This window comes from Pseudarthrobacter sp. As-47 (assembly GCF_058215595.1).
Map to the genome: position 1 here is coordinate 1,179,761 of NZ_CM177088.1, position 113,566 is coordinate 1,293,326.

The following is a 113,566-nucleotide window of genomic DNA, read 5'->3' on the forward strand; positions in this document are numbered from 1 at the left end:
GCTTCGCCCGGCTGGGTCCCACCTGGCTGAGGCTGATCTGGCACTCGCCCGGCCCGGCCAGCCGGCCCAGCTGTTTGTTAAGCGTGGCAAGCAAGGTGGCCCCGCCGTCGTCCTCTATCTCAAGAGGTGCGGCGGCGCCCTTGCCGACGCTGACCGGCTGGGCGGTGACGTTTTCCTGCAGGTGGGCGATGGCCTCGCCGTCGCGGATCAGGACGGATTCCCAGAGCCAGCAGTCGGTGCCGGGCTCCACGCCAATGCCGGGGGCAACGAATTCGGACGCCGCCTGCCGGACCACCTGGGTGCGTTTGACCTCTGCCGGCTGGCCCGGGCGGCCGAGGACGTCCTCGAACGGCTGGATGCGTTCGATGCCGATGCGGGGGAGGGTGTCCGAGACGAAGCGTCCGACGCCGCGCCGCGCCCTGATGAGGCCGTCCGCCTCGAGCAGCATGAGGGCTTCGCGGACCACGGTGCGGCTGACTTTCATGTCCGTGCCGAGTTCGGTTTCGGTGGGGATCATGGAGCCGGGGGTGAGGAGGCCGTTGCGGATTGCTTCGGCGATCCGCGAGTACACCGCGACGCGCAGGGGAGCGCCGGGCTGGGCTGCCACCGGCTGGGAGAGGAACCGGGCGGCGTCCTGGTGCACGTTATGCCTCGCTTGCTTGTGGGTGGATCCGGGGTCGGCCGGGGGATTCCAGCCTACCGGTGTGACGGGTTTGTTGGACAAGCTTCGGTTGGCTGACTGTTCGGGCGGGCCTCCGTGCACATGGGGTGCGTGATCTCCCTTGTTGATTAGACGCACGTCACTAACAGGTGCAAGGGTGGACGCGTGGATGCCGACATCAACTTCTATTTCGACCCGGTCTGCCCTTTCGCCTGGATGACAAGCAAGTGGGTGCGGCAGGTGCAGGCGCAGCGCGAGTACACCGTGGACTGGCGGTTCATTTCGTTGCGCCTGATCAACGCCCACGTTGACTATGACGCGCATTTCCCGCCGGAGTACGAGGCCGGACACACGGCCGGGCTCCGGCTCCTGCGGGTGGCGGCCCGGGCACGTTCGGAGCATGGCCGCGAGTCGATCGCCCGGCTGTACGAGGCGTTCGGGACCCACATCTTCGAAGCTGCCCCGGACACGGCCGGCCAGCGCAGTGAGGCCGAGGTGCGTGAAGAACGGGGGACGCGGGAGTTCGTGGAGCCGGTCCTGGCCCAGGCCGGCCTGCCCCTGCAGCTTGCGGAGGCTCTCGACGACGACTCCTGGGACAGCGAAATCCGGCAGGAGACGGATGAGGCGCTGGGGCTCACGGGCAAGGATGTGGGCACGCCCATCATCCACTTCGAACCGCCTGCCGGTGTGGCCTTCTTCGGGCCAGTGATCAGCCGGCTGCCGGACGACCAGTCGGCCGCCGAGCTGTGGGACCACGTGGTGGGGCTGGCACGGTTCCCCGGGTTCGCGGAGCTCAAGCGGAGCCTGCGCGAGCAGCCGCAGCTCCCGGCCCTCGGGGTAACCTCCGGTGCAGTCGGTCAGCAGGAGGACTGGCACGGCGGCAGCCGCCGGCAGAAGAAGTGACCGTCTGTAAGGATGGACCCATGAATCAGAACAGCATCCGCCACCACCAGGAGTCGGTAACGGTCAAGGCATCAGCAGAGGCGCTGTACGACCTGGTCTCCGACATCACCCGCACCGGTGAGTGGAGCCCGGTCTGCACGTCGTGCTGGTGGGACGACGAGGACAGCGCCGGCCAGCCCGGTGCCTGGTTCACCGGCCGCAACGAGCTCCCGCACCGGTCCTGGGAGACCCGCTCGCAGGTGGTGGCTGCCGAGCGCGGCCGCGAGTTCGCCTGGGTGGTGGGAGGCAGGTTTGTCCGCTGGGGCTTCGCCCTCACCCCGGCAGACGACGGAACCATCCTGAGCGAGTCCTGGGAATTCCTGCCGGAGGGCATAGCCATGTTCGAGGAGAAGTTTGGTGATGGGGCTGACACCCAGATCGCCGACCGCACCCGGCAGGCACTGGACGGCATTCCGAAAACGCTCGCAGCAATCAAGCGGATCGCCGAGTCCGTCGCTGGCGGGGATGCCCGGGTGGCGAAGGGCTGACGGACCGTAGCGGGAGCCGGCCGAAGCGGCGGGGTCCCCGTGGCACCGCCTGCGAGCGCCGATTGTACGCAACGGGCAGCCTGCACCAGCTGTCAGGGGGCTGCTAATACGCCCCGGCTCCGGCCAGCGCAACCTCCTGGTCCTGCTCAATGGTCCCGGTGGACACCCCGATTGCCCCCATGATCCGCCCGTCCCGCACCAGCGGAATGCCGCCGGGGAACACTACCAGCCGTCCGCCGTGGGCGTCACTGAGCCCGTGGATGGGGCCGGCGGGGCGGGTGGCTTCCTGCAAATCGCCGGTCTCGCACTGGAACGCAATGGCCGTGTAGGCCTTGTTGATCGAGATGGTGATGGAGCCGATGTTCGCGCCGTCCATCCGGGCGTGCGCCTTGAGGTTGCCGCCGGCGTCAACGACCGCGATGTCCATCGGCTGCCCTATCTCGGCGGCCTTCTTCGCGGCGGCGTCGATGACCTGCTGCGCTTCTTCCAGGGTGATGGTTTCCAGAACGCTTCCGTTAGCCATGGCGGCAGTCCTTTTCGCTGGTGGGGGAGTGGTTGTGATTTCGTGACACCACTTGAGCACGGGACCCGCACCCCGCAACAGGTGGGGATGACCCCCAAGCCAGGGTGCGGGTTTCCCCCCGTACCCAGGAAAGGAAAGCCCGCTTAGCGTTGAAGGCAGCCAAACAAGGAGGTTTCCCATGGGTGTTGTGCCCCTCAAGGACATAGTCGATCCGGCCTTTCACGCCCGCTACGGCGTTCCGGCCATCAACATTTTCAACGACCTGACCATGGAAGCGGTCCTCGCCGCGGCCGAGGAAGCAAACTCCCCGGTCATCCTGCAGACCTCGGTGAAGACGGTCCGCAGCATCGGCTCCCGCCAGCTGTTCGATATGTGGAAGTCGCTGACCGCCGGCATCCAGGTCCCCGTCACCCTGCACCTGGACCACTGCCCGGACCGGGAGGTGCTCACCGAATGCCTCAAAGCCGGCTGGAACTCCGTGCTTTTTGACGCCTCCAGCATGCCGGTGGAGGAAAACCAGCGCCAGACCATCGAGGTGGTTGCCGAGGCCCGGCAGTACGGCGCCCAAGTGGAAGGCGAGATCGAGGCGATCACCGGCGTCGAGGATGACCACGGCTCGGACGACGTCGCCCCCCAGCAGAGCCTGGAAACGGTGCTGAACTTCATTGACGCCACGGGCATCGACGTCTTTGCACCCTCGATCGGCAACGCGCACGGCTCCTACAGGGCTGCCCCGGTGCTCGACCTCGGCCGGGTCACCGAGATCGTCGAGGCCCGGCACATCCCCATCGCCCTGCACGGCGGGTCCGGCCTGAGCCAGGAGCAGTTCGCGGACCTGATCGCCCGCGGCTGCGCGAAGGTCAACATCTCCACCGCCTTAAAGGAAACGTTCATGCAGTCCTCCCTGGCTTTCCTCAAACAGGCCGAGCAGGACAACAAGTGGGACCCGCCGTCCCTGTTCAAGCACACACGCGGGGAGGTCATGGCGATGGTCAAGGAACTGACCGAGCAGTTCGGCAGCGCCGGCAAGGGCGGCCGCTGATGCCGGCCCTGATCTTCGACTGCGACGGCGTCCTCGCCGACACCGAACAGCACGGCCACCTCCCGGCCTTCAACCGTACCTTCACCGATTTCAACGTCCCGGTCCAGTGGAGCGTCGAAGAGTACGCGGAGAAGGTCAAGATCGGCGGCGGCAAGGAACGGATGCGCAGCATCCTCACCCCGGAACTCGCCCACAGCCTGGGCCTGAAAGACGACGCCGCCGTGGACGAGGCCATTCTGGCATGGCACCAGCGGAAGACCGCCGTTTATAAAGACATGGTGGCGTCCGGAGTCATGCCCGCCCGGCCCGGGATCGCCCGGATCGTCCAGGAAGCGCATGACGCTGGATGGACCCTCGCGGTGGCCTCCACCTCGGCGGAACCGGCCGTCCGCGCCGTCCTCACGCACGCCGTCGGCGAGGGCCTCGCGAAGCATTTCGCTGTATTCGCAGGCGATGTCGTCCCGGCGAAGAAGCCCGCCCCGGACATCTACCTGCTCGCGCTCAGGGAGCTGAACCTAGACCCGGACGATGCGATCGTGGTTGAGGACAGCGCCAACGGCCTGCGCGCCGCCCTGGGCGCAGGACTGCGAACCTTGGTCACGGTCAGTGGCTACACCCGTGAGGAGGACTTCACCGGCGCCTCGCTCGTGGTGAGCTCGCTGGGCGACCCCGCCGGCGAGGCGACCGAAGTCCTGGCTAACGACGCCGGCGTCGACGTTTCCGGCGTCGTGACCCTCGCGACGCTGCAGGCCATCCTGTCCACGCCCCGGCCAGGCACCGGCGCCGCAAACCCCGCCGCCCATTCGACCCCCACGGAGACCCCATGACCGCCACCGACCTCGCCGACGTCGAATACGTCGTCCGCACCCTCGCGCAGACTGCAGTCGACAAGGAAAAGGAGTTCGGCGACCTGGACGCCGTCGTGGGCGACGGCGACCTGGGCTACTCCCTGGCCCGCGGCTTCGAGAAGGTCCTGCAGGACTGGGACAGCTTCAAGCGCGACGACGTCCCCACGTTCCTGCAGCAGATCGCCCTGGCGATCTCAAGCCGGATCGGCGGCACCTCCGGCCCGCTGTGGGGAACCGCGTTTCTGCGCGCCTCCGCCGCGGCGAAGACCGTGGACACCATCGACGGCGCCGCCGCCGTCGCCATGCTGCGCGCCGCCGCCGAGGGCATCATGGCCCGGGGCGGCGCGAGCCTGGGAGACAAGACCCTGCTGGACGCACTCGTCCCGGCCACCGACGAGCTGGAACGCCAGCTCGCCGCCGGTGCCGGAGCCGCCGAATGCCGGGCCGCGTTCGCGAAAACCGTCAGGGAATGCGCGGACGCCACCAGCAAGCTCGAGGCCAGACGGGGGCGGGCCAGCTACAGCGGCGAGCGCAGCATCGGCTCCCCGGACGCCGGCGCGGTAGCGATCGCCATCATCATTGAACGCATCACCGAGGGCTGGGACCAGCGTTAGCCCTGTTTGCCTTCCCATCAACCTGACCAGCACAACGACGTGGAGATCACATGAAAAAGTTCGTCAACGACCCCAAACAGTTCGTTCCCGAGATGCTCGAAGGGCTGGCCCTGGCCAACCCCGAGACCCTCAAGTACGTCCCCGAATACAACCTGATCATGCGCGCTGACGGCCCGGACCAGAACAAGGTCTCGATCGTGCAGGGCTCCGGCTCCGGCCATGAACCCGCGCACGTCATGATCGTGGGCAAGGGTATGCTTGACGCCGCCTGCCCGGGCGACGTGTTCGCCGCACCGCCGTTCGACTACGTCTACGAGACCACCAAAATGATGGCCTCGCCCAAAGGCGTGCTGCTGCTGGTGAACAACTACACCGGCGACAAGATGGTCTTCGACATGGCCCAGGAAATGTCCTCCGCCGAGGGCATCCAGGTCAGGACCCTCTTCATCAACGACGACGTCTCCGTGGAGGACTCCACCTACACGATCGGCCGCCGCGGCGTGGCCGGGAACTTCTTCGTCATCAAGGCTGTCGCCGCCGCCGCCGAACGCGGCGCGGACCTGGACGAGGTGATCCGGATCGGAGAGAAGGTCAACTCGGTCACCCGCAGCATGGGCGTCGCACTGACCGCCTGCACCCCGCCGGCCAAGGGCAGCCCGCTGTTCGAACTCGGTGAGGACGAAATCGAGATCGGCGTCGGCATCCACGGTGAACCGGGCCGGCGCCGGGCGGCCATGATGAGCGCCAACGAGATCGTCGAGGAAATGCTCACTCCGATCGTCCAGGACCTGCCGTTCGGCGACGGGGACCGCGTGGCTCTCATGATCAACGGCCTGGGCGGAACCCCCATCAGCGAGCTGTACCTGCTCTACGGCCAGGCCCACAAGCGCCTCGCCGAGCAGGGCATCAGCGTCGGCCGCAGCTACGTCGGCGAGTACTGCACCTCCCTGGACATGGCCGGAGCGTCCATCACCCTGGTCAAGCTCGACGACGAGATCGAGTCGCTGCTCAGGGACCCGGCCGAGATCCCGATCCGGGTGTTCTAAAGGACCCTCCCAATCGTGGGGATAGCCAGGGAGTGAAGTACGAAGACGGAGCCGGCCACCCTTTCGGGTGGCCGGCTCCGTCTTGTGTCCTGGCTAGCTCTTGTCTTCGCTCGTCGCAACGCCGCCGCACTGGGTCGCTTAGCCGAACAGGTACGTCGCCTCGTCGTAGCGGTCCTGCGGCACCGTCTTGAGCTTGCCGATGGCTTCGGCCAGGCTCACCCGGACGATCTTGTCCGCCCGCGTGGCGACCATCCTGCCCCACGCCCTCTCGTGGATCGCGTCGACGGCGGCGAGGCCCAGTCGGGTGGCAAGGACCCGGTCCGTGGCGCTAGGGGCGCCGCCCCGCTGGATGTGGCCCAGCGTCGTCGAACGGGTCTCAATGCCGGTGCGGTCTTCGATCACCGGGGCGAGCCGCTCGCCGATCCCGCCGAGCCTGGGCCGATTAAAGCCGTCCAGGCCCCGGTCAGCGTGCGGTTCCATCATGTCGGCGGACACGAACCCCTCGGCAACGACCACCAGGGGGGTGCGGCCGCGCCGGAACGGGCCTTCCACCCAGTCGCAGATTTCGTTCAGGGTGGCCGTCTGTTCGGGGATGAGGATCGCGTGCGCGCTGGTGGCCATACCGGCGTAGAGTGCGATCCAGCCGGCATGCCGGCCCATGACCTCCGCGATCATGCAGCGGTGATGGGACTGCCCGGTGGTCTTGAGCCGGTCGATTGCCTCTGTGGCGATTTCCACCGCCGTGTGGAAGCCGAAGGAGAAGTCTGTGGCGGAGAGGTCGTTGTCCACCGTCTTGGGCACGCCGACGATGGGGATCCCCGCGTCGCTCAGGATCTTCGCCGCAGCCATGGTGCCCTCGCCGCCGATCACAATCAGCGCGTCCACGCCCACGGAGCGCAAATTCGCTTGGATCCGCTCGACGCCGCCACCCTCACCGAGCGGGCTGAAGCGCGACGTGCCAAGGATGGTGCCGCCCAGGTTCGCGATGCCGCGCACACTCATCCAGTCCAGGTTGATGGTGCTGCCCTCGACGAGGCCGCGCCAGCCGTCCGTGAAGCCAACAAACTCGTCGCCGTGGACGCGGATCCCGCGCAGCACGCACGAGCGGATAACCGTGTTAAGCCCCGGGCAGTCGCCGCCGCTGGTCAGGATTCCGATGCGGGCCATCAGTATTACCTCCGCCGTGAGAGCCGTCCCTGTTGTGATGTTTCGTGTCTTCCACGAAACCACCTATCCGGGAGCGGCGGTATGAGGACTTCCCCGCCGTCGGGATGCGGGTTATCCCGCACGCAGACCGGCGTGGGAGGTGCCATTATGGTGGGAGAGATCACCAGTGCACCGCCGGAGGACCTGCGGCGCACGGTTCGTCAAGGAGGACGAGAATGACAGACACCGAGACGGAACCTGACACCGTGATCCGCAGCCTGCACGACGCCGAAGACACGCAGGGCAAGCTGGACACGGTCGTCGCCCTCGCCCGGGACCTCGCCGGCCGGTTTGAGCTGCAGCCGTTGCTGGCCCGGATCCTGGGCCACGCTACCTCCCTGCTGGGGTGCGCATCGGGGTCGATCGCTTTGGTCAACGAGGCCAGCGGCACCTACACCAAAAAAGTGGACATCGGCGTCGGATGCCAGGAGGGCCAGACCTTTTCCCTGAAGGAGGGCTTCACCGGCCAGGTAGTCAGCAGCCGGTCCACCGTCATCCTCGACGCATACAGCAGCGTTGAACGCGGGCATATCCCACCGACGGATCCGCGGTGGGACTGCGCCGTGATCGGTGTCCCGATCCAATGGGGCGAGCAGATCGTGGGCGCTTTCCTTGTTTTCAGCCCGGAGCCGGGCCGGGTGTTCACTCCGGAGGAAGCCCGGCTGGCCGAACTCCTGGCCAACCATGCCGCAATTGCTTTGGCCAACTCGGAACTGCACTCCAAAGCCTCGGCCCGTGAACTCGAGGCTGCCGTGGCCGCCGAACGCGAACGTGCGGTCCGCGACGTGCACGAGACCGTTGGCCGGGCCCTTGCTGCCCTGCTGCTCAGCCTGGACGAGGCTGAGAGAGCCAGCAGGCTCGACGGGGCGGAACATGCCATCACCCCGCACCTCAGCAAAGCCCGGACCATTGCCCACGATGCCCTGGCCGAGACCCGCCGCACGGTCCTGGGCATGGGCCCGGCCGCGCTCGCCGGCCGGACCCTTGATGACGCCATTGCCGGGGAATTGGTATGGGTGGAGTCGATGACCGGCGCCGGAACCCAGCTGAAAGTGATCGGCGAGCCCCGCCCGCTGGCGCCCGAGATTGCGCACCAGGCATTCAAGATTGTCCAGGAGGCACTGAACAACGTGGTGGTCCACGCGCGCGCCACGACGGTACGCGCCGGACTGATCTACGAGCGCGGCGCGCTCGCCATCGTCGTGGAGGACAACGGTCAAGGCTTCGACCTCGCCGCAGCCCACGGTGACCACACCACGCTTCCGTCCGGATGCCTGGGGTTGCACGGCATGACGTCCCGGGCCGTGCACCTAGGCGGCGACCTGCACATCGAATCCACTTCGGGATGGGGGACCAAGATGCGGGCTACCCTTCCGGACCGTGCACCTGCGCCGGAGGCGTCCGGGCAACCGCAGTGGAAGATCCTGATTGCCAATGACTATCCGATCATTAGCGCCGGCCTGGTCCGGTTGCTGGGCATCGCCGAGCCCGCTATCCAGGTCAGCGCTGAGGTGACCTCGGCCGAGCAGCTCTGCGACGCCTACGAATTGCTGCGCCCGGACGTGATTTTGATGGATCTGGACATGGTCCACCAGAACACCACCGGGCTTCTTGCCCGGATCCGCGAGTTCGACCCTGGTGTCGCGGTTGTTGTGCTCACGGACAACCCCACGGTGGAGCAGGTGCGCTCCGCCCGGCAAGCAGGGGTGCGCGGCTTCATCAACCGGCGCGCGAATGGAGAGACCATGGCCCGCATTATCGTGGCCGCAGGCCAGGGCGAAGCCTCGATGGAAGGCGAAATCTTCGACCACCTCATCAGCGGCTCCGCTGCCGACGCCGGGTCCGTTCAATTCACGACGCGCGAACGCGAAGTCCACCACATGGTCATCCGCGGCATGGCGGACAAGCAAATTGCCCGGGAGCTGGAGATTTCCGTGAAGACGGTTGAAAAGCACGTGGGCTCCATCCTCCGCAAGACCGGGGCACGCAACCGGACCATGCTGGTGAGCATCAACGCACAGGAGGCGATTCCCCTGCAGCACTGGCGGTAGCACTCCGGCCGCCGTCGGGACGGAAGGCGTCCTGAAAACGACGGTGGTCCGGATGGCAGCACCGTTGACATCTGGACCACCGTTAGGACACGCCGGTACGCGAGGAAGTCTGGCGTGGCCCAGGGCTTACTTGACGGCCAGCTCCCCGAGTTCGGACCAGCCGTCCACCTTGACGTTCACGATGTCCGGAGTCCGGGCCAGGTACGTCGGCAGCTCGGCCGTGGCCTTCTTGAAATGATCCGACTTCACGTGTTCACCGCCGGCCTCGTCGTCGCGGAACGCCTCGATCAGGACGTAGGTGTTGGGGTCGGCCAGGGAACGCGCCCATTCGAAGAACAGGCAGCCCTCCTCGGCGCTGGTTTTGTCAGTGAACTCCCGTGAGATCTCCGGCCACGCGTCGGCGTGCTCCGGCTTGACCGGGAATTTCGCGGTAATGAAAATCATTGGTTCTCCTTCGATGGATGGGAGGATCAGGGGACCAGGATGGCTCGGCCACGGACCTTGCCGGCATCCAGGTCGCTGATGGCCTGCTGGAAGTCGTCCAGCTTGTACTTTTGGGTGTGCAGCGTGACAGCCCCCCGTGCGGCCAGCGCCATCAGGTCCTGCAGGTCGTTGTAGGACCCCACGAGGTTGCCGATGATGTTGATTTCCGAGGAGATGATGTCGATGGTGGGCACGCTGATGTTCTCGCCGTAGCCCACCACGAAGTAGTCGCCGGCGCGGCGCAGCATGGCAATGCCTTCGGACGTGGCCCCGCCCTCGCCCACAAAGTCGATCAGCACCTCCGCGCCATGGCCGCCAGTCAGGGCCAGCACCCGCTCCACCTGGCTGCCGTCCGCCACCACGCCCTCGTCCGCGCCGATGGACTTGGCCAGCTCCAGCGCTGCGGGGTTGCGGTCCACAACGATGATCCGGCTGGGCGTGAGGGCCTTCAGCACCTGGATGCCGATGTGCCCCAGGCCTCCTGCACCGATCACCACGCAGGTGTCCCGCGGCTTCAGCCTCTTCGCTGCCTTGGCGGTGGCGTGATAGGCGGTCAGCCCGGCGTCGGCAAGGGCCGCCACGTCCGCAGGCTCCAGCGAATCATCGATCTTCACCACCGAGCGGGCTGAGGTGAGGAGATACTCGGCGTACCCGCCGTGGGTGTCAATGCCGGGGAACCTGCTGTTCTCACAGTGCACATCGTCGCCGGAACGGCACGCGCGGCACAGGCCGCAGGTGATCAGCGGGTGCAGGATCACCTTGTCGCCTTCCTTGACGTTGGTCACGGCGCTGCCCACGGCGTGCACCCAGCCCGCGTTCTCATGGCCGATCGTGTACGGCAGCTCCACCTGGGACTTCTCGGCCCACTGGCCCTCCAGGATGTGCAGGTCCGTCCGGCATACGCCGGCCCCTCCGATTTTGACCACAACGTCCCACGCCCCGGCCACTTCCGGGATGGGCGCCTCGGTCATCTTCAGGCCTTCGTGGTAGCCGACCACCTGGACGGCTCGCATGGTGTTCATGGGTTGGTCTCCTTGACTGTGAACGGAAGCAGCTGGTGATGGTCGGCAGGCTCGGCCCCTTCGGGCCGGTCCGTCTGGTCGGCGCCCGAGCCGGCGTAGCGGGTGCGGAGCAGTCCCCGGCAGAAGTGGGCGTTGCCGTCGATGGAAATGCGCGTGGAACGCGCCCGCCGCAGCGCCAGCGGCACCTGCTCGGCGGGGTAGGGGCGGCCGTCATGGTCAACAAGTACGACGGCGGCAGGTTCCGCGGGCAGGCCAAGCGCAGTCCGCCGTCGTACTAATGCGTCCTTGGTCCGGCCTGGCGGGAGGTCACCCAGCCGCACCGTCCCCACGTTCATTTCTGTGAGCGCGGGATCGGCGCGCAGCTGTTCGCTCAGGCAGCGCTCCATGGCAGCGGTGTGCGCCTTCCGGCGGAACATCAGCCGCAGCTCGTCCAGGCTGTCCTCGGCCTCGTGCCCGAAGGTGCCCCGGTAGCCGGCGTCCGCCGCGAGGCCGGCATTGATCAAGGCGGAGTCGTGGTGGTCATCGAGTTCCACCACCACCCTTCCCACCCAGGGGAGTGCCGAGACCACGTCCTTGCTGTCCGACGCCATGAGGTAGGCGAAGTTCGGGGAGCAGAACGAGGTGGGCAGCCGCAGGTGCACGGCCACCACGGCGCCGTCCGCAGCGCCGGCCACGTCAATGGACCGCACGAAGCCCAGATCGGTGATCGGCTCATCGAGTTCGGGATCCAGCACGCTGCCAAGCGCCTGCCGGACGTCCTGCGCCGCACGGTCCAGCGCCGCCACGCCCCGGACGGTGCGCTCAGTCAGTGCCGCCGTCATGCCGCGCCCGCCAGGTCCGCCCGCTCCGGCTGGCGCGGACCCGTGGCCGTTTCCCCGGCGTCCGGCAGCTGAAGCTCGGCTGGAACCGGGATGTTGTACATCTTCGCGGCGTTCAGCCCCAGGATCTTCTTCTTCTGGTCGGTGGTGATCGGAGCGTACTCGGTCATGTCCTCCGGGATCTGGAAGTCCACGAAGCGCTCCACCAGCCAGCGCGGGGTCCACAGCGCGTAGTCGCTGGAGAAGAAGATGCGGTCCTCGCCGATCCAGTAGATGAGTTCTCCGAGGATCTGGGCGAAGTAGCGGGGCCGGGTGTGCATGAACGGCATGGCGACGGCGAGGCCGCCATAGACGTTGGGTTCCTGGGTGGCGATCCAGCAGAAATCCTCCAGCCGCGGCAGGCCGACGTGCTCCACGATGAAGTTCAGGTCAGTAAAGTCCGAGGCGACGTGGTCGACGTCGGACACGTCGAACGAGTCCCGGTCCAGCGGCCGGATGGTGGGGCCTTTGTGGACGTGGATGTTCTTGATGCCGAGCTTCCGGCACTCCTCGAAGTAGCGGTAGGCCCACGGATCGGAGAGCTTGTAGCCGCGGGAATCCCCGTGCCATTCCGCGGTGTAGAGCTTGACCCCCGTGAACGTCATCTTCTCGTGGTCCGCACGGAGCCGGTCCAGGCCGCGTTCGCCGTCGCGCGGGTCAAAGCAGTGGTTATAGGTGAGCTTGTCCGGGTGCGCGGCGGCCAGGCCGTACGCCTCCTGCGTCTGGCCGAAACCGTTCTTGTAGAACTCGCCCAGGTACGCCGGCTGGAAGATGGCGTGATCCACGTAGCCGTCCTCGAACAGGTCCTTCATCAGGCGCTCGCCGCCCTGGTACAGGTATTCCTCGTAGGTCCACAGCTCCTCATCGGGGGAGAGGTTGCGGTGGTAGTCGTAGAAGCAATCGATGAACTGCTTGCCGTGAACGTTGCGCTGGTTCTCCGGCCGGGCGTCCCACAGGGCGATGTGGGCGTCAACGATGAAGTAGTTCTCGCCGTCCTTGCTGTACATGTCCTTCTCCTCCCCGCGACTGCCATAGTCGCGACACCAACGAGGCTAGGGCGGTTCCGTGCCCGTCAACATGTGACCGGTGTCTCATTTTGAGACAGGCAGGGTTCCCCGTCCCGATCACGGCCACGTACTCTCGAATGACGCAGGACAAGGAGGACGGCAATGGTGCCGAATGGGAACGTGCCAGTGCCGCGGCCAGACCGCGGCGTCCCGGGCGCTAAACTTGCGGTTGCCTCGCGGCGCCTTCTCGCGTCGTGGCAGCGGAGCGAGGAATACGGCGTTTCAGCTGAGGAGGTAGATCCGGTCTGGGCCGGGTCGGTGGACGCCGGCTCACTGTTCTACCAGTGCGGGCAGGAGGTGCTGACCGGCCTGCACCAGACCCTGGCCAACGAGCCGCTGAGCCTGATGCTTACGGACGCCGACGGGTTGGTGCTCAACCGGTTCAGCGGAGACACGTCGCTGCTGCGGGCGCTGGACAAGGTGCACCTGGCCCCGGGCTTCGCATTCTCGGAGCGGGAGGCGGGAACCACCGGCTTGGGCCTGGCCCTGGCCGACCGCACACCGAGCCTGGTCCGCGCCGAGGAACACTACAGCGCTAGCCTGCGCACCTACACCTGCGCTGCCGTCCCGGTCCTTGATCCTCTCAGCGGCCACCTTGAGGGCAGCGTCAACATCACCACCTGGTCCAAGTCCTCCCCGGAGCTGCTGCTCGCACTGGCCCAGTCCGCCGCGAGCACCATGTCCGCTTTGATGCTGGCCAAATCCGGGGACCGGCAGCCGAAACCCGGCCCGAGGGGCGGGGTGTTCCGGGTGCAGCGGGGACGGCTGGAACCCGGGTCCGGCACGCTGCGGGCCATGTCCCGGCCGTGGACCGAGGCCTTGGACAGCGCGGCAGCGGCGCTGGTTTCCGGCAAGGTGGCGGCCGCCGTCGGAGAACCGGGGACCGGCCGCTCCACCCTCCTGGGCCAGGCCATCCGCCAGGCCCACCCCGGTAGCCGCATCCTCTGCGCTGCGGTCCCGGCACCCCGGGATGTTGAAGCCTGGCTGTCGCTGTGGACGCCGGAGCTGTCCAAGCCCCACACCGCGGTGATCGTGGAAAACATCGACCTCCTCCCGGCCTGGGCCGCACAGGAGCTCAGCGCCCGTGCGGTCAGCTCACGTGTCCCGGGATCCGCAGACCATCCGTCCGCCGTCACCTGGGCCGTGACCGCGGAGGAGCTCACCGCTATCGCGGCGCCCCTGGCTGCGCTGGTGGAGACAGTGGTGCCGGTCCCGGCCCTGCGGGACCGCGGACCCGACGTGATGCCCCTGGCCCGATACGCCGCACGCCAGGCCCGAATGCGGGAGGTGGATTTCACGCCTGCCGCCGAACGTGCGCTGACCGCGTATGGGTGGCCGGGCAACATCGACGAACTCTTCGGGATGGTCCAGGACGCGGCCCTGCGCACGGAAACCATCGATGTCCGGCACCTGCCGGCTGCGCTGCTGGGCCGCTCCGGTCCCCGGCTGACGCGGATCGAGGCTGTTGAGCGGGACGAGATTGCCAGGTGCCTCTCCCGGCCCGGGATAACGGTTGCCGCTGCCGCGGCGGAACTGGGGATCAGCCGCGCCACGATCTACCGGCGCATGGCCCGGCTGGGAATCACCGTGCCGAAGTAGGCCTGCAGGCAGCCGGACGCAGGGACCGAGGCCGCCGGCAGGATCGCACCGCGTGGCGGCCAGGGGTGCAACAATGGCGCCATGACCCACGAGCAGCATTCCTCCGCCGCGCCGGAACCGGACAGCACCGACCTTCCCGCCTTCGAAGCCGCCTACCAGGCCGCCCAAAAGGGCCTGGCCGAGGGCGGCATCCCCATCGGAGCTGCCCTCGCCCGGGACGGCGTGGTGATTGCCAGCGGGCACAACGAACGGGTCCAAAGCGCCGATCCGATCGCGCATGGGGAAATGTCAGCGCTCCGCGCCGCAGGCCGGCAGCGGAGCTACCGGGACACCACGCTGTACACCACCCTGGCACCGTGCGCCATGTGCGCCGGAACCATCATCCAGTTCAAGATCCCCCGTGTGGTGGTGGGGGAGGCACGCACGTTCGACGGCGAGCTGGAGCTCCTCCGGTCACGTTGAGTTGAGGTGGTGGTGCTGGATGACCAGCGCTGCGTGGACATGATGCGCACCTTCCAGGCAGACAACCCGGAGCTGTGGGCGGAAGATATCGCGGAGTAGCGGAGTTTTCCAGGGGCACTGCTGCGGTCAGTCAAGGGTGCGTGACGTACTCCTGCCAGCGTGGGACACTTCGGCCATGAGCATCGACCAGTGGTGGACGAAACTGCAACCAGCGACGCGGACGTGGCTGATCAACAACAACGGGGATGAGGTGCCGGCGGCAGTCGCAGCAGAAATTGCCGGCGCGGGCGGACCGGCCACCGACGATCCGTGGTGGTCCGGCCAGGGCGAAACCCCGGGGCACTACTTCCCGGACGACGCCATCGACTGGGTTGAAGCGGCCGCGAACGAGGAGTAGCCCGCCTAGGATACGGCCCCAGTCTCGGGACCAACGGCACATCCCGGCCGCAGCCGTCTCCATCAGACTGGAGGCGGCACGATTCGGAGGTTCAGCCATGACTGTTTTAGTTGCCTATGCCAGTGCGCTGGGATCAACCCGGGACATCGCCCACCACATAGCGGACCGTTTGGCAGCTGGGTTGGACGGCGTCGAGTGCCGTTCCGTGGAGGAGGTCGAGTCGGTCTCCGCTTACGACGCTGTTGTGGTGGGCAGCGCCGTGCACAACCAGTCGTGGCTGCCCGTGGCCGGTCAGTTCTTCGCCCGCCATGCCCCTGAGCTGGCCAAACGGCCCGTCTGGGCCTTCAACGTGGGGATGGCTGATGCACTGCCGAAGCCGTTCCGCAAACGGGGCGCGGAACTGCAGCAAGCGCGCCTGGCAGGAGCACTGCCCCAGGACGTATCTCTTCGCGGCCACAGGATGTTCTCCGGTGTCTACAACGCGGACCAGATGTCGCCAGCGCTGCGCTTCCTGTTCCGGCTCGCCGGCGGCCGCTTCGGAGACTTCCGGGACTGGGCCGCCATCGACGCCTGGGCCGACGACATCGCAGCCCAGCTCGCCAAGCCTGCGTCACCCACATCATCAGGGAATACCGCCACATAACAACACCGCACAACGACGGCGGGCGGCGGCTCACCGGCTACGGCCGACCACCGTGCGGGCTGCCCAACGTGCGGGGTCCCCAACGAGGGGGTTCGCGTACCCGCGATGTGTCAGAAGGGTCTTCCCTTCCGAATTTGGCCATGCTTAGTATGGGAGAGGGTCAGGCAACGGCCATTCTTCCGTCAAAGGAGCCGTCCATGACCCCCACCACCACCGCCGAGCTTTCCAGCGACGCGCCCGCCTGCACCCCGAAACGATCCTTTCCCCGCTGAGGTACCAGCAATGAGCGGACGCGCGATTTCGGGGATTGGGAGCCAGCCGAGGCTGACGCTCGGCAGATGGCCATTCACACCTACCGACGACCTCATGAAGCTGCGGGAGACCCTTCAGAGGTCCTTGGATAGCCAGGCTGGAGGCCACTGAGAAGCTTCTGGAACAGATCGACCAGGAACTGCGCCAGCGGGCACGGAACCCGTTGTACAAACAGGTCAACGGCACGGAACGGCCCCTATAGCCGGCGGAGTGTGGCCCATGGAACGCGGGGAATCCGTTCGGGGGTGGGCCACACCCCGCCTTACCGCCTTGTCCGGGGAGGGGCACCTGTGTGCCCCTCCAAGGTAAAAGCAGCAGCTGCCGCCACCTACCGGCTCCGGGCCGGACTTAAGGCCCTTTTACGGCGGGCTGCCCGGACGTATCTTGAAGGCGGGGCCACCACCTGCGGCCAGGATCAAGAGGGGGCATCATGGGCCGGATCAAGCACTCTGTATTCGGCGCTCTAATGTTAAGCGCGGTGTTCGCGCTCTCCGGCTGTTTCGGCCCGCCGGCGCCGGCGCCCCCCAACACTTCCGCCGCCCCGGGCACTGTCCCGACGCCAACCGGCAGCTCCGCTGCCCCCACATCCACGGCGAGTCCGGCGCCGCCGGCCACCCCGGGTGTGACCATGGGGCCCACAACGTCCGTGCCGCCCTCGTCAATGCCCGTCAGTCCAACGACAACGGCGGAACCGGCGTCTCCGGGGCTTCCGGAGCAGGTCGCCCCGCTGACCATTTACTACATCGCCATTGACGACGGCGGGATTTCCGGGCCGCTGATCGGCTGCGGCGACAGCCTGGTGGCGACCACCACGGCCCCGGTCCGTTTTACGGACCAGGTGGGCCCCAGCATCGGGGCCCTGCTCGCGAACAAGAACCGCGATGTGGGGCTGTCCGGCCTGGTGAATGCCCTGTACCAGTCGAATCTCACCTACACGGGAGGCCAGCTGGACGGGAGCACTATCACCATCCACCTCGAAGGGCAGTTCATGCTGGGCGGCGTGTGCGACGTTCCGCGCGTCAAGGCCCAGCTCAAGTACACGGCCATGACCGCAGCCGGGGCCACAAGCGCCCGGGTGCTCGTCAACGGCCGTCCCATCGACGAGGTGCTCAGCCTCAAATAATGTGCGTCCCGGGTGCAAGGAGGTCGCCGTGGTGCGTTGGGATTTGGGGCTTGCCGGCGTGGGACTGCTGGCCGTCATGTCGGTGGCGTTCGGCCTGATCGCCCACCTGATCGTCGGACACCGCGTCATGAAGTGGTTATGGCTCGTCTCGGCAGCCCTCTACTTCGCCGCGGGGATCCTGGTCAGTGAAGTCTGGTTTGGGTGGGCCACCGCGGAGGAGTTGCAGCCTAATATCGACGGTCTTTCCTACGACGAGGTGCACCTGGTGACGCTCGCTGGCCTGATAGGTGCTGTTGTCGCGAGAATCATGGTCAGGAGGAGGCCGCACGCCACGGGAGAGCCGCAGACGCGACCCGGACCGTAGAGCCAGCCACGGCTGGCTCAACAATCGCGGCGGGGTGATCGGCTGATGTGCCGGCCGCCCCGCCGTCGTACTTTTCAGGTCAGGTTGCGAAGGTACCCGACTGAAACCGCTCTAGGAAACCTGGAGGCCGCCGTTGATGTCGTAGGTGGCCGCGGTGATGAAGCCTGCGTCCTCGCCCATGAGGAAGGCCATCAAAGCGGCCATGTCGCCTACGGTTCCCACGCGGCCCACCAGGATGTCCCTGGACATCTCCTTCTTCCGCTCGTCGGTCAGGGTGCCGCCCATGATGTCTGTGTCCACGGGGCCCGGGGCGATGCAGTTGACGGTGATCCCGTGCTGGCCCATCTCGCGGGCAAGGGCGCGGGTGAAGCCGATGATGCCGGCCTTGGCGGAGCTGTACGCGACCTTGGAGTAGGTGCCGCCGCCGCGTTGGGCGGAGATGGACGAGATGCTCACCACCCGGCCAAGTTTCCGGTCAATCATTCCGCCAAGCACGCGCTGGGTCACCAGGAAGGTCCCGGTCATGTTGATCGCGAAGACCCGCTCCCAGCCTTCCTTGGTTTCCTCCATGAAGGGCCGCGGAGAGCTGATGCCGGCGATGTTGGCCAGCGCCACGATGGGAGGCAGCTCCGCCTCGACGCGGCTGATGGCAGCATCGATGGACGCCTCGTCCGACACATCGGTCTGCAGTCCCAGCGCCTGCACGCCGTGCTTTTCCCCGATCTCCTTGGCAGCCAGGGCCGCCGCCTCGCCGTCGATGTCCAGGATGGCGATGTTCCAGCCCTCGCGGGCCAGCCTGTCTGCAGTCGCGCGGCCAATGCCGCGCTCCGAGGCGGCGCCGGTCAGGACGGCCGTGCGTGCAGCGGGAAAAGTGGTGGTGTGGGTCATGCTGGTTCAACTCCTGTGTTGGATTCCTTGGCCTTGATGAAGCGCGCGTAGTCGTCATAGGTCTGGTTGATGTGCTCGTCCATGGCCTTGCGGGCTGTTTCCGGCTCTCCCGTGGCAATCGCCGCCAGGACCAGCCGGTGGTGCTCCAGGGCATGGCGCTGGACCTCGGGAAACGCAGAGGTTTCCCGGCGCGTGGTGTAGAGCAGGTGGCCCAGCTGGCCCAGCAGCGCCGGGAGGAACGGGTTCGCTGACGCCCTGAACACCACGTTGTGGAAGGCAAGGTCCGCCAGGGTCACGGCGTCCAGGTCGCCGGCCCCGTGCGCCGTTTCCAGGTCCGCAATTGCCTTCTCCATGGCGGCAAGATGCTCGGCCGTGGCGTGCCGGGCTGCGAGCTCGGCCGCGCCGGTTTCCATGATGCGGCGGACCTCGAGCAGCTTCAGCGCTGCCTCGTCAATTCCGGTGCCGCGGGCGGCTGCCCGGAGGATGGCCTCCAGCCCCGTCCATTCCTCGGGCGGATTGACGTAGGTCCCCAGGCCGCGCCGCACCGTCACGATGTTCTGGGCCTGCAGCGTCTTCAGCGCCTCGCGGACCGTCAGCCTGCTGACGTCGGCGGCCTTGGCGATCTCCGCCTCCGCCGGCAGCGATGACTGTGGCGGGAGGTCGCCGGAGAGCACGCGTTCCAGGAGGTCGGCGAACACTGAGTCTGCGAGTGTCTGGCGGCTCACCGGCATCCCTCCTCCATTGGCTTGTCAGATGTCTTATGTCCGGATAGTGTGGCACCCGTCACTCGACGGAGTCAATTCCAACCGGTACTGGCGTCTTTCGAGGAGAGCCGGGCAGCGCGCCCGGGCTCTTGTCCCCAAGGAGTACATCAACGTGGATATACAACTGCTACTTGCGCTGGTATTGGGCATCGCGACCATCGTCGTGCTCGTACTTCGCACCCGGCTCGACGCCTTCGTCGCGCTGCTCATCGCTGCCCTTGTGACCGGCCTCGTGGCCGGCCAAAGTCCCCTCGACATCGTCAAGGCCATCACCACCGGCTTCGGCAACACCCTAGCCTCGATCGGCATCGTGATCGGCCTGGGTGTGGCCATCGGCAAGATCCTCGAAGTTTCCGGCGCCGCCAACGCGCTGGCCCTGGCCTTCCTGCGGCTGTTCGGCAAGGGCCGGGAGCCCTGGGCCATGGGCACCGTCGGCGCCCTGGTGTCCATTCCGGTCTTCTGCGACTCCGGCTACGTCATCATGAACCCGCTGGCCCGCTCCATCGCGCGGGTCAAGCGCGCCGGCTACGTGACGCTGGCCCTGGCACTGGGCGTCGGCATGACCCTGACGCACCACCTGGTCCCGCCCACCCCCGGCCCCCTGGCCGTCACCGGCCTGCTGGGCGCGGACCTGGGTGCAGTCATCCTCACCGGCCTGGTGTTCACCGTCCTGCTCCTTCCCATTGCCGTGACCTATGCCAAGTGGATGGGACCCAAGCTCGAAAGCGCCGTCACCGAAGAGGTCCGCGAGGCCGTCTACGGCCGCGCCGCGCTGGTGGGCGCCTCCGAAGGATCCCACCACGGCGGCACGGGAACCATCACGGCCGACGACGACGCCGCCGCTGCGCAGGACGACCTTCCGGACGATCCCGAGCTGGACCTGGGCACCCCGCCCGAGGGCGCCAAGCCGCACCGCGTCGGCGCGTTCCTCGCCTCCCTGCCCCTCCTGGTCCCGCTGCTGCTGATCGTGCTGAACACGGTCACGGGAGCCATGGACCAGAACGCCCAGGGCGTTGTGGGCGGCAAGTACGAGCCGTCCGCCTGGGTTGTCCCCTTCGCCTTCATCGGCAACCCGGTGATCGCGCTGATCATCGGCGTCCTGCTCGCCGTCTACGTGCTGCTGCCGCGGTGGACCCCGCGCAGCCGGGTCCAGGGCTGGTTTGCCGAGGCTGCCGCCTCCGCAGGCCTCATCCTGCTGATCACCGGTGCCGGCGGCGCGCTGGGACAGGTGCTCCGCAGCTCTGGCGTGGGCGACGCCCTGGCTGAAGCCATTGCCGCCACCGCCCTGCCCGCCTTCCTGGTGCCGTTCCTGGTGGCCACGCTGGTCCGGCTGGCCCAGGGCTCGGGCACGGTGGCGATGATCACCGCCGCCTCTGTCACCGCCCCGCTGGTGGGCACGCTGGGCATCGATCCGCTGGTTGCAGCCATGGCCTGCACCGCCGGTTCCATGATCCTCAGCTACTTCAACGACTCCTACTTCTGGGTGGTCACCCGCTTCACCGGGCTCGAAGGCACCGCAGCGCTCCGCGGCTGGTCCGGCATCACCACCGCCGTGTGGGCCGGATCCATCCCGCTGCTGTTCATCCTGAACCTCATCCTGGGCTGAGCCGCTCCACTCCAGTGGACTGGCTGACCAAGAGCCGTAAGGGCCTGGGCCCGGTTGTCAACCGGGCCCAGGCCCTTACGCAATTCGGTACCAGGCAGGGTGGGCTACCCCCGTGCCTGCAGCCCCGGAACCCCGTCCTGGACGGTGAATGAAGCCTTCGTTGAAACCGGGGCGCCCGGCGTCGTGACGTAGTCCAGCGTCCGGAAGTCCGCGGTCAGCGCGTCCCGCGTGATCCTGGTGTTCACGTAGCCGCGGTTGTCATTGAAGAACTTCAGGTGCGGATTCCAGGCCATCACGGGGTCCGTAGTGGAACCGGTGCCGTTGCCGGTGGAGGTGATGGACGTGCACACCAGCTCCGAACCCACCACGGGCGAGGCCGGATCCTTGTAGTCCACCTTGAGGTCGTTGGCCCAGTTGCGGTGCACATCGCCGGTGAGGACGACGGCGTTGCGCACCTTCGCGTCCAGCCAGCCCTGGGTGATGCGGCGGCGGGAGGCGGCGTACCCGTCCCAGCCGTCCATGGAGACGTCGTCAATCTCCAGTGCCTGGGCCCGGTCCCGCTCGGCGAAGAACACCTGCTGGCCCAGGACGTCCCAGCGCTGGGTGGAGTTCCGGAACCCGTCCAGCAGCCACTTCTCCTGCTCCGCGCCGGTGATGGTCCGGTTCTCCGCGAGGCGTTCGGCCACATTCTTCTTCCAGCCGTCGCCGGCGAGCTGGTCGTCGCGGTACTGCCGGGTGTCCATCATGTGGAAGTTGGCCAGCTGGCCCCACTGGATGGTGCGGTAGATCTTCATGTCGAACCCGGCCGGCACGGAGGACCTCCGCAGCGGCATGTTCTCGTAGTACGCCTGGAACGCGGCGGCGCGGCGCTGGCGGAAACGTTCGGTGGTGTCGTTGAGCTGGCCGGCGTCCCTGTTCTCCGGAATCTCGTCCGCCCAGTTGTTGTCCACCTCGTGGTCATCCCACACCACCAGCCAGGGTGCCACCGCGTGCGCGGCCTGCAGGTCGGCGTCGGACTTGTACTGCGCGTGCCGCTGCCGGTAACCCTGCAGCGTGGTGGTTTCCGGGCCCTGGTGGTCGCGCGGGTTGCCGCCGCCGATCACGTAGCTGTCCTTCTTGTACTCGTAGAGGTAGTCGCCCAGGTGCAGCACCAGGTCCGGGTGGTCCTCGGCCAGGCGCGTGTAGGCGGTGAAGTACCCGTGCTCGTACTGTGAGCAGCTGGCGAACGCCATGGCCAGGGCAGCCGGTGTCTCATGCGGGGCGGGGCTGGTGAGCGTGCGGCCCACCTGGCTGAGGTGGCGGCCGCTGCGGAAGCGGTAGAAATATTCGCGCCCGGGCTTGAGGCCCTGGAGCTCCACGTGGACGGAGTGGGCGGTTTCGATCCGGGCGTGTTCGACGCCGCGGGCTACTACGGTGCGCATGCCCGCGTCCTCAGCCACTTCCCAGGCCACGGGGACCGGGCGTGACGGCATGCCGCCGAGGCCGTCTTCGGCCAGGGGGTCCAGCGCGAGGCGCGTCCAGATCACGAAGCCGTCCGGCCACGGCTCGCCCGATGCTATGCCGAGCATGAAGGGGTCGGTGCGGAGGCCGGCGTCGTCCGCGGTGGAAACGGCGACGGCGGCACCTGGCAGGGCGGCGACGAGCCCGGCACCCAGGCCGGCGGAAATCAGGGATCTGCGGGAGATGTTGTCCATGAGTTCGAACCTAGGGACGCCGGTTGGACAGGTCCTGAGGGGAATGTGAATGAGCAGTTAACTGCGTGACAAGAGATGTCTTTTTGTCCGGAATCAGTCAGCTTAGTCAGCATCTCCCAAAGGGCCCTATCCGGCCAGGGCTGCGAGGAGCAAAATGACGGGATGAAAAGACTCCTTACTGCCGGTTTCGCGGCGGCGGCGCTGGTACTGGGCGGGATCACCCTGGCAGCCCCCGGTACCGCAGCCGAACCGTCCCACATCGCCGGGCAGATCATGGTCAAGTTCCGGGACCACGCCGCGGCGGCCGCCGTGCTGCGGGGATACGGGCTCAGCGACGGACCCGAAATCGGCGGCACCGGCGCCCACCTGATCAAGGTCCCGGCCGGGAAGGAAATCCAGCTCATCGAAGGGCTGGACCGCAATCCTGCCGTGGACTATGCGGAGCCGGACGAGGTGGTCACGCCCGCGTCAAACGACCAGTACTTCGACCGCCAGTACGCCCTGAACAACACCGGCCAGTCCTTCACGAACACCGCCGGCACGCTGACTGTCGGCGCGGGCAAGGCGGATGCTGACGTGGATGCGGCCGAAGCGTGGGGCCGCACCACTGGCGGCGGCGTCAGGGTTGCCGTCCTCGACTCGGGAGTCGCCAGCGACAACCCGGACATCGCGCCGAAGGTGGTGGCACGGGCGAATTTCAGCGGGGCCAGCACCGGCGAGGACAACTACGGCCACGGCACGCATGTGTCCGGAACTGTTGCGGCCACCTCCGAAAACACCATCGGCGTGGCCGGGGTGTGCCCGGCGTGCAGCATCCTGGACGGCAAAGTCCTCAACGACAGCGGCGTCGGTTCGAGCTCAGGCCTCGCGAACGGGATCAACTGGGCGGTCAATAACGGGGCGAAGGTGATCAACATGAGCCTTGGGGTGCGGGCGTCACGCACTCTCGAAGCAGCCGTCAACAACGCGTGGACCAAGGGTGCCGTGCTGGTGGCCGCTGCCGGAAACGGCGGGAACCAGACCAAGATCTACCCGGCCGGGTATGCCAACGTCATCGCTGTCGCCGCCACGGACAACTTCGACGCCAAGGCCTCCTTCTCCACCTACGGGGCAAGCTGGGTGGACATCGCCGCCCCCGGCGTCAACGTCTACTCCACCTTCCCGAACCACAAGTTCTACCTGGGAACACAAAACAACCGCTCGCTGGGCTACGACGTGGGCAACGGCACCTCGATGTCCTCCCCGATTGTGGCTGCCACAGTTGCCCTCGCCTGGAGCGTCAACCCGCAAGCGGGCAACACGGCCATCCGGGAGAAGGTCCAGTCAAGCGCCGACAAGATCTCCGGCACCGGCACCTACTGGGCCAACGGCCGCGTGAACGCGAACAACGCGGTCCGGTAACCGCAGCCCGCGGGTTGAAAGCTAGGACCCGGTTGCCTGTCCGCGGCGGAGGTTTTTCAGGTGGAGGTAGGCCATCAGCACCAGCAGGGGAGTGTGGATGGCCGGCAGGTTGTGGGCGAACCACCGGGGCAGGTAGATGTCCGTGACCGAGCCGGACTCGGCGCCGTACCGCTTGGCCAGGCCGGTGAGGGGGCAGCGGAACCCGTTTCCGGTGAACACCAGGGTTTCGGCGGTGACCACCGTCGCGGCCAGGCCAACCTTTTTATCGGTGCGCCCGGCCAGCCCGGTGATGAGCAGATAAACAACGCACGACTCGATCGACAACCACGCCAGGGTGTGGACTGCCTTGATGGCCACGACGGCAGCATGGTTCTCACTGGTCTCCGCCCCATGGCGGGCAGCGTCATGTTGCCGCAGCCAAGGGTGTCTCCTGCTCACCTCTGCAACTTCCCATGTGGTCCCCGGGTGCAGAAGTGCCCTAAGTCCCGCCGATGGCGAGGTTTGCCTCCGCCGCTGCCGCTCCCGCGCTGAATGACAAATACCGCGCATCGCTCCTGCCCACGAGTTTCCCCAGCGCCTCCACCGCCTGCATGTCCGCCGAGCCCATATCCGTGGACAGCCAGCGGATGATCAGCGCAGGGTCCGTGCTGGCACGAACAGCCGCTCCCAGGGCGAGGTCCAGCCGGTCCCGCAGGAGCTGTACCGCCATGTTTCCGGAACGGCTGAGCAGGGGAGCGCGGTAGGCCTCCAGCGCGGCAGCCACGTTGCCCCCGCGGAGCAGCCGCAGGACCCGGCTGGCATCCGACCGCCCGGCGAGCCGTTCCTCCAGCCGGTATGGGTTGGACGCTATGGCATCGCCCAGCAGGGACCGGACCCGGAACATTTCCGTCCGGATGGACGCTGCAATACCCGCATCGCCGTGGAGCTCATAGGCCAGTTCTTCAGCGCTCCAGCCCTGCATCCGCGAATCCAGCAGCGCCAGGATCTCCGCCCGCCGCAGGGTCAGCGGCACCCGGCTGCCGTTCCGGAACACCGCCGCCGGCTGGTCGCCGAGCAATTCAAGAGTGTCAACTGCCGCCGAAGGCCGCACTGCGGTTCCGGTCCGGCAAGGCTGCCGGGAAGCAGGAGGCGGGGAAGGGGCACCCAGGGACGCGCCGCCGTCGGACGTCCTCAGCAGCGCCTCCGCCATGCTCACGGCGCACCGCACCATCCGCAGCGTGTCCGCAGTAAGGGACTCCAGTGGCCCTGAAACGTCCAGCACGCCCAGCAGCCGGCCGGTGGAAGGATCGGTGATGGGCGCCGCGGTGCAGGCCCACTCGTGGTGCGTGCGGACCAGGTGCTCGGCGGAGAACAGCTGCACCGGGCGGCCTGTGACCAGCGCCTCGCTGATGGCGTTGGTGCCGATTCCCGCCTCGGACCAGTCGGCCCCTTCGGAGAACTCCAGCCGGTCCGCCCGCCGGAGCACCTGGGCGCTGCCCACCCGCCACAGGATCTCGCCGGTGGCGTCCGTGAGCACCAGCAGGTGCCGTCCGTCGCTGGAGTCGTCGGCCAGCAGCTCGCTGAGCGCCGGCATGACCTGCTGCAGCCGGTGCTCCCGCCGCAGTTCCAGGACCTCGGAGACGTCGTGCAGGTGTCGGGGGCTGTGCTGGTCAGGGCTGATGCCCAGCGCCATGGACCGGCGCCAGGAGCTGGCAAGCAGTTCCGGGATTTCGGGCCGCGGAACGCCGGAGATCACCAGTTCATGGGCGCGGCGCAGCACGCGCGAGTACGCCGCCGGGTCCGAGAACTTCAGGCCGTGGTCCATGGCTCCCTTCCACCGCCGTCGCCTTCGCCCGGCGGTGCTGCGTGCAACGCTGCTGTAACCCCCACTGCGTTTCACTGGGGTGACGCAGCTCACGCCCGCCCAGCATATCGCAGGGTGCAGGACGGAAACGGAGCCGCCCCAACACCACGGACCATCACACAAAGGAGTGGACATGACCGAATCACCAACGGCAGCCGCGCAGGCCTGGCTTACGTCACTGGATGACGCCCTGCAGCGGCGCGACGTGGAGGCGGCGCTGGAGCTTTTCGGGGACGACAGCTACTGGCGGGACTTCGTGGCCTTCACCTGGAACCTCAAGACGCTCGAAGGCAAGGCCAGCATCCGGCGTATGCTGGAAGCCACCCTTGACCGTGTCCAGCCCGCCAACTGGGTGCTGGCCGAGGACGCCACCGGCAGCGCCGCCGCCGATGGAACGGTGGAAGCCTGGGTCACCTTCGAAACCGGCGCCGCCCGCGGCTACGGCCACCTGCGGCTGCGGGACGGCAAATGCTGGACGCTGCTCACCACCATGCAGGAACTCAAGGGCTTCGAGGAGAAGAAGGGCCCGCGCCGCGAGCAGGGCGTGGCGCACGAAATCACCCGCGGCCGCCGGTCCTGGCTTGAGCTCAAGGAAGAGCAGGAGGCGCGGCTCGGGTACGAGGAGCAGCCCTACTGCGTGATCATCGGCGGCGGGCAGGGCGGGATTGGCCTCGCGGCGCGGCTGCGGCGGCTGGGCGTGCCCACCATCATCATCGAAAAGAACCAGAAGCCCGGGGACTCCTGGCGCAACCGCTACAAGTCCCTGCACCTGCACGACCCCGTCTGGTACGACCACCTGCCCTACCTGCAGTTCCCGGATGACTGGCCAGTCTTCGCCGCCAAGGACAAGATCGGCGACTGGCTGGAGCACTACACCCGCATCATGGAGCTGAACTACTGGTCCGGCACCGAGTGCGTGGGTGCGGAGTACGACGACGGCACGCAGGAATGGGCGGTCAACGTCCTCCGCAACGGAGAACCGGTGACCCTCCGGCCCAAGCAGTTGGTCTTCGCCCTGGGCGTCTCCGGCTACCCCAGCATCCCCACGTTCGACGGCGCCGAGAGCTTCCTGGGAGAGCAGCGGCACTCCTCCCAGCACCCCGGCGGCGGGGACTGGACGGGCAAGAAAGCCGTGGTGATCGGCTCCAACAACTCCGCACACGATATCTGCGCGGACCTCTGGGAGCACGGCGCCGACGTGACCATGGTCCAGCGGTCCTCCACCCACATCGCCCGGAGTGAATCGCTGATGGACCTTGCGTTGGGCGGGCTGTACTCGGAGAAGGCTCTGGCTAACGGGGTGACCACCGAGAAGGCCGACCTCCTTTTCGCCTCGCTGCCCATGCGGATCCTGCCGGAAACCCAGGTACCCGTGTACCAGCAGATGGCCGAACGGGACGCGGAGTTCTACTCCCAGCTGGAGGCCGCCGGGTTCGATCTGGACTTCGGCGTGGACGGCTCCGGGCTCTTCGTGAAGTACCTGCGGCGCGGCTCCGGCTACTACATTGACGTCGGCGCCTCCCAGCTGATCATCGACGGCCGGGTGAAACTGAAATCAGGGCAGGTTTCCAAGATCACCGGCAACGCCGTGGTGATGGCGGACGGCACGGAGCTGGAGGCCGACCTGATCGTCTACGCCACCGGCTACGGCTCCATGAACGGGTGGCTGGCGGACCTGGTCTCTCCCGAGATCGCAGACCGGGTGGGCAAGTGCTGGGGATACGGCTCAGACACGCCAAAAGACCCTGGTCCCTGGGAGGGGGAGCTGCGCAATATGTGGAAACCAACCAACGTCCCCAACCTCTGGATCCACGGCGGCAACCTGCACCAGAGCCGGCACTACTCCTCCTACCTGGCCCTGCAGCTCAAAGCCCGGATGGAAGGGCTGGAGACGCCGGTGTACGAACTGCAGCCCAGCCACCACACCCGCTAAAGGAAGAAACCCATCATGAAGGCAGCACGATTCCACGCCCGCAAGGACATCCGCATCGAGGACATCCCGGAGCCGGACCTCCGCGCCGGGGCGGTGGCCATCGACGTCGCGTGGTGCGGCATCTGCGGCACCGACCTGCACGAATACCTCGAGGGCCCCATCTTCTGCCCGGCACCTGGGCACCCGCACCCGCTCTCCCACGAGGAATCCCCGGTGACCCTGGGACACGAATTCTCCGGGACGGTCTCTGACGTGGGCGAAGGGGTGACAGGCCTGGCGAAGGGGGACAACGTCGTCGTCGAACCCTACTTTGTGGACGGGGACTGCGACATGTGCCAGGCAGGCAGCTACCACCTCTGCCGGCAGATGGGCTTCATTGGACTGTCCGGCGGCGGGGGAGGGCTGAGCGAGAAGATTGTGGTGGACTCACGGTGGGTGCACCCCATCGGCGACATCCCGCTGGATGAGGCGGCGCTGATCGAGCCGCTGTCCGTGGCCCATCACGCCGTGGCGCGCAGCGGCGTGAAGGCGGGAGATACGGCACTGGTGGGCGGGTCCGGTCCCATCGGGCTCCTGACCGCCGCCGTCCTCAGAGGGATGGGGGTAACTACGATCATCAGCGAGCTGACCGCGGCGCGGAAGGAGAAGGCCACCTCCAGCGGCGTGGCGGACCACGTGCTGGACCCGAGCAAGGAGGACGTTCCGGAGCGGGTGCGGGAGCTGACCGGCGGTGCCGGGGCCGACGTCGCCTTCGAGTGCGCCGGCGTGAACGCGGTGCTGGACACCATGCTCGACGCCGTCCGGCCGGGGGGAGTGGTGGTCAACGTGTCCATCTGGGGCGCGCCCGCCACCATCGACATGCAGAAGGTAGTACTCAAGGAGATCGACCTGCGCGGCACCATCGCCTACGTCCGCGACCACCCCGCCGTCATCAGGATGGTGCAGGAGGGCAAGGTGGACCTCAAGCCGTTCATCACCGGCCGGATCGCCCTGGAGGACCTGGTGGAGCAGGGGTTCGACACCCTGATCAACCACAAAGACACGGCCGTCAAAATCCTGGTGCATCCGTAGCGGACCCCGGCCGGGGAGGCGGGCGTGGCGGTCACGGCCGCCTCCCAGCCGGGTCCTTAGGATTGCACTCCATGGCGTACACACCGGCAGGCAGCTTCACCACCCGCCCCACCCTTCAGGGCACGTTCGGCATGACGGCCTCCACCCACTGGCTGGCCACGGCCTCGGCGCAGGCGGTGCTGGAGCGGGGCGGGAACGCGTTCGACGCCGCCGTGGCCGGCGCATTCGTCCTGCACGTCGTCGAACCACACCTGAACGGCCCCGGCGGGGATATGACGGGCGTGTTCACCACCGCCGGCAATCCCTCGGAACCCGTTGTGCTCATGGGGCAGGGCCCCGCCCCGGCCGCGGCAACCCGGGAGCACTACCTTGCCGAAGGGCTGGAACTGGTGCCCGGCGCCGGTGCGCTCGCCGCCGCAGTGCCCGCCGCCGTCGACGCCTGGCTGCTGCTCCTCCGCGACCATGGCACGTGGGACCTGGCGGACGTGCTGTCCTTCGCCATCGGCTACGCCCGGAACGGGCACCCCGTCCTGGACCGCGTGGCCGGCACCATCGCCTCCGTTGCCGGGCTGTTCAGGGAGCACTGGCCGACGTCGGCCGCCCTCTGGATGCCGGACGGGAACGTTCCGGCAGGGGGAGACATCGTGAAGAACGTGGCCTACGCGGACGTCCTTGAGCGGCTCATTGCCGCCGGCCAGGGTATGGAGGCCGACGGCGGCACGCCAGCGCCGCGGCCAGCGCGGATCGACGCCGCGCGGCGGGAGTGGCGGGAGGGCTTGGTGGCCAAGGCGGCGGTTGAGTTCCTGGCCGAACCGCACCGCCACTCGTCCGGCACGGACCATGCCGGCGTGATCACGGAAGCGGACTTCGCGGGATTCTCGGCCGGCTACGAGGCCGCCGCCACGCTGGAGTTCCGCGGCCACACCATTGCCAAGACCGGTCCGTGGGGGCAGGGGCCGGCGCTGCTGCAGACGCTCGCGATCCTGGACGGGTTCGACGACGAGCACCTGGATCCCTCCACCGAGCTCGGCGCGCACACCATCCTGGAGGCGCAGAAGCTGGCCATCGCGGACCGCGAGGCGTACTACGGCGACGCCGCGGTGCCCCTGGACTACCTGCTGGGCAGGGAGTATGCCGCGGAGCGCCGGCAGCTGATCGGGGAGAAGGCCTCGCACGCGTTCCGGCCCGGCGGGGTTCCCGGCCACACGCCCTTCCTGCCGCCGCTGCGCACGGAGTACCTCCCGCCGTCGCTCGCTGCCCGCGGGGACGGTGCGTTCGCGGGCGTGGGCGAGCCGACGGTGCAGTCCACCGGGGAAACCCGCGGCGATACCTGCCACATCGACGTGGTGGACCAGTGGGGGAACATGGTCTCAGCCACCCCGTCCGGCGGCTGGCTGCAGTCCTCCCCGGCGGTCCCCGGGCTTGGCTTCTGCCTGGGAACCCGGCTGCAGATGACGTGGCTGGAGGACGGCGCCCCGTCCACGCTGACCCCCGGCAAGCGGCCGCGCACCACGCTGACGCCCACGCTGGTGCTCCGGAGCGGCCAGGCGGTGGCGGCGCTCGGGTCGCCGGGCGGCGACCAGCAGGACCAGTGGCAGTTGCTGTACCTGCTGCGGACGATTGTGGGCGGATATGAGCCCCAGCAGGCCATCGACGCGCCCGCCTTCCACACCACGTCCATCCCGGGGTCCTTCTGGCCCCGCACCTGGACGCCGGGCGGCGCTGTTGTCGAGGACAGGCTTGGGGACGGGGTGATCGCCGGACTTGAGGCGCGCGGCCACGTGGTGTCCCGGGCGGGGGACTGGTCCCTCGGCCGCCTGTCGGCCGTGGTGCGCTGTCCAAAGACCGGTGTGCTGAAGGCTGCCGCCAACCCCCGGGGCGGGCAGGGCTACGCGGCCGGGCGGTAGCTCGTTGCGGTACCCAACGCTGTGGGACTGGCGCCTGGCTCAGCGGACCTCAATGACTCCCATCATGCCCTGGTCCTCGTGGTCCAGGATGTGGCAGTGGTACACGGAGCGGCCGGTGAAACCCGTGAACCTGACCCGGACCTTCACCTGGCCGTTAGCGGGGATGTTCACCACATCCCGCAGGGTCACCGAGTCCGGGGCGGTCCCTGCCTGCTCCACAACCTGCATCGGCCAGACATGCAGGTGGAAGGGGTGGTCCATGGGGCTGGGGTTGAGCAGCGTCCACTCTTCCACCGTCCCCGCCGCCGCAACGGTGTCCGTGCGGTCCGGATCGAAGGTCCGCCCGTTGATGGTGAACGACATCATTCCCATGCCCATCCCCATGCCCGTCCCTGTGGCGAGGGTCAGTTCCCTGTGGGCTGCGACCACCGCGGTCCGCAGGTCCTCCGGTGCCGGCCGGGCGGGCACCGGCGGCGGGGTTGGCTGCTCGGTGGCCGGGGTTCCGGACACCGAGAACGTTGCCAGCACAAGGTCCCCCGTGCCACCGGCGCCCTGGCCGCGGCCGCCCCGTCCCATCATGCCTGCCATGCTTCCCCGGTTGTAGTAGCCGGACCTGAGGGCGGACACGCCGGCGGTGGCTGTTACCAAAATATCGGCACGGTTGCCCGGAGCAAGCAGCACCTCGTCCACCGCCTGCGGTGTGGAGAAACGGGACAGGTCAATACCCAGCAGCTCCCACTGCTGTCCGTCCAGCCGGAGCCGCAGGTAGCGGGCAACGCACGTGTTCACGATCCGCCACCGCTCGCGCTCGCCCGGGCGGGCGGAGAACTCCGGGCTGCTGTGGCCGTTCACCAGGACCAGCCGGCCTTCGCGCCCGAGCATCCGGTCCATTGGTGAGGCCTCCGCCAAGGCGCCTGAGCCATCCAGGGTGACGTCCGAAACCACGAGGGTTCGTTCCCGGCTGACAGCTGGCGCGTCCTCCTCCTCGACGATGATGGCGCCGAAAAGGCCGGCGGAAACCTGGTCTGCCACCATGCCGTGGTGGTGGGGGTGGTACCAGTACGTTCCGGGCGGGTGGTCCGCGGGGAGGCGGTGCTCATAGCTGAACGACTGGCCCGGCGGGACCATGACGAAGACGTTGTCACCATTGCCCTGGGGCGAGACGTGGAGGCCGTGGACGTGCAGGTTGGTGGGGACGCCCAGGTTGTTGACCAGTTCGATCTGGAGTGTGTCCCCGCCCCGCACCCGCAGGGTGGGGCCGGGGACGCTTCCGTTGTAGCCAAGGACGGATGCCCGCAGGCCACCGAGCGGCACCGATACGGGCGAAGCCTCGAGCCGGACCTTCAGTTGTCCCTCAGTGCTGCGCAGCTGCTCCGGCTCGGTGAGCCCACCGCCGGCTTCGGGGGAGAAGCGGGAGGTGGCCGTCCACAAGAGTCCGGCTCCGCCGGCCACCGTGGCCGCCGCTCCCAGGCCTCCCAGCAGCAGCGCCCTCCGCCGGCTGATGGCACGCATCAGCGGCCCTCGCCGAGAACCCTCAGCCGCTCGCGGTATTCCTCCTCGGAGAGTTCACCCCGGGCAAAGCGTTCATCGAGGATCTGCTGCGCCCGGGTCCGGCCGGCCTCAGGCCCCGGCAACTGCCGCGGTTCAGGATGGCGTTCTGGCGTCCTCCCGGTGCCTGACAACCGCACTGCCACCAGCAGGAGGACGCCCCAGAGCCACATCATCCAGCCCATGTTCGAGCCGTAACCCCACATCATGACCGGCGCCCTTTCGCCCGCAAACCGCTGATAGGGCGATACTCCGCCGGTTCCCTCCCGGCCGCCAGAGTCCGAAGTCCTTTGAGGTCCGGCCAACCCACATCCGGCCAACCCAAACCCGGTCAACCCAAACCCGGTCAACCCAAAAGACGTGCCAACGCCCAGTCCCAGCGGATCAGTTCCTGCTCCAGCCGGACCGCGCGTCCATGTGCGTCGTTTTGCAGTTTTTCGTAGAGCGCCGCCTCGCCAGCGGTCAGCCGGTCCAACGCAGCTGTGGACGGTGCAGGCTCGCTGCCCCAAACGTCCCGGTGCGCAAGAAGCGTCGCTTCATCCATCAGCACGCTCACAACATGTGGGTGGACAGCCCTGAGCTGGTCAAGGATCTGGAACCCGTGGGTATCCAGGTCGCCCCAATACACGACTTCGCAGTCCCGCAGCCACGCTGCATCCCGTAGCGACGAGAAACCGTACCCTCCGCCGTAGATCGCCAAGGTTCCGGGCCGTTCCGGAAGGGCCAGGAAGTTCACCAGGTTCTCCGTGATCAGCACTTTCGTGACCGGCAGGCTCATTGTGCTGAACGCGTCAGCCGTCACCGTGACATCCCGCGCGTTGCCCAGCAGCTGAACAGCAGCATCCAGTGAACGGAACCGCACGAGCTCCGGAGGGTGCAGGAAACCATGCCTGGCGGCAAATCGGGCGGCGGGAGTCCGCGGGGAAGGCTGTCCCAGGAGGGAGCCGGCTTCAGTGGCCACGCCAGCCACCTGCTCCACGGCAGCCTCCGGGGCATCGCCGCCCGCCGTTTTCGCGGACAGGGTTCCGAGTAGTTCGTCGATCACTGTCCGGTTGCCCTCGATGAACTTGGTGTGCACGCCGGGTAGGCTCAGTTGGCGGACGTAGACCCCGGGCTCCGGGTTGTCCCGCAGCCACAGTGCAATACGTGCTGCTGTGAGTGCGTCGGCGCCCAGGTCCAGCAGCTTCAGCGGCCGCCGCAGCGCCCAGGCCCGGAACATCGGATCCAGCCCGGCCAGTCCCTCGGCCAGTTCCACGAACCGGGCGGCATCTCCTGCCTTGCCCGCGAACGCAATCTCATCCTGTGCCGAAACGAAGACGACGGCGGACGGCAGATGATTGGCCCCGATGGTGTTGCGCCCCACCTGGGTAGTTTCCAGGGTGAAGGGACCCGCGGCGTCAAACAACCCGGCCGCCCACGCGCGCGCCTCCGCGTAGTCACGCAGGAGGGCCGCCGCCGTCGGCCGCTTCAAAGTACGACGGCGGGGGTAGGCCCCGCTTGGATCCAGCAGTTCGCGGAGGAGGGCGCCGTTGCTCCAGGCCTTCAGCGTCAGGGTGCGAAGGTCCGCAGGCGTGGTCCATCCCTGTGCCCGGCCCGCGGAGCTGTCAGCCGGCACGCCGGTCCCGCTCGTCCCGGTACTCCTGGATGGTCATGTTCCGCAGTTGTGAATCATTGCCATTCGTATTGGCCACGAAGCCCACGTGTGCCACAAACGGCTCAATCACGTGGATCTTCTGCAGGGGAGTGACAATCAGCAGCTGCAGCTTCATGCGCTGGAACAGCTCCAGGCCGTAGCGTGCAGACTCGTCGGAGCCGCGCCCAAACGCCTCGTCGATCACCACAAAACGGAAGCTGCGGCCCTTGCCCTCACTCCTCCCGGCACCGGCAGGAGACGGCTTGGCGCCCAGCCCGAACTGGAACGCCAGCGCTGCAGCCAGGATGGTGTAGGCCAGCTTCTCCTTCTGGCCGCCGGACTTGCCGCCGGAATCGGTGAAGTGCTCAAACTCCTCTCCGGTCTCGGTCCACTTCTCGGAGGCGGAGAACGTAAACCAGTTCCGCACGTCCGTTACTTTCGCGGTCCACCGCTCGTCCAGGGCGGTGAAGCCGTCCCGCCCGCGGAACCGTTCAATCAGGCGCTCCACCTGCAGATACTTCTGTTCGGAGTACTGGTCCTCGTCCCCGATGGTTCCCTCCGAACAGGCCCGCAGGTCCGTTCCGAACTGCCGCACGTCCAGGTCCGTGGTGTTTTGGTGCTCCAGCTGGATGTGCCGGCCGCGGTTGTATTCAATGGTGGCCAGGGACTCGTTGATCTTGTTGATCCGGCTGACGATGTCCTGCCGGCGGCTGTCCAGGAACGCATTGAACGCCACCACTTCGTGGATGGTGTTCTGGTTAAGGGACTCCTTGAAGTGCGCCTCGAACTTGGGCAGATCGTTCTTCTCCAGCTGCTCGAGCAGGCGGCTGTAGTCTCCGGCGGCATCGAGGGACGCGTCGATCTCCGTGGTTTCGTTTGGATACTTGTTCCGAAAATCGGCCATCAGGCGCACCGTGCCGGCCTCCGCCGTGGCCAGGCGCTTGGACAGCGCATCGATGGCCTTTGTCAGCTCCTGCCGCACCGCGCTCTCCACGGCAACGGTGTTCTTATAGGTGAGGATTCTTTCCCCGGGCGCCCCGGCGGCGAGGCCGGCCACGGATGCCAGCAGGCCGGCGTCGTCCGTCAGCGGGTCCTCCGCCAGCACGGCACGGCACTCGGCGATAGCCTCCGCCAGGTTCTCGGTGTCCTTCTCATTGGCTCCGAGCCGCTGCTGGATCTTGCCGGCCCGCTCTTCGAAACGCTGCAGGTCACCCTTCAGGGCAGCCTCCCGGTCCGCAAGTTCCTGGAGGATGTTGCTGGCCGACTCCAGCGCCCGCCGCTCCTCCTTGGACTCCTCGATCCGCCGGGCTGTGCGCTCCCAGCTGATCTCCCCGAAATCCGCCACCGAGCGCAGGGTGCCGAGTTGCTGGTTCTTCCGGCCGAGGTCGCCCAGCTGGCGGTCGACGTTGGCCAGCTGCGTCGCAGCCACTTGGAGCTGGCCCTTTGCCTCCTCCAGCTCGGCCAGGAACCTGTTGATCTTTTCCTGGTTGTCCCAGCCCAGCACGTAGTTCCGCCGGTCCGCGATGTCCTTGCGGTCATCCTTCTCATGCCGTCCCCTGCCGCCCTTGAGCTGCCCGTTGGCGGTGAGTGCTTTGGGAAAGCGCCGGAAGTCGGCCAGCGTGTCACAGCAGACGTAGTCGAACCGGCCGGCCAGTTCCTCCAGCAGGAAGTCGCGAAACGGCGTGCCCTGCTTGATGGCGATCTTGGCAGCCAGGGTTCCGGGTTCGGCGGTCCGGGCGGAGTACGAATCACCCACCTTCAGGTAAACGAGCTTGCCCTTGAGGTTGTTTGTGTCCACCCAGCTGCTGACCGCAGCGTAGTGCTCGGCCGGTACCAGCAGGGACAAGGCGAAGCCCCTGAGGGTCCGTTCGGCTGCGCCTTCCCAGGCGGCTTCGCCGTCGCGGAGGCGCAGCAGCTCGCCGACGAACGGCAGCGCCTTCTCCGGCACGCCGGTTCCCTCGCACAGCCGGCGGCGGATTCCCACCTGGTCCAGCGGCAGCAGGTTCCGCCGGGACTGGAGGCTGGTGAGTTCCGCTGTGAGGTCTGCAGCGCGTGCGGTCCGGACGGTGCGCGTCATGGTCAGCTCGGTGCGCTGCTCCTGGAGGTCCCTGTTCTGTTCCGCCAGCCCGGATTCCACGGCCGCCAGACCGTCCCTGTTGGCGTCGAACAGCACCCGGTCCTCCGGGGCCCGCAGGCCCAGCTCCGCGGCGGCGGCTGCATAGGCCTGGTGCCGGGTACGTTGGACGGCGGCTTCCCGCTCGAGCCGGGCGATCTCTGCGTCGATGGCCGCCAGCCGGCCGCCGCCGTTTGACCGGATGTCCTCGGCAACGGCGCTAAGACTGTGCCGGAGTTCGGTGATGCGGGCGGTGACGGACGCATTGTCCTCGCGGAGCCGCTGGCCGGCGCTGTCCAGCTCGGCGGCATGCTCAAGGCTGAGGATCAGCTTCTGGTTGGTGAACCACGGGTGCAGCTGGTCCCGCTGGTCCCTGGCCTCCTGGTCCTCGATGGTGAGTTTGGCATGCCTGGCAGCGCCCTCACGGATGGGGGCCAGCATGGCGATCTGGTCCTTGGCGCGCAGCACGGCACCGTGGGCCTTCTTGAGGTCGTCGAAGTGGTGGATCAGGTTCTTGATCCGGCTCTCGACGTCGTCTTCGTCCAGCATGTTGGTGCGCACGAAGGAGGTGATGTTCTCCACCTGCTTCATGGACACCGTCCGGTGGAAGAGCTCCATGGCCTGGTTCCCGCTGATCCCGAACTGGCGTTTGAATGCTGCAGCGTAGGGCTCGAAGGTGTCGTGCACCGTGGCGCCGGCTGCCTTGAGCTTCTTCTTCAGTTTGAAGGGGTCCTGGCCGAAGTTGGCGAAATCCGCCGCGATGGTCTGGTCCGTTTCCGCGAGTGAATAGAAACGGTAGGGCTGGCCCGCCTCCTGGACCGCCCACAGCGTGACGGCCAGCGTCACCGACTTGTCCATCACCGCATTGCGGAAGACGGCGAGCACCACCGTAAGCGTTCCCGTACCGCGCAGCGACACAGGTTTGGAGTTCTCTCCGCCGGTGCTGCGGGTGCTCTTGTGGTACCCCCGCACGTAGGACATGAGGGTGCGTTCCCTCTTCTGGGCACCCGCAGCCTTGTTGTATTCGATCTTGTTTGCCGGCAGCAGGAGCGTGGTGATGGCATCCACCACCGTTGACTTACCCGAACCTATGTCGCCCGTCAGGAGGCTGTTCGCCCCGTCCAGGCGGAACGTCCGCACGCCCTGGTGGAACGTGCCCCAGTTGAGCAGCTCCAACCGGTGCAGCCGGAAGCCCGGGGGAGTGCCGGCGTCGTCCGCGCTGGACCCTTCCGGAGCCTTCGCCGGGTCCTCAAGGCTGAACAGGCTGTCCTGCAGATCGGCGGTCACGGCAGTTCCCCTTCAGTGGTGCTCTGAGAAGTTTCCGGTGGAGCGCCGGAGGGTTCCTCCAAGGACGCCCGGTAGTCAGCGAGCCGCGCGTCGAACTCCTCCAGCCACTGGGCGTCGACATAGGCCTTCAGGATCCTGGCCACCTCGTAGGTGGCGGCCTGGTCGCGGAGCCTGCGGAGGAAGCCGAGCTCAACCACTTTTTTTATGGTGACGCCCAGCTTGTCCAGGATCTTGGCCTGGTTGCTGGAGTCCGGCAGGAACACCGCCACCATATCCACGATTTCCTGCTCCGTCATGATGAGCCGGAGCTCGCTGCTGTTGGTGTCGAACTCAAGCATCCGGCCGCGCAGCAGGGCCAGCAGGAGGCTGACGTCAAAGGTAAGCCGGCGGCGCGGAATCAGCCGGGGCAGGTTGCCCTCAGGGTCCTCCCTTGACCGCAGGAACGCGTAGCCCTCCGACTCGTCCAGGATCAGGTCCAGCCCCAGCACCACCACATAGTCCCGGACCTGGGATTCCAGGGTAAGGAGGGACTGCCACACTTTCTCGTCCGACTCGGCGTAGAGCACGCCACGGAACAGACGGGTCACGACGCCGGGCAGTTCCTCGGGCGTGCGGGCGGTTTCCATCGTCTCACTGGGGTTCATGCCGGCCTCACAAAAATGATCTGGTCGATGGTTGCTTCGCGGATGCTGCCGTCGGCGAGCTTCCACTGCAGCTGCTGCGGAACGTCGTCACGGATGCTGGCCCATTCGGATTCGCTGGCCAGTTGGTAGTAGGCCACGATTTCGGCGAGTCCCTGCTGCAGGGGATGGGCCTGGGTCACTTCAACGAGTGTGGCCTGCTCGGCGCCGGCCAGGACGGCATCCACATTCGCCTGCAGCCGCTCCTTGTCCACGTGGAACTGGCTGAACAGGGCACCGGCGTCCACCTCCGAATCATCGGCGGCCAGCACGGCGTCGTCCACCATCGTCTTCCGGCTTGGCTCGTACAGCGGCCGTTCGAAGGGCAGGGCGACATCCACCGACTGCGCGGCGATCTCCATGAAGACGCCCGACGGCGGCGCCTCCCGGGTGCCCAGCGCACGGGATTCGATGCTTCGCACCAGCCGCATGATGCGCTTGTTTTCGAGGAAGACTTTGTCATCCAGGAGCCGGCGCATCTGTTCGGAGAGTTGGCGGACGGTGCCCTGTGTCTGGTCGACGGCGGGCAGCCAGTCCTGGTGCAGCCTTGTCACGGCGTGCAGGTCCTCCACGCCGGAGAGCGCTTCGATTTCCGTGGCACGCTGCAGCAGGTCCTGCAGTTCGATGCGCAGCTGGGGCGACATCAGATAGTCCCAAAAACCCTGGAACGTGCGGCCCTGGAGGGAACTGCTGATGCCCTGCTGGTTCGCGAAGATGGTCTCCAAAAGTTCGCCCTGGGTCCCGTCCCAGGTGGCGATCTGTTCGCGCACCTGCCGGTCCAGCTTCCGGAAGTTCTGCTCCACCTCCCGGAAATCGGAGAGCAGATCTTTGGCGAGGGTGGTCAGCTGCTGGAAGTGGTCCAGTGCCTCAGGAGCGGTCATCACCCTGATGTTGCCGTCCCTGATCCGCTGCATCTCGGCATCGATGCCGTCCCGCTGGCGCTGCAGCTCGGCGAGCCGGACTTCGGGGTCGGTCTCCGACTGCTGCACCAGGGCCTTCAGGACCGCGAAGATGCTGGTAAGCCTGGACTGGGTGGCCACGAAGTCCCGCCCGCGAAGGTTCTCCACCCACCGGACCACGTCCTCGGCGGCGGGGGTGAGGTCGTAGTGCGGTTCGTCCTGGCCGGGAACGTAATACTTCCGCAGCCAGGCCTTTTCCGGCGCTGCCCAGTCGTCCAGGTACTCCCCGGCGGGCCGGGGGAACTTGTCCTCGCCGTAGACGTCCCGGAGGCCGAACAGGACGTCATCGAGGTGGTCGATGAGCTGCTGCCGGCCGATATCCCGCTGGTTGGGCCCGGTGAAGGCCTTCATGAAGAAGGACAAGGCCAGCGGCGCGTTCTGCGCCCGGAGCAGGGACCATCCGGCGTGGTTCTCACGCAGGCTGTTGATGGCGTAGAAATCCAAGGCGTCCTCAGGGGGCTTCCGGCGGCCGAATGACTTATGTGCCCAAGCTACACGCAGCCGCCGACAATTGCGGAGGAGGAGGGGTGAGTCACGTCCTCGTTACGGCCCGGTCCGCATTCCCGGGGACAGGACGTTGATGCCGGCATCAACCGCTGCGGTGAGGAGTTCGACGTCGTACGAGACAAGAACGTCAACCTGCAGACGGATAGCAGTGGCCAGGTGAATGGCATCCGCGCTGCGCAGCCTGCCCGGCAGAGCCGCTGCGTACATGAGGTCCGAACGTACAAGATCGACCAGGTTGATGCCGCCGAGCGCTGCATTGACCAGTTCGCCGTGTATCGCACGGCGGCGCGCTGCGCAGTGGAGTTCTGTGTAGAGGAGCATGGACGCAACCAGGCTGTGGGTCTGGGAAGCTGCTGACAGGTACGCCGCCAAGGTGGGCGATTCCTGCTCCTCCACCACGAGTTTGAGGACTGCCGATGTATCCGCGTAAATGATCAACGGTCACCGCGAAGGTCGTCCAGAATCTCCTCCGTGCTGGATTCCAGAGTGACCCGGTGCAAGGCGGTGAAGTCGACGGGTCCAGTTGCGGGGCGTACCTGGCCTGCCAGCAGCAACCGTTCAAGGGGGGAAGCTGACGGCGGGATGAGTGTAGCGGCGATTTCGCCATTGTTGGTGACGTCGATTGTCTCCCCGTTCTTCACGCGTTCGAGGATCTTGCTGCTCTCGTTCCGCAGTTCACGGTGTGGAATTGTTGCCATAGCGCACCTCCGTAGCAAGTGTAGCAACCCAGGTGGCCCGGGGGAAGGTTCAGTCGCGTCCTTCCGCTTGCTCCCAGTGCCGCCGCAGCATCTCCGCCAGCCTGACGGGCTCCATCCGGTGGGGCGGGTCGAAGTGGTGGCGCTTGGCGAAGACTTCAAGATGGAAGTCCGGGAAGAAGACCCGCGCCAGCCGGCCGGCAATCTCGCCGTAGTCATCCGGGTTGCTCAGGCCGCCGAGGGCGCAGAACACGGGCGGGCGGAACGCCGCCAGGCGTTCCCGGTCCAGGTCGTAGCTCCGGAAGGTGCGCAGGAATGCCTTGATTCCGGCCGGCCGCCTGGCCATCCACGGCGGCGGGGGACCCGGCGGTGGCGGCGGAAGGACGACGTCGGGCTTGACTCCCAGCCTCATGAAGGCGGGTATGAGCTGCTCCGGAGGGAGGGCCTCCAGCTGTTCGTACTTTTTCCAGATCTCCGCGTGGGCGGGGCTCCAGTCCCAGGTCCCGGCCCAGGCGGGCTCCAGCAGGGCCAGGCTGAGCAGCCGCTCGGGGTGTTTCGCGGCGAAGGCCAGCGCCGCAGCCCCGCCGCCGGAATAGCCCACAAGGTGGAACGTTTCCCATCCCAGGGCATCAGCCTCGCGCAGCACGCCGCTGACCTCTGTGTCCAGGCTCCAGCCGGGCGGAGGCTCGTCCTCCGTGTAAAGCTCCAGGTCCTTGGCCACCGCCTGGACGTCCGGCCCCAGGGCTTCAATCAGAGCGCCGTACGCTTCCTGCGCGGGGAAAACGGCGCCCGGAAGCAGGATGGCCCGCATCGGTTCCATGGCAGAACCATACGCCTGGTGCCGCTGCTCCTGACAGGCCTGTGAAAGGGGACTGGGGTACCTCGGAGGCCGGTTGGTAAATGCTGCGCGCAATCTCCTGTAGTGTTGATCCTGTTGTTGTGTTTATGCAGTTGGTAGTTCAGGCAGTACGCGCGGTCGAAAGTCCGCGTTCTTCTGAAGTAGCGGTTTTGAACACCCCACACCGGAGGGCCCGAAAGTCGGGACTTTCCCTCCACCTTCACGAAGGACAAAAATAATGGCTACTGGTACCGTCAAATGGTTTAACGCTGAAAAGGGCTTCGGCTTCATTTCCCCCGATGACTCCTCACAGGACGTTTTCGCACACTACTCTGCGATCGCTTCCTCCGGCTTCCGCTCACTCGAAGAGAACCAGAAGGTCTCCTTCGAAACCGAGCAGGGCCCCAAGGGTCCCCAGGCCGTAAACATCCAGTCCCTCTAATTCCTTAGAGAAACTGGGGCCTTAGGGTTTCAAAGTTTGAAAGCATGGCCGGTCACTGACCGGCCATGCTTTTGTTTAACCCGCCTGTGCCAGCACGCCCCGCGATGCGGCGGCGCCGGTGCCGGATGTGAACGTTTGTGCAGCCGCCATGAACCGCTGGCCAGGCCCGGGCATTGGTCAGGCACTCCGCGCACGGCAGCCCATTTAGCTACTGACCAGTAACAACACGTGCTGAGCGTGCCAGGCGGTCCACATCCCGCGGGCTTGCGGCTTCCTCACGCAGCCGCGCACGTCCGTTCAGTTCACGCCGCTGCCGTACCCGGCGTGCCTAGCATGGAAACCGGGCCCACAGCCTGGCTTCCGGCCCTGCACCCGCTGACACAAAACAAAGAGGTTTCCATGTCGCTGCTCACCAGAACCTTGTCCCTTGCCGCCTCCGCTGTCCTGGCCTCATTCCTGGCCGTGGCACCCGCCCAGGCGGCCGTCGTCGAAATTTCCCCTCCCGGCGCGAATGACTGGTCCTGCACGCCAACTGCCGAACACCCCTATCCGGTGGTCTTGGTGCCCGGAACGTTCGAGAGCATGGTGAAGAACTGGTCCACCCTCTCGCCCTACCTCAAGAGCCAGGGCTACTGCGTGTTTGCCCTGAACTACGGCGAGACGAACGGCGTCTACGCCACGGCCCCCGTGGCGGACTCCGCCCAGGAACTCGCCCCGTTCGTTGACGCGGTCCTGGCTGCCACCGGCGCCAGGAAGGTGAACCTGGTGGGCCACAGCCAGGGCGGCATGATGCCCCGCTACTACATGGGCTTCCTCGGCGGGGCCAAGAAGGTCAACCAGCTCATCGGCATCGCCCCCTCCAACCACGGCACCGAGGGCGTGATCATCCCGCCGCCGGAGGTCCTGGAAGACCCGGACTTCACCGCGCTCGGGTGTGCCGCGTGTGCCGACCAGCAGGCCGGCTCCCCGTTCATGCAGAAGCTCAATTCCATCGGTGACACCGTGGCCGGGCCGTCGTACACCGTGATCTCCACGGTCTATGACGAAGTGGTGATCCCGTACAACAGCCAGTTCCTCGCCGGCCCGGCGCGGCAGGTCACCAACATCACCATCCAGGACAAGTGCCCGTTGGACGTCTTCGAGCATGACCAGACACCCAACGACCCCGTGGTCCACCAGATCGTGGCCCACGCCCTGGGCAGGAGCTCAGGCCCGGCGGACCCGGCCTACCAGCCTCGCTGCGTGTAGCCTCTTCGCTACTCGTCCGGGCTCGGGCTGCGGACGTCCTTCTGGCCAATGTCGGCAGCGCCCAGTGCCGCCGCCGCCGGGCCGTGCGTGGTGTCGTGCTCGCGGACCCGGAGCTCCGGGTGGTGCAGGTCCAGTGCCGGCCGCTCCGAACGGATCCGGGGCAGCGACGTGAAGTTGTGCCGGGGCGGCGGGCAGGACGTGGCCCATTCCAGCGAGGCGCCGAAGCCCCAGGGATCATCCACGGTCACCTTCGTCCCGGTCCGCCAGGTGATGTAGACGTTCCAGAAGAACGGGAGCAGGGAAGCTCCCAGGAGGAAGGACGACATGGTGGAGAACTGGTTCATCCACGTGAAGTTGTCCTCCACCAGGTAGTCGGCGTACCGGCGGGGCATGCCCATGACGCCCAGCCAGTGCTGGATCAGGAAGGTGCCGTGGAAGCCCAGGAACAGCATCCAGAAATGGATCTTTCCAAGGCGTTCGTTGAGCATGGTGCCGGTGAACTTGGGCCACCAGAAGTAGAACCCGGCGAACATCGCGAACACCACGGTGCCGAAGACCACGTAGTGGAAGTGGGCCACCACGAAGTAGGTGTCGGAGACGTGGAAGTCCAGCGGCGGGGAGGCCAGGATGATGCCGGTGAGGCCGCCGAAGAGGAACGTGACCAGGAAGCCGATGCTCCACAGCATGGGCGTCTCGAAGGTCAGCGAGCCGCCCCACATGGTGCCGATCCAGTTGAAGAACTTCACTCCGGTGGGCACTGCGATCAGCATGGTCATGAACGCGAAGAACGGCAGCAGCACCGAGCCGGTCACGTACATGTGGTGGGCCCAGACGGTCATGGAGAGTGCTGCAATGGCAATGGTGGCGTAGACCAGGCCCTTGTAGCCGAAGATCGGCTTGCGGCTGAACACCGGGAAGATCTCGGAGACGATGCCGAAGAACGGCAGGGCGATGATGTACACCTCGGGGTGGCCGAAGAACCAGAACAGGTGCTGCCAGAGGACTGCTCCGCCGTTCTCCGGATCGTAGATGTGGGCACCGAAGCGCCGGTCCGCACCAAGCGCGAACAGGGCGGCTGCCAGCGGCGGGAAGGCCATGATCACCAGGATTGAGGTGACCAGGGTGTTCCAGGTGAAGATCGGCATCCGCCACATGGTCAGTCCCGGGGCGCGCATGCAGATGATGGTGGTGATGAAGTTGACCGCACCCAGGATGGTCCCGAAGCCGGACAGCGCCAGGCCGAACACCCAGAGGTCACCGCCGATGCCCGGACTGAACGTGGTATCGGAGAGCGGAGCGTAGGCAAACCAGCCGAAGGACGCGGCGCCCTGGGGCGTGATGAAGCCGGACATCGCAATGGTGGAGCCGAAGAGGAAGAACCAGAAGGCCAGCGCATTGAGCCGCGGGAAGGCCACGTCCGGAGCGCCGATCTGCAGCGGCATGATGAAGTTGGCAAACCCGGCGAAAAGCGGGGTGGCGAACATGAGCAGCATCGCAATGCCGTGCATCGTGAACAGCTGGTTGTACTGCTCCTTGGTCTGCAGGATCTGCATGCCGGGCTCGAACAGCTCAGCGCGGATGAGCAGGGCCATCACCCCGGCCAGGCAGAAGAAGGCAAACGACGTGATCAGGTACATGTACCCGATGGTTTTGTGGTCGGTGGTGGTGATCCAGTTGACCACCATGCTGCCCTTGCTGCGCTTCGTGACAGCCGGCGCGGCGGTGGCAGCGAGCCCTTCAGTTGAATGTTCCGCAGTGGCCATCTTCCACCTCACCGAATCTTCCGTATGGCGCGGCAGGTCCTTCATGGGCCCTACTTTGAAGGCTACTCAGGATCATGGCCTCCGGGAAGGGGGTTCGTTCAGCCGCCCAGGCCCATCGCTTCCCGCACCTCGTCCAGGATGTGGTGCATCGCCGACTCCGCCACGGCAGTGTCGCCATTGGCCACAGCTGCCGCCACGTCCTCGTGCGCCTGAAGTGCCTCGTTCCGGGGCTTGAACGGCATGAGCCCCTGCTGGGTCCGGCTGGTCAGCACTTCCGCCACCATGCCTTCCAGCGCCTGGAACATCTCGTTCCCGCAGCTTCGCAGGAGCAGCTGGTGGAACTCGATGTCAGCGGCCAGGAACCCCTGGAGGTCGCCGGCTTCACCGAGCCGCCGCAGCTCAGCCCCGAGGGCAACGAGCTGGGCACGTTCCGCGGCACTGGCGCGCCGGGCCGCACCGGCGGCGGCGATGGGTTCGACGGCGATGCGCAGCTCGGTGAGGCTGCTGTACTGGAGTTCGCGCCGGTCTGACGCCAGCCGCCAGCGCACCAGCTTCGGGTCAAAAACGTTCCAGAGGGACCGGTCCTGCACCACAATGCCCACGCGCCGCCGCGAGTAGACCAGGTTCATGGACTCCAGGACCTTCATGGTGTCCCTGGCCACGGTCCGCGATATGCCGTATTCCTGCTGCAGCCCCTCAAGGGTGAGCCGGCTGCCGGGGGCCAGGTTGCCGGAAGCGATGGCAACCCCTACCGCCTCCAGGACCCGCTCATGCATCGCGGGGGAGGCCCCGCCGTCGTGCGCTTCATCCGCGCCCTCATCTGTCGCCGTCGACATTCTGTCCGCCTCTCCTGCGCCGCAGCGCCCTCCCAGAATACCGGGAAAAAGAGCAAAGGTATGACCTGTAACACGAAAAGATAGTATCTTTTGGTCGAAAAGGTGATACCTTATGGCGTAGCCCACTTTTTGAGGGCACGCAGCGAGCTTCTTCGAAAGCCAAAGACGTCTTCTCCGGAGGTATGACATGCAGTATCCCCCCACGCACCTGGTGGTCATGGGCGTTGCCGGATCCGGCAAAACCACCCTTGCGGCGGCCCTTTCCTCGCGGCTGGGCTGGGCCTGCGCCGAGGCGGACGAGTTCCACCCCGAAGCCAACATCACCAAAATGACGCAGGGCATCCCGCTCCAGGACGAGGACCGCTGGCCCTGGCTGCAGGAAATCCGCACCTGGATGACCGCCCAGGCGAACGCCGGCTGCAGCACCGTCCTGACGTGTTCCGCCCTCAAGAAAAGCTACCGCCAGCTCCTGTCCGAAGCGGAGGGCCGCGTCGTCTTCCTCCATCTCGACGGCGGCGCGGACCTGATCAGCCAGCGCATGCTGGGCAGGGAAGGCCACTTCATGCCGCCCACCCTGCTGCCCAGCCAGCTGGCCACCCTCGAGCCGCTCAGCCAGGAAGAGCTCGACGCTGGCAGCCTCCGCCTGGACATCTCCCAGTCGCCTGACCAGCTGGTCGCCGCCGTCGTGCAGGCGTTGCAGCTTCCCGCCGGCCAGGCGCCCTGCGCGCCCTGACACCCCCTAGAACCCCAACAAATACTGTTTCAAAGGAGAACCATGACCATCGAAGGATGGACCCAAACGCTGGGCGCAGGACCCCTGCTGCTCATCGCCGGAGCAGCGATCCTCGTCCTGCTGTTCCTGATCATCAAGCTGCGCATGCACGCCCTGATCGCCCTGATCCTCATCAGCCTCGCCACCGCCTTCGCCACCGGCATTCCGGCCAACCAGGTGGTCCCTGTGCTGATCAACGGCTTCGGCACCACGCTCGGCACCGTGGCACTCCTGGTGGGCCTGGGCGCCATGCTCGGCCGCATCGTGGAAACCAGCGGCGGCGCCAAGGTGCTGGCCGACTACCTCATCGGTGTCTTCGGTGAAAAGCGTGCCCCGTTTGCACTGGGCCTGGCCTCCCTGATCTTCGGCTTCCCCATCTTCTTCGACGCCGGCCTGGTGGTCATGCTGCCCGTCGTGTTCGCCGTGGCCCACCGCCTGGGCGGGGGAGTGCTCCGCTACGGCCTGCCCGCCGCCGGCGCGTTCTCCGTGATGCACATCTTCCTGCCCCCGCACCCGGGCCCGGTCTCCGCATCTGCGTTCTTCGACGCCAACATCGGCCTGGTCACCATCGCCGGCCTTCTCGTCGCCATCCCCACCTGGTACGTCACCGCCTACCTCTTCGGCCTCTACACCGGCAAGAAGCTGGTCCTGCCCGTACCGGAAATCCTGGGCCACGCCTCCGCCGAGGCGGAATCACACCCGCCGCGCTTCCGCACCGTGGTGGGCCTGCTGCTCCTGCCGCTGCTCCTGATCTTCATGAACACCGGGCTGAACACCCTGGCCTCATCCGGTGTGCTCGCCGAAGGCGTCAAGGACGAGCAGTGGTACCAGGTCCTCCGGACCCTGGGTGAGACCCCGGTGGCGCTGCTGATCTCGGTGCTGGTGGCCCTGTTCGTTCTGGGCACCAAGCGCGGCAAGGACGCCGGAGCCCTCGAGAAGCTCCTCGAATCCTCGCTCGGCCCGGTCTGCTCCGTCATCCTGATCACCGGCGCCGGCGGCATGTTCGGCGGCGTCCTGCGCACCTCCGGCATCGGCCAGGCACTCGCCGATGTCCTGGGCGACCTGGGCATTCCGCTGATCCTCGCAGGCTTCCTGATCTCCAGCATCCTGCGCATCGCCCAGGGATCAGCAACCGTTGCACTGACCACCACCGCAGGCCTGATCGCTCCGGCTGTGGCCCTGGCCGGACTGAACGGCATGCAGGTGGCCGCCATGGTAATCGCCGTGGCCGCCGGCTCCGTGGTGGTCTCCCACGTGAACGACTCCGGCTTCTGGCTGGTGGGCCGCTTCTTCGGCATGGACGTCAAGACCACGCTGAAGACCTGGACCGTTATGGAAACCCTCATCGGTGTGATGGGCTTCGCCATCGCGGCCGTGATCTTCCTGGTGGCCGGAGTGGCGGGCTAGCGCCCTCCCCAGCCACGGCTGAGTGGACAACAGCGGCGGGGCGGGCAGCAGGAATGCTGGCCGCCCCGCCGTCGTCGTACCCGGAGTCTCTTTGGGCCTGACCGCACGGCCGGGATGGAGCCGTGGGGCGGGCTGGATGGCGGCCGGTGCTACGTGCGGGCGTCGATGTCCTTCTGGACCACGGCGGCGAGCGTGCGCAGCACCTGCTGATCGGACGGGGAGAAGGACCTGGGCTGCTGGTCGATGACGCAGAGCGTCCCAATGTTCCAGCCCCGCGGCCCGTGCAGGGGGTAGCCGGCGTAGAAGCGGATATAGGGCTCGCCGGTGACCAGCGGATTCGAAGCAAACCTGTCATCGGACAGCGTGTCATTGATGACCAGCATCGCGTTCCGCTCCACCGTTTCCGTGCAGAGCGCGAAGATGCGGGGAGCCTCCTCGCGCAACGGCCCGACGGCCGACTTGAAGAACTGGGCATCCTCGGCGATCAGGGACAGCGACGCTGCACCCACGCCGAAGAACTTCCAGGCGGCAGCAACAACGCGGTCGTACACTTCCTCCGGACCGGTGTACAGAAGGTCCGTCTCGTGCAGCGACTTCAGGCGTTCGGCCTCGGCCCGTTCCGGGGAAAGCAGGGACTTACCGGCGGCACCCAGGGCGGCAAGCGCGTCCTCTTTGTCAGGCTGGCGGCGGGCCGCTTGTCGGCCCGCGGGCCGGGCCCGGATCTGTTCTGCCGGGAGGTCCTTCGCTGCATCAGGTCCGCGTTCGATCGCGGGCAAGGCCAGGGCTTCATGCAGGTAGGCGTCCAGTTCGAACGCGGAACAGGGGGACCTGCCGAAGTAGGACGGCCAAAGCTTTTGTGGATCCAAGCCGATCGTGGCGGCGAGTTCGAGCCGCCGCTTCACTTCTTTGTCGATTGCGGCCACCTCCCATGAGACGCGTTTCCGGGGTCCGCGCACTCTGTAGTTGCAAAAGCCATGTTGATAAGCTTACTTAGTAATTGCGGCCCCGGCTACCTGGCATGGTTCCGGGGCTTTCCGGGCCTTCCGGGCGGCGGGGTGGCGGCGCAACTTCGCCGCTGGCGCACCGCAGCCAGGCCGGGGTTTGTGGTGTGGGGCTTTAGTGCAGGGCTACCTGCCTGCGGTACGGCTCTTGGGCGCTTTCGGGGGCAGTCCCGCCACATGTTCATACGCTTTGCGGATCCATGCCCTGGCGCGGGCATCATCGCCGTCGCCTTCCTCATTCCAGATCTCCGGCAGGCCGGTATACTCGCGCATCGGCCGGTCCGCCGGGCCGAACGGGACGGTCCGCTCGCCGCTTTCGAGCTGCTGCCTGTCCCCACTGGAGAGCCGGATGCCGATGGTGGGCCCGAAAAGCCCGGCGAACATGTTGCCGTTGACGAACGCGCCGAGGTTCCCGAACATCGGCTTCACCGACACCTCCGGGACGTCCGGAACCAGCGACCGGAAACGCTCCTTGTCAGCCTCCGTCGCTTTGGGCATCTCCATTGCTTCCCCCTGGGATCGGACGGCTGGTGTGTGCAGGATATGCCCTGCGGGGTGTGCCGGGGAACACCCGCCGGTCCGCCGTCGTTGTGCCGGTAGGCAGCGCGCCCACGCCGGGCGCCGGACGTTCCCCAACCGAAGGACACCCCTTGACCCCTCGCACCATCGTGATCACCGGCGCCAGCGACGGCATCGGCGCAGCAGCCGCGCGTACCCTGGCCAGGGCAGGGGACCAGGTGGTCGTCGTCGGCCGCTCGGAGGAAAAGACGCGGGCCATTGCCAAGGAGCTGGACGCCGACTACTTTGTCAGCGACTTCTCCGAGCTCGCGCAGGTCCGCACCCTGGCCGCCCAGCTGGAGTCCGACTACCCGCGCATCGACGTCCTGGCCAACAACGCCGGCGGCATCATGGGCAAGCGCACCCTCACCGTGGACGGCAACGAGGCAACGTTCCAGATCAACCACCTGGCCCCGTTCCTCCTCACCACGCTGCTGATGGAAACCCTCGCTGCCAGCAACGCCAAGGTGATCAACACGTCCAGCGGCGCCAACAGCTTCGGCAAGCTGGACCTGTTCGACCTCAACGCCGAGCACGGCTACTCCACCAACCGCGCCTACGGCACCGGCAAGCTCGCCAACATCCTCTTCACGTCCGAGCTGCACCGCCGCTTTGGTGGGCAGGGAATCGCGACGGCGGCGTTCCACCCGGGCGTTGTGCGCACCAACTTCGCGGCGGACTCCACCAGCCCGTTCCGGCACGCCTACAAGACCCTGCTGAACCGCTTCATGCTGACCCCGGACCAGGGTGCCGACACCCTGCTGTGGCTGGTCAACGGCACTGCGGGCAAGGACTGGATTTCCGGGGCGTATTACTACAAGCGTGCCCTGGCCAAGGCCAACCGCCAGGCCTACGACGCCGAGCTGGCCCGCCGCTTGTGGGAGCAGAGCGAGGAGCTGGTCAAGGGCTCCTGAGGTCCGCTGCCGGCCGGATGCAACGGAAATGCGTGGCTTTTGGGGTTTGCCAGAGGCGGAGCCCGCGTGTTGTCGGGGCCTGGGCTCCTTGGGAAGCCAAAAGTCACGCATTTGCGTCAGCGGGCGCGCTCTACATCTGCCGCGGCCTCTGGCTGGCCCCGGGCTACCAGGCCGGCCACCACGCCGTCCACGTCCGCTTCCGGCCGGTTCTGGCTCAGCTTGGCCTTCGCCTCGATCCGGGTGATGACCAGTTCCACGCCGACAATTGCCCGCAACTGCCCGGAGATGAAGCGCTCCGGTGCGTCGTCCACGTCCCAGGGATGGTCGAAGCCGGACTCGTGCACTCCGGTGAGCCGCCGGACCTGCCGGTCCAGCCACGCCGGATCGTCATGGATCACCAGCCGCCCGTACACATGCGCCGTGGTGTAGTTCCACGTGGGGACTACGCGTCCGTGCTCGGCCTTGGCGGCGAACCAGGACGGGGAGATGTAGGCGTCCGCGCCCTGGATGATGGCAAGGGCCTCCCCGACGGCGGGCGCGGACCACTGCGTGTTGTTCCGCGCCAGGTGCCCCTGCAGCGCGCCGAACTCCCCGGCGTCGGGCTCGTAGACAAAGGGCAGGAGTGTAGCCACGAGGCCCTGCTGGGTCATGGTGACCAGGTTCGCCGCACCCGGCCCGGTGAGCAGGCGCTGGACGGTTTCTGGGACAGCGGCGAAGTGGGCTGGAATGTACATGGGGCTAGTCCTTTACTGGCTGGAGTGCTGCGGGATGAAGTTCGGAGGACGGGGCAGGCGCGGGCTTGAGTCGAACCCGGACGGCCGCCGCGGCGCACAGGATGACGGCCAGCCCGCCCATGACCGTGGACCAGGCCAGGGCCTCGCCCAGCAGGAGCGCCGCCCAGCAGATGGTGAGGACGGGCTGGATGAGCTGGATCTGGCTGACCCGGGCGATGGGGCCGATGGCCAGGCCGCGGTACCAGGCGAAGAATCCCAGGAACATGCTCACCACGGCGAGGTACCCGAACGCTGCCCACTGCGCGGGAGTCGCGGACGGCGGCTGCTGGGAAGCGGACGCGGCTGCCAGGACCAGCATCAACGGCGAGGCGAGGACCAGTGCCCACGAAATGGTCTGCCAGGAGCCCAGTTCCCGGGCCAGCAGGCCACCTTCCGCATAGCCGATCGCCGCGGCGGCCACTGAACCGAGGAGCAGCAGGTCCGCCCAGTGGAGGACGCCAAGGCCGCCGGACTGGGCGGATGCGAAGACGGTCACCGCAAGGGCGCCCACACTGCTGACGAGCCAGAACGCCGCGGGCGGGCGTTCCCGCCCGCGAATGACCGCAGCGGTGGCCGTCGCGGCAGGCAGCAGGGCGATGACAACGGCGCCGTGGCTTGCGGCGGTGCTGGTCAGGGCGTAGGAGGTCAGTAGCGGAAAGCCGATGACGACGCCGGCAGCGACGACCGCCACACGGAGCCATTGCGTCCCGCGGGGGAGCGCCTGCCGGGTGAGTGCCAGTGCGGCACCGGCCAAAACAGCCGCCACTACTGCCCTGCCCGATCCGATAAACAGCGGTGCCAGGCCTCCGACCGCCACTTTGGTGAACGGGACGGTGAGCGAGAATGCCGCGACTCCAAGGAAGCCGAGCCACAATCCAGCTGAGTTGGAATGGGATAACGCGGTGCGCCGCGGAAGAGTAGCGCTACTATTGTCTCTCATGAACAACGATAGCAGTTCGCGGATTGTGGCGCACCTGAAATCCTGGATGGCCACTGCGGCGCCGGGAGCGAAACTGCCTTCCACGCGGTCCCTCGTGGCCGACTACCAGGCAAGTCCCGTCACGGTGCAGAAGGCCCTGCAGACCCTCGCAGCGCAGGGACTCATCGAGAGCCGGCCGGGCGTCGGGACCTTCGTGCGGGCGGTCCGGACGGCACGCCCCTCCGATTATGGATGGCAGACGGCGGCCCTCCGCTCCCCGCTGGCGGCACTGCCACCGGCGTCCTCCACCATGCGGGAGGTGCCGCAGGACGCGATTTCCTTCCATTCGGGCTATCCGGCCAGGGAGCTCCTGCCCGAGCGGCTGGTCCGGGCAGCGCTCACCCGGGCCGCCCGTGGAGACGCCGCGCTGTCCCGGCCTCCCGCCGCAGGGATGCCGGAGCTGCAATCGTGGTTCGCCCACGAGCTCGGCGCGTCGACGCCCGCCGGGATTACCCCGCCAAACCCGAGCGACGTCGTCGTACTCCCTGGCAGCCAGAGCGGACTGAGCTCCATCTTCAGTGCCCTGGTAGGCAGGGGGCAGCCGCTGCTGATGGAGTCACCCTCCTACTGGGGCGCCATCCTGGCGGCGGCGCAGGCTGGTGTCCGTGTTGTACCCGTGCCCAGCGGACCGGACGGCCCGGAGCCGGGGGAGCTGGCGCGCGCCTTCGACGAATCAGGCGCCAGGGTCTTCTACGCTCAGCCCAACTACGCCAACCCCACGGGCGCGCAGTGGCCAGCGGAGACGCGCGACCAGGTCCTTGACGTGATCCGTGCCAAGGGGGCGTTCCTTGTGGAGGACGACTGGGCGCACGACTTTGGCATCAGCTCCCACCCCGTACCGGTGGCCTCCCGCGACGATTCCGGGCATGTTGTGTACCTGCGCTCGCTGACCAAGAGCGTTTCCACGTCCATCCGGGTGGCCGCACTCATTGCACGCGGTCCGGCGAGGGACCGCATCCTGGCTGACAGGGCGGCGGAATCGATGTACGTCAGCGGGCTTCTGCAGGCGGCAGCGCTCGACGTCGTCACGCAGCCGGGGCGGCAGACGCACCTGCGCAGCCTGCGGCACCAGCTGGAGTCACGCCGGGACCTGCTGGTCACCAGCGTCCGGGAACATATTCCGCAGGCGCACATTGAACAGGTGCCGAAAGGGGGGCTTAACCTGTGGCTGCGCCTGCCCGACGGCACGGACCTGCAGCGGCTGGTCCGGGACTGCGAGACAGCCGGCGTCATCGTCGCCCGCGGGGACGAATGGTTTCCGGCGGAACCGGCGGGTCCGTTTATCCGGCTCAACTTTTCGGGCACGAATCCGGGAGCCTTCCCCGAAGGCGCCCGGATCATTGGGCAGATGCTGGAGCGGAACCCGGGCTAGCAGTCAGTCGGCCAGTTCTGCGCAGATGTCAGTCACTGTGCCACTCCCTGAGAACATGCCCCCGACTTCCCTGCCCTTGGAATCCAGCGTCCAGCTGACGGTACCGGTGGTGAAGTAGACGCCCGCAGGGTGTCCGTTCGCCCTTGGGACAGTGATGAGGTTGGGCCCGGTGGCGGTGACGAACTGGCTGCCGTCCTCCAGGTATTGGATGTGGGTCACGCCGGCAGCGCCGTTATAGGTGACGGACTCTCCTGACTTGTCTGAGACAGTAACGCTCAATCCGGGCCAGATGATCTTTTCGCGGTCACCGGGCAGGGCGATTACTCCTACTTTGCCGTCAGCTGTCAGCACCACCTTGAAGCCCGGACATGACAGCGTGAACGATCCTTCGATCGGTCCGGGCGCGGCCGCGGCAACAGCCGCAGGAGCCGGGGCAACCAAGGCTGCAGCAGCCAGGGCTGCCGGGACCAGTGTGCGCGCAATTGTGGATTTCATCGGATCTTCCTTTCAGGTGCACTCGGTGCGAGTGGCTCAAGAGTGGTCCCGGGGGCCTATTGGCGCCTTAACCAAGCGGCCAGGTCTGGATCCGGAACGGGCCCGGGAGCATGATGGGGGTGATGCCGCTCCTCGGGGCGCGTTAGTGACAGGGCGGGCGCTAGGGGTCGCTGGTCGATAAATGTCACGGGGCTGGGCGCCGCCCGCTCCCGTGTCGGTCAGTGAGGGGTGCTCGCCCATGAGCGCACTGTGGATCAGGGCCCTGGGCCCATTACAGGTGATTGCTGACGGCGTCCCGGTTCCAGTCAGCAGCCACAGCCTGCGTATTGTCCTCGAATGCCTGGCTCTGCGGGCGAACTCGGTTGTAGCAGCCGACTTCCTGGCTGAAGTCATCTGGGACGGCCACCCGCCCGCGCGTCCGGGCCCGCAGCTGCAGGTGTACGTCGCGAACCTGCGGAACCTGCTTGAACCCAACCGCCGCAAAGGGGTTGCCTCGCACCGCCTGGCCAGCAGGCCGGGCGGCTACCTCCTGGCAGTTGAAGACGACGAACTCGACCTGCTGCAGTTCCGCGCACACCTTGCCTCCGGCGAGCGCGCAGTAGAGGCGGGCGAACTCGCCAGCGGCGCGGTGAGCCTGCGCCAGGCCCTGGATTTGTTCGTGTGCCCTGCCTTTCCGGACCTGGCCGACATCGAGGTTCTGGCGCCGGACCTCGAAGAAGTGGAGGAGGCCCGGCTGGACGCTTACCAGGACCTCCTCGATGTTGAACTGGCACTGGGCCGCCACGCCAACGTGGTGGGGGAGTTGCAGCGGCTGGTATCGCAGCATCCCTTCCGGGAACGCTTGTGGGCGTCCCTGGTGCTTGCCTTGTACCGCTCCGACCGGCAGGCAGATGCCCTCGCCGCTTGCCGGACGGCCAGGAAGAGCTTTGCTGCGGAGCTGGGCATTGATCCCGGGACGCGCCTGCGGGAGCTGGAAGCACGGGTGCTGCGCCAGGATGCCTCCCTTGGGCCGCCAGCCGCTAATGACGACCGCCGCGCCAGGCAGCGCCTCGACAATCTGCCTGCCCCACTCACTCCCATGGTGGGCCGGGATACAGAACTGGGAGAGATTTGTTCGCTCTACCGCTCCGAGGGATGCCGGCTGGTCACCGTCACGGGGGCGGGCGGGGCAGGGAAGACCCGCCTCGCGATGGCGGCGGCCGCACGCTTGGGCGAGCGGATGGCCGACGGAGCGGGTTGGGTCAATCTGTCCCCGCTCACCCACGTTGAGCAGGTGCCTGGTGCCATCGCGGCGGCGCTTGGACTGGAGGTGCCGGCAGGCGAAGACCCGCTGAAGATCGCCTCCCGCTTTCTCCATGCCCGCCGCCTGCTGCTGGTCCTGGACAACTTCGAGCACCTGGTGGACGCGTGGCCTGTGGTGCTGGACCTGCTCACCTCAGCCCCGGAGCTCCGGATCCTCACCACCAGCCGAAGGCGGCTGGGGTTGCGTCCCGAGTACGAATTCGAACTTGCGCCGCTGGAGCTGCCACCCCTCGACCCGCCTTTGCCTCCCCTCCAGCTGGGGGAGGTGCCTTCAATGAAGCTGCTCTTGAACCGGGGCCGGGCGGTCCGCCCTCGCTTCACTGTGGACGAAGGAAACGCCGCCGTACTGACACGCCTGTGCCGCCGCCTGGACGGGCTGCCCCTGGCTATTGAACTGGCCGCGGCCCACCTGCGGCGCCTCAACGAGCACGAGCTCCTTGCTGACTTGGAGGTCAGCCTGGTCGCGTTGCGGGCCACCTTCCCGGACCTTCCGGACCGGCAGCAAACCCTTACCGCCACAATCGAGTGGAGTTACCAGCTGCTGGCGGCACCGGAACGCCTGCTCTTCTGCCTCCTCGGTGTCTTCGCCAACGATCCGACGACGGATGCGATTGACGCCGTGCGTGGTCCCGTGTCCGCCGGTGCGCCATCCACGGAAGAACTGCTGTCCGCGCTCGCGGACCACAGCCTGCTGCGGCGCTACACCGACCTGGCAGGGAGCCATAGAGTGTCGCTGCTGCAATCCATCCGGGAGTTTGCCCGTGACCGGCTGGCACTACTTCCTGAGGAACACGAGGTACGCCGGCGGCATGCCGGGCACTATCGTGCCTTGGCCGAGGCCGTAGGCCCAGTTTTGTGGGGCCCGGACCAGGTGGACGCTTTCCGCTTACTGAAGGCTGACGAGCCGGATTTGCGCGCGGCACTGTTGTGGGCAGCCGGACCCGACGGCTCCAAGGACGTGGCGCTGGGCCTGGTGGGGCAACTCTGGCATTACTGGGAGCTGACGGGCGACGTGGCGGAACAGTGCGGGATCGCCCTGAAGCTGCTCGACGGCACCCCCAACGCTCCGCTGGCGCTGCAGGGTCCCGCCCTTAGCGGAACGGCCACGTTGTGCTGGATGCTCGGCCGCGGTGACCAGGCGTCGAGGCTTCATTCCCGAGCGCTTCAGGCGTTCCACGACGCCGGCAACGACCAAGGCGTTGCGTGGGCCAGGATGTGCCTGGCGGTCCAGGCGATGGAGCGTGACGACGCCGCCAGCGCCCAGCGGCTCGCCGCAGGAGTATTGTCGATGCCACGTTCCACCCCGCGCACAAGGGTTGGCGCCTTGATTCTCCTGAGCATCCTGGCGTACTACGCTGGCGACCATGCCCAAGCCCTGGAACTGCGCCACGCGAGCGTCGAACTTTCCCGCCCGATCGGCGATCGATGGTTGCTCGGAATAGCCCTGACCAACCTGGCCGAAAGCACACAGCAGGCCGGCGACAATGGCGTCGCGGAGCGCCTGCTCGTCGAGGCAGTCACCGCCGCACTTGAGCTCGATGCGCAGGGCCAGGTTGCAGGTATTTTGGAACAAATTGCCGACGTCTACGTCAGCCGGCACCGCGTCGAGCGGGCCATCCGCCTGCTGGCGGCCACTGACAGCTACCGCACTGACCGTGGACTACCGCTTTACCCCGCCGAACAGCATCACATTGCATCCGTCATTACCAGAGCGCGCAATGAAGCCGGCCCGATCCGCTTCGGCCTTGCGTGGGAAGGCGGAAAAGGCCTCAGCCTAAGGGAGGCGGCCTACGAGGTGCTCCAGGGCGCACACTTCACCGGATTGCCGCCTGGCCCTGCCCCGGCATCAACAGGACGGCATCCCTCCACTCCGGAGGGCGCTACCGACCCGGCTCCCTGGACGTGACGCTTACGCCACCGGCACCCGCGTAACAGCGTGCAATATAAACATGACTTCATGCATTTAATGACTAAAAATTCGGCTGTCGTGCTACTTTCAACACTGCCGCCGCGCATTTCTTCGTCGCTAAGGACCGGGACCTGGAGACTGCGCGCGCTCCCATTGCTGAGTCCGACCCTTGGAGACGCCCGTGGAACCCACAACAGACGTGAAGCTGGATGCCCAGCCGGCCAGGCCAGTGGCGGACTCCGGACTCCGCCGGTCCATGGGTCCGCGCCACCTGGTGATGATCGCCATGGGCGGCGTGATCGGCTCCGGCCTGTTCCTCAGCTCCGGCTACACCATCTCCCAGGCCGGACCGCTGGGTGCGGTCATCGCCTACCTCATCGGCGCCTTCGTGGTGTACCTGGTGATGGCGTGCCTCGGCGAACTCGCCATTGCCTACCCGGTGTCCGGTGCGTTCCACATCTACGCCGCCCGCTCCATCGGCCCCGCCACGGGATTCGCCACCGCCTGGCTGTACTGGTTGTGCTGGGCCGTGGCCATCGGCTCCGAGTTCACCGCCTCCGGCCTGCTCATGCAGCGCTGGTTCCCGGACGTGGAGGTCTGGGTCTGGTGCCTGGTGTTCGCGGCCGTCCTCTTCGGCTTCAACGCCGTGTCCTCCAAGTTCTTCGGCGAGTCCGAGTTCTGGTTCGCCATCGTCAAGGTCGCCGCGATCATCGGCCTGATCGTCCTGGGCGGCGCGGCCCTGTTCGGCTTCCGGCCGCTCGGCGGCGGTGGCGAGCACCCCTTCCTGTTCGAGAACTTCGCCACCGAGGGCGGTCTGTTCCCCAACGGCTTCACCGGTGTCCTGGTCACCGTGCTCGCCGTCTTCTACGCCTTCTCCGGCTCGGAACTCATCGGCGTGGCCGCCGGTGAAACCAAGGACCCGGCCACCAGCATCCCCAAGGCCCTGCGCACCACGGTGATCCGCCTGCTGATCTTCTTCGTCGGAGCCATTGCCGTCATCGCCGCCACCATCCCGTACAGCGAGGTGGGCCTGGACGAAAGCCCGTTCGTGACGGTCTTCTCGGCAATCGGGCTCCCGTTCGCCGCCGACATTATGAACTTCGTCATCATCACCGCACTGCTCTCGGCCGGCAACAGCGGACTGTTCTCCTGCGCCCGCATGCTCTACTCCCTGGCCGACGAAGGCCACGCGCCACGCGCCTTCAAGAAGCTGACCCGCCGCGGCATCCCGCTGGTCGCACTCTCCGTGAGCATGGTGGGCGGGGTGGCATCCCTGGTCAGCAGCGTGGTGGCCCCGGAGACCGTCTACTTGGTGCTCGTGTCCGTGGCCGGGTTCGCCGTGGTGGGCGTCTGGATGTCCATCACCGCCTCGCACTTCTTCCACCGCCGCGCGTTCGTCCGCAACGGCGGCGACGTCTCCACCCTCGCCTATAAGGCCCCGCTCTTCCCCCTGGTGCCCATCCTGGCGTTCTCGCTGTGCGTCGTTTCCCTGGTGGGCATCGCCCTGGACCCCACCCAGGCCGCCGCGCTCTACTTCGGCATTCCCTTTGTGGCTGCCTGCTACGCCTGGTTCCACTTCCGCTACGGCCGCAAGGCCGTGACTGCCAGGTAACCAGGAAGCACGGAGCGGACGACGGCGGCTGCCGGCAAGGTGCGTTGGGGCACCTTGCCGGGCGGGCGCCGTCGTCCTTTCCGGCATGATGCGTGCCCCGCCCAGGGAGGGCGCTGCCCATGGAACAATGGGGCGTGGTGACCGGCCGGGAGGGGCAGATAAGCGTGGATTCGTCCGCTGAGGCGTCGTCAATGGCGCAGGGGCTCCGGATTGTCCGGCTGGTAGCTGACAGGGAGAAGCTGGGCCGCCAGCTGCTGGGCGTTTCACAGCTGGCCGTCGAGCTGGACATGGAGCAGAGCCGCGTCTCCCGCCTGGCGCAGGAACTGTGCGATCTCGGACTGCTGGAGCGCGTGGACCGCGGGCCGTTCCGGACAGGTCCGCGCTTCTTCAGCCTGGCCGCGGCACTGAACACCGGCTGGGTCCGGGAGGCAAGAACCGAACTTGAGGCGCTGGTCGCGGCGCTGGGACTGCGCGCGCGGCTCTCCGTCCGGGACGGCTACCGCGTGACCCTGGTCCGGGCCTCCAGCAACGACGCCGTGCCCGGCAGCTTCGTCAAGCCGGGCATGGTGACTCCGGCCTGGTGCACCGGCGCGGGCCGGGCGCTGCTGTGGGACCTTGACCGGCCGGCACTGGATTCCCTGCTGCAGGACGTGAACTACATCGGCATCGGGGGACCGGGGGCCGCCCACTCTACCGATGGGGTCTGGGACCTCATGGTCCGCGACCGTGGCGCCGGGTTCATCACCGCAGCCGAGGAATTCGAACACGACGTGGTGGAACTCGCGGTTCCTGTCCGCGACGCCGGCGGTGCCATCCTCGCCTCGCTGAGTGTGCTGGGCAGCCGTGCCGGGATCGGTCCGGATGCGGCGGCTGCGGCGGCTGTGCTCACCAGCGCGGCGGAACGGCTCGGATCCCGCGCGGGCGCCCGCTAGTCCAGCGGCCGGTACCCGAGCCGCTGCTCAAGCCACGCTCCCTGGGCCACCAGTGCGTCCGCGCATGCCTTCCGGCGCGGTCCCAGGCGGTCCTTGATGCCAACGATCTGCAGCGCAGCCACCACGTCGCCCTTGAAATCCCGGACGGGGACGGCCAGGGAATAGAGGCCCGGTTCTGCCTCCTCATCCACGATCGAGTAACCCCGCTTCCGGGCAGCTTCGCGCCGTGCCAGGAAATCGTCCACGTCGGCCGGTGTGTTGGGGCCGTGCCGCACAAAAAGCACGTCCGCGAAGACGGTACGCACTTCCGCTTCCGAGGCCTCCCACAGCACGGCCTGGCCGGCGTCGCTGCAGTAAGCGGGATAGGGCCGGCCAAGCCAGGAGCCCACCAGGTTGCTGCTGGCCGGGACGCTTTCGCCGATGGTCACTGTGCTGTCCCCGTGAAGGACCCCCAGGAAGCAGGCTTCGTCCGTTCCTGCGGCCAGCGTGTCCAGGGCGGTGGCGCCGTCCGACTGCAGGCGGCGTTCGGTCAGCAGCTGGGCGTCGGTGAGGACGGACCAGTCCAGGCTGTAGGTGCGCTGGCCGGCCTTCCGGAGGAAACCCTCCTTTTCGGCGCCGCGGAGGTTGCGTGAGACCTGGCTGCGGTCCTTGCCAAGATCGGCGGCGATGTCCGCCACCGTGCCGCCGGGATGTCCCGTTGCATGGCGGGCGCCCACAGCAAAGAGGGCCATGATTCCGCGGCCCATGCTGGAGGTTTTTGGCATGGTGACGAGTCTAATGGAGGGGCAGGGCCTGGCCGCCCGCTCAGCAGATGGCAAACACCCGCGCCGGGAAGCCGCTGCCGCCCTGGGGTTTTGGCCAGGCAGCGACGACGGCGGCGCCGGATTCCGGGAGTCCGTCCAGGCTGGCCATCAGTTCGATCTGCCAGCGGCCCTGTTCCAGGACATACGTTTCCAGGCTGAAGTCCTGCCGGGAGGTGGCCAGGCCCGGGTCGGTGTCCGTCTGCTCGTGCCCGATGGCGGCCACGGCGCGCTGCTCAACCAGGAAGGAGAGCACCTCCCGGGACCAGCCGGGCGTGTGGCTCAGGCCTTCGCTGTCCCGGTTGGCCATTGCCTCCGGATCGGGCCAGCGGCGGCTCCAGCCCGTACGAAGGGCCACAAAGGAACCCGGTGGGACGGTGCCGTTCCGGATCTCCCAGTCCTGTACGTCCTGCAGGGTGGGTGTGGCGTCCGGGTTGCCCGCCACCCGCTGGCTGATGTCCAGGACCACCAGCGGAAGGATCATCTCCTCCACCGGAATCTGGTCCAGCGTCCTGCCGCCGCGGATGAAATGCGAGGGCGGGTCCACGTGGGTTCCCCACTGGCCCACGATCGTGTAGCGGTGGGCGGTGAAGCCGTCACCTTTGTCCAGGTCGAAGAGGGCTTCGCGCTGCTCATCGGGAAAAGCGGCGAAGTGGGGCTGGCCCGGGTGGAAGGCGTGCGTAAGGTCCACGAACCGCCGGCCCGCGATCACCGATTGGAGGCCCTCCCAGAGGGGCATGGTGCTGGTGTCCGTCACGATGCGGCTGCTCCTTCTGTCATGGGTGCTTCTGCCGTTGGGGCCAGTGCGGTACTGGAGACGCTGATGGGGCCGGTCACTTCGATGACCGGGACTTCCCAGGGATGGATGTCCACGAGGTGGCGCATGAAACGCTCGACGGCGGCGTCCTCCAGTGAGGCGTCGAAATAGGTGGTGAAAACGAAGGTTGGCGAGAGGGTCTGCTCACCCACGCGTCCCAGGGTGGGGTTGGCGCCCTCGGCAGTAGTGAAGCCCTCGAAACCCAGGCTGGACTCAAACACGTGCTTGTAGTTGCCGAAGTCGCCGAGTTCCCGGAATTCAGCCAGGGCCTGCAGCAGGTGCGCGATCCCCGGATCATCCCGGAAGGCGTCCGGCTCGCCCTTTGACAGTTGCCCGAAGGTGGTGCCGCTGATGGGCCAGTGCACGCGCAGCTTGCGTACCGGGTGAAGTTGAACGTCCAAGAACCTTGCCTCTTTCCTTTGCCGGGTGACGGCTGCCAGCCATCGTGACAGAAAGAAATAATCATTACAAGCATAAGTAAATGCGTATTATGACTAGTATGCCTTCGACCGTGCAGCTCTCGTCCTTGCTGGAATCCGGGGAACACCTCGTGACCGACGGCGCCCTGGCCACGGAACTCGAGGCCCGCGGCTGCAACCTCGACGATCCCCTGTGGTCCGCCAAAGTGCTTGTCGAAAATCCGCACCTGATCAGGGACGTCCACCGCGACTACTTCTCCGCCGGTGCCCGGATTGCCACCACCGCCAGCTACCAGGCAACGCCGCAGGGCTTCGCGCGGCGGGGGATGAGCGGGCAGGATGCCCTGGAACTGGTGGCGTTGTCGGTCCGGCTGGCGGACGAGGCCCGCCGCGCCCACTTGGCTGCCACCCCGGGCGCGGGCGCACTGCTCATCGCCGGGTCTGTTGGTCCCTATGGCGCCTACCTGGCAGATGGCTCGGAATACCGCGGCGACTACACGCTGCGGAAAGAGGAGTTCATGGACTTCCACCGGCCAAGGGTCGCTGCGCTCGTCGCTGCCGGTGCGGACTTCCTGGCCTGCGAGACGCTCCCGTCGTTCGCCGAAGCCGAGGCGCTGGCGGCACTCATGGACGAGTTCGGCGCCGAATCCTGGTTCTCCTTCTCCCTGCGGGACGGCGCCCATATCAGCGACGGCACGCCGCTCACGGCAGTGGCAGGGCTCCTTGACGCTAACCCCCTGGTGGCAGCGATCGGTGTGAACTGCGTGCCGCTGCACCTGGTCACCCCCGCGCTCGCCGCCCTCCAGAGCGCGACGGCCAAACCGCTGGTTGCCTACCCCAACTCAGGCGAAACCTATGATCCCGTCACCAAAACCTGGGGGCCAACCACGGCACCCGGAGAGGGAAACCGGGACGCACACCCCGTGGACCCCGCCGCCGGGGCCGCCACGTGGCTGGACCACGACGCCCGCATCATCGGCGGATGCTGCCGCACGGCGCCTGCCGACATCGCCGCCGTCGGACAGGCCCTTGCCGCGCAGCGCTGAATCCTAAGGCGCTGAATCTGAAGGCGCTGGACCTGAAGGTCCTTAGCCGCCCTCTTCTTTGGTGTCCTTGTCCCGGGCGTCCTGTTCCTCCGCGTGTTCAGCCTTTTCCCGGGCCTCCTGCTGGTGCTGCTCAAGTTTTGCCTCGGCGTCCCTGCGGCGGTATCCGATCGATCGGGCCTGTTCGGGGGTGGGATGCCGGTGTTCCCGCTCCCAGGCATGGTCATTGACACCGGTGCCGGGCACGGCCTCGTCATCAGGATCAATAATGTCTTCACCCATATCCAAACCCTGTCACAGTCGCGGGACAGTGTGTAGGGCCCTACGCCCCAAGCCGCCCGTAGGTGGTGATCACGTTGCCCTTGCTGGTCCGGGACTGGTCCAGCAGGACCAGACGGGTGCAGGGGTCGCCGTCCTGGAAGAGGCGCCGGCCGCTCCCCGCCACCACCGGATGGGTCATGAGCGTCAGGGAATCCAGCAGGCCGGCGAACAGCAGCTGCCGCGTGACCGAGATGCTGCCGCACACGGCAATTTCGCCGCCCTCACGCTCCTTGAGCGCTGCCGTAAATTCCTCCAGCGGGGCGTCCATCAGGCGCGAGTTCTGCCATTCGAGAGGTTCCGCCAGGGTGCGCGATGCCACGAACTTCTCCACCGGGTTGATGAAGGCGGCAAAGTCCTCGTCCACGGATGCGGTGGGCCAGTACCCGGCCCACTCCTGATAGCTCACCCGGCCCAGCACCACCGTGTCCACGGTGTCCATCATGGTGGTCAGGCCGGCTCCCAGCTCGTCGTCAAAGCTGTCGAACTGGAACTTGTAGGGATCGGACACCACGCCGTCCACGGAGTGGAACAGGCCGGCGGTGACTTTGCGCATGGGGACCTCCTGGAGGGCTTTGTGAGCGGACACGCCTCACGCTAGTGGGCCCCTTGAGCCAGCGGAAGATCCCTGCAACAGCGGACGACGACGGCCGCCCCAGTTACGTTCATCACTCGCCGAGGCGTCTTGCACGGTTTGGCCGATCCTGAGCCCCATACTTGTGGTGAGCGGCTGTTGCCGTGCCCCGGCCAGGCAGGAGGAAGTGCATGGAAACCCTGAAAAAGATCGTGAGCAACCAGTATTTTCCGGCCGCTGCAGTCCTTACCGCCGTGCTGCTGTTCTGGGCCGTGGGACTCCTGGGCGGGCTGTCCCTCCTGCACAACAACCAGCCCCCGCTGACCACCCTGACCTGGATGCTGTTTGTCTACACCGCTGCGGTCCTCACCCCGCTGGCGGGCATCGTGGCCGCCGCCGACCTGCTCCGCCGCTGGCGCCGCAACCGCGACGCCCGAATGGCCTACGCCGGGCACCCGGAAGACGAGTATTCAGTGGCCCGGCAGGTGGTGCCCGAGCGTGCAGCAGAAGCAGGGCCGGCGGAAGCACAGACAGTGGCCCAGCAGGTGGTGCCCGAGCATGCAGGCGAAGAACCGGCAGTCCGGCACGCAGCGCCGCCCGCACCCGCAGCATCCCAGCCGAAGAAATCCGCGAAGCAGGCAGGCCGCAAGCAGGCCGCTTAACCGGCTCGCGCCGTCGTCGTCCTTCCTACCGTTCCTTCAGCGCAGTAAGGGCTTCCTCCGCCTGCTGCAGCGCGTTTGCCAGCCGACGGCCCGGCTGCGGCAGCGAAAACAGGTATCCCTGCAGCGAATCGCAACCCAGGGCCGCCAGGTAGTCCGCCTGCGCCGCCGTTTCCACGCCTTCCGCGGTGACGGTCAATCCCAGGCTGTGGGCCATGTTGATCATGGAACTGAGGATGGGTAGCCGCTCCGTGCCGGTGCGCACCATGGAGATGAAGGTCTTGTCGATCTTCACCGTGTCCACCGGCAGGTCCTGCAGCCTGCCCAGTGAGGAGTATCCGGTGCCGAAGTCGTCCAGGGCAACCCTGGCTCCCTCATCCCGCAGCGTGCTGAGCTGTTTGATGAGGCTGCAGTCGGCGTCGAAAAACACGCTCTCGGTAACCTCGAGGACCAGCTGGTAGGCGGCGACGCCGCTGGCCTCCGCCAGCCGGAGGACCGTCTGCGCAAACAGGGGGTCCTGCAGCTGTACTCCCGAGACGTTCACGGCCAGCGACCGCGAGGGATCCTCGCTCAGCCACGGTGCCAGCTGCACCATGCCCAGCGCCATCACTTCAGCACCGATCTCGTTGATCAGCCCCGTGCGTTCGGCCAGCGGAATGAAGACCGACGGCGGGACGCGCCCGCCGTCCCTGTCCCACCGGGCCAGCGCCTCGAACGTGACCACCTGCCCCATGCGGTGCGAAACGATCGGCTGGAAATCCACCGTGATTTCGCCCCGGGCCACGGCCAGCTGCAGGCCGGCTTCCATGTGGGTCCGCTGCACCAGGGCCGTCATCATGTCCGGATGGAACCGCAGGAACCGGTTCTTGCCGGCGGCCTTTGCCGCGTACATCGAGATGTCCGCCTGCCGGAGCAGCTCTGAGGCGCCCACGCTGTCCCGGCCCAGGGATGCGAGTCCCAGGCTGAGGCTGGGCCGCAGGACCGTGCCCTGGATGGTGACGGGGACGTGAAGGCACCGGACGATGCACTCGGCGATCGCATCCGCGTCCGGGCAGGCGGTCAGGAGCACCACAAACTCGTCTCCGCCCAGGCGGGCCACAACATCGGCCGTAGGGGCGCAGCCACGGAGCCTCCGGGCCACCTCAACCAGCATGTCGTCGCCGGCCTGGTGGCCAAGGATGTCATTGACTTCCTTGAAGTCATCCAGGTCCAGGAGCAGCACGTCAACGGCCTTGAGCCGCGGTTCCCGCAAGGCACCAGCCAGGGCGTCGTTGAACACGGCGCGGTTGGCAAGCCCCGTCAGCGGGTCCTGGAACGCCATGGCCCGGAGCTTCTCGGCCTGCGCCGCCAGGTCCAACATGGCCTGGTGGGCCTGCTCCTGGGCCTGGCGCCGCGGCGTGACGTCCCGGAAACTCCATACCCGCCCAACGATTTTTTCGCCCACCCGCTGCGGCCGCGAATACCGTTCAAAGGTGCGTCCGTCCGCGAAGTCCAGGACATCATGGCTTTCTGCTGCCTGGTCTTCCTCCAGCGCGCTGATCCGCGCCAGGAAGCCCGCAGGATCCGCCACCTGTGAGATGACGAGCCGCAGGACGGGCTCCTCGCTGTCCCCCTCCATGAGTGCCGGCGGGATGCCCCACATGGTGAGGAACTGGTCATTGAAACCGGCCACCCTGCCCTCGGAGCTCATCACCAAAATGCCGTCCGCGGTGGATTCCAGCGTCGCGGTCAGCAGGGACATCGCTTCCCGCAGGTCGGCGTCCGCGGCCTGGCGGTGGGAAGTGCCCCGGACCGAGAGCAGGAGCAGCGGATGCGCGCGGCTGCCGTCGTCTGGCCCCTGCTTCCCGTCCGGAGTCCGCGGAGGTGCCTCGTTCCCCGGAGACGCCGGAGGGAAAAGCGGTGCGGCATCCCACGGCAAGAGTGATCCCGTTGCTTCGGCGGGGAATTCCGTTCCGTCGCTGTGCAGCCCGTAAATTTCCCGGGGCGGCGGGTGGTCCCCGGGGAGGGCGCGAAGCCGGGCGAAAAGCTGGTCCGCTTCGCCGCGGAAGCCTTCAGCGAGGAGTGAGCGGTGGTCCCGTCCGGTGAGGTCACCGGGCCTATAGCCGAACAGCCTCCCGGCTGCGGCGTTGACCAGAACGATGCTGCCATCCGCGGCTATGGCCAGCAGCGCGTCCGGGCTGGCATCAAGAACGGCCCCGAAAGTCTGTGCTGGCGCACTCGTGCTGTGGTTCCAAGAATCAGCCAAGACACCACCCCCCTCGGACATCATAGAGCGCGGGAGCCGAAATGTGACCAGCTGCCGGGAACCGGTTCCGCGCAGACTTCTTCGGCCCGTTGGCGGTCCCTGTCCTGCAAACGCAAAAGCGCTGTCCCCGCATGGGGGACAGCGCTTTTCGGGTTGTCTGAATAAAGGAGCCGCTATGCCCGGCGGGAGCTGCGGTTAGTGACTGCGCCATAAACCAGCAGCACGATGATTGAACCGAGAATTGCCAGCAGCCAGGTGCGGATATCGAAGAATTCGGCCAGCCCGCCGCCGAAGATCAGCGAACCGATCCAGCCGCCCAGGATTGCACCGACAACGCCGAGGACCAGGGTGACCACCCAGCCTCCGCCTTGGCGGCCGGGCAGGATAGCCTTCGCAATGGCTCCGGCGATCAGGCCCAAAATGAGAAATCCGAGAATGCCCATGTTGTCACTCCTTGTCAGTAAGTTGTGCCGGGCCCCCATTTCCGGTTCCATAATTCAATCAGCGTGCTTACTGCTCTGCAAGAGTTTGATTATCACGGGATGACTGTCAGTTTTCCCGGCAGGAGTGCACCACTTTCTCCAGTGCCGGCAAACCCCGCCCGGGCAACGGGGAACGCTTCGATAGGATTGACTGTCCCCGCCACAAACCAAGGAGTCCCGGCATGCGCAGCCAGCAGACCGTCCGGCCGCGTGCCATCTTCCTCGACATCGACGGCACCTACGCCGACCACGGACTGGCGCCTGCCGCGCACGTCGACGCGGTCCGGACAGCACGCCGGCTGGGACACCTGGTTTTCGTCTGCACCGGGCGGCCGCTGTCCATGGTCCCAACGCACATCCTGGATGCCGGCTTCGACGGCAGCATCACCGGCGCCGGTGCCCGGGTGGAGCTTGGGGGAGAAGTCCTGAAGGACACCCGCTTCGCCCCGGACCTGGCAGCGCTCATCGTGGAAACGCTGGACGCGCACGGCGCCGCCTACATCCTGGAAGCACCCGAGGCACTGCACGGCCGGACGGGCGTGGACCGGAGGCTGCGGGAGGTGCTCGGCCCCATTTTCGCCGGGCGCGCGCAGCATGACGGGGTCCTCAGCACCGATGTTGATCCCCTGGAGGACATCCTGGGGCCCATGCAGTACAGCGACGACCTCCGCTCCACGTCCTACGCCAAAATATCCTGCTTTGATTCCCCGGTTCCGCTGACGCAGCTGGTGGCGGGGCTGGGGCCGCAGGTGGGCCTGATCCCCAGTTCCCTCTCCGCCCTGGGCGACCGGGCCGGCGAGATCTTCATGGCCGGGACGCACAAGGCCGTGGGCATCCAGGTGGTGGAGGAGCACCTGGGCCTGGACCGCGCGGACATCGTGGCCATTGGGGACAGCGCCAACGACATCGAGATGCTGGAGTACGCAGGTGTGGGCATCGCCGTGGAAGGCGGGCACCCTGCGGTGCTGGCCGTCGCGGACCGGACCACCGCCGGGCCGGCCGGCAACGGCGTGGCACTCGCTTTTGAAGAGCTGGGGCTGCTGGGCTGACCGGGTTTCCTGGCGCGCGCTGTCAGGAAAGGAGCGGAGCCGGTGCCTGCACGGGCGGGTGTGCCGCAGCGCTGCCGGTGCCCAGGCCGCGCACCGACCAGCCGTTGGCCTGCCAGGCCGCGGTGTCCAGTGCGTTGCGTGCGTCCAGCACCACCCGGCGTCGTACCCGGGCGCCGGCAGCGGCGGGGCAGAGGCGGCGGTATTCATCCCATTCGGTAAGCAGCAGCACCAGCTCGGCGCCCTCGAGCGCCCGTTCCGTTGACGCCTCGAACCGCAGGCGCGGGTAACGCCGCCAGGCGTGGTTTATCGCTTTGGGGTCCGTGACGGTCACGTGCGCCCCGGCGGCGGCGAGCCGGTCGGCGACGTCCAGGGCGGGGGAGTCCCGGATGTCGTCGGTGTCGGGCTTGAAGGATGCACCCAGGACAGTGATGGAGCGGCCGGCAACGCTGCCGCCGGAAAGCTCCGCAGCCAGGGCAACGGTGCGTTCACGCTGGCCCTGGTTGACCGAATCCACCAGTTGCATCCACTCGTCCAGGGCCGTGGCCCCTGCATGGGCGGCCTGTATCCGGAAGCTGCGGATGTCCTTGGGGAGGCAGCCGCCGCCGAAGCCCAGGCCGGCGTGCAGGTACCGCCCGCCGATGCGCGGGTCCATGCCCATGGCCTCGGCCAGCTCCGCCACGTCCGCTCCCGACGCGTCGCACAGCCCGGCCACCGCGTTGATGAAGCTCACTTTGGTGGCAAGGTAGGCGTTCGCCGCCGACTTGATGAGCTCCGCCGTGGCGAAGTTGCAGACCAGGCGGGGTATGCCGGCCCTGAGGAGCGGTTCGTAGACGGCGTCCAGCGCCGCCGTGACCCCCACCGGGGCGCCGCTGCGGGGATGGAACGCGGCTCCGCGCCCGCCGTCCACGCCGTACACCAGCCGGTCCGGCACCAGCGAGTCCTTCACCGCCGTCCCCTGCCGGAGGAACTCCGGGTTCCAGCCCAGCATCACGTCCGGCCGCCGGGCCAGGACACCGCGCAGCATCTCCACCGTGCCCACGGGCACCGTGGATTTACCCACGACGACGGCGCCTGCGGCCAGGTGCGGCAGCAGCGTTTCGATGGCGGAGACCAGGAAGGTGAGATCGGCGGCGTCGGACGTTTTGTCCTGCGGGGTGCCCACGCACAGGAAGTGGACCTGCGCCTCCTGCGCACCGGCGGCGTCGGTGGAGAAGGTGAGCCGGCCGGTGCTCCGGCCGTTCCGCAGGAGTTCGTCCAGTCCAGGTTCGTGGAACGGGGCGGCACCCCGTGCCAGCTGGTCCACTTTGCCGGCGTCGACGTCGATCCCCACCACGGTATGGCCCATGGAAGCGAGGGTGGCCGCATGGACGGCTCCAAGGTAGCCGCAGCCGATCACCGAAATCCTCACTGCGCTGCCCCCGCCCGGAAGCCCGTTGATGCCTTTGCCGGTTCGGCTGCAATGACATGTTCGTAGTGCCGGACCAGCTCCCCGCACAGCACCGGCCACGTCCTGTCCTGCACGGAAGCATGGGCTGCGGCAGCGAACGCGCGGCGTTTCGCGTCGTCGCCCATCAGGTCGAGGACGTGGCTGCGGAGGCCTGACAGATCACCTGGTTCGTAGAGCCAGCCTGTCCGTGAGTTTTCCACGAGATCGAGCGGTCCGCCCCTGCCGGTGGCCACCACCGGAACCCCCGATGCCATGGCCTCCTGGATGGTCTGGCAGAAGGTCTCAAATTCACCCGGGTGCACAAAGAGATCAAAGCAAGCGACGGCCCGTGCCAGCTCCTCACCGCCCAGGAAGCCGGTAAAAACCGCGTCGGGCAAGGCCTCTTCGAGGGCAGCCCGCTGGGGTCCGTCGCCAACAACCACAAGCCTGGTGTTGGGAATCCCGGCCAGGGCAGCGAGGTCCTCCACCTGTTTCTCCACGGCCAGCCGTCCCACGTAGCCGATGATCCGCTGTCCGCCTGGAGCCACGGAAGCCCGCCAGCCGTCGTCGCGCTTATCCGGCGAGAACCGTGCCGTATCCACTCCGCGGCGCCACATCTGCACCCTGGGGATGCCGCGGCCGCGCAACTGGTTCAGCGCGAACGTGGACGGCACCAGGGTGCGGGTGGCGAGCAGATGGATGTTTTCAACCCGGTTCCAGGCCCAGTTTTCCAGGAACGGCACGCCGTACCTCGCCGCGTAGCTGGGCACTTCGGTCTGGTAGATGGCCACACTGGGAATGCCCAGCTGGTGTGCCGCCTGTGCCGCCCGCCAGCCAAGGACGAAGGGCGAGGCGAGGTGGACAACGTCCGGTGCGTAGTCGGCAAGGATGCGCTTGACCCGGTACACACCGCCCATCGCCACCCGGACGTTTGCATAGCCTGCCAGCGGCACCGCCGGCAGCCGGAGGACCTCCGCGCCCCGGACACGGCCCGGCGCTTCCCCGTCCAGCGTGGAAGGCGCGATCACCAGGACATCGTCGCCCCGGTTCTCAAGGTGCTCCAGCACGCGCAGGATGGAATGCGTCACGCCGTTCATCAGCGGCAGGAATGATTCAGCAACAATTGCGATCCTCACCCCTCCACGGTGGGCGGGCGGCGTTGCCGTGCGGGGGATTGGATGTGACGCCGGGGGAAAGGATGCGTGAACAGCAGGACCCCTGACTGAAAAAAATTACTAAGTAGGCTTTGCATATGATGCTAAGCATGCTTAGTGTAGGAGTGCAGCCAACGCAGAGCCTCAAGCAACGGGGCGGAGGCCAGCGCCGGGAACTCCCGGCGCCGGGACATCCACATTGTTGGCAAAGCCCAGCGCAACGACACATCCAAGGAGACGTCATGCTCAACAGGGAAAACATTGAAAGCCTGCTCACCAAGGGTGGCAACGTCATCGGTTCAGATGGCGAGAAGATCGGCTCCATCGGACAGCTTTACGCAGACGACGACACGGGCGAGCCCACCTGGGTCACCGTCAAGACGGGGCTCTTCGGCACCTCGCAGTCCTTCATTCCCGTCGAGGGAGCACACAGCCAGGGCGACGACCTGGTGGTTCCCTACACCAAGGAGCACGTCAAGGACGCCCCGCGCGTCGATGTGGACGGCCACCTCACGCCCGAGGAAGAGGACCGCCTGTACACCTACTACGACCGTGGTGCCCGCACCTACTCGGACGCCCGCAATGACGACGTGGACACCCGGAAGGATGTCGACTTCCAGGGCGATGCAGACCTGAATGCCGGCACCCCCACCGCGGGTATTGGCCGCGACCACGACCTTGACCGGGACGCCACCGACCGCCACGCGGTGGGCCACGACACGTCCGGTCCTACTACGGACGACGCCATGACCCGTTCGGAGGAACGGCTCCACGTCGGCACCGAGCGTGAAACCACCGGACGGGCACGGCTGCGGAAGTACGTCACCACGGAAAACGTCACCAGGACTGTTCCCGTGCAGCGTGAAGAGGTCCGCCTGGAGCGCGAGCCCATCACCGACGCCAACCGCGGCGACGCCCTGGGCGGCCCGGACATCAGCGAAGAGGAGCACGAGGTCATCCTCCATGAGGAGCGCCCCGTCGTGGAGAAGGAAACCGTTCCGGTGGAACGTGTCCGCCTCGACAAGGACGTCGTCCAGGACGACGTCACGGTCAGCGAGGAAGTCCGCAAGGAGCACATTGACGCGGACGGCGTGGACCGCGACGCCCGCCGCTAAGCTCCACCGCCAACGTTTGGGTGCGCCGCCGAGGCGTCCTCGACCGGGCAGCCGCTGAGTCAAGCGCACAGCACGCGACGCCGGGAGTCCACTGACGGGCTCCCGGCGTCGTTGTGCATGCGGAACTTTCTTGAATGCTGGTGCAGTCCCCGCGTACGGCGGCAACTGCACCAGCCAGTAGGACGAATATCTTCAGAACTTAGGGTTCTTCTTCATTCGCGGCTCCTGTTTCCCGGTTTACGGATTCCGGGTTATGGCCTGCGGGCCGCCGTCCTGGAAAACAGCCAGCCGGCAACAATCATCACGACGCCCAGGACCAGGTGTGCCCAGTTGTCCATCATGTTCAGGGCCAGGAAGTTCGCCGCTGAATCGACTCCGACAATGAGCCCGAAAATGGCCAGGACGATGTACAGTCCGCCTGCCCCCAGGAGGAAGTTCCGTGCCCCGTGTTCAGTCCGGGACATGGCCCAGCCGGTGGCACCGATGGCCAGCTGCACGACGTTAAGCAGCATGGACACCTGGAACAGCCCCAGGAACATGGCGTGCGACGCCGGTCCGAGGAACATCAGTTCGCTGTATTGGGTGGTGACACCCGGGATGAAGCCCAGGACACCGACCAGCATCAAAAGGATTCCCACTCCCATGCCGGCGTTTTGGACGTCTGCCCGGCCAAAATGGACGCCGTGTGCATGTGGGGATGCGGTAGTCATTTCTTCCCTCCAATCCACTCGTTGTGGACAGTTAAATTTTACGGCGGACCACTCCGAAAAGCGCCGGAACAGCGTGCTCCGGACTTCGGCCGATATAGCGGTTGAGCCTGTCGTTCCCCGCCAGGACGCCCCTGCCGTGACACCATGGGGCACGATGAAAATGCGTGCTGACCAGACCGGAGACCGTGGCCTTCCCATGCCCTTATGGCTGCAGGGTGCCCTCGAAACGGCGCAGGCAGCCATCATTTCCGCGCTGGCGGTGATCGCCCCGATCATCGCTGTGTGGGCCACTGCCGGCTTCCAGAACAGCTCCTTCGACGTCCTGGCCCGCCTGGCGGGGCAGTCCTGGCTGCTGGTTCACGGAGTTCCGCTGGAACTCAGCGCCGCAGGTTCGGACGCCGCAGGCAACGGGGAATCCGGCGTTCTGTCGCTGGTTCCGCTGGGCCTTACCTTGCTGCCTTTCCTCCTTGCGTGGCGCGCCGGCCGGCGCCTCGCCCGCGCTTCCTACACCGACCAGCTGTGGCAGGCATTGCTCGGCTCATGGGTTGTCTACGCCGCCTTCGGAACGGCCACCGGCTTCGTCTGCCGTACCCCGGACGTGGGCATCAATCCCTGGTTCGCCATGCTGATCCCGCTTATTCCCTACGCTCTCGGCATGGTGATTGGCGCCCGACGGGAGGCCGGTTCCTGGAGCCGGCTCATCGGCGTCGACGCCGTGGACTGGATTTCCCGCGCCAGCCAGCATTCGCGGTGGGCAGGCTCCTACCTTGCTTCCGCCGGCAAGGCCGGCTTTGTGGCCACCGTTTCAGCGCTGGCCCTGGCTGCCGTGCTGCTGGCAGTGGACCTGTTCATCCACTGGAACCTGGTGGTTGCCGTCTATGAGGCGCTCGACGCCGGCGCCGCAGGGGGTGCCGCCCTGACCATTGCGCAGCTCGGGTTCCTCCCCAACCTTGCGGTCTTCGCCCTGGCCTGGACGTCCGGGGCCGGGTTTGCCATGGGGGTCGGTTCACAGGTGGGTCCCCTGGGGACCGCCGTCGGACCCCTGCCGTCCATTCCGGTGCTGGCCGCCATCCCCTCCGGGCCACTGGACTACGCCTTTGTGGCCCTGATCGTCCCGGTGCTGGCGGGCGTGCTGGCCGGCTGGTGGTTCCTGCGCGAAGGCGAAAACCACTTCGATGAGTGGCTTTCCATCAAGGTCCGTGCCCGCTGGTTCACGGCAACAGTGTCCACCCTGGTGCTGGGGATCCTCGCCGGCCTGGCAGCCGGGCTGCTGTCCTTCGGCCTGGCGTGGCTGGCCCGCGGCTCGGCGGGAATCGGCCGCCTGACGGACATTGGTCCGGACCCGTTCTGGACTGCGGTGTGGCTGGCTGCGGAAGTGGCTGTCGGCGTCGTGATCGGTTACGCGGCCGGGCCGTGGCTGGAACGTGAGCAGGCGGCGTCGGTCGAGGACGCGGAACTGGTTTCCCGGGCTTAGGGGCAGCAGTGCCGCATCTGCGTGGGGGTGGCTAGGGGAGCTGCCGGGGCAGTGAGCTTTCCAGCTGGACCCGGCACGCCGACTGCGCCTGGTCCGTGAGCGCCCGTCCCATGCACGCCTGGTACTGGCGCACTTCGTCGAAGAACACGGCGGTGACCAGGATCAGCAGCACCATGATGGCGGACACCACCAGGCCGGAGATGGTGCCGATCAGGACCAGCCTGGATTCCTTCAGCTTCGCGGCCCGTACCAGGAGGACAATGCCCAGGGCCACACTGGCCGCCGTGAGGATCCCGGTCAGCCAGAGGTGGTTGACGTCCAGCTGGTAGACGAAGAAGGCGCCGAGCACCGAGATGACGAACATCCGGAACAGGGTATGGGTCTTGGACAGCGAGGCTTTGGCTGCCTCGCTGAGCGGCGGCCTGGTCCGCTGCTGCCCAGCCGGTTCGGGGGAGGTGTTCATGTTTTCCAGCCTACGCGAGCCTGCCCATAAGCTAGAGCCATGCGCATCGTAGTCCTCGTTTCCGGTACCGGGTCCAACCTCCAGGCTGTCATTGATGCGGTCAGGGCGGGGGAGCTGGACGTGGAAATCGCGGCTGTGGGTGCCGACCGTCCGGGCACCTTCGGGGTGGAACGGTCCGCGGCCGCAGGGATCCCGACGTTCGTGGTTGACTTCAAGGCCTACCCGGACCGGGCCGCCTGGAATGCCGCGTTGACCGACGCCGTGGCCCGGTTCCAGCCCGATGTGGTGGTCTCCTCCGGGTTCATGCGCATCGTCAGCCCGGAGTTCATCGATGCCTTCAACGGCAAGTACCTGAACACGCACCCGGCACTGCTTCCGGCCTTCCCGGGCGCCCACGGGGTGCGGGACGCTATGGCCTACGGCGTGAAGGTCACCGGCTGCACCGTGCACTGGGCGGACGCCGGGGTGGACACCGGCCCCATCATCGCCCAGGAGGCCGTGGCCATCGAGGAGTCCGACACCGAGGAAACCCTGCATGAGCGCATCAAAGTCGTGGAGCGCCGCCTGCTGGTTTCCACCCTGGCCTCCCTCGCCGCCGGACACCGCGCCGGCGCCTCGAACCTCCCCGCCTGACCCCTCCACCCCACCCAACTAGGTAGCAGCAGATGTCGGAATAGGGGCCCAAACCGACATCTGCTGCTACCTACTTGGGGAGCGGGGGCGCTCCTGTGGATAACTTCGGCAGTCCCGGGCGGAAATTTGCCACGATGAGCCATGAGAACTCCGCGGCCAATGCCGGACCTGCTTCCATCCGGCGCTTTTACTTTCCGGGAAGCGGCCGACGCCGGAGTTACAGTAGGGCGGCTGCGGCACCATTCCCTGGACACACCGAGCCGGGGGATCAGGCAGGCGTTTCACCCTCGGCTTTTTGAGCGGGAGTCAATTGTCCGGCCGTTGACACTGGTCACCGGATTCTCTGCAGCCTCCCATGCGACGGCCTTCACGCTGTGGTCCTTCCCAGGGTTCCTCCCTGGGAAGGACGACCCCATCACCCACATCTCCAGGCCGGACACTAAAGCCATTCCGCGCCGAAGCGGAGTCCGGGGACACCGCGGCCAGTTTTTTGCTGACGAGATCGTGACCCATAACGGCCTCCTGATCACCTCCCGGGTAAGGACCTGGTTGGACTGTTCCCGCAAGATGAGCATCGAAGAACTGACTGTTGTTGCCGATCACCTGCTGCGGATTCCGCGTCCGGACTTCGAAGGCAGGTCCGAGCCCCATGCAACCCGGGAGGATCTTGAGGAAATGCTCGACCGGCACAAAGGGACGCCCGGTATCAGGAAGGCCCGGGTTGCGGTTGACCGGTCCCGGGTAGGGGCGGACTCCGCGCAGGAAACCAGGCTGAGGCTTGCGCTGGAGGATGCCGGATTGCCCGAACCCCTGCTGAACACGGTCAGGGAGCTTGGTTCCGGCATCGTCCGCCAACCCGACCTGAGCTATCCGGAACAGAAAGTAGCGGTGGAGTACGACGGCGAAGGGCATTCCGAGGCTGCTCAGATCGTCCGCGATATTGCCCGTGAAGAGGACTTTGCCCGGGCAGGCTGGCTGCTTGTGAGGATCTCGAAGCGGCACATGGAGAACGAGGCGCGGCCCGCCGTCGCCAAAGTCCGTTCGGCACTGCGAAACCGGGGCTGGTCGCCCAACTAGGTAGCAGCAGATGCCGGAATGGGGGCTCAAAGCGACATCTGCTGCTACCTAGTTGGGGTGGGGAAGGGGTTACTCGAGGCGGCGCTGCTTGGTCTCCGGGGAGAAGAACGCCATCCACAGCACCGCAATCAGGACCAGCCCGCCGGCGAGGGCGAAGGACGTGGCCAGCCCCAGCTCGGGCCAGAAGTAGTTGGCGAAAATAAGCGGCCCGAAGCCGGCGCCCAGGCGGGAGAACGTGGATGCCCAGCCGAAGCCGGTGCCGCGCAGCTCGGTGGGGTAGAGCTCGGACACGTAGGCGTACAGCACCGGGATGGCCACCTGCACCACGAACCCGAACACCAGCAGCCAGAACACCGCCGCCGTGGGGATGTCCACCACAAAAGCCACGATCACCAGGGTCAGCGCGGACAACGGGCCGGTGATGGCCAGGATCCATTTGCGCCCAACCCGTTCCACCAAGAGGGCGGCCACAACAACACCCAGAAGCCCGACGGCGGCCATGGACGCCGTGGTGACGAACGCCTTGTACTCTGCGAACCCGGCGCCGATCAGGATCCTGGGCATCCAGGTCAGTGACAGGTAGTAGACCAGCAGGATGCTGAAGAACAGTGCCCAGGCCGTGGCAGTAATCTTCCAGTTGAACTGCCAGACCAGCCTCAGCTGGTGCCAGGCGCTGCCGGCCGAGAGCCGTGGCACTTCCTTGGCGTCGGGCAGGCTGTAGGCGCGGGGTTCCGCACCGGTCGCGGCCACCAGCCCGTCGATGACCTTGGCCGCCTCCTCACGCCGGCCCTTGCGGATCAGGAACAGCGGGGACTCCGGGACGCTGCGCCGGACCCAGAACACCAGCAGGGCGGGCAGGACCATCACCAGCATGGTGAGCCGCCAGTCGCCGTACAGGGCCACGAGCCCGGCCGACACAAAGCCCGCCAGGGCTGCCCCCACCGGCCACCAGCCGTCCATCGCCGTGAGGACCTTGCCGCGCTGCTTGCGGGGGGTGAACTCACCCACCAGTGCGTAGTCCACCGGGATGCAGCCGCCCAGGCCGAACCCGGCCATGAAGCGGAACACGCAGAACCAGATGAAGTCGGGGGAGAAGGCGCCCAGGACGGTGAAGAGCGAGAAGATCAGCAGCGTGGCCGTGAAGGCCTTCTTGCGTCCGATGGTGTCGGCGATGGTGCCCCACACAAACGCGCCCACGGCCATGCCGATCAGGTTCGAGGTCCCCACCCAGGCCACCTCGCCAGGGGAAAGGGCCCAGTGGGTTGAGAGCAAAGGAATGAGGATGCCGTTGAGCGTCACGTCCCAGGCATCGAACATGAAGCCGAGGCCGCCGATCAGAAAGATCTTGCCCTGGACTTTCCATCGCCAGGGCAGTTCCTGGACCACCTGTTCGCCGCTCGGCACAGTGGTGTAAGTATTCATCGCAGCCTCCTGGGAAAACTTTAGCCGGGCGTACTGGGGTTCACACTCCGGCCGACTCGCGGGGCAACCTCCGCTTCGGGATAAACTGGGCCGTATCCCCACCAACCGCGGCACTGTTCCGCGAGATAAGACGGAGACATTTGTGAGCTTCACGCAGCATGAGCGCGTATCCATCGACCGTGTTCCCATCCGCCGGGCACTGATCTCGGTTTACGACAAGACCGGTCTGGAGGAGCTCGCGCAGGGCCTGCATGCCGCGGGGGTGAAGCTCGTGTCCACCGGCTCCACGGCCAAGAAGATTGCCGCCGCAGGCATCCCGGTCCAGGAAGTCGAGGAAGTCACGGGTTCCCCGGAGATGCTGGACGGCCGGGTCAAGACCCTGCACCCGCGCGTGCACGGCGGCATCCTGGCGGACCGCCGCGTGGCAGCCCACATGGACACGCTCACGCAGATGGAGATCGAACCCTTCGACCTCGTGGTGGTGAACCTCTACCCGTTCGTGGAGACCGTCAAGTCCGGCGCCGCCCAGGACGACGTCGTCGAACAGATCGACATCGGAGGCCCCGCCATGGTGCGTTCCGCTGCGAAGAACCACGCCGCCGTCGCCATTGTGGTGGACCCGTCCTTCTACGGCCAGGTGGTCACCGCGGCCGCTGAGGGCGGCTTTGATTTGAAGACACGACGCCGGCTGGCCGCCAAGGCGTTCGCCCATACGGCCTCCTACGACAACGCCGTCGCCACCTGGACCGCGAGCCAGTTCCTCGACGAAGACGGCGACGGCGTGATCGACTGGCCTGCCTACGCCGGCCTGTCCCTGGAGCGGTCCGAGGTGCTGCGGTACGGCGAGAATCCGCACCAGCAGGCTGCCCTATATGTGGACAAGGCTGCCCCGGTGGGCATCGCCCAGGCCGACCAGCTGCACGGCAAGGCCATGAGCTACAACAACTTCGTGGATGCCGACGCGGCCCTGCGCGCCGCTTACGATTTCAGCGAGCCCGCCGTGGCCATCATCAAGCACGCCAACCCCTGCGGCGTTGCTGTAGGTTCCGCGAATGCCGCGGACCCGATCGCCGACGCCCACGCCAAGGCCCACGCCTGCGATCCGGTTTCGGCTTTCGGCGGCGTGATCGCAGCCAACCGTCCGGTCACCGCGGCCATGGCCAATACCGTCAAGGACATCTTCACCGAGGTGGTCATCGCGCCGGGCTTCGAACCGGAGGCCGTGGAGATCCTGTCCAAGAAGAAGAACATCCGCCTGCTCGCCCTGCCGGAAGGCTACGGCCGCTACCCCACGGAGTTCCGCCAGGTCTCCGGCGGCATGCTGGTCCAGGTCAGCGACAAGGTGGACGCCGACGGCGACAACCCCGCCAACTGGACCCTGGCTGCGGGTGAAGCCGCCGACGAGAAGACGCTCGCGGACCTCGCCTTCGCCTGGACCGCCTGCCGCGCGGCGAAGTCCAACGCCATCCTCCTCGCCCAGGACGGCGCTGCCGTGGGCATCGGCATGGGCCAGGTCAACCGCCTGGACTCATGCCGCCTGGCCGTGGAGCGGGCCAACACCCTCGGCGTGACGGTGGAGTCCGACATCGAAGGTGCGGGCGGTGCCTCGAACACCAGCGGTGCCTCCGCGCCTGCCCGCGCACGCGGTGCCGTTGCTGCGTCTGACGCCTTCTTCCCGTTCGCCGACGGCCTGCAGATCCTGATCGACGCCGGCGTCCGCGCCGTGGTCCAGCCCGGCGGTTCCGTCCGGGACGAGGAAGTTATTGCCGCAGCCAACGCGGCCGGCGTCACCATGTACTTCACCGGGGCGCGCCACTTCTTCCACTAATCCCCACCGGCACCCTAGCCTCGCTGCGTCCGCACCGGCTCCCTGCTCTCGCAAGCTCGGGGCCGGGGCCCTCGCCGGGAGCGGCTCCACGGCCAGGGAACCCTGCCGGCGTGGGCCCATCATCGATTGCTCCGTACCTGCCGTTTTCGCATCCGAGAACGTCAGTTACGGAGCAATCGATGAGCTAACGACGACGGCGCCCGCCCCGCGAAGGGGACGGGCGCCGTCGTCGTTTCCAGGCCTTGTCCTACTCAGGGGTGCCGGACCCCTGGCCACCAGCGTCCTCGCCCCTCTGCTTGAGGCGCGGACCCTCCTCCGGAAGCCGCAGCTCCCGGGGTTTGGCCCCCGCCATCCGTTCCGCTGTCCAGTACTCGAGGATCTCCTCGTGCGTCTGGTCCAGTTCGGCCTGACTGACGGGTTCCGGGCCGGACGGGGTGTCTCTAGGAGGTTGCTGCACTGGCGTAGGTCTGCTGGATGACGGATCCCCAGTACGGGCCGTACATCACAGCGGAGCGGTTGTAGCCATAGCTGTTGACGGAGTTCTGGACGCCCGAGGAGCTGGTGCCAATGAACCACGGGCCGCCTGAGGAGCCGCCGGTCATGTCGCAGGGGATGCCCTGGGTTCCAAACTGCGGGTTGTTGGGATCGTTCGTGGCTGTTCCGGTGCAGCTCTTGAGGGTCTGGCCGTTGAAAGGCGATGCCGCGGGGTAGCCGAAGGACTTGTAGGTGAGCCCGCGGGCCTCGTTGAACGCCACGCCGGATCCGCCGACAACATCAGTGAGGGTCTGGCCGTTCAGCGTGTTCATCACGGCAAAGCCGGTGTCGTAGGCCATGTCCCCGTTGGCGCTCCACTGGGTGGGGGCGTGGAGGGATTTGGCGGTCCACTTGCCATAGGGCTCGGCGCCGTTCTCGTAGGCCGGCACGAAGGCGAAGTTGGTGGCGAAGGCTCCCGGTCCCTCGTTGAGGCAGTGGCCCGCCGTGGACACGGTGCTTTCATTGGCGGAGGTTACGGCGTTGCCGGAGCAGACGTAGTTCGAGCCAGCCAGGGTGAAGAAGACCTTGCCGATGTGCTTGACCGGCGCCTCGCTCTGGGCGATGGTGGGCTTGCCCTTGGTGGCCTTGACTTCAGACTTCTTGCCCTTTTCCACGAGCCCGGCGTTGGAGCGGTTGCCGCGTTCCAGGGCCTTGCCCGCGAGGACGTCACCGGGGATGGCGCTCTGCATCCGGTCGGCCGTCCAGTAGTCGGCCACGCCCGCGGCATCCACGACAGTGCTGGTGACGGAAGGGCTTGCCTTGTCCTCCGCCGGAGCAGCGGTGGCTCCGCCGGCGGAGGTGAGTGCCAGAACGGCAGCGGCTGAGAGGCTCAGGAAGCCGGTAGCCAGAGACCTGGTGCGAGTCATTATTGTCCTGTCGTAACGGGGAGATAGCCCCGGAAAGGGGCGGAGTGACCCTGCGAATTTATCGCCATATGACAAGTTTGTAAATAGTAGTGACGTATCATGTATGGCCGTCAGCGGCCTGCCGGGATGGCCAGGTGAGGAAAGCGCGACGGCGGATGGGCGCCCCAGGTGCGTGCCGGCGTCGTCCGTTCTCCATCGCTGTAATCCTGCCCGTGCCGGGGGTAACGCTGCAGTCCCGGTAGGGGTGAAATCCCTGCGCTCGGGTAAGTTGTACATGGTGAAATAGACCGAATTTTCACAACCAAGCCGACCCACAGGGAGACGCCCGCGCATGTCCAAGATTATCTACACCCACACCGACGAAGCGCCGATGCTGGCTACCTATTCGTTCCTGCCCATCATCGAGGCGTTCGCCTCGACAGCAGGTGTGGAGGTGGAGACCCGCGACATTTCGCTCGCCGGCCGCATCATCGCCGTCTTCGGTGACTACCTGACCCCCGAGCAGCAGATCGGTGACGCCCTTGCTGAACTCGGTGAGCTGGCAAAGACGCCGGAAGCGAACATCATCAAGCTGCCCAACATCAGCGCTTCCATCCCGCAGCTGAAGGCCGCCATTGCCGAGCTGCAGGAACAGGGCTACGCCCTCCCGGACTACCCGGACAACCCCTCCTCGGACGAGGAGACCGCCATCCGCTCGCGCTACGACAAGATCAAGGGCTCCGCCGTGAACCCGGTCCTGCGTGAAGGCAACTCGGACCGCCGCGCACCGCTGTCCGTCAAGAATTACGCACGCCAGAACCCGCACTCCATGGGTGCCTGGACCGCCGACTCGAAGACCAACGTGGCCACCATGGGCCAGGACGACTTCCGTTCCAACGAGAAGTCCGTGGTTGTAGAGTCCGAGGGCACCATCGCCATCCAGCTGGTCCGCGAGGACGGCTCGGTCAAGGTCCTGAAGAAAGCCTTCCCGGTCCTGGCCGGCGAGGTCATCGACGGCACCGTGATGCGCGCCGCCGCCCTGGACGAATTCCTGAAGGCGCAGGTTGCCCGCGCCAAGGAAGAGGGCGTGCTGTTCTCCGCCCACCTCAAGGCCACCATGATGAAGGTTTCGGACCCCATCATCTTCGGCCACGTGGTCAAGGCCTACTTCTCCGAACTGTTTGAGACCTACGGCAAGCAGCTCTCCGCCGCCGGCATCAGCCCCAACAACGGCCTGGCCGCCATCCTGAGCAGCCTCGAGGACCTGCCCGAGGACGTACGCGAAGGCGTGCAGAACCTCATCAAGAAGGGCCTCGAAGAAGGTCCCGCCCTGGCCATGGTGGACTCGGACAAGGGCATCACCACCCTGAACGTCCCCAGCGACGTCATCGTGGACGCCTCCATGCCCGCCATGATCCGCAGCTCCGGCCACATGTGGGGCCCGGACGGCAAGGAAGCCGACACCCTGGCCGTCCTGCCGGACAGCTCCTACGCCGGCATCTACCAGGTGGTCATCGATGACTGCCGTGCCAACGGCGCCTACGATCCCACCACCATGGGCACCGTGCCGAACGTCGGCCTCATGGCGCAGGCCGCCGAGGAATACGGCAGCCACGACAAGACCTTCGAAATCCAGGAAGCCGGCACCGTCCAGATCGTGGACGGCTCCGGGAAGGTCCTGGTTGAACACCAGGTTTCCGAGGGCGACATCTGGCGCGCCTGCCAGACCAAGGACCTGCCCATCCGCGACTGGGTCAAGCTGGCCGTGACCCGCGCCCGTGCCTCCCAGACTCCGGCCGTGTTCTGGCTGGACGAGGAGCGCGCCCATGACGCCAACCTCATCGCCAAGGTCAACGAGTACCTGAAAGAGCACGACACCGAGGGCCTGGACATCCAGATCATGTCCCCGGTCAAGGCGATTGCCTTCACCCTGGACCGCATTCGCAAGGGTGAGGACACCATCTCGGTGTCCGGCAACGTGCTCCGCGACTACCTCACGGACCTGTTCCCCATCCTTGAGCTGGGCACCAGCGCCAAGATGCTCTCCGTTGTTCCGCTGATGAACGGCGGCGGGCTGTTCGAAACCGGCGCCGGCGGGTCTGCCCCCAAGCACGTCCAGCAGCTGCTCAAGGAAAACCACCTGCGCTGGGACAGCCTGGGTGAGTTCCTGGCCCTGGCCGTCAGCTTCGAGCACCTGGCCACCACCACCAACAACGCCCGCGCGCAGGTCCTGGCCGACACACTGGACCGCGCCACGGGAACGTTCCTGCTGGAGAACAAGTCGCCCAGCCGCCGTGCCGGCGAGCTGGACAACCGCGGCAGCCACTACTTCCTGGCCCGCTACTGGGCCGAGGAACTGGCCAAGCAGACGGACGACGCCGACCTGGCCGCCTCCTTCAGCTCCATCGCCGGAGAGCTTGCCTCCAAGGAAGAGGCGATCGTCGGCGAGCTGGCTGAGGTCCAGGGCTCGCCGGTGGACATCGGCGGCTACTACCACCCGGACGACGCCAAGGCTTCTGCCGTGATGCGTCCTTCGGCAACACTCAACAAGGTCATCGCAACCCTGAGCTAGGCCTGCAGCAAAGCGGCGTTCCGGATATCCGGAACGCCGCTTTCGTGTTTTCAGGGTAGGCGCAAAGCTTGTGGCCGCAGGAATCGTTGCTAGGGTACTAAGTACGCTTAGTATCGCGGTTTGCGCCGATGACTGCTGAGGTTGCCGATCCTGAGGAGAAAAAATCGTGCCAGAAGACAGCAACATCCAGATTCCCGGCGTCCCCGCCAGCGAACCTGCCAGCCTCCAGGAACCTACCACCCCACGCGAACCGCTGCCGCCGAAGCCGGACCAGCAGGCACCGGAGGCTGTGTCGCCGACCGGAAGCCCTACCGGCGCGCCGGCCACTGCCCGTGCCCAGTCCGGACAGTACCTGACCACCGCGCAGGGGCTCCGCCTCGGCGATACGGACCACTCGCTGAAGGCCGGTTCCCGGGGCCCCATCCTGCTGCAGGACCACCACCTGCGCGAAAAGATCACCCACTTTGACCATGAACGCATCCCCGAGCGTGTGGTCCACGCCCGCGGGGCGGGAGCCCACGGTGTGTTCCGTTCCTACGGGACCGCGGCCAACATCACCCGGGCAGGCTTCCTGGCCAAGGACGTGGAGACGCCCGTCTTTGTCCGTTTCTCAACCGTGCTCGGCTCCCGCGGCTCCGCGGACACGGTCCGCGACACCCGCGGTTTCTCCACCAAGTTCTACACGGACGAGGGCACGTATGACCTCGTCGGCAACAACATCCCGGTCTTCTTCATCCAGGACGGCATCAAGTTCCCGGACATCGTCCATGCGGCGAAGCCGCACCCGGACCGGGAGATCCCGCAGGCCCAAAGCGCCCACGACACCTTCTGGGACTTCGTCTCCCTGCACACCGAGGCGCAGGCCCACACCATGTGGAACATGTCCGACCGCGGCATCCCGCGTTCGTACCGGACCATGGAGGGCTTCGGCGTGCACACGTTCAGGTTCGTGAACGCCGAGGGCCGGACAACCCTGGTGAAGTTCCACTGGAAGCCCAAACAGGGCGTCCATTCGCTGGTGTGGGAGGAAGCGCAGATCATCAACGGCATGGATCCTGACTTCCACCGCCGCGACCTCGCCGACGCCATCGAAGCAGGCGCCTTCCCTGAGTGGGAGCTGGGTGTCCAGACCTTCCCGGACACCGAGGACCAGATGTTCGAAGGCATCGACCTGCTGGATCCCACCAAGTTCGTCCCCGAGGAACTGGCCCCGGTCCAGCCCATCGGCGTCATGACGCTCAACGCCAACCCCACCAACTACTTTGCCGAAACCGAACAGGTGGCCTTCCACCCGGGCCATCTGGTGCCCGGGATCGACGTCACGAACGATCCGCTGCTGCAGGTGCGGCTGTTCTCCTACCTGGACACCCAGATCTCCCGGCTGGGCGGGCCGAACTTCGCCCAGATCCCCATCAACCGGCCGCAGGCTCCGGTGAACGATATGCTGCGCGACGGCATGCACCAGCAGGCGGTCCACGGTGGAGCGGCCCCTTACCGGCCCAACTCGCTTGACGGCGGCTGCCCGTTCCTGGCCGGCCAGGATGTGGGGGCCTTCATCGACGTGCCGGAGGAACTGGCCGCATCCATCAAGGAGCGGAAGAACCCGGCGTCCTTTGACGACCACTTCAGCCAGGCACGGCTCTTCTTCCGCAGCCTCAGCCCGGTGGAGCGGGACCATGTCATCCAGGCCTACACGTTCGAACTGGGCAAGTGCTACGAGAAGTCCATCCGCGAACGCCAGCTCGCGGCACTGGCCAACGTGGACGCGGAACTGTGTGCCGCCGTCGCCAAGGGACTGGGCCTTCCCGCACCGGAGGCAACCGAACAGGTACCGGACTCGGACCCCAGCCCCGCGCTGTCCCAGATAGGCGGGACCTGGCCGGTTGCCGGCAGGGTTGTGGGCATCCTTGCGGACGCTGACAGCGACCTGGCAGCCGTGAACGCGGCACGGAAGGCGCTGGACGCGGAGGGCATTGTCCCGCTGGTCATCGCCCCGGCGGGCGGCTTCCTTGGACCAGAGAACGACGGCGGGGTCCCCGTCCAGCGGACCTACCTCACCGCACGTTCCACCGAGTTCGACGCCGTGATCGTCGCGGCGTCCGCGGCGCCGGCTCCCGACGCCGCGCCCGGACTCGATGCCAAGGCAGGCACTCCCGGCGGAGGCACCGACCCGCGGGCAGTGCTGCTGCTCACGGAAGCGTACCGGCACGCAAAGGCAATCGGCACCTGGAATTCCGGCGCCGAAGCCCTGGCCGCAGCGGGCATCCCGCAGGACACCCCGGGCATCGTGTCCGCGGACGACGCCGAGTCACTGGTCTCTGAGCTGACCGCGCTGCTGGCCGCCCACAGGGTGTGGGAGCGGTTCCCGGCCTCGGCGGCCCAATCCTGAGCGGGCTGGCCGCTGACGCAGCACCCGGGGCGACGCCGCATTGGCTGACTGGGCTCAGCGGCTGACCCAGGGCACCGCCCGGTAAAGCCATTTTCAGGAAGGGAGCGCCGCCGTCGTTATGACGGGCGCTCCCTTCCGCATGTGGCGTCAGTCGTTGCCTTTGCCCTTGCCCTCGTTGTCCTTCTTGTCGTCGTCCTTCCCGGCCTCCGGCGCCGGCGCAGGGGCAGGGGCCGGCGCCTCGACGGCTGGCGGGGGAGTGGCCGCAGCTGCCTGCTCCGCGGCGATCCGTGCCTCTTCGGCTGCCTTGTCCGCCGCAGCCTTCTCCGCTGCTGCGATGGCTTCGTTCAGGTCTGCACGGACGGCCGTGGCAATCGTGGTGATGCTCCGGCGGCGTTCCTCGGAAATCTGTCCTTCAGACTGGGCCGCTTCCAGTTCAGCCTCAAGTCCCTCCAGCGCCCGCAGGGCTGCGGCGGGATCGTTTTCCGACGACGCCTGGGTAACCTCGAGGACGCGTGCCTGCAGCTGCCGCGCCGCCTCCCGCTCGAGGCCGGCCTCCGTTGTGCCGCAGCCGGTCAGCAGTGCGGCCGTCACGATGGCACCGGACCACGCGAGAACAGACGCGCGCCCAGCGGGGGAGGCCAGCCTCACGGTTCCACGCTCTTCTGGAGTTCCTCGAGGTGCTCGCCCAGGACCCCGGTCACCGTGGGGTAGGGCACGACGTCGGCCGGCGACTGGGCGGACAGTGTCATCAGCGCTGCAGCAACCGCTGCAGCCACCACCACCAGGGCCAGGACTGCCGCCAGCCAGAACCGCTTTGTCCGTTTCTTGCTGTCCTTCGCCCGGTCCTGGTTCAGGGCTTCGTGCGCTGTTCCCGGAACCTGCCCGACAGCGAGGGAAGCATCAGGCCCTGCCGCCTCCCGCAGCTCATCCACAGATTCCTCGGCGGTAATGGACGGCGGATGGAAGGGCATTGCGGGCAGCACCCGGGTGGTCTCCGGCGCAAGTTCACCTGGCGTGGATGCCGGTGAAACCAACGCCTGGCGCAAGGCCGTTTCGATGTCAGCGGCGGCAGGCCGCTCGAGCGGCTCGATGGCGGTCATGGAGCGGATGAGGTCGGCCCATTCAGAGGGCAGGTCCTCGGGGATTTCCGGTGCGCGGTGCAGGCGCGCCACCGCCGATTCCACCGCGCTGCCCGGGTATTCCACGGTGCCCTTGATGCATTCAAGCAGCACCAGGCCGAGGGAGTAGATGTCGGTGGAGGGGCCGAGGGGTTTGCCCAGCGCCTGCTCGGGACTGAGATAAGCGGCTGTGCCCACCATTGTTCCCGTCGCGGTCAACCGGGTTGCGTCCACGATCCTGGCGATGCCAAAGTCGGTGAGCTTGGGCCGCAGCGGTTCACCGGGGCGTATCTGGACCAGCAGGATGTTGCCGGGTTTGATGTCCCGGTGGATGACGCCGAGGCCGTGGACGTAGGCCAGGGCGTCGGCGATGCCGGCACCGATGACTGCCAGTTCCTCCAGCGGCACGGTGCTGTGCCGGATCCGGGCACGCAGGTCCTGGCCTTCCACGAGTTCCATGGTCAGGAAAGGCCTTGGCTCGTCAGGGATCCGGGTATCGATCCCGGCGTCGAACAACGTCACCAGGCCGGGGTGGTTCAGGGTTGCCAGAAGCTGGATTTCCGCTTCCTGGCGCTTGAGTTCATCGGCGTCGGGGGCTTGGGGAGCGAAGAGTTTGAGGGCCACGTCGCGGCCCAGATTTTCGTCGCGGGCACAGTAGACCGACGACATACCGCCGCGGCCAATCACCTCACCCAACCGGTAACGTCCGCCGACCACTTCATTCTTGATGGAGCTAGGCGATTCCGCCACCATGACCCGTTCCTCCCGGTGCGCTGCGGCACTGTCGTACCTCAAATTATACGGGCGGTGGAGTAAAGGGACGATTCACCCGGTGCCTCCGTGCGGCCGCACATCGGTGGTCCGGCGGCAAAAGGCGTGCCTATCGCCGTCGGACCACCGTTCACAAGGACATGTGTGCTGAATACATGTTGTGCGTGGTCTTGGTTGGTGTTTTGCGGACCTCCTTTCCTTCAGCCCGCACCGTTGCCGCCGCTTCAGGCGCGTGGTGCAGGCACTGTCAGCAGGTGGCCGGCGCTACGACATCCTCCGCCTACGAAGCATCAGGAGCCCTGCCACCAGAAGCAGGAGGGCGAGGGGCGCCAGGGAGGCATCCACACCCGTGTTTGCCAAAGCAGTGGCCCCCTGGGCCGGGGTGCTGCCGGTGCCTGCACGGGTGTCCACAGCAATGGCACCGCCCACTGCGGTGGAACCGGCGGCAGGTGCTGTGGAGTTTCCGTCGGTCAAGGTGCCAGTGCCACTTCCGTTGCCCGTGGTACCCGTAGTCCCCGCGGTTCCGTTGTCAGCGCCGGGATCCGAGGTTCCGGAATCAATGGTGCCGACGCCGTCCGTGGTGCCGTTGCCCGGGTCCGTGGTGCCGGGGTTGTCGGTTCCCGGTGTTGCCGTTCCCGGGTTTTCGGTGCCCGTGCCCGTGCCCGTGCCGCCGATGGTGAGGTCGACGTTTGCGTCGGCAAGTTCGCCGGTGGTGCCCGTGCTGTTTCCGCCGATGGTGAGGTCGATGTTGGCGTCGACAAGTTCCCCGTTACCGGTGGTGGTGTCGCCGTCAATGGCGGCATCCACGTTGGCGTCGACGATCTGGCCGGTGCCGCTGGTTCCGCCGCTGGTGAGGTCGACGTTGGCGTTGGCGAGTTCGCCGGTGGTGCCCGTGCCGCCGATGGTGAGGTCGACGTTGGCGTCGGCGAGTTCGCCGGTGGTGCCCGTGCCGCCGATGGTGGCATCTACGTTGGCGTCGACAAGTTCCCCGTTACCGGTGGTGGTATCGCCGCCGATGGTGAGGTCGACGTTTGCGTCGGCAAGTTCACTGGTGGTGCCGAGCGCAAGGTCGACGACGGCCGCGGCTGCGAGGCCCGTGGGCTCCGTCGTCGCGCCGGTGGCGCCTCCAAGCGCAACGTCGGCCGCGACGGCAGCATCCGCTGAAACGGACGGCGTTGGGTCACCCAGCTGGCCCAACGACGTCGAGTCAACGGACGCCGCCGCCGAGATGAGGGCGGATGCGGAAAGGTCCGATCCACTGGTGGTGTCCGCGGCATGTGCCGCAGTGCAACTGAGGGCTAGGAGCCCGCCTGCAAAGAGGGTGCCGAGCATTCCCCGGCGAAGGTTCGAGTTCATGGTGATGTCTCCTGAAAAGTTGAGTACAGGCTGCTTATCGGCAACCCGGATGGCCGCTTTCTGCCGCAAGGGCAGGCGGACATCAACTAGTCAGGAGATGAACCGGGGTCGAAAGACACCGGTGCGGGGGCATGCTCGGAAAACTCACCGGCAAGGACAACGCCGGTGGTGGGAAGGTTGAGGTCGAGGGGGCTTAGCCACGCCGCCGCCCCGGAGGAAGGGGCAGCAGTTGTGCTGCTTCCTGTGCCGGAGCCAGGGGCGGGAGGAGCCTGGGCAGGGGCGGGCGATGGGTCTGCCGCGACCGGCAGCCCCTCGGCAGCATCCGGTACCAATACCGCAGTTTGAAGTGCCGCGTGAGTGGTGGCTACGTCCACCGGACCCGCTGCGGAGGTGCCGGGTCCCGTGACCTCAAAACTGCCGGTGGCAGCTAGTTCAGCCGACACCGCAGGTGCCGTCGCCATAGCCACATTCGTTGGAGCAAGGGCGTCTACCGCGCCAGGTACAGCTTCAGACGGCACCTCGACAGCCGGTACCGTTACGGGGAGTTCCGGAAGCACTGGCCTGGCGGATACCAGCTCTTCAACGGGCTGCAGGGCCGGCTCCAGGACCGGAAGTACTTCGGTCACAGGTGGAACTACCGCTTCCACGGCTTCCGCCACCGCCACGTCCACAGATTCGGCGATGGGAACGGCTATGACCGACACCGTTCCCGCAGGGATGACGTTGCTGATAACGGGTACCGACGAAACAATCTGGTCCGCGATTCCGGAAACCTCTCCCGCGAGGGGCTGCAGCAGCCCCGTCGACGAGTCCGGCGCCGGTAATGAGGAGGCGGCGGGTGCGGGATCAGCAAGACTGGCCGTGGAAAGGGGCAGCTCTTCCGCCACCGACGATACTGAACTGGTGACGCCCCCCAACAGGGAAGTTGCATCCTGCAGCGTGTCTGCCGAAGCAGTTGATGCCGATAAGGTCAGCCAAGTGAGGGTGGCGGCGCCTGCAAGGAACACCGGCCGAAAGGCACGCCACGGCGAGCGACTACCAGCCATGCGTACCACCCCCAGTACTGATGCATTCGACGATGGCTACAGCCTAAGACCGAATGTTGCGGGAAGTCTAGGGTCTGCTCAAACAACTCGACAAATCTGAAAACTTCATAGCTCAGGAATTACAGAGCCGACGGAACTCGTCATAACCGGCGTTTGATCGAAGATCCCGGGGGTGAAGCTCAGTGCCGGTCGTTCGGATAGCTGACCCCCAGCTGCGCACGAACGCCGTCAAAGAGACGCATTGTATTCAGGGTGTCCTCGAGCGGCATCACCGGGCTTTCCGTAAGTCCCTGCTGGATGCAGCGGGTAACTTCGCGCAGCTCGTAAACGTATCCGCGGCCCACTGGCTCAAAGGCTTCAGCCCTGCGGGAGTCCCAGCCCGTGGAAACCGTCAGTTCACTGGGATTGTTAATGGAGCCCACGCTTTGCAGGTAGCCAAGGCTGCCCGCCACTGTGGCGGTCCTGGGGCCATGCGCCAGGAGCGAGGACGTAAGCTGCACCTGCGCACCGTGGTTGTATCCCAATGTCAGCGCGTTCTGGGCGTCCACGCCGTCGTCATTGATGAACCCGCTGGCACTCACTGTCTGCGGGAAGCCCAGTGTGCCCAGCGCCCACAGGAGCGGGTACACCGAAAGGTCCAGCAGCGCGCCGCCGCCGTCCTTCCTGGCCCACAACCTGGAGGTAGGGGAGTACGGGGCCGGGAAACCAAGGTCTGCCGTGACCCAATGGATGTCGCCGAGCTCGCCGGACGCGGCAATCTCGAACGCCCGCTGCATGCTCGGCAGGAAACGGCTCCACATTGCTTCCATGAGGAACAGGTTGCGGGTCCTGGCAACGTCGATGAGCTCTGAGGCTTCCCGGGCGTTGATGGTAAAGGCCTTTTCGCACAGGACGTGTTTGCCGGCGTTGAGCGCCGCGAGAACGATCTCGTAGTGCTGGGCGTGGGGCGTCGCAACATAGACGACGTCCACCTGCTCGTCCGCGAGCAGCCGCTGGTAGCCGGGCACGCCGCCTTCGTCACCGTAGGCCTTTGCGAAGTCATAGGCCACCGCAAAGGCATCAGCCGTGTCCTGGCCCCGTGAACTGACGGCATACAGCTCGGCATCTGCCAGCAGGGCCAGGTCCTGCGACACCGAGCGGGCGATCCCGCCCGTGGCGATGATCCCCCAGCGCAGGGGAGAACCGGTAGAGGATCGGGGGTCCTGGTCGGACTGGGTGGACAGCCATGGCTTGGCGATGGGGGCACTCATGGTGACCATCCTCTCATTGAGGGTGAGCGAGGGTTCAGTTATGACCTGCAGTAAGTGCGAGAGCGTCGGGCAACTTGTGAGAATGCCGGGCAGCGCGTTGTGACAAACCCTTGACAGCATTGTCGCGGGAGACATAAGAATAGAGAACCGCCACTGGAAACCGTTTTCTTGCGCGGCGGCTACCCTTCCATGATCCGCACCCACCTAGGCATGTGGTCTGTTTGGCATGCCGGAAAAAGGGCCAATGACGTCCGCAACACACACCAGACCTACCACCCCAGCCGTCCGGAGCAGGTTCCGCATAGGAGCAGGAGTCGCTGCCTCCGCCTCCGCACTTGCGCTCGCAGCGGGGCTGGCAGTGGCCGCTCCTGCAACCGCGGGTATGGCACCCGCCAGTCCGGCACCGACCGGAGGAGGCGTTATCCGGGCGGACGACGCGGCACCCACGGGGTGGGCCGCCGTCGGCAGCGGTACCGACGGCGGTGCGGGGGCACCCGCTGCGAACCGCTACGAAGTCAGCACACTCGCCGGACTCAAGGCTGCGCTGGCCAATAACGGCGAGCCCAAGGCGCCCAAGATCATCTACGTCAACGGGACCATTGACGGCAACCAGACGCCCGATGGCCGCGTCCTGGGGGAGCAGGACTACGCGCCGGGGTATGACATCGACAAGTACATATCCTGCTTCGGACCGGAAGGAAAGGTTTGGAGCGACCAGACCCATGAGTACTGCAAGAAGCAGAGGCAGCTCCGCCAGACCGGCAGCAACAACATGAAGCGGCAGATCGAAGTAAGCCTGCCCAGCAACACCACCCTGATTGGCCTGGGTGCCGATTCAGGTTTCGTTGGCGCCAACATCGTGATACTCAGCGCCACCGACGTGGTGATGCGCAACCTCAGCGTCGAGGCACCGGTGGACTTCTTCAGCACCTGGTCCCCCGACGACGGGGACGGTGCCTGGAACGCGAGGTTCGACGCCGTATCTTCCGTTACCTCTGACCATCTGTGGATAGACCACGTCCGGCTGACCGACGGGCGGTTCCCCGACAGCGAGGCGCCCCTCGGTCCCGACGGCAAGCCGGCCAACCGGCACGACGGCCTCCTGGACCTCAAGGACGGCACCGATTACGTGACCATCTCCAACAGCAAGCTTTCCAACCATGACAAGACCATGCTGCTCGGGTCAGGGGACGAACATGTGGACAAGGACGGCGGGAAACTGCGCGTCAGCTACATCGGCAACCACCTCGAAAACATCCAGCAGCGCGGTCCGCGGGTACGGTTCGGGCAGGTGCATGTGCTGAACAACTACTTTGTGGCCAGCACAGAGCACCCGCAATACCCCATGATCAGCGAGGGCCAGGGTGGTAACAGCTACTTCCTGGGTGCAGGCTACGAGTCGCGGATCTACTCCGAGCGCAACGCCTTCGACTACTCCGGACCCGGGGCTGACAAATCAATCATGGTGAGCAGCTACAACGGACACCGTTTCAAGGACATCGGCTCCTGGTTCAACGGTGAGGAGGCCGACCTCAACGCCGTGGCGCAGGCATCCTTCGAGCAGAACCGCGCGGAGGCCCTGGCGGAAGCGGAACTCAAGGGGGAGCCCGCCCCGGACTGGACGGGGTGGGACTTCAGCACCGACGTCGGCTGGGACCCTGCGGATGCATACAACTACAAAGCATTCACAACGCCTCAGGCGGTACGGAACCACGCGCTGCACTTCACCGGTCCGGGGGTCCTCACCGTTAAGCGGTAGAACCGGGACAGCCAGGCACAAGGAAACGCCCGGCCCCCAACAGGGGACCGGGCGTTCTGCTTGCTGACCGCTACTTGGTGATCGGTTCGAGAACCGGGTCGCCTTCGTAAGCGGTCTTGACGTTCGCAGCGGTGACGATGACCGGCTCCAGCAGGTAGGCCGGAACAGTCTTGACACCGTTGTTGTAGGAGTTCTCGTCGTTGATCTCGGGCGTCTTGCCGGCCTGGAGATCCTTCACCATGGTGATAGCGTGCTCAACGAGCTTGCGGGTGTCCTTGTTGATGGTGGAGTACTGCTCGCCCGCCATGATGGACTTGACGGACTCAACCTCGGAGTCCTGGCCGGTGACGACCGGAAGCTCCTTGCCTGCTGCCTTGACGGAGGTCAGGACCGCGCGGGCCAGGGTGTCGTTCGGGGACAGGACGCCGTCCAGGGACTCGCTGGAGTAGCTGCCGGTGAGCAGGGTGTCGGCGCGGCGCTGGGCGTTCTCAGCCTTCCAGCCCTGGGTCACAGCCTGCTCGAAGCTGGTTTGGCCGGAGAGGACCTTGAGCGTGCCGTCGTCGATCTTCGGCTTCAGGACACTCATGGCTCCGTCGAAGAAGACCTTGGCGTTGGCATCGTCCGGGGAGCCCGCGAAGAGTTCGATGTTGTAGGGACCCTCGCCCTTCTTCTCTTTGAGGCCTTCCAGCAGTGCCTGGCCCTGGAGTTCACCCACCTTGAAGTTGTCGTAGGCCACGTAGTAGTCCACGTTCTCGGTGTTCAGCAGCAGGCGGTCGTAGGCGATGATCGTGGCGCCGGAGTCTTTGGCCTGCTTGAGCTGCGTGCCCAGCTGGGAGCCGTCGATGGCACCCACGATGATGACCTTGGCACCCTTGGTGACCATGGCGCTGATCTGGTTCTGCTGCTCGGACACACCGCCGTTGGCGAACTGTACATCGGGCTTGAAGCCGGCCTCGGTGAGGCCCTCATTGAACAGCTTCTCAGCGAGAACCCAGTTCTCACTGGTCTTCTGCGGAAGGGCAACGCCGATGGCGGAGTCCTGCTCAAAGCCGCTGGCGCCCTCGGTGCCGCCGCCTGTGGAGGTCTCCGACCGTCCGCAGCCCGTCAGCGCCAGTGCTGCGATGGCAGCGACCGCTGCTGCCTTTCCTGCTTTACCAATCATTCGCATTGTTGGTTCTCTTTCTCTGTAGTGGTGTAACGCTATTCAGGCCGCAAGGCTCAGGCTTCCCTGGCGATCGCTTCCTTCGTGGAGGTGGTTTCGTCCGGCTGGTTGGGGTTGGAGGGCCCCTGCTTACGGTTGAAGTTCTGGGTGAGCAGGCCGATGATCGACTTCTTGCCCTGGCTCTTGTTGTAGACGTCGAAGGCGACGGCGATCAGGAGCACCAGGCCCTTGATGATCTGCGTGAGGTCGGCGCCGACGCCGAGGAGCTGGAGGCCGTTGTTCAGCACGGCCATGACCAGGCCGCCGATGATGGATCCGACGACGGTTCCCACGCCGCCGGTCACTGCGGCGCCGCCGATGAAGACTGCCGCGATGGCGTCCAGTTCCCAGCCGACCCCGTCAAAGGGTCCCGACGCGGTGGAGCGGCCTACGAAGATCATGCCTGCCAGGCCGGCAAGGATGGACATGTTCATCATGACCAGGAAGTTGACCTTCTTGGACTGGACGCCGGAGAGTTCGGCCGCGTGGCGGTTGCCGCCGACCGCGTAGACGTGGCGGCCCAGGACGGTGCGGGAGGAAATGAAGCCGTAGATCAGGACCAGGACGGCCAGGATCAGGCCGGGAATGGGGAACGAGGTGCCGGGGCGGCCGGTGGCGAACAGGTACGTGGCGTAGAGGATGGCACCGCAGATCAGGACCAGCTTCAGCGCGGTGACCCACATTTCCGGAACCTCGGCGCCCAATGCCTTGGCCCGGGCGCGGGACCGCAGTTCACCAACCACCACGAATGCCGCGGCGGCGATGCCCAGCAGCAGGGTCAGGTTGTTGAACCCTGTGTTGGGTCCCACTTCGGGGAGGTAGCCGGAACCGAGGTACTGGAAGTCGGCCGGAACGGGGATGGTGTTGGACTTGCCGACAAACTGGTTGAAGCCGCGGAACAGGAGCATGCCGGCGAGGGTCACGATGAAGGCGGGTATCCCCACATAGGCCACCCACCAGCCCTGCCAGGCGCCGATCAGCGCTCCGAGTGCCAGGCCCAGGAGCACTCCGGCATACCAGGGGATGCCCCAGTCCCGGATGGCCAGGGCAACGGTGACCCCCACGAAGGCTGCGATGGAGCCCACGGACAGGTCAATGTGCCCCGCGATGATCACCAGGACCATGCCGATGGCGAGGATCAGGATGTAGGAGTTGCCGTTGAAGAGGTTGATGACGTTGCCGGGGGTGAGGGTCCGGCCGTCGGTGGCGATCTGGAAGAAGACGATCAGTGCAACCAGGGCGAAGATCATGCCGAATTGGCGGGTGTTTCCGCCAAACAGCTTTTTGAGGGCGTTCATGGTGTCAGTCCTTGTGTCCGGAAGGTTCTGGGATGATCCAGAGGGTCAGGCGGCTTCGGCTTTGCGGGCGGAGGTCATCAGTTTCATCAGGCTTTCCTGGCTGGCCTCGTCTTTGTTCAGGACACCTGTGATGGCGCCTTCGAAAATCGTGTAGATGCGGTCGGACAGGCCCAGGAGTTCGGGGAGTTCCGAGGAAATGACGATGACTCCCTTCCCCTGGTTGGCAAGCTGCTGGATGATTCCGTAGATCTCGTACTTGGCACCAACATCAATGCCGCGGGTCGGTTCGTCCAGGATCAGCAGATCGGGGTCGGTGAACATCCACTTGGCGAGGACCACCTTCTGCTGGTTGCCGCCGGAGAGCTTGGCCACGCCTTCCTCCACGGACGGGGTTTTGGTGCGCAGCGACTTGCGGTACTGCTCCGCCACGGTGAATTCCTGGTTCAGGTCCACCACCGAGTTGTGGCTGATCTTCCGCAGGTTCGCTGCCACCGTGGTGGTCTTGATGTCATCGAGCAGGTTCAGTCCCAGGGACTTGCGGTCCTCGGTGACGTAACCCAGCCCCGCGTCGATGGCCTGGCGCACGGTCTTGAGGGTGATCTCCTTGCCGTCCTTGTAGATGTGGCCGCTGATGAAGCGGCCGTAGGAGCGGCCGAAGACCGAGCGGGCCAGCTCGGTGCGGCCGGCGCCCATGAGCCCGGCGAAGCCGACGATCTCCCCGCGGCGGACGAAGAAGCTGGAGTTCTTGCATACCAGCCGGTCCGCCACGTTGGGATGGCCCACGGTCCAGTCCTTGACCTCGAAGAACACCTCGCCGATCTTGGGGGTGTGGTCCGGGAAGCGGGACTCCAGCGTGCGCCCCACCATGCCCTTGATGATCCGGTCTTCGTCCACGCCGTCGGCCTTGACGTTCAGCGTTTCGATGGACTTGCCGTCACGGATGATGGTGATGGAATCGGCGATCTGTTCGATCTCGTTCAGCTTGTGGGAAATGATGATGGACGTGATGCCCTTGGCCTTCAGGCCGAGCATCAGGTCAAGCAGGTGCTGGGAATCGGACTCGTTCAGCGCCGCGGTGGGCTCGTCCAGGATGAGGATCTTTACGGACTTGTTCAGAGCCTTGGCGATTTCCACCAGCTGCTGCTTGCCGACACCGATTTCCTTGATGGGGGTGTCCGGGTCCTCGCGCAGGCCCACCCTGGCCAGCAGGTCCAGGGAGCGCAGCCGGGCCTCCGCCCAGTTGATGACGCCGCGCTTGGTGGGCTCGTTGCCCAGGAAGATGTTTTCCATGATGGACAGCTCGGGGATCAGCGCCAGTTCCTGGTGGATGATCACGATGCCGGCGTGTTCGCTGGCCCTGATGTCCTTGAACTGCTGCACCTGGCCCTGGTAGACGATGTCGCCGTCGTAGCTGCCGTACGGGTAAACGCCCGAGAGGACCTTCATCAGGGTGGACTTGCCTGCACCGTTCTCGCCGCAGATTGCGTGGATTTCCGCGGCTTTGACCCTCAGGCTCACGTTATCCAACGCTTTAACGCCCGGGAATTCCTTGGTGATGGACCGCATCTCAAGGATGATCGGTTCCGTTTGCGTGGTCTGGGACGTCATGAACCCTAACCCTCCAATGCAATGACTTCTTTGTCCGGCCGGCAAAGCGCAGGGCCGTCTGATCCAAAAGTAAACTGGATCACGCCTATTGCCGTCAAGTCTTTAACGCAATCGGCGGGTAACGAAACGGTCTAGGTTTTCCGTATCCCGGCGTGCTGGAACACCAAAGCGGCCGCCCCGAGGGCCTCGGCGCGGTCGCCCAGGGAGGACATGGCCAAGGTGGTGGTTTCGCCGATCACCGGCACCGCGTGCCTCACCAGGCCGCGCCTGATGGGGTCCAGCAGGATGTCGCCAAGGCCCGCAAGCGGTCCCCCCACCACGATGACTTCGGGGTTGATCAGGTTGGCGACGTTGCCCAGTGCCCGGCCGACCGAGAGCCCGGCATCGTCCACCACGCGGAGCGTTGCGGGGTCCCGGTTGAGGGCTTTCCTGACGATGTCCGCGGGCGTCAGCGGCCTGTCCTCACCCCGGCTGAGGAGCTCGATCATGGTGGTGGTGGAGGCAATGGTCTCCAGGCATCCCCGGTTGCCGCAACGGCACACGAGGCCCTGCTCGTGGATCGTGGCATGGCCTATTTCGCCGGTGATGCCGACGTTTCCGTAGTAGGGGGCCCCGTTGAGGATCAGGCCCGCGCCGATGCCCGATCCGATCTTCAAGAACATGAGGTTGCTGACCCCTGAATGTTGTCCCCACGTGACCTCGGACCAGGCGCCCAGGTTGGCGTCGTTATCAACGAACACGGGGATCTTGAGGGTCTCCTCGAGGTGCTGGAGGATGTTGATCCCCACCCACTCCGGGAGGATGGCGCCTTGTGCCACGGTTCCGGTGCGCCGGTCTATGGGGCCGGGAATTCCGACGCCGGCACCCACCATGGCGCTGCGTTCGATGCCGCTCTCCCGCAGCAGTTTTTCCAGCAGCGCCACGGCGGCCCGGATGCCTTCTTCGGCCTGGTGGCCGAGGGGAAGCATCACGGATTCCTCGGCGATGACGTGGTAGCTGAGGGAGGCCAGTACCACGCGGAGGTGGCGCCGCCCGAAGTCGATTCCGACGGCGACGGCGCCGTTGCTGTTGAGCCTGACGTTCAGGGCCCGGCGGCCGGAACTGGTGATTGGCTCTGCCGAGGCAAGGCCGGAGTCCAGCATGATTTTGACGATGTTGGACACCGTGGCGGTGGAGAGGCCGGTCTGCCTGGCGAGTTCAGCCTGCGTGGCCGGTCCGCCCATCAGCGTTTCGATGATCCGTTGCTGGTTCAGCTGGCGCAGCGCGGACTGCGATCCCGGATTTTTTTGCTTGCTCCTCGTTGAGCGCGGGGTTGCGGACATGCTAAGAAGATTGCCCTATCCCGGCTCTTGTAGTCAAGAAGTTAACGCAAGAGGTGCTTTTGGTCGGGAATCTGGAAACCGGGACAATCTGACCCCGGTGGCGCCCCCAGCGGTGCAAACAGCCCCCAACCCGCCGCCGGAGCCTCGCTAGGCTGAAGGAAGGCCCGTCCCGCGGCCGCTCCAACGAAGGAAGGTGGTAGCAGTGCTGCTGGCACTCCTGCAGGAAAACTCTGTGGTCCTTGACGTGGAGGCCAACTGCCGCGCAATCGACGCTGCCGCCCGGACGGCCGCAGCCCGCGGGGCAGCCGTCCTGGTGACCCCTGAGCTTTTTCCCGTGGGCTATGCTCCCCGCCGGGTGCGTTCCGAACTGGATCCTTCCCTGCTGCCGGAACTCCAGCAGCGGCTGGCCGGCATCGCCCGCGGCAATGGCATCGGGCTGGTCTACAGTCTCCCGCGGGTTACCGGGCAGGGTGACTGGCAGATCAGCGCGACCCTCCTGGACGCCAGCGGCACCGCCCTGCTCAGATATGGCAAGGTGCACCTGTTCGGCGACGACGAGCGGTCGGCGTTCAGCCCCGCCCGGGAGGCCCCCGCCGTCGTGGACTTCAACGGCGTCCCCACCTCCCTGGTGATCTGTTACGACGTCGAGTTTCCCGAAACCGTCCGCGCCGCTGCCGTCAGGGGCGCGGAACTGCTGCTGGTCCCCACGGCCCTGGCGCACGGCTTCGACGACGTGCCGCAGGTCCTGCTGCGGGCGCGGGCACTGGAGAGCCAGCTGACCATTGCCTACGCGAACCACTCCGGGGAAGAGGACGGCTGCAGGTTCCTGGGCGGCAGCGTTGTTGCCGGGCCCGACGGCGGATTGCTGGCCGAGGCGGGCGGGGAGCCACAGCTTGTCTACGCGGAGGTGGATCCGGGCGCCGCCGCCCGTGAGCGGCAGAACGTGCCGTACCTGGCAGAACGCCGCCCTGACCTCTACCGGACCTGGGGTCTCTAGGCAGGTTCGGCCTGCGCGGCGTCGTCCACGTACTGCAGCGCAATCCAGAGCTCGGCCCGGGCCTGGGCCTGCCCCAGGTCAATGCCCAGCAGCTCTGCCACCCCGTTGATCTGGCGGCGGACGCTGTTCCGGTGCAGTCCCAGGTCCTTGGCGGTTGCATCCCAGCTCCCGTGCGCGCCCAGCCAGGACCGGAGCGCCCGGAGCTGCGACGCCCTTCGCTCTGCGTCCAGCTCCAGCACCGGTCCCAGGAGGCGGGCCGCGAGGAGGGCGCCGGCATCACTTCCCAGCAGCCCGGTTACCGACCACGTCAGCTCCTCCTCCCGGAGGCTCTTGCGGGCGGTGGCCACGCGGGGGCGCAGCGCGCTGGCGCGCCGGTAGGCGGCGGCCAGCCCAGGCAGTCCCGTGGGTTCGCCCACCACCAAACGCCAGCCCAGCTGTTCCACCTCTGCCAACAGGGATTCATCCACTTTGAGCCGGGTCACGGCCGCGAATCCGTAGTCCGTCAGCTCCACCATCTTGGTGTCGAAGATCCTGCGCCATTGGAGCAGCTCCCGGACCGGACCGTCGGCCAGGGCGGTGGAGGGTTCCGCGCGCACGCCCTGCACCACCCGCACCGGCCCTGGCCTGGTTCCGGAAACGCTCTGGGCCAGCAGGTCCTGGAGGCTGTCCAGCTCGCGGCCGTTGCTCCCGGACAGGCTCTCCGGATGCAGCAGCAGGGCCGTGGCCAGCTGGCTGGGGGCCAGGGAGCCGCTGGTCCGCTGCCGGACCAGTAACTCAAGCAGTCCCACCACGGAGGAAACCACGTTGTTCTGCGCCGGAGTGAGGGGCCTTTCCGTCCCAAGCACCAGGCTTCCAAGGGTGGCGTCGCGCGTGCTTCGCAGCGGGTGGCCGAACACCAGCGCCGGCCCTCCGGCTGTTTCCAGGGTCTCCGTTTCCACGCGCGGGCCGCTGCCGCCGAGGAGCTTCTTCAGCAGCGGCTGGAGCTGGGAAAGTCCGACGGCGGTCCCCGCCCGGGCGCGCACCCTCCCGTCCGAGCCCACCAGCACAGCCCACACGGGAACGCGCTGGACCAGCGCCGCCAGCAGTTCATGTTCCGGGCGGGCGGAGAGGACCGCCCGCATCAGGTGGCGGTTGGTCTCTGCCAGCTGCCGGAAGACCTGTGCGTTGCCGGATTCGAGGAGCTTGGAAAATTCGAGCCCCAGCGCAGCGAAGGGAACGCTGGCCGGAACTTCCACCAGCGTGAGCCCGTGCCGCCGGCAGGCCTGCACCAGGTGGTCCGGTACGGCGTCGTAATACGGCTCCAGGCCGAAGCCCAGGGCAGCGACCCCGGCCGCCACGAGCCGCCGGACGTACCCGTCTTCCTTCGCCGCGCTGCTGCCGCTGCCGCGGAAGGGCAGGCCGGCCGTCAGGACGAATTCGCCGTCCATCAGGTAGGGGGTGGGGTCCTCCAGCTCGCTGGGCTCCACCCAGCGCAGGGGGACCTCGGCGGTACCGGCATCGTTCACCACGGAAACTTCAGGAGGAAGCGCAGCGAGGAACTGCCCCAGCGTGACGGCGTCGAGCTGATCCGGAGTGCCGTCCTTGGCTGGTGCATTGCGTCTCATGGATGAACACTATAGGTCATTCTGCACACCGTGAGATGCCGCTCACACCCCTACGCTGGGTGAGGGGAAAACCAGACCAACCAGCCAACGACATGAACGGACGTCAACGATGACTGTGCCTACACTTACCGGCCCGGCAACGGGCGCCCCAGGCGGAACCCCGTCCCGTCCCGCCCTGGGCGCGCAACTGCTGCGCCGCAAGCCGATCGCCCAGATGGTCAGCGAGGCCGAAAACAACGCCGGCGGCCCCCGCCTGGTCCGGAGTTTCGGTGTGCTGCAGCTGACCATGATCTCCGTGGGCGCCACACTGGGGACCGGCATCCTGGTGATCCTGGGGGAGTCCGTTCCACTGGCCGGCCCGGCCATCTGGATTTCCTTCGCCATCGCCGGCCTTGCCGCCCTGCTGTCCGCCGTTTCCTACGCCGAGATGGCCGGCATGGTCCCGGTGGCCGGCTCCAGTTATTCGTACACCTACGCCACCATGGGCGAGGGCATGGCCTGGATCTGCGGCTGGTGCCTGGTACTCGAGTACGCCGTCTCCGTTGCCGCCGTCGCCGTGGGCGCAGGGCAGTATGTCAACGAAACCCTGGCAGTGTTCGGGTCGGTCCTCCCGGACGCCGTGTCGCAGCCCCCCGGGGACGGCGGGCTGGTCAACATACCCGCCATGGTGATCGTGGTGCTGGCAACCATCCTGCTGGTGCGCGGCGCCAAGGAAAGCGCCTGGATCAACACGTCCATCGTGGTGGTCAAGGTGGGCATCCTGCTGTTCTTCTGCGCCGTGGCGTTCACCGCTTTCAACGCCGGCAACTTTGAGCCGCTGCTGCCCATGGGCGCCGCCGGGGTCTCCGCCGCCGCCTCCCGCGTGTTCTTCTCCTACATTGGATTCGATGCCGCCTCCACGGCAGGCGAGGAAGCCCGCAACCCCAAGCGCGACCTGCCGCGAGCCATCATGCTGTCCATGCTGATCGTCACCACCATCTACGTCCTGGTGGCGGTCGCCGCGATCGGCGCACGGCCGTGGGGCTGGTTCGACGGTACCGAGGCGGCCCTGGTGAAGATCCTCGAGGAAACCACCGGCCAGCCATGGATTGCCCTGGTCTTTGCGGTGGGCGCCGTCCTGGCCATCGCCAGCATCGTCCTCACCGTGCTGTACGGGCAGACGCGTATCCTGATGTCGATGTCCCGCGACGGCCTGATCCCCAGCATCTTCGGCCGCGTTTCCCGCCGCACCGGCACCCCCGTGGCCGGCACGCTCCTGGTGGGAACCGCCGTCGCGCTCACCGCCGGGCTGGTGCCCCTTGGCGCCCTCGCCGACGCCACCAGCATCGGCACCCTGTTCGCATTCGCCCTGGTCAACGTGGCCGTCATCTACCTGCGCCGCACCCGGCCGGAGCTGGAGCGGACCTTCCGGGTGCCGCTCTTCCCGCTCACGCCCATCCTTGGGGCCGCCATGTGCGCGTACCTGATGGCCAACCTCGGCGCTGACACCTGGGTGGTGTTCGCCGTCTGGATGCTGGTAGGCGTGGCTGCCTACTTCGGCTACGGACGCCGGAACTCCCGGGTGGCTGCCATGAGCAACGAGGAATACCGTGAGCTGTCCGGCCCCCAACGTCCCACCCAGCAAACCCCCGAAACGACGAAGGCAGAAACACCATGACCATCGCCACCGAACTGCCGGCCTCGGACCCGTCCAGCACCTCCGCCGGCCCGGCTGCTCCTGCCACCGCAGGCGGCGCTGCAGCCGGTCCCATCACCATGCTGAACCCGGATTTCCCCTTCAGCTACGACCATTACCTGGCCCACCCGGACGGGCTGGGATCCGTGCCTGCCGAGCTGCTGGGAACGGAAGTCGCCGTCATCGGAGCAGGGCTCTCCGGCCTGGTCACGGCCTACGAACTCATGAAACTGGGCCTGCGTCCGGTTGTCTATGAAGCGGACCAGATCGGCGGACGCCTCCGCACGGCGGCGTTCCCCGCGGCGCCCGGAGTGGTGGCCGACCTCGGCGGCATGAGGTTCCCCGTGTCCGGCAAGGCGTTCTACCACTACATCGACCTGCTGGACCTGGACACCCAGGAGTTTCCCAACCCGCTGTCCCCGGCCACGTCCAGCACCGTGATCGAACTGGCGGGCAAGAAGCACTATGCGGAAAAGCCTGGCGACCTCCCGCCGTTCTTCCGGGAAGTGGCGGACGCCTGGAAGGCCGCAGTCAATGACGGTGCCAGGTTCGTCGAGATGCAGGATGCCATCCGGGCCAGGGATACCGCCCGGATCAAGGAACTGTGGAACGGACTGCTGCCCCTGATGGACGAGCAGACCTTCTACGGCTTCATCGCGGCCAGCGACTCCTTTAAGAAGGCGGGGTTTGCGCACCGGGAAGCCTTCGGCCAGGTGGGCTTCGGCACCGGCGGCTGGGATACCGACTTCCCGAACTCGATCCTGGAGATCCTCCGGGTGGTGTACACCGACGCCGACGACCAGCACCGGCTCATCAGCGGGGGAGCGCAGCGGCTGCCCGAGGCACTCTGGCGGCACGCGCCGTCGGGCATGGTTCACTGGCCGGACGGAACGTCCCTGGCGTCGCTGCACTCCGGTTCGCCCCGCGGCGCCGTGGGAAAGATCAGCCGCGACCCCGACGGCAACCTGCGCATCCGTGAACGCTGGGGCCGCGAGGCCAGCTACCCCGCGGTGGTAACCACCTGCCAGTCCTGGCTGCTCTCCACCCGGATCCACACCGAGGAGGCGCTGTTCCCCGCGGAGCTGTGGACCGCCATCGAGCGCTCGCACTACATGCAGTCGTCCAAGACCTTCGTGATGGTGGACCGGCCGTTCTGGAAGGACATCGACCCGGACACCGGCAACGAGGTGCTCTCCATGACGCTGACCGACCGGCTCAACCGTGCCACCTACCTGCTGGACAACGGACCGGACCAGCCCGCCGTCATCCTGCTCTCCTACACCTGGAACGATGACGCGCTCAAGTGGCTGGCGCTTGATGCCGACGAACGGGTGGAGCTGATGCTGCATTCGCTGGAACAGATCTACCCGGGAGTGGACATTGCCAGCCACATCGTGGGCCAGCCCATCACCGTGTCCTGGGAGGCCGACCCCAACTTCATGGGCGCCTTCAAGGCCAACCTGCCCGGGCACTACCGTTACCAGCAGCGGCTGTTCACGCACTTCAAGCAGGACGCCCTGCCCGAATCGCAGCGGGGTATCTTCCTGGCCGGCGACGACGTCTCCTTCACCGCCGGCTGGGCCGAGGGCGCCGTGACCACCGGGCTGAACGCGGTGTGGGGCGTGGTCAACCACCTGGGCGGTTCCTCCGCTCCGGGCAACCCGGGTCCGGGCGAACTGCTGGGAGAGTTTGGCCCTATCCCACTGGACTGACCCTGGGCTAGGAAGCGTGCAGGTCCCGGTGGGCGGCGGCCAGCTCGCGGTAGCGGGCGGCGTTGGCCCGGACACCGTCGTACTCCTCTTCGGTGAGTTCCCGGCGGACCTTGCCCGGAACTCCGGCCACCAGCGAGCGGGGCGGCACTACCGTGCCTTCCAGGACCACGGCGCCGGCCGCAACCAGCGAGCCGGCGCCGATCACCGCCCCGTTGAGGACGGTGGCGCCCATCCCAATCAGGCAGTCGTCCTCCACCGTGCAGCCATGCACGACGGCGGCGTGCCCCACGCTGACCCGTTCGCCCACCGTGCAGGGGAAGCCGGGATCCGCGTGCAGCACCACGTTGTCCTGCAGGTTGCTGCCTTCGCCCACAGTGATGGCAGCGGTATCGGCCCGGACGGAAACGCCGTAGAAGGCGCTCGAGTCCCGGGCGAGGGTGGCGTTGCCGATGATCGACGCCGTCGGGGCAACAAAGACGGTTTCGTGGACTGCCGGGGTGGTTCCGGCGAAAGGGTACAGAGGAGCCATGGGCCAAGCCTAGGACACCGCGCGCACGGGCGTCCGGATGTCCGCTCCCCGGGGGACCATGGGCCTAATGACGGGACAGGTCCCGATGGCTACGATGGGCCCCATGGAACTACGGCAAGCGGGAATTCCGGGCCTGCACCTGCGGACGGCCGGGCGTGGCAATACCAGCCGGTTCCGCCAGCTCATGGGAAGCATCGAGCGGCTCAAGGCCCTCGACATACCCGTTGACGCGGCCAGGCCGCTGGCCGGACGACTCGTGCGGAATGAGCGCCTCCGGAACCTGCTGCACGGCCAGGCCACCGGCATACCGCTGCACCCCATCCTCACCGACGGCCCCTTCGGGGCCTGGTTCATGGCCGTCTTCCTCGATCTGTTCCCGGATGCCGGCACGCAGCGGGCGGCCACCCGCCTTGTTGGACTCGGCGTGATCTCCGCGGTGCCCACTGCGCTGAGCGGATGGGCGGAGTGGGCTCTTGCCGACAGGAAAACGCAGCGGGTTGGCGTGGTGCATGCCGGTTTGAACGCGTCAGCGGTGCTGATCTTCGCCGGGTCCTGGGCTGCCCGGCGGCGGGGCAGGCGCAGGCTGGGTGTCGGGCTCGCGCGGCTCGGGGCAGTGGTGCTGATTGCGGGAGGCTTCACCGGCGGCTACATGGGCAGGGACCGGCAGGAAGACCGGCCATAAGTCCGGCCCGCCTCCCCGCGGTGTACATACCCGTCAGTTAAAGACCACAGTCCGGTTTCCGTCCAGCAGCACCCGGTGCTCCGCGTGCCACTGGACGGCCTGGACCAATGTGCGGCCTTCCACGTCCCGGCCCATCTGGACGAACTGCTCCGGGGTGCGGGCGTGGTCCACACGGATGACTTCCTGCTCAATGATGGGGCCCTCGTCCAGTGCCGCCGTCACGTAGTGCGCTGTGGCACCGATCAGCTTCACGCCCCGCGCGTGGGCCTGGTGGTACGGCTTGGCACCCTTGAAGGAGGGCAGGAACGAGTGGTGGATATTGATGGCCTTGCCGGTGAGTTCGGTGCACAGCTCGTCGGAAAGGATCTGCATGTAGCGGGCCAGGACGGTCAGCTCGATGTCGTGCTCGGCGATGAGGGCGCGGAGCTTGTCCTCAGCCTGGACCTTCGTGTCCCTGGTGACCGGGATGTGGTGGAACGGGATGCCGTAGAACTCGGCCAGCCCGGCCAGGTCCTGGTGGTTGGAGACGATGGCCGGTATCTCGATGGGGAGCGTCCCGGACCGCTGCTGGAAGAGCAGGTCGTTGAGGCAGTGGGCGGAGGTGCTGGCCATCACCAGGGTACGGACCTTCTGTCCCACCGCGTTCAGGCTCCACTGCATGCCAAAGGCTTCGGCGACCGGCTCCAAGGCTGCCCGGAGCTCTGATGCAGGGGCCGCCGTAGTCACCTCCACCCGCATGAAGAAGTTGCCGGTGGCGGGGCTGCCGTACTGCTGCGAATCCGTAATATTGCATCCCGCGACCAGCAGTGCGCCGGCCACCGCGTGGACGATTCCCGGGCGGTCGGGGCAGGACAGGGTTACTACGTACGCTTGCTTCAGCTGCTCTTCACTCACGCCCTATAGCCTACCCGCGCAGCAGCCCCCGGTTTTGGTACGCTGGGAGGGTCGCAACTGGCGTTGGGTGGCTAACCACCAGGGAGCGGCAATCACGAAGACCACGGATCGTACGCCTGGGCCGAGGGTCATGTCTTGCCGGATTTGGGGCTGCACCTGCGTCAGTATTGCAGCGCCACGCCCGCAGCTTTCACGCGCTGTCATCAGTGCGGCGTGAAGGTGCGCCAGCCGGTAGCCTGACCTTAGCAGTGCCCGTACGCCTAGCCAGGAGTTCTTTCGTGACTACAGCCACCTCCACCACCGCCGTCAGCAACCAGCCGCTGGCTGAGCTTGACCCCGAAATCGCAGCAGTCCTTGACCAGGAGCTCGGCCGCCAGCGCGGCACCCTGGAAATGATCGCCTCCGAGAACTTCGCCCCCCGCGCCGTTATGGAAGCGCAGGGCTCCGTCCTCACCAACAAGTACGCCGAGGGCTACCCGGGCCGCCGCTACTACGGCGGCTGCGAATACGTTGACGTGGCAGAGCAGCTGGCCATCGACAGGGTCAAGGCCCTCTTCGGTGCCGAGTACGCCAACGTCCAGCCGCACTCCGGTGCCCAGGCCAACGCCGCTGCACTCTCCGCCATGATCACCCCCGGCGACAAGATCCTGGGCCTGTCCCTGGCCCACGGCGGCCACCTGACCCACGGCATGAAGCTGAACTTCTCCGGCAAGCTCTACAACGTGGCTGCCTACCAGGTGGAGGAAGACAACTTCCGCGTGGACATGGACAAGCTCCGCGAGCAGGCCATCGCCGAAAAGCCGCAGGTCATCATCGCCGGCTGGTCCGCCTACCCGCGCCACCTGGACTTCGCTGCCTTCCGCTCCATCGCGGACGAGGTTGGCGCGCTGCTCTGGACCGACATGGCGCACTTCGCCGGCCTCGTTGCCGCCGGCCTGCACCCCAGCCCGGTGCCGCACTCCGACGTCGTCACCTCCACCGTGCACAAGACGCTCGCCGGCCCGCGCTCCGGCGTGATCCTGGCCAAGCAGGAGTGGGCCAAGAAGCTGAACTCCAACGTCTTCCCTGGCCAGCAGGGCGGCCCGCTCATGCATGTCATCGCCGCCAAGGCCGTGGCCTTCAAGATCGCCGGCACCGAAGAGTTCAAGGAGCGCCAGGAGCGCGTCCTGGAGGGTGCCAAGATCATCGCCGACCGCCTCAACCAGGCCGATGTTGCCGAAGCCGGCGTCTCCGTCCTCACCGGCGGAACGGACGTCCACCTGGTCCTCGTTGACCTGCGCAACTCGCAGCTGGACGGCCAGCAGGCCGAGGACCTCCTGCACTCGGTGGGTATCACCGTGAACCGCAACGCCGTTCCGTTCGACCCCCGCCCGCCGATGGTCACCTCCGGCCTGCGCATCGGCACCCCGGCGCTGGCCACCCGCGGCTTCGGCGCCGCCGAGTTCACCGAGGTGGCGGAGATCATCGCCACCGCGCTGAAGGCCGGCACCAGCGCCGACGTGGAGTCCCTGCAGGCCCGCGTGGACAAGCTCGCCGCCGACTTCCCGCTGTACCCGCAGCACGAGCAGTGGTGATCACATGACAGAAATGACCAAGACCGCACGGATCCTGGACGGCAAGGCAGCCGCTGCCGCCATCAAGTCCGAGCTGGCTGAACGCGTGACCGCGCTTAAGGCCAAGGGTGTCACTCCCGGCATTGCCACCGTGCTCGTGGGTGCAGATCCGGCCTCGCAGCTGTACGTGTCCATGAAGCACAAGCAGTCCGAGGAAATCGGGATGAACTCGATCCAGCGGGAGCTGCCGGCGGACGCCACCCAGGCACAGGTTGAGGCCCTCATTGACGAGCTCAATGCGGACCCCGCCTGCCACGGGTACATCGTGCAGCTGCCCCTGCCGAAGCACCTGGACACCGACGCCATCCTGGAGCGCATCGACCCGGCCAAGGACGCGGACGGACTCCACCCCACCAACCTTGGCCGGCTGGTGCTCAACGTCAACGGGGAGATCACCTCACCGCTTCCGTGCACGCCCCGCGGCGTCATCGAGCTCCTGGAGCGCAACGGCTTCAGCCTCGCCGGCAAGCACGTGGTGGTGGTGGGCCGCGGCGTCACGATCGGCCGCTCGATCGGACTGCTGCTCACCCGGCGCGCCGTAAACGCCACCGTGACCCTGACGCACACCGGCACCAAGAACCTGTCGGAGCTGCTGCGGCAGGCGGACGTGATCGTGGGCGCGGCGGGAGCCAAGCACATCGTCAAGGCTGCGGACGTGAAGCCGGGTGCCGCCGTGCTCGACGTCGGCGTCACCCGCGAAGCCGACCCCGAAACCGGCAAGAGCAAGGTCTTCGGCGACATCGATCCCGCCGCTGCCGAGGTTGCCGGGTGGATTTCGCCAAACCCCGGAGGCGTCGGTCCCATGACCGTGGCGCTGCTGATGACCAACGTGGTGGAAGCCGCCGAACGCCAGGCGGCGCAGGCAAGCGGCCCGGCCGCCGCCAGGTAGCCCCGTTTCATCGCCCGACGGCGGTACCGCACCTTGTTGGACAAAGGTGCAGTACCGCCGTCGTCCTTTAAGCGAAAAGCTTGAGCGCAGAGGTGGAAGTCCCCTTCCACCTGCCCGCCGGCTCTACTAGTCTGCGGAGGGTGCACAACAAAGCCACCATGTCCTCCGGCGCAACCGGCGCCGTCCAGCCAGCCGATGAGCCACCCACCGAAGCCCGCCCCACCGTCATCACGGCAGAAAACCTGACCAAGACCTACGGCGACGTTGCCGCCGTGGACGGCATTTCGTTCAGCGTCCCCGCGGGGGAGTCGTTCGGCCTGCTGGGGCCCAACGGCGCCGGCAAGTCCACCACCATGAAGATGATCGGCGGAGTCACCCGGCGCACCTCCGGCGCCCTCCACATCATGGGCCTCGACCCCGACTCACACGGGCCCGAGGTGCGGGCGCACCTGGGCGTGGTGCCGCAGCAGGACAACCTGGACGAGGAACTCCGGGTCCGCGACAACCTCCTGGTCTACGGCCGGTACTTCGGCCTGCCCATGAGCTACCTGAAGCCGAAAGCCGATGAGCTGCTGGAATTCGCCCAGCTGACGGACAAGGCGAAGTCCAAGGTGGACGCGCTGTCCGGCGGCATGAAACGGCGGCTGACCATCGCCCGCTCGCTCATCAACGAACCACGGATCCTTTTGCTGGACGAACCCACCACCGGGCTGGATCCACAGGCCCGGCACATCCTCTGGGACCGCCTGTTCCGGCTGAAGGAACAGGGCGTCACCCTTATCCTGACGACCCACTACATGGACGAGGCCGAGCAGCTTTGCGACCGGCTGATCGTGGTGGACAAGGGCAGGATCATGGCTGAGGGATCGCCCGCGCAGCTGATCCGCGAGCACTCCACCCGCGAGGTGGTTGAGCTGCGGTTCGGATCCGAGCGGAACACCACCATCGCCTCGGAACTGCAGGGCATCGGGGAGCGGCTGGAAGTCCTCCCGGACCGGGTGCTGATCTATGCGCACGACGGCGAGTCCGCCCTTGAGCAGGTGGCGTCCCGCGGCCTGCGGCCGCTGACATCGCTGGTGCGGAGGTCCTCGCTGGAGGACGTGTTCCTGCGGTTGACTGGCAGAAGCCTTGTTGACTGACGGCACGGCAAGGGAGGCGTTGCGGGCCCACAGCCCGGACATTGCGGCTGCCAGGGCACGGCGGTGGGGCGCGTTCTACTACGCCGAGCAGGTCCTGCGGGTGATGAAGGGCTACGGCTGGTCCATCATCATGTACAGCGTGGGCCACCCGGTGGCGTACCTGTTTGCCATGGGCGTGGGCCTGGCCACCCTTGTAGACGCGCAAGGCGCGGAGGCCTTCGGGGGAGTGGGCTACGTGACCTTTGTGGGCCCGGCGCTGCTGGTGTCCGCGTCTGTCATGACGGCCACCAACGAGTTCACGTTCCCCGTGATGGACGGGTTCAAATGGCGCCGCACCTACTACGGGCCGCACGCCTCGCCGCTGACTCCCCAGCAGATCGCGGCGGGCCACATCATGGCGGTGACCCTGCGCCTCCTGCTGCAGTCCGCCGTCTACTTCGCCGCCGTTGTCCTTTTCGGTGCCGCGCCCGGCGGCTGGGGCTGGGCCACCATCCTGGTGGCAACGCTCGCGGGCCTTTCCTTTGGCCTGCCGCTGATGGCGTACTCGGCCTCCATCACCGAGGACAAGGGCCAGTTTGCGCTGGTGATGCGGTTTATCGTGATGCCGCTCTTCCTGTTCTCCGGGACCTTCTTTCCGCTGGACAGCCTTCCCCTGGCGGTGCGCTGGGTGGGCTGGATCTCGCCCATCTGGCATGGCACCGAACTGGGACGGGTGTTCAGCTACGGGTACCAGCAGCCGCCGCTGCTCACCGTCCTCCACGCGGTGGTGCTCGTGGCCCTGGCGGTGCTGGGCTGGTTCCTGACCCGGCGGCAGTTCGCGGCAAGGATGGGCAAGTGAGCGCCGGGCTGCCGGTGAAAAGCGCGCCGGACCAGGCCCGCAGCAGGACGTTCGGGCCGCTGTATTCGCGCAACGCCAGGGCCGTCATTTCGCGCGGCCTGCTGGCCACCCGGAGCACAAACTGGCTGGTGATGCTCTCCGGGTTCTTCGAGCCGGTCCTGTTCCTCATCTCCATGGGGGTGGGGCTCGGCGCAATCGTCGGCTCCGTCCAGGGCCCAGGCGGCGGGGAGATCAGCTACGCCGCATACATTGCCCCGGCCCTGCTGGCAGTCTCGGCGATGAACGGCGCGGTCTACGACTCCACCTGGAACGTGTTCTTCAAAATGAACTTCGCGAAGCTGTACCAGGGCATGCTGTACACCTCGCTGGGGCCGCTGGACGTTGCCCTCGGGGAGATCTTCCTGGCGCTCCTGCGCGGCCTGCTCTACGCCATGGGTTTCACGGCGGTGATGGGGGTCATGGGATTGATCACCACACCCTGGGCGCTCCTGATGGTGCCTGCCTCCGTGCTGATCGCCTTCGGGTTCGCGAGCATCGGGATGGGGATCACCAGTTTCCTGAAGACCTTCCAGCAGATGGACTGGGTCAACTTCGTGATGCTGCCCATGTTCCTGTTCAGCGCCACCTTCTACCCACTGAGCGTCTACCCGCAGCCCATCCAGTGGCTGATCCAGGCCATGCCGCTCTGGCACGGCGTCGAACTGCTGCGCCAGATCAGCGTGGGCGCCCTCACCGCTGCCACCCCCGTCCACATCGGCTACTACCTGGTGATGACCGCCGCCGGCATGCTGCTCACGACTCTCCGGCTGCGGCAGCTTTTCCTTAAGTAGCCCAACTAGGTAGCAGCAGATGTCGTTTAGAGGGATCTAAAGGACATCTGCTGCTACCTAGTTGGGTCTGTTCGCCGCGGGTGGAAGGCGGCGGGAGCATACTCCGGCATTTGAGAGAATGGGTGCATGCAATCTCTGGGCAGCTCCAAGTCATCCTCCAAACCCGCCAGGGGCGGATTCTCCATGTTCCGCATCAGCGGGCCGGGACTGATGGTCCTCGTCACCGCCTTCGTTGTGGCCGTCATCTTTGCGGCCAACCAAAACGACGTCGTGGGCTGGGTTGTTGCCATCATCGCCGCCTTCTGGCTGGCGCTCGCCTGCTTTGTTGTCTTCAGCATCCAGAAGGCCGCCAAGAAGGCAGGAGCCAAGCTGACGGAAGCCCAAAACGCCTTCAGCACCGCTGCAGGCCGGGGTCCGTACGCCTCGGCCGACCAGGGCGGAACCCGGGTGGTTGCCGAGCGCAGCCAGGCGGACGAGGTCCGTGACCTGAAGCTGGATCACTCGTTCAAGATCGTCCAGGTGCAGATCCGCGTGGTGGAAGAGGAGCGCGCCAAGGGCGCCGCCGCCAACCAGGACACCATCAACCGGGCCCTGGAAACCATTGAGATCACGGCCACCAATGCACGGGACATGATCAAGTCCTCGGGCGGCAGTGGAGAGCCGGTCACCGGAACCATCATCGACTAGAGTGGAGCGGGTGATCTCGGCATTGAAGAAGGACCACCTTCGCATCGCGTCCGTTAATGTCAACGGCCTCCGGGCTGCCTACAAAAACGGAATGGCGGCGTGGCTGGAGCCGCGCGGAGTGGACATCCTCTGCCTGCAGGAAGTCCGCGCTCCTGACGCAATCGTCCGGCAGCTGCTCGGCGAAGGGTGGTACATCCTGCACGCCGAGGCTGAAGCCAAAGGCCGCGCCGGCGTCGCAATCGCTTCCCGGGACGAACCCCTGGCAACCCGTAACGGCATTGGCGACGATTACTTTGCCACGGCCGGACGCTGGGTGGAAGCGGATTTCCGTTTCGCCGATGCCGCCGGCCACCCCGTCCAGCTCACTGTTGCGAGTGCCTATGTCCACTCCGGTGAAGTGGGCACGCCCAAGCAGGATGACAAGTTCAGGTTCCTGGATGTCATGACCACGCGGCTGCCGGAACTGGCCAAGCACAGCGACCACGCCCTGGTGGTGGGTGACCTCAACGTGGCCCACACCCCGCTGGACATCCGCAACTCGAAGGCCAACCTCAAGAAGGCGGGCCACCTGCCGGAGGAACGCGCCTATTTTGACCGGTTCTTCGGCGAGGAGATCGGCTGGCAGGACGTCCACCGCAACCTGGCCGGCCACGTGGACGGTCCCTACACGTGGTGGTCCCAGCGCGGTAAGGCGTTCGACAACGACACCGGCTGGCGCATCGATTACCACCTGGCCACCCCGGCCCTGGCGGCGGCCGCCATCTCCGCCGTTGTTGACCGGGCACCCTCGTGGGACACCCGCTTCTCCGACCATGCCCCGCTGGTAGTGGACTACCAGCTCTGAGCCCCGAAGGTTTCCCCTCCCATGACTAGCCAGATCTCCCCGGCAACCAAGAAGCGCATCCTCTCCGGCGCCAAGCCCACAGCCGACTCCCTGCACCTGGGCAACTACATCGGCGCCGTCCGGAACTGGGTTGACATGCAGGCGGAGTACGACGCCGTCTTCTTCATTCCGGACCTGCACGCCATCACGGTGGATTTCGATCCCGCTGAGCTGGCCAAGCGCACCCGGATTGTGGCCGCCCAGTACATCGCCGCGGGCATCGACCCGGACAAGAGCATCTTCTTTGTCCAGTCCCATGTGCCGGAGCACGCGCAGCTCGCCTGGGCGCTGAACTGCATCACCGGATTCGGCGAAGCCTCGCGGATGACCCAGTTCAAGGACAAGACCCAGAAGTCCGGCGCCGACGCCGCCACCCTGGGCCTGT

103 protein-coding genes, 1 pseudogene and 1 riboswitch (2 of these 105 cut by a window edge) are annotated in these 113,566 nt (G+C 66.7%); of the genes and pseudogenes, 50 read left to right on the forward strand and 54 right to left on the reverse strand.

The window, feature by feature from the left end:
* Positions 1–643: the 5' portion of a GntR family transcriptional regulator gene (locus tag AC4BCK_RS05500; protein ID WP_490566898.1), read on the reverse strand. Its footprint begins 140 nt before the window's first position; 643 of the gene's 783 nt are visible here — the first part of the coding sequence; it begins with the start codon at positions 641–643; its stop codon lies beyond the left edge, outside the window.
* Positions 644–826: 183 nt separating this feature from the next.
* Between AC4BCK_RS05500 and AC4BCK_RS05505 the strand changes: the two genes are divergently transcribed.
* Both AC4BCK_RS05505 and AC4BCK_RS05510 read left to right on the forward strand, forming a co-directional pair.
* Positions 827–1,564 carry a mycothiol-dependent nitroreductase Rv2466c family protein gene (locus tag AC4BCK_RS05505; RefSeq protein WP_490566709.1) on the forward strand — a complete coding sequence of 246 codons (738 nt, stop codon included), beginning with the start codon at positions 827–829 and terminating at the stop codon, positions 1,562–1,564.
* Positions 1,565–1,584: 20 nt separating this feature from the next.
* Positions 1,585–2,091 carry an SRPBCC family protein gene (locus AC4BCK_RS05510; protein ID WP_400598737.1) on the forward strand — a complete coding sequence of 169 codons (507 nt, stop codon included), beginning with the start codon at positions 1,585–1,587 and terminating at the stop codon, positions 2,089–2,091.
* 103 nt (positions 2,092–2,194) lie between these two features.
* Here AC4BCK_RS05510 and AC4BCK_RS05515 read toward each other — a convergent pair whose 3' ends face one another.
* Positions 2,195–2,614 carry a GlcG/HbpS family heme-binding protein gene (locus AC4BCK_RS05515; RefSeq protein ID WP_310114718.1) on the reverse strand — a complete coding sequence of 140 codons (420 nt, stop codon included), beginning with the start codon at positions 2,612–2,614 and terminating at the stop codon, positions 2,195–2,197.
* Positions 2,615–2,792: 178 nt separating this feature from the next.
* Between AC4BCK_RS05515 and AC4BCK_RS05520 the strand changes: the two genes are divergently transcribed.
* Genes AC4BCK_RS05520 through dhaK form a run of 4 tightly spaced genes read left to right on the forward strand, consistent with a single transcriptional unit; the run spans position 2,793 to position 6,164 of the window.
* Entirely contained in the window at positions 2,793–3,656 is an 864-nt protein-coding gene (locus AC4BCK_RS05520; RefSeq protein WP_310114719.1) for a class II fructose-bisphosphate aldolase, read from the forward strand.
* Complete coding sequence (locus AC4BCK_RS05525) at positions 3,656–4,483, forward strand: HAD-IA family hydrolase (protein WP_310114721.1); 828 nt, start codon at positions 3,656–3,658, stop codon at positions 4,481–4,483. The genes AC4BCK_RS05520 and AC4BCK_RS05525 overlap by 1 nt, the downstream gene beginning before the upstream one ends.
* Positions 4,480–5,118, forward strand: a complete 639-nt coding sequence (gene dhaL / locus AC4BCK_RS05530; protein WP_310114722.1) for a dihydroxyacetone kinase subunit DhaL — start codon at positions 4,480–4,482, stop codon at positions 5,116–5,118. Before AC4BCK_RS05525 ends, dhaL begins: the two co-directional genes overlap by 4 nt.
* A gap of 50 nt (positions 5,119–5,168) precedes the next feature.
* A complete protein-coding gene (gene dhaK, locus AC4BCK_RS05535; RefSeq protein ID WP_236821512.1) occupies positions 5,169–6,164 on the forward strand; it encodes a dihydroxyacetone kinase subunit DhaK in 996 nt (331 codons plus the stop codon).
* 138 nt (positions 6,165–6,302) lie between these two features.
* Here the strand turns inward: dhaK and AC4BCK_RS05540 are convergent, their stop codons facing one another.
* Positions 6,303–7,331: an ATP-dependent 6-phosphofructokinase gene (locus tag AC4BCK_RS05540; RefSeq protein ID WP_490566710.1), complete on the reverse strand. Its 1,029-nt coding sequence runs from the start codon at positions 7,329–7,331 to the stop codon at positions 6,303–6,305.
* A 215-nt stretch (positions 7,332–7,546) separates the two neighbouring features.
* On the opposite strand from AC4BCK_RS05540, the gene AC4BCK_RS05545 reads away from it, so the two are divergent.
* Positions 7,547–9,421: a GAF domain-containing protein gene (locus tag AC4BCK_RS05545; RefSeq protein WP_490566711.1), complete on the forward strand. Its 1,875-nt coding sequence runs from the start codon at positions 7,547–7,549 to the stop codon at positions 9,419–9,421.
* Positions 9,422–9,547: 126 nt separating this feature from the next.
* Here AC4BCK_RS05545 and AC4BCK_RS05550 read toward each other — a convergent pair whose 3' ends face one another.
* The 4 genes from AC4BCK_RS05550 to AC4BCK_RS05565 are packed head-to-tail and all read right to left on the reverse strand — an operon-like array spanning position 9,548 to position 12,790.
* A complete protein-coding gene (locus tag AC4BCK_RS05550; RefSeq protein ID WP_310114732.1) occupies positions 9,548–9,865 on the reverse strand; it encodes a putative quinol monooxygenase in 318 nt (105 codons plus the stop codon).
* Positions 9,866–9,891: 26 nt separating this feature from the next.
* Positions 9,892–10,926 (reverse strand): NAD(P)-dependent alcohol dehydrogenase, encoded by a 1,035-nt coding sequence (locus AC4BCK_RS05555; RefSeq protein ID WP_490566712.1) that lies wholly within the window; start codon positions 10,924–10,926, stop codon positions 9,892–9,894.
* On the reverse strand, positions 10,923–11,747 hold the full coding sequence (locus AC4BCK_RS05560) for an iron-sulfur cluster assembly protein (RefSeq protein WP_400594475.1): 825 nt from the start codon (positions 11,745–11,747) through the stop codon (positions 10,923–10,925). Before AC4BCK_RS05560 ends, AC4BCK_RS05555 begins: the two co-directional genes overlap by 4 nt.
* Positions 11,744–12,790 (reverse strand): amidohydrolase family protein, encoded by a 1,047-nt coding sequence (locus tag AC4BCK_RS05565; RefSeq protein ID WP_310114736.1) that lies wholly within the window; start codon positions 12,788–12,790, stop codon positions 11,744–11,746. Before AC4BCK_RS05565 ends, AC4BCK_RS05560 begins: the two co-directional genes overlap by 4 nt.
* A 162-nt stretch (positions 12,791–12,952) precedes the next feature.
* Between AC4BCK_RS05565 and AC4BCK_RS05570 the strand changes: the two genes are divergently transcribed.
* The 6 genes and pseudogenes from AC4BCK_RS05570 (at position 12,953) to AC4BCK_RS05595 (ending at position 17,750) form a co-directional block, all read left to right on the forward strand.
* Positions 12,953–14,449 carry an AAA-type ATPase lid domain-containing protein gene (locus AC4BCK_RS05570; RefSeq protein ID WP_490566713.1) on the forward strand — a complete coding sequence of 499 codons (1,497 nt, stop codon included), beginning with the start codon at positions 12,953–12,955 and terminating at the stop codon, positions 14,447–14,449.
* Between the two features lie 81 nt (positions 14,450–14,530).
* Positions 14,531–15,010: pseudogene (locus AC4BCK_RS05575) on the forward strand (nucleoside deaminase).
* Positions 15,011–15,086: 76 nt separating this feature from the next.
* Positions 15,087–15,308 carry a hypothetical protein gene (locus AC4BCK_RS05580; RefSeq protein ID WP_174181635.1) on the forward strand — a complete coding sequence of 74 codons (222 nt, stop codon included), beginning with the start codon at positions 15,087–15,089 and terminating at the stop codon, positions 15,306–15,308.
* 97 nt (positions 15,309–15,405) lie between these two features.
* Positions 15,406–15,951 (forward strand): flavodoxin domain-containing protein, encoded by a 546-nt coding sequence (locus tag AC4BCK_RS05585; protein WP_490566714.1) that lies wholly within the window; start codon positions 15,406–15,408, stop codon positions 15,949–15,951.
* Positions 15,952–16,924: 973 nt separating this feature from the next.
* Positions 16,925–17,386, forward strand: a complete 462-nt coding sequence (locus AC4BCK_RS05590) for a hypothetical protein (RefSeq protein ID WP_490566715.1) — start codon at positions 16,925–16,927, stop codon at positions 17,384–17,386.
* 28 nt (positions 17,387–17,414) lie between these two features.
* Entirely contained in the window at positions 17,415–17,750 is a 336-nt protein-coding gene (locus AC4BCK_RS05595) for a hypothetical protein (protein ID WP_490566716.1), read from the forward strand.
* A 111-nt stretch (positions 17,751–17,861) separates the two neighbouring features.
* Here AC4BCK_RS05595 and AC4BCK_RS05600 read toward each other — a convergent pair whose 3' ends face one another.
* Together AC4BCK_RS05600 and AC4BCK_RS05605 are read right to left on the reverse strand one after the other, a co-directional pair.
* Positions 17,862–18,638 (reverse strand): SDR family NAD(P)-dependent oxidoreductase, encoded by a 777-nt coding sequence (locus tag AC4BCK_RS05600; RefSeq protein WP_490566717.1) that lies wholly within the window; start codon positions 18,636–18,638, stop codon positions 17,862–17,864.
* Positions 18,635–19,369: a FadR/GntR family transcriptional regulator gene (locus AC4BCK_RS05605; protein WP_490566718.1), complete on the reverse strand. Its 735-nt coding sequence runs from the start codon at positions 19,367–19,369 to the stop codon at positions 18,635–18,637. The genes AC4BCK_RS05600 and AC4BCK_RS05605 overlap by 4 nt, the downstream gene beginning before the upstream one ends.
* Before the next feature lie 145 nt (positions 19,370–19,514).
* On the opposite strand from AC4BCK_RS05605, the gene AC4BCK_RS05610 reads away from it, so the two are divergent.
* Positions 19,515–21,008 (forward strand): GntP family permease, encoded by a 1,494-nt coding sequence (locus AC4BCK_RS05610; protein WP_490566719.1) that lies wholly within the window; start codon positions 19,515–19,517, stop codon positions 21,006–21,008.
* A gap of 104 nt (positions 21,009–21,112) precedes the next feature.
* Here the strand turns inward: AC4BCK_RS05610 and AC4BCK_RS05615 are convergent, their stop codons facing one another.
* A complete protein-coding gene (locus tag AC4BCK_RS05615; protein WP_310114484.1) occupies positions 21,113–22,702 on the reverse strand; it encodes an alkaline phosphatase D family protein in 1,590 nt (529 codons plus the stop codon).
* 162 nt (positions 22,703–22,864) lie between these two features.
* Here AC4BCK_RS05615 and AC4BCK_RS05620 point away from each other — a divergent pair, with 162 nt between their 5' ends.
* The gene (locus AC4BCK_RS05620) at positions 22,865–24,103 is read left to right on the forward strand and encodes a S8 family serine peptidase (RefSeq protein ID WP_490566720.1); all 1,239 of its coding nucleotides are present in this window, start codon (positions 22,865–22,867) and stop codon (positions 24,101–24,103) included.
* A 21-nt stretch (positions 24,104–24,124) separates the two neighbouring features.
* Here AC4BCK_RS05620 and AC4BCK_RS05625 read toward each other — a convergent pair whose 3' ends face one another.
* Both AC4BCK_RS05625 and AC4BCK_RS05630 read right to left on the reverse strand, forming a co-directional pair.
* The gene (locus tag AC4BCK_RS05625; RefSeq protein ID WP_490566721.1) at positions 24,125–24,541 is read right to left on the reverse strand and encodes a hypothetical protein; all 417 of its coding nucleotides are present in this window, start codon (positions 24,539–24,541) and stop codon (positions 24,125–24,127) included.
* 40 nt (positions 24,542–24,581) lie between these two features.
* The gene (locus AC4BCK_RS05630) at positions 24,582–25,907 is read right to left on the reverse strand and encodes a GAF domain-containing protein (protein ID WP_490566722.1); all 1,326 of its coding nucleotides are present in this window, start codon (positions 25,905–25,907) and stop codon (positions 24,582–24,584) included.
* Positions 25,908–26,079: 172 nt separating this feature from the next.
* Between AC4BCK_RS05630 and AC4BCK_RS05635 the strand changes: the two genes are divergently transcribed.
* The 3 genes from AC4BCK_RS05635 (at position 26,080) to AC4BCK_RS05645 (ending at position 30,857) form a co-directional block, all read left to right on the forward strand.
* On the forward strand, positions 26,080–27,879 hold the full coding sequence (locus AC4BCK_RS05635; RefSeq protein WP_377086354.1) for an NAD(P)/FAD-dependent oxidoreductase: 1,800 nt from the start codon (positions 26,080–26,082) through the stop codon (positions 27,877–27,879).
* A 15-nt stretch (positions 27,880–27,894) separates the two neighbouring features.
* A complete protein-coding gene (locus tag AC4BCK_RS05640) occupies positions 27,895–28,950 on the forward strand; it encodes a 2,3-butanediol dehydrogenase (protein WP_490566723.1) in 1,056 nt (351 codons plus the stop codon).
* 71 nt (positions 28,951–29,021) lie between these two features.
* Entirely contained in the window at positions 29,022–30,857 is a 1,836-nt protein-coding gene (locus AC4BCK_RS05645) for a gamma-glutamyltransferase family protein (RefSeq protein ID WP_490566724.1), read from the forward strand.
* A gap of 39 nt (positions 30,858–30,896) precedes the next feature.
* On the opposite strand, the gene AC4BCK_RS05650 is transcribed toward AC4BCK_RS05645, so the two are convergent.
* The 9 genes from AC4BCK_RS05650 to AC4BCK_RS05690 all read right to left on the reverse strand — a co-directional run bounded on the left by AC4BCK_RS05650 (position 30,897) and on the right by AC4BCK_RS05690 (position 41,099).
* The gene (locus AC4BCK_RS05650) at positions 30,897–32,369 is read right to left on the reverse strand and encodes a multicopper oxidase family protein (RefSeq protein WP_490566725.1); all 1,473 of its coding nucleotides are present in this window, start codon (positions 32,367–32,369) and stop codon (positions 30,897–30,899) included.
* Entirely contained in the window at positions 32,369–32,614 is a 246-nt protein-coding gene (locus AC4BCK_RS05655) for an SHOCT domain-containing protein (RefSeq protein ID WP_400598779.1), read from the reverse strand. Before AC4BCK_RS05655 ends, AC4BCK_RS05650 begins: the two co-directional genes overlap by 1 nt.
* A gap of 137 nt (positions 32,615–32,751) precedes the next feature.
* Positions 32,752–34,020, reverse strand: a complete 1,269-nt coding sequence (locus AC4BCK_RS05660) for a Wadjet anti-phage system protein JetD domain-containing protein (protein ID WP_377086349.1) — start codon at positions 34,018–34,020, stop codon at positions 32,752–32,754.
* On the reverse strand, positions 34,010–37,438 hold the full coding sequence (locus AC4BCK_RS05665) for an ATP-binding protein (protein ID WP_251425683.1): 3,429 nt from the start codon (positions 37,436–37,438) through the stop codon (positions 34,010–34,012). Before AC4BCK_RS05665 ends, AC4BCK_RS05660 begins: the two co-directional genes overlap by 11 nt.
* Positions 37,435–38,082 carry a DUF4194 domain-containing protein gene (locus AC4BCK_RS05670; RefSeq protein ID WP_251425681.1) on the reverse strand — a complete coding sequence of 216 codons (648 nt, stop codon included), beginning with the start codon at positions 38,080–38,082 and terminating at the stop codon, positions 37,435–37,437. The genes AC4BCK_RS05665 and AC4BCK_RS05670 overlap by 4 nt, the downstream gene beginning before the upstream one ends.
* The gene (locus AC4BCK_RS05675) at positions 38,079–39,521 is read right to left on the reverse strand and encodes a DUF3375 domain-containing protein (RefSeq protein WP_174175339.1); all 1,443 of its coding nucleotides are present in this window, start codon (positions 39,519–39,521) and stop codon (positions 38,079–38,081) included. The genes AC4BCK_RS05670 and AC4BCK_RS05675 overlap by 4 nt, the downstream gene beginning before the upstream one ends.
* A gap of 99 nt (positions 39,522–39,620) precedes the next feature.
* Positions 39,621–40,022, reverse strand: a complete 402-nt coding sequence (locus tag AC4BCK_RS05680; RefSeq protein ID WP_174175341.1) for a type II toxin-antitoxin system VapC family toxin — start codon at positions 40,020–40,022, stop codon at positions 39,621–39,623.
* Positions 40,019–40,282, reverse strand: a complete 264-nt coding sequence (locus AC4BCK_RS05685) for a type II toxin-antitoxin system Phd/YefM family antitoxin (RefSeq protein WP_174175343.1) — start codon at positions 40,280–40,282, stop codon at positions 40,019–40,021. The genes AC4BCK_RS05680 and AC4BCK_RS05685 overlap by 4 nt, the downstream gene beginning before the upstream one ends.
* A 49-nt stretch (positions 40,283–40,331) precedes the next feature.
* Positions 40,332–41,099: an alpha/beta fold hydrolase gene (locus AC4BCK_RS05690; protein ID WP_174175345.1), complete on the reverse strand. Its 768-nt coding sequence runs from the start codon at positions 41,097–41,099 to the stop codon at positions 40,332–40,334.
* A gap of 256 nt (positions 41,100–41,355) precedes the next feature.
* Between AC4BCK_RS05690 and AC4BCK_RS05695 the strand changes: the two genes are divergently transcribed.
* Positions 41,356–41,559, forward strand: a complete 204-nt coding sequence (locus tag AC4BCK_RS05695; RefSeq protein WP_066274236.1) for a cold-shock protein — start codon at positions 41,356–41,358, stop codon at positions 41,557–41,559.
* Positions 41,560–41,958: 399 nt separating this feature from the next.
* Positions 41,959–42,807: an esterase/lipase family protein gene (locus AC4BCK_RS05700; protein WP_490566726.1), complete on the forward strand. Its 849-nt coding sequence runs from the start codon at positions 41,959–41,961 to the stop codon at positions 42,805–42,807.
* Between the two features lie 8 nt (positions 42,808–42,815).
* Here AC4BCK_RS05700 and ctaD read toward each other — a convergent pair whose 3' ends face one another.
* Positions 42,816–44,570 carry an aa3-type cytochrome oxidase subunit I gene (gene ctaD / locus AC4BCK_RS05705; protein WP_174175655.1) on the reverse strand — a complete coding sequence of 585 codons (1,755 nt, stop codon included), beginning with the start codon at positions 44,568–44,570 and terminating at the stop codon, positions 42,816–42,818.
* Positions 44,571–44,668: 98 nt separating this feature from the next.
* Positions 44,669–45,406 carry a FadR/GntR family transcriptional regulator gene (locus AC4BCK_RS05710; protein ID WP_490566727.1) on the reverse strand — a complete coding sequence of 246 codons (738 nt, stop codon included), beginning with the start codon at positions 45,404–45,406 and terminating at the stop codon, positions 44,669–44,671.
* 187 nt (positions 45,407–45,593) lie between these two features.
* Here AC4BCK_RS05710 and AC4BCK_RS05715 point away from each other — a divergent pair, with 187 nt between their 5' ends.
* Together AC4BCK_RS05715 and AC4BCK_RS05720 are read left to right on the forward strand one after the other, a co-directional pair.
* Positions 45,594–46,139, forward strand: coding sequence for a gluconokinase (locus tag AC4BCK_RS05715; protein ID WP_174175351.1), 546 nt, complete (start codon positions 45,594–45,596; stop codon positions 46,137–46,139).
* A 42-nt stretch (positions 46,140–46,181) separates the two neighbouring features.
* Positions 46,182–47,585, forward strand: a complete 1,404-nt coding sequence (locus AC4BCK_RS05720; protein WP_174175353.1) for a GntP family permease — start codon at positions 46,182–46,184, stop codon at positions 47,583–47,585.
* A gap of 149 nt (positions 47,586–47,734) precedes the next feature.
* On the opposite strand, the gene AC4BCK_RS05725 is transcribed toward AC4BCK_RS05720, so the two are convergent.
* Both AC4BCK_RS05725 and AC4BCK_RS05730 read right to left on the reverse strand, forming a co-directional pair.
* Positions 47,735–48,508: a GAF domain-containing protein gene (locus AC4BCK_RS05725; RefSeq protein ID WP_366279470.1), complete on the reverse strand. Its 774-nt coding sequence runs from the start codon at positions 48,506–48,508 to the stop codon at positions 47,735–47,737.
* Between the two features lie 204 nt (positions 48,509–48,712).
* The gene (locus AC4BCK_RS05730; protein WP_174175357.1) at positions 48,713–49,090 is read right to left on the reverse strand and encodes a TfoX/Sxy family protein; all 378 of its coding nucleotides are present in this window, start codon (positions 49,088–49,090) and stop codon (positions 48,713–48,715) included.
* Between the two features lie 146 nt (positions 49,091–49,236).
* On the opposite strand from AC4BCK_RS05730, the gene AC4BCK_RS05735 reads away from it, so the two are divergent.
* Entirely contained in the window at positions 49,237–50,058 is an 822-nt protein-coding gene (locus tag AC4BCK_RS05735) for an SDR family NAD(P)-dependent oxidoreductase (RefSeq protein ID WP_490566728.1), read from the forward strand.
* A 116-nt stretch (positions 50,059–50,174) separates the two neighbouring features.
* Here AC4BCK_RS05735 and AC4BCK_RS05740 read toward each other — a convergent pair whose 3' ends face one another.
* Together AC4BCK_RS05740 and AC4BCK_RS05745 are read right to left on the reverse strand one after the other, a co-directional pair.
* Positions 50,175–50,792 (reverse strand): FMN-binding negative transcriptional regulator, encoded by a 618-nt coding sequence (locus tag AC4BCK_RS05740; RefSeq protein WP_490566729.1) that lies wholly within the window; start codon positions 50,790–50,792, stop codon positions 50,175–50,177.
* Positions 50,793–50,796: 4 nt separating this feature from the next.
* The gene (locus AC4BCK_RS05745) at positions 50,797–51,771 is read right to left on the reverse strand and encodes a DMT family transporter (protein WP_364405882.1); all 975 of its coding nucleotides are present in this window, start codon (positions 51,769–51,771) and stop codon (positions 50,797–50,799) included.
* Here AC4BCK_RS05745 and AC4BCK_RS05750 point away from each other — a divergent pair.
* On the forward strand, positions 51,770–53,182 hold the full coding sequence (locus AC4BCK_RS05750; RefSeq protein WP_490566730.1) for an aminotransferase-like domain-containing protein: 1,413 nt from the start codon (positions 51,770–51,772) through the stop codon (positions 53,180–53,182). The genes AC4BCK_RS05745 and AC4BCK_RS05750 overlap by 2 nt on opposite strands.
* A 3-nt stretch (positions 53,183–53,185) precedes the next feature.
* On the opposite strand, the gene AC4BCK_RS05755 is transcribed toward AC4BCK_RS05750, so the two are convergent.
* A complete protein-coding gene (locus tag AC4BCK_RS05755; protein ID WP_400599087.1) occupies positions 53,186–53,677 on the reverse strand; it encodes a hypothetical protein in 492 nt (163 codons plus the stop codon).
* 238 nt (positions 53,678–53,915) lie between these two features.
* Here AC4BCK_RS05755 and AC4BCK_RS05760 point away from each other — a divergent pair, with 238 nt between their 5' ends.
* The 3 genes from AC4BCK_RS05760 to AC4BCK_RS05770 all read left to right on the forward strand — a co-directional run bounded on the left by AC4BCK_RS05760 (position 53,916) and on the right by AC4BCK_RS05770 (position 59,432).
* On the forward strand, positions 53,916–56,885 hold the full coding sequence (locus tag AC4BCK_RS05760; protein ID WP_490566731.1) for an AfsR/SARP family transcriptional regulator: 2,970 nt from the start codon (positions 53,916–53,918) through the stop codon (positions 56,883–56,885).
* A 184-nt stretch (positions 56,886–57,069) separates the two neighbouring features.
* Complete coding sequence (locus tag AC4BCK_RS05765) at positions 57,070–58,500, forward strand: amino acid permease (RefSeq protein ID WP_251422267.1); 1,431 nt, start codon at positions 57,070–57,072, stop codon at positions 58,498–58,500.
* A gap of 164 nt (positions 58,501–58,664) precedes the next feature.
* Positions 58,665–59,432: an IclR family transcriptional regulator gene (locus AC4BCK_RS05770; RefSeq protein ID WP_174175657.1), complete on the forward strand. Its 768-nt coding sequence runs from the start codon at positions 58,665–58,667 to the stop codon at positions 59,430–59,432.
* Here the strand turns inward: AC4BCK_RS05770 and AC4BCK_RS05775 are convergent.
* The 3 genes from AC4BCK_RS05775 to AC4BCK_RS05785 are packed head-to-tail and all read right to left on the reverse strand — an operon-like array spanning position 59,429 to position 61,450.
* Entirely contained in the window at positions 59,429–60,196 is a 768-nt protein-coding gene (locus tag AC4BCK_RS05775) for an IclR family transcriptional regulator (RefSeq protein WP_363959007.1), read from the reverse strand. The two genes, AC4BCK_RS05770 and AC4BCK_RS05775, sit on opposite strands and share 4 nt — an antisense overlap.
* Positions 60,197–60,236: 40 nt before the next feature.
* Positions 60,237–60,971 carry a cyclase family protein gene (locus AC4BCK_RS05780; RefSeq protein WP_435875203.1) on the reverse strand — a complete coding sequence of 245 codons (735 nt, stop codon included), beginning with the start codon at positions 60,969–60,971 and terminating at the stop codon, positions 60,237–60,239.
* A 14-nt stretch (positions 60,972–60,985) separates the two neighbouring features.
* Entirely contained in the window at positions 60,986–61,450 is a 465-nt protein-coding gene (locus tag AC4BCK_RS05785) for a hypothetical protein (RefSeq protein ID WP_174175375.1), read from the reverse strand.
* 98 nt (positions 61,451–61,548) lie between these two features.
* Between AC4BCK_RS05785 and mmuM the strand changes: the two genes are divergently transcribed.
* Complete coding sequence (gene mmuM, locus AC4BCK_RS05790; protein ID WP_363959012.1) at positions 61,549–62,514, forward strand: homocysteine S-methyltransferase; 966 nt, start codon at positions 61,549–61,551, stop codon at positions 62,512–62,514.
* A 42-nt stretch (positions 62,515–62,556) separates the two neighbouring features.
* Here mmuM and AC4BCK_RS05795 read toward each other — a convergent pair whose 3' ends face one another.
* Complete coding sequence (locus tag AC4BCK_RS05795; protein ID WP_174175377.1) at positions 62,557–62,793, reverse strand: hypothetical protein; 237 nt, start codon at positions 62,791–62,793, stop codon at positions 62,557–62,559.
* Between the two features lie 40 nt (positions 62,794–62,833).
* Positions 62,834–63,385 carry a dihydrofolate reductase family protein gene (locus tag AC4BCK_RS05800; protein WP_174175379.1) on the reverse strand — a complete coding sequence of 184 codons (552 nt, stop codon included), beginning with the start codon at positions 63,383–63,385 and terminating at the stop codon, positions 62,834–62,836.
* Positions 63,386–63,594: 209 nt separating this feature from the next.
* Here AC4BCK_RS05800 and AC4BCK_RS05805 point away from each other — a divergent pair, with 209 nt between their 5' ends.
* Positions 63,595–64,065 (forward strand): hypothetical protein, encoded by a 471-nt coding sequence (locus AC4BCK_RS05805; RefSeq protein ID WP_363939757.1) that lies wholly within the window; start codon positions 63,595–63,597, stop codon positions 64,063–64,065.
* A 25-nt stretch (positions 64,066–64,090) separates the two neighbouring features.
* On the opposite strand, the gene AC4BCK_RS05810 is transcribed toward AC4BCK_RS05805, so the two are convergent.
* A complete protein-coding gene (locus AC4BCK_RS05810; protein ID WP_363939755.1) occupies positions 64,091–66,307 on the reverse strand; it encodes a sensor domain-containing protein in 2,217 nt (738 codons plus the stop codon).
* A gap of 173 nt (positions 66,308–66,480) precedes the next feature.
* Positions 66,481–66,750, reverse strand: coding sequence for a GlsB/YeaQ/YmgE family stress response membrane protein (locus AC4BCK_RS05815; protein ID WP_174175383.1), 270 nt, complete (start codon positions 66,748–66,750; stop codon positions 66,481–66,483).
* Between the two features lie 221 nt (positions 66,751–66,971).
* On the opposite strand from AC4BCK_RS05815, the gene AC4BCK_RS05820 reads away from it, so the two are divergent.
* Entirely contained in the window at positions 66,972–67,838 is an 867-nt protein-coding gene (locus tag AC4BCK_RS05820) for an HAD hydrolase family protein (protein WP_310114391.1), read from the forward strand.
* Between the two features lie 22 nt (positions 67,839–67,860).
* Here the strand turns inward: AC4BCK_RS05820 and AC4BCK_RS05825 are convergent, their stop codons facing one another.
* A complete protein-coding gene (locus tag AC4BCK_RS05825) occupies positions 67,861–69,246 on the reverse strand; it encodes a UDP-glucose dehydrogenase family protein (RefSeq protein ID WP_400602049.1) in 1,386 nt (461 codons plus the stop codon).
* The gene (locus AC4BCK_RS05830; protein WP_363959018.1) at positions 69,243–70,400 is read right to left on the reverse strand and encodes a glycosyltransferase family 4 protein; all 1,158 of its coding nucleotides are present in this window, start codon (positions 70,398–70,400) and stop codon (positions 69,243–69,245) included. Before AC4BCK_RS05830 ends, AC4BCK_RS05825 begins: the two co-directional genes overlap by 4 nt.
* A 260-nt stretch (positions 70,401–70,660) precedes the next feature.
* On the opposite strand from AC4BCK_RS05830, the gene AC4BCK_RS05835 reads away from it, so the two are divergent.
* Entirely contained in the window at positions 70,661–71,533 is an 873-nt protein-coding gene (locus AC4BCK_RS05835; RefSeq protein ID WP_363959021.1) for a PRC and DUF2382 domain-containing protein, read from the forward strand.
* A gap of 251 nt (positions 71,534–71,784) precedes the next feature.
* Here AC4BCK_RS05835 and AC4BCK_RS05840 read toward each other — a convergent pair whose 3' ends face one another.
* Positions 71,785–72,243: a DUF4383 domain-containing protein gene (locus AC4BCK_RS05840; protein ID WP_174175391.1), complete on the reverse strand. Its 459-nt coding sequence runs from the start codon at positions 72,241–72,243 to the stop codon at positions 71,785–71,787.
* Positions 72,244–72,397: 154 nt separating this feature from the next.
* On the opposite strand from AC4BCK_RS05840, the gene AC4BCK_RS05845 reads away from it, so the two are divergent.
* Positions 72,398–73,717, forward strand: coding sequence for a cell division protein PerM (locus tag AC4BCK_RS05845; protein WP_400575093.1), 1,320 nt, complete (start codon positions 72,398–72,400; stop codon positions 73,715–73,717).
* Positions 73,718–73,748: 31 nt separating this feature from the next.
* Here AC4BCK_RS05845 and AC4BCK_RS05850 read toward each other — a convergent pair whose 3' ends face one another.
* Complete coding sequence (locus AC4BCK_RS05850; RefSeq protein ID WP_251422301.1) at positions 73,749–74,180, reverse strand: hypothetical protein; 432 nt, start codon at positions 74,178–74,180, stop codon at positions 73,749–73,751.
* A gap of 39 nt (positions 74,181–74,219) precedes the next feature.
* Here AC4BCK_RS05850 and purN point away from each other — a divergent pair, with 39 nt between their 5' ends.
* Both purN and AC4BCK_RS05860 read left to right on the forward strand, forming a co-directional pair.
* Entirely contained in the window at positions 74,220–74,813 is a 594-nt protein-coding gene (purN, locus tag AC4BCK_RS05855) for a phosphoribosylglycinamide formyltransferase (RefSeq protein WP_364272931.1), read from the forward strand.
* Positions 74,814–75,134: 321 nt separating this feature from the next.
* Positions 75,135–75,890 (forward strand): endonuclease domain-containing protein, encoded by a 756-nt coding sequence (locus AC4BCK_RS05860; protein ID WP_490566732.1) that lies wholly within the window; start codon positions 75,135–75,137, stop codon positions 75,888–75,890.
* 69 nt (positions 75,891–75,959) lie between these two features.
* Here AC4BCK_RS05860 and AC4BCK_RS05865 read toward each other — a convergent pair whose 3' ends face one another.
* The gene (locus AC4BCK_RS05865) at positions 75,960–77,312 is read right to left on the reverse strand and encodes an MFS transporter (protein ID WP_104185440.1); all 1,353 of its coding nucleotides are present in this window, start codon (positions 77,310–77,312) and stop codon (positions 75,960–75,962) included.
* 142 nt (positions 77,313–77,454) lie between these two features.
* Here AC4BCK_RS05865 and purH point away from each other — a divergent pair, with 142 nt between their 5' ends.
* Entirely contained in the window at positions 77,455–79,140 is a 1,686-nt protein-coding gene (gene purH, locus AC4BCK_RS05870; RefSeq protein WP_363939745.1) for a bifunctional phosphoribosylaminoimidazolecarboxamide formyltransferase/IMP cyclohydrolase, read from the forward strand.
* A gap of 247 nt (positions 79,141–79,387) precedes the next feature.
* On the opposite strand, the gene AC4BCK_RS05875 is transcribed toward purH, so the two are convergent.
* On the reverse strand, positions 79,388–79,597 hold the full coding sequence (locus AC4BCK_RS05875) for a hypothetical protein (protein WP_363939743.1): 210 nt from the start codon (positions 79,595–79,597) through the stop codon (positions 79,388–79,390).
* Positions 79,581–80,540: a trypsin-like serine peptidase gene (locus tag AC4BCK_RS05880; protein WP_174175406.1), complete on the reverse strand. Its 960-nt coding sequence runs from the start codon at positions 80,538–80,540 to the stop codon at positions 79,581–79,583. The genes AC4BCK_RS05875 and AC4BCK_RS05880 overlap by 17 nt, the downstream gene beginning before the upstream one ends.
* Positions 80,541–80,871: 331 nt before the next feature.
* Between AC4BCK_RS05880 and AC4BCK_RS05885 the strand changes: the two genes are divergently transcribed.
* Positions 80,872–83,091 (forward strand): NADP-dependent isocitrate dehydrogenase, encoded by a 2,220-nt coding sequence (locus AC4BCK_RS05885; protein WP_251422316.1) that lies wholly within the window; start codon positions 80,872–80,874, stop codon positions 83,089–83,091.
* 166 nt (positions 83,092–83,257) lie between these two features.
* On the forward strand, positions 83,258–85,480 hold the full coding sequence (locus AC4BCK_RS05890) for a catalase (RefSeq protein WP_285835581.1): 2,223 nt from the start codon (positions 83,258–83,260) through the stop codon (positions 85,478–85,480).
* Positions 85,481–85,627: 147 nt separating this feature from the next.
* Here AC4BCK_RS05890 and AC4BCK_RS05895 read toward each other — a convergent pair whose 3' ends face one another.
* The 5 genes from AC4BCK_RS05895 to AC4BCK_RS05915 form a co-directional block, all read right to left on the reverse strand.
* A complete protein-coding gene (locus AC4BCK_RS05895) occupies positions 85,628–86,128 on the reverse strand; it encodes a hypothetical protein (RefSeq protein WP_363939737.1) in 501 nt (166 codons plus the stop codon).
* Positions 86,125–87,351 (reverse strand): serine/threonine-protein kinase, encoded by a 1,227-nt coding sequence (locus AC4BCK_RS05900; RefSeq protein ID WP_174175412.1) that lies wholly within the window; start codon positions 87,349–87,351, stop codon positions 86,125–86,127. The genes AC4BCK_RS05895 and AC4BCK_RS05900 overlap by 4 nt, the downstream gene beginning before the upstream one ends.
* Before the next feature lie 282 nt (positions 87,352–87,633).
* Positions 87,634–88,725, reverse strand: coding sequence for a hypothetical protein (locus AC4BCK_RS05905; RefSeq protein WP_490566733.1), 1,092 nt, complete (start codon positions 88,723–88,725; stop codon positions 87,634–87,636).
* A gap of 86 nt (positions 88,726–88,811) precedes the next feature.
* A complete protein-coding gene (locus AC4BCK_RS05910; protein WP_490566734.1) occupies positions 88,812–89,612 on the reverse strand; it encodes a hypothetical protein in 801 nt (266 codons plus the stop codon).
* A gap of 338 nt (positions 89,613–89,950) precedes the next feature.
* A complete protein-coding gene (locus AC4BCK_RS05915) occupies positions 89,951–91,021 on the reverse strand; it encodes a Gfo/Idh/MocA family protein (RefSeq protein ID WP_490566735.1) in 1,071 nt (356 codons plus the stop codon).
* 244 nt (positions 91,022–91,265) lie between these two features.
* On the opposite strand from AC4BCK_RS05915, the gene AC4BCK_RS05920 reads away from it, so the two are divergent.
* A complete protein-coding gene (locus AC4BCK_RS05920) occupies positions 91,266–92,780 on the forward strand; it encodes a pectate lyase family protein (protein WP_490566736.1) in 1,515 nt (504 codons plus the stop codon).
* A gap of 70 nt (positions 92,781–92,850) precedes the next feature.
* On the opposite strand, the gene AC4BCK_RS05925 is transcribed toward AC4BCK_RS05920, so the two are convergent.
* From AC4BCK_RS05925 to AC4BCK_RS05940, 4 genes are all read right to left on the reverse strand, one after another.
* A complete protein-coding gene (locus AC4BCK_RS05925; RefSeq protein ID WP_174175420.1) occupies positions 92,851–93,948 on the reverse strand; it encodes a substrate-binding domain-containing protein in 1,098 nt (365 codons plus the stop codon).
* 50 nt (positions 93,949–93,998) lie between these two features.
* Positions 93,999–95,279: a multiple monosaccharide ABC transporter permease gene (gene mmsB / locus AC4BCK_RS05930; RefSeq protein ID WP_174175422.1), complete on the reverse strand. Its 1,281-nt coding sequence runs from the start codon at positions 95,277–95,279 to the stop codon at positions 93,999–94,001.
* Positions 95,280–95,324: 45 nt separating this feature from the next.
* The gene (gene mmsA / locus AC4BCK_RS05935) at positions 95,325–96,887 is read right to left on the reverse strand and encodes a multiple monosaccharide ABC transporter ATP-binding protein (protein ID WP_490566737.1); all 1,563 of its coding nucleotides are present in this window, start codon (positions 96,885–96,887) and stop codon (positions 95,325–95,327) included.
* 131 nt (positions 96,888–97,018) lie between these two features.
* Entirely contained in the window at positions 97,019–98,209 is a 1,191-nt protein-coding gene (locus AC4BCK_RS05940) for an ROK family transcriptional regulator (protein ID WP_174175426.1), read from the reverse strand.
* Between the two features lie 202 nt (positions 98,210–98,411).
* On the opposite strand from AC4BCK_RS05940, the gene AC4BCK_RS05945 reads away from it, so the two are divergent.
* Positions 98,412–99,206: a carbon-nitrogen hydrolase family protein gene (locus AC4BCK_RS05945; protein WP_174175428.1), complete on the forward strand. Its 795-nt coding sequence runs from the start codon at positions 98,412–98,414 to the stop codon at positions 99,204–99,206.
* On the opposite strand, the gene AC4BCK_RS05950 is transcribed toward AC4BCK_RS05945, so the two are convergent.
* Entirely contained in the window at positions 99,203–100,810 is a 1,608-nt protein-coding gene (locus tag AC4BCK_RS05950; RefSeq protein ID WP_490566738.1) for a PucR family transcriptional regulator, read from the reverse strand. The two genes, AC4BCK_RS05945 and AC4BCK_RS05950, sit on opposite strands and share 4 nt — an antisense overlap.
* 109 nt (positions 100,811–100,919) lie before the next feature.
* Here AC4BCK_RS05950 and AC4BCK_RS05955 point away from each other — a divergent pair, with 109 nt between their 5' ends.
* Both AC4BCK_RS05955 and AC4BCK_RS05960 read left to right on the forward strand, forming a co-directional pair.
* The gene (locus AC4BCK_RS05955) at positions 100,920–102,467 is read left to right on the forward strand and encodes an amino acid permease (protein ID WP_251422340.1); all 1,548 of its coding nucleotides are present in this window, start codon (positions 100,920–100,922) and stop codon (positions 102,465–102,467) included.
* Positions 102,464–104,197, forward strand: coding sequence for a flavin monoamine oxidase family protein (locus AC4BCK_RS05960; protein WP_174175434.1), 1,734 nt, complete (start codon positions 102,464–102,466; stop codon positions 104,195–104,197). Before AC4BCK_RS05955 ends, AC4BCK_RS05960 begins: the two co-directional genes overlap by 4 nt.
* 7 nt (positions 104,198–104,204) lie before the next feature.
* On the opposite strand, the gene AC4BCK_RS05965 is transcribed toward AC4BCK_RS05960, so the two are convergent.
* Positions 104,205–104,726 (reverse strand): gamma carbonic anhydrase family protein, encoded by a 522-nt coding sequence (locus AC4BCK_RS05965; RefSeq protein ID WP_251422342.1) that lies wholly within the window; start codon positions 104,724–104,726, stop codon positions 104,205–104,207.
* A gap of 103 nt (positions 104,727–104,829) precedes the next feature.
* Between AC4BCK_RS05965 and AC4BCK_RS05970 the strand changes: the two genes are divergently transcribed.
* Positions 104,830–105,408: a DUF2231 domain-containing protein gene (locus AC4BCK_RS05970; protein WP_490566739.1), complete on the forward strand. Its 579-nt coding sequence runs from the start codon at positions 104,830–104,832 to the stop codon at positions 105,406–105,408.
* Positions 105,409–105,441: 33 nt separating this feature from the next.
* Here the strand turns inward: AC4BCK_RS05970 and purU are convergent, their stop codons facing one another.
* On the reverse strand, positions 105,442–106,302 hold the full coding sequence (gene purU, locus AC4BCK_RS05975) for a formyltetrahydrofolate deformylase (protein WP_174175440.1): 861 nt from the start codon (positions 106,300–106,302) through the stop codon (positions 105,442–105,444).
* Between the two features lie 43 nt (positions 106,303–106,345).
* Positions 106,346–106,431, forward strand: a riboswitch (ZMP/ZTP riboswitch).
* 149 nt (positions 106,432–106,580) lie between these two features.
* On the opposite strand from purU, the gene glyA reads away from it, so the two are divergent.
* The 8 genes from glyA to trpS all read left to right on the forward strand — a co-directional run.
* A complete protein-coding gene (glyA, locus tag AC4BCK_RS05980) occupies positions 106,581–107,876 on the forward strand; it encodes a serine hydroxymethyltransferase (RefSeq protein WP_188809163.1) in 1,296 nt (431 codons plus the stop codon).
* A gap of 4 nt (positions 107,877–107,880) precedes the next feature.
* Positions 107,881–108,804: a bifunctional methylenetetrahydrofolate dehydrogenase/methenyltetrahydrofolate cyclohydrolase gene (locus tag AC4BCK_RS05985; protein WP_490566740.1), complete on the forward strand. Its 924-nt coding sequence runs from the start codon at positions 107,881–107,883 to the stop codon at positions 108,802–108,804.
* 158 nt (positions 108,805–108,962) lie between these two features.
* Entirely contained in the window at positions 108,963–109,943 is a 981-nt protein-coding gene (locus AC4BCK_RS05990) for an ABC transporter ATP-binding protein (RefSeq protein ID WP_174175670.1), read from the forward strand.
* A complete protein-coding gene (locus AC4BCK_RS05995) occupies positions 109,936–110,781 on the forward strand; it encodes an ABC transporter permease (protein WP_174175446.1) in 846 nt (281 codons plus the stop codon). Before AC4BCK_RS05990 ends, AC4BCK_RS05995 begins: the two co-directional genes overlap by 8 nt.
* Positions 110,778–111,611 (forward strand): ABC transporter permease, encoded by an 834-nt coding sequence (locus tag AC4BCK_RS06000; protein ID WP_400634171.1) that lies wholly within the window; start codon positions 110,778–110,780, stop codon positions 111,609–111,611. The genes AC4BCK_RS05995 and AC4BCK_RS06000 overlap by 4 nt, the downstream gene beginning before the upstream one ends.
* A gap of 126 nt (positions 111,612–111,737) precedes the next feature.
* Complete coding sequence (locus AC4BCK_RS06005) at positions 111,738–112,298, forward strand: hypothetical protein (protein WP_104185417.1); 561 nt, start codon at positions 111,738–111,740, stop codon at positions 112,296–112,298.
* A gap of 10 nt (positions 112,299–112,308) precedes the next feature.
* The gene (locus AC4BCK_RS06010) at positions 112,309–113,142 is read left to right on the forward strand and encodes an exodeoxyribonuclease III (protein WP_490566741.1); all 834 of its coding nucleotides are present in this window, start codon (positions 112,309–112,311) and stop codon (positions 113,140–113,142) included.
* A gap of 21 nt (positions 113,143–113,163) precedes the next feature.
* Positions 113,164–113,566: the 5' end (the start) of a tryptophan--tRNA ligase gene (gene trpS, locus AC4BCK_RS06015; RefSeq protein WP_251422354.1), read on the forward strand. The gene runs 641 nt beyond the window's last position; only the first 403 of its 1,044 coding nucleotides appear in the window; it begins with the start codon at positions 113,164–113,166; its stop codon lies beyond the right edge, outside the window.

Coding starts and splice junctions, on each gene's coding strand:
- AC4BCK_RS05510 (WP_400598737.1), top strand. CDS start 1,585: ATGAATCAGAACAGCATCCGCCACCACCAGGAGTCGGTAACGGTCAAG.
- AC4BCK_RS05515 (WP_310114718.1), bottom strand. CDS start 2,614: ATGGCTAACGGAAGCGTTCTGGAAACCATCACCCTGGAAGAAGCGCAG.
- AC4BCK_RS05520 (WP_310114719.1), top strand. CDS start 2,793: ATGGGTGTTGTGCCCCTCAAGGACATAGTCGATCCGGCCTTTCACGCC.
- AC4BCK_RS05525 (WP_310114721.1), top strand. CDS start 3,656: ATGCCGGCCCTGATCTTCGACTGCGACGGCGTCCTCGCCGACACCGAA.
- dhaL (WP_310114722.1), top strand. CDS start 4,480: ATGACCGCCACCGACCTCGCCGACGTCGAATACGTCGTCCGCACCCTC.
- dhaK (WP_236821512.1), top strand. CDS start 5,169: ATGAAAAAGTTCGTCAACGACCCCAAACAGTTCGTTCCCGAGATGCTC.
- AC4BCK_RS05540 (WP_490566710.1), bottom strand. CDS start 7,331: ATGGCCCGCATCGGAATCCTGACCAGCGGCGGCGACTGCCCGGGGCTT.
- AC4BCK_RS05545 (WP_490566711.1), top strand. CDS start 7,547: ATGACAGACACCGAGACGGAACCTGACACCGTGATCCGCAGCCTGCAC.
- AC4BCK_RS05550 (WP_310114732.1), bottom strand. CDS start 9,865: ATGATTTTCATTACCGCGAAATTCCCGGTCAAGCCGGAGCACGCCGAC.
- AC4BCK_RS05555 (WP_490566712.1), bottom strand. CDS start 10,926: ATGAACACCATGCGAGCCGTCCAGGTGGTCGGCTACCACGAAGGCCTG.
- AC4BCK_RS05560 (WP_400594475.1), bottom strand. CDS start 11,747: ATGACGGCGGCACTGACTGAGCGCACCGTCCGGGGCGTGGCGGCGCTG.
- AC4BCK_RS05565 (WP_310114736.1), bottom strand. CDS start 12,790: ATGTACAGCAAGGACGGCGAGAACTACTTCATCGTTGACGCCCACATC.
- AC4BCK_RS05570 (WP_490566713.1), top strand. CDS start 12,953: ATGGTGCCGAATGGGAACGTGCCAGTGCCGCGGCCAGACCGCGGCGTC.
- AC4BCK_RS05580 (WP_174181635.1), top strand. CDS start 15,087: ATGAGCATCGACCAGTGGTGGACGAAACTGCAACCAGCGACGCGGACG.
- AC4BCK_RS05585 (WP_490566714.1), top strand. CDS start 15,406: ATGACTGTTTTAGTTGCCTATGCCAGTGCGCTGGGATCAACCCGGGAC.
- AC4BCK_RS05590 (WP_490566715.1), top strand. CDS start 16,925: ATGCCCGTCAGTCCAACGACAACGGCGGAACCGGCGTCTCCGGGGCTT.
- AC4BCK_RS05600 (WP_490566717.1), bottom strand. CDS start 18,638: ATGACCCACACCACCACTTTTCCCGCTGCACGCACGGCCGTCCTGACC.
- AC4BCK_RS05605 (WP_490566718.1), bottom strand. CDS start 19,369: ATGCCGGTGAGCCGCCAGACACTCGCAGACTCAGTGTTCGCCGACCTC.
- AC4BCK_RS05615 (WP_310114484.1), bottom strand. CDS start 22,702: ATGGACAACATCTCCCGCAGATCCCTGATTTCCGCCGGCCTGGGTGCC.
- AC4BCK_RS05620 (WP_490566720.1), top strand. CDS start 22,865: ATGAAAAGACTCCTTACTGCCGGTTTCGCGGCGGCGGCGCTGGTACTG.
- AC4BCK_RS05630 (WP_490566722.1), bottom strand. CDS start 25,907: ATGGACCACGGCCTGAAGTTCTCGGACCCGGCGGCGTACTCGCGCGTG.
- AC4BCK_RS05635 (WP_377086354.1), top strand. CDS start 26,080: ATGACCGAATCACCAACGGCAGCCGCGCAGGCCTGGCTTACGTCACTG.
- AC4BCK_RS05640 (WP_490566723.1), top strand. CDS start 27,895: ATGAAGGCAGCACGATTCCACGCCCGCAAGGACATCCGCATCGAGGAC.
- AC4BCK_RS05645 (WP_490566724.1), top strand. CDS start 29,022: ATGGCGTACACACCGGCAGGCAGCTTCACCACCCGCCCCACCCTTCAG.
- AC4BCK_RS05650 (WP_490566725.1), bottom strand. CDS start 32,369: ATGCGTGCCATCAGCCGGCGGAGGGCGCTGCTGCTGGGAGGCCTGGGA.
- AC4BCK_RS05655 (WP_400598779.1), bottom strand. CDS start 32,614: ATGATGTGGGGTTACGGCTCGAACATGGGCTGGATGATGTGGCTCTGG.
- AC4BCK_RS05670 (WP_251425681.1), bottom strand. CDS start 38,082: ATGAACCCCAGTGAGACGATGGAAACCGCCCGCACGCCCGAGGAACTG.
- AC4BCK_RS05685 (WP_174175343.1), bottom strand. CDS start 40,282: ATGGCAACAATTCCACACCGTGAACTGCGGAACGAGAGCAGCAAGATC.
- AC4BCK_RS05690 (WP_174175345.1), bottom strand. CDS start 41,099: ATGGAACCGATGCGGGCCATCCTGCTTCCGGGCGCCGTTTTCCCCGCG.
- AC4BCK_RS05695 (WP_066274236.1), top strand. CDS start 41,356: ATGGCTACTGGTACCGTCAAATGGTTTAACGCTGAAAAGGGCTTCGGC.
- AC4BCK_RS05700 (WP_490566726.1), top strand. CDS start 41,959: ATGTCGCTGCTCACCAGAACCTTGTCCCTTGCCGCCTCCGCTGTCCTG.
- ctaD (WP_174175655.1), bottom strand. CDS start 44,570: ATGGCCACTGCGGAACATTCAACTGAAGGGCTCGCTGCCACCGCCGCG.
- AC4BCK_RS05710 (WP_490566727.1), bottom strand. CDS start 45,406: ATGTCGACGGCGACAGATGAGGGCGCGGATGAAGCGCACGACGGCGGG.
- AC4BCK_RS05715 (WP_174175351.1), top strand. CDS start 45,594: ATGCAGTATCCCCCCACGCACCTGGTGGTCATGGGCGTTGCCGGATCC.
- AC4BCK_RS05720 (WP_174175353.1), top strand. CDS start 46,182: ATGACCATCGAAGGATGGACCCAAACGCTGGGCGCAGGACCCCTGCTG.
- AC4BCK_RS05730 (WP_174175357.1), bottom strand. CDS start 49,090: ATGGAGATGCCCAAAGCGACGGAGGCTGACAAGGAGCGTTTCCGGTCG.
- AC4BCK_RS05740 (WP_490566729.1), bottom strand. CDS start 50,792: ATGTACATTCCAGCCCACTTCGCCGCTGTCCCAGAAACCGTCCAGCGC.
- AC4BCK_RS05750 (WP_490566730.1), top strand. CDS start 51,770: ATGAACAACGATAGCAGTTCGCGGATTGTGGCGCACCTGAAATCCTGG.
- AC4BCK_RS05745 (WP_364405882.1), bottom strand. CDS start 51,771: ATGAGAGACAATAGTAGCGCTACTCTTCCGCGGCGCACCGCGTTATCC.
- AC4BCK_RS05755 (WP_400599087.1), bottom strand. CDS start 53,677: ATGAAATCCACAATTGCGCGCACACTGGTCCCGGCAGCCCTGGCTGCT.
- AC4BCK_RS05760 (WP_490566731.1), top strand. CDS start 53,916: ATGAGCGCACTGTGGATCAGGGCCCTGGGCCCATTACAGGTGATTGCT.
- AC4BCK_RS05775 (WP_363959007.1), bottom strand. CDS start 60,196: ATGCCAAAAACCTCCAGCATGGGCCGCGGAATCATGGCCCTCTTTGCT.
- AC4BCK_RS05780 (WP_435875203.1), bottom strand. CDS start 60,971: ATGCCCCTCTGGGAGGGCCTCCAATCGGTGATCGCGGGCCGGCGGTTC.
- mmuM (WP_363959012.1), top strand. CDS start 61,549: ATGCCTTCGACCGTGCAGCTCTCGTCCTTGCTGGAATCCGGGGAACAC.
- AC4BCK_RS05795 (WP_174175377.1), bottom strand. CDS start 62,793: ATGGGTGAAGACATTATTGATCCTGATGACGAGGCCGTGCCCGGCACC.
- AC4BCK_RS05800 (WP_174175379.1), bottom strand. CDS start 63,385: ATGCGCAAAGTCACCGCCGGCCTGTTCCACTCCGTGGACGGCGTGGTG.
- AC4BCK_RS05805 (WP_363939757.1), top strand. CDS start 63,595: ATGGAAACCCTGAAAAAGATCGTGAGCAACCAGTATTTTCCGGCCGCT.
- AC4BCK_RS05815 (WP_174175383.1), bottom strand. CDS start 66,750: ATGGGCATTCTCGGATTTCTCATTTTGGGCCTGATCGCCGGAGCCATT.
- AC4BCK_RS05820 (WP_310114391.1), top strand. CDS start 66,972: ATGCGCAGCCAGCAGACCGTCCGGCCGCGTGCCATCTTCCTCGACATC.
- AC4BCK_RS05835 (WP_363959021.1), top strand. CDS start 70,661: ATGCTCAACAGGGAAAACATTGAAAGCCTGCTCACCAAGGGTGGCAAC.
- AC4BCK_RS05840 (WP_174175391.1), bottom strand. CDS start 72,243: ATGACTACCGCATCCCCACATGCACACGGCGTCCATTTTGGCCGGGCA.
- AC4BCK_RS05845 (WP_400575093.1), top strand. CDS start 72,398: ATGAAAATGCGTGCTGACCAGACCGGAGACCGTGGCCTTCCCATGCCC.
- AC4BCK_RS05850 (WP_251422301.1), bottom strand. CDS start 74,180: ATGAACACCTCCCCCGAACCGGCTGGGCAGCAGCGGACCAGGCCGCCG.
- purN (WP_364272931.1), top strand. CDS start 74,220: ATGCGCATCGTAGTCCTCGTTTCCGGTACCGGGTCCAACCTCCAGGCT.
- AC4BCK_RS05865 (WP_104185440.1), bottom strand. CDS start 77,312: ATGAATACTTACACCACTGTGCCGAGCGGCGAACAGGTGGTCCAGGAA.
- AC4BCK_RS05880 (WP_174175406.1), bottom strand. CDS start 80,540: ATGACTCGCACCAGGTCTCTGGCTACCGGCTTCCTGAGCCTCTCAGCC.
- AC4BCK_RS05885 (WP_251422316.1), top strand. CDS start 80,872: ATGTCCAAGATTATCTACACCCACACCGACGAAGCGCCGATGCTGGCT.
- AC4BCK_RS05900 (WP_174175412.1), bottom strand. CDS start 87,351: ATGGTGGCGGAATCGCCTAGCTCCATCAAGAATGAAGTGGTCGGCGGA.
- AC4BCK_RS05905 (WP_490566733.1), bottom strand. CDS start 88,725: ATGAACTCGAACCTTCGCCGGGGAATGCTCGGCACCCTCTTTGCAGGC.
- AC4BCK_RS05915 (WP_490566735.1), bottom strand. CDS start 91,021: ATGAGTGCCCCCATCGCCAAGCCATGGCTGTCCACCCAGTCCGACCAG.
- AC4BCK_RS05920 (WP_490566736.1), top strand. CDS start 91,266: ATGACGTCCGCAACACACACCAGACCTACCACCCCAGCCGTCCGGAGC.
- AC4BCK_RS05925 (WP_174175420.1), bottom strand. CDS start 93,948: ATGCGAATGATTGGTAAAGCAGGAAAGGCAGCAGCGGTCGCTGCCATC.
- mmsB (WP_174175422.1), bottom strand. CDS start 95,279: ATGAACGCCCTCAAAAAGCTGTTTGGCGGAAACACCCGCCAATTCGGC.
- mmsA (WP_490566737.1), bottom strand. CDS start 96,887: ATGACGTCCCAGACCACGCAAACGGAACCGATCATCCTTGAGATGCGG.
- AC4BCK_RS05940 (WP_174175426.1), bottom strand. CDS start 98,209: ATGTCCGCAACCCCGCGCTCAACGAGGAGCAAGCAAAAAAATCCGGGA.
- AC4BCK_RS05950 (WP_490566738.1), bottom strand. CDS start 100,810: ATGAGACGCAATGCACCAGCCAAGGACGGCACTCCGGATCAGCTCGAC.
- AC4BCK_RS05955 (WP_251422340.1), top strand. CDS start 100,920: ATGACTGTGCCTACACTTACCGGCCCGGCAACGGGCGCCCCAGGCGGA.
- AC4BCK_RS05960 (WP_174175434.1), top strand. CDS start 102,464: ATGACCATCGCCACCGAACTGCCGGCCTCGGACCCGTCCAGCACCTCC.
- AC4BCK_RS05965 (WP_251422342.1), bottom strand. CDS start 104,726: ATGGCTCCTCTGTACCCTTTCGCCGGAACCACCCCGGCAGTCCACGAA.
- AC4BCK_RS05970 (WP_490566739.1), top strand. CDS start 104,830: ATGGAACTACGGCAAGCGGGAATTCCGGGCCTGCACCTGCGGACGGCC.
- AC4BCK_RS05985 (WP_490566740.1), top strand. CDS start 107,881: ATGACAGAAATGACCAAGACCGCACGGATCCTGGACGGCAAGGCAGCC.
- AC4BCK_RS05990 (WP_174175670.1), top strand. CDS start 108,963: ATGTCCTCCGGCGCAACCGGCGCCGTCCAGCCAGCCGATGAGCCACCC.
- AC4BCK_RS06005 (WP_104185417.1), top strand. CDS start 111,738: ATGCAATCTCTGGGCAGCTCCAAGTCATCCTCCAAACCCGCCAGGGGC.